98 protein-coding genes and 1 tRNA gene (1 of these 99 running past the window's edge) are annotated in these 115,343 nt (G+C 69.6%); 41 read left to right on the forward strand and 58 right to left on the reverse strand.

The genetic code is table 11. The annotated features are described in order from the left end of the window. Positions 1-94 precede the first annotated feature (94 nt). The gene (locus HCX50_RS11465; RefSeq protein WP_205829048.1) at positions 95-934 is read left to right on the forward strand and encodes an exodeoxyribonuclease III; all 840 of its coding nucleotides are present in this window, start codon (positions 95-97) and stop codon (positions 932-934) included. Here HCX50_RS11465 and HCX50_RS11470 read toward each other — a convergent pair. From HCX50_RS11470 to HCX50_RS11480, 3 genes are read right to left on the reverse strand one after another with little or no spacing between them, the layout of a single operon-like run. Continuing rightward, positions 922-1,584, reverse strand: coding sequence for a DUF4166 domain-containing protein (locus HCX50_RS11470; RefSeq protein WP_167634481.1), 663 nt, complete (start codon positions 1,582-1,584; stop codon positions 922-924). The two genes, HCX50_RS11465 and HCX50_RS11470, sit on opposite strands and share 13 nt — an antisense overlap. Continuing rightward, entirely contained in the window at positions 1,581-2,264 is a 684-nt protein-coding gene (locus HCX50_RS11475; protein WP_167634482.1) for a DUF4166 domain-containing protein, read from the reverse strand. The genes HCX50_RS11470 and HCX50_RS11475 overlap by 4 nt, the downstream gene beginning before the upstream one ends. Further along, positions 2,261-2,905 carry an SRPBCC family protein gene (locus HCX50_RS11480; RefSeq protein WP_167634483.1) on the reverse strand — a complete coding sequence of 215 codons (645 nt, stop codon included), beginning with the start codon at positions 2,903-2,905 and terminating at the stop codon, positions 2,261-2,263. The genes HCX50_RS11475 and HCX50_RS11480 overlap by 4 nt, the downstream gene beginning before the upstream one ends. Before the next feature lie 45 nt (positions 2,906-2,950). Here HCX50_RS11480 and trpS point away from each other — a divergent pair, with 45 nt between their 5' ends. Both trpS and HCX50_RS11490 read left to right on the forward strand, forming a co-directional pair. Then, complete coding sequence (gene trpS, locus HCX50_RS11485) at positions 2,951-3,955, forward strand: tryptophan--tRNA ligase (RefSeq protein WP_167634484.1); 1,005 nt, start codon at positions 2,951-2,953, stop codon at positions 3,953-3,955. A gap of 13 nt (positions 3,956-3,968) precedes the next feature. After that, positions 3,969-4,601, forward strand: coding sequence for a hypothetical protein (locus HCX50_RS11490; protein ID WP_205829049.1), 633 nt, complete (start codon positions 3,969-3,971; stop codon positions 4,599-4,601). Between the two features lie 36 nt (positions 4,602-4,637). On the opposite strand, the gene pth is transcribed toward HCX50_RS11490, so the two are convergent. Both pth and HCX50_RS11500 read right to left on the reverse strand, forming a co-directional pair. Then, the gene (gene pth / locus HCX50_RS11495) at positions 4,638-5,219 is read right to left on the reverse strand and encodes an aminoacyl-tRNA hydrolase (protein ID WP_167634485.1); all 582 of its coding nucleotides are present in this window, start codon (positions 5,217-5,219) and stop codon (positions 4,638-4,640) included. Between the two features lie 99 nt (positions 5,220-5,318). Further along, on the reverse strand, positions 5,319-5,930 hold the full coding sequence (locus HCX50_RS11500; protein ID WP_091030853.1) for a 50S ribosomal protein L25/general stress protein Ctc: 612 nt from the start codon (positions 5,928-5,930) through the stop codon (positions 5,319-5,321). 224 nt (positions 5,931-6,154) lie between these two features. Between HCX50_RS11500 and HCX50_RS20055 the strand changes: the two genes are divergently transcribed. Next, positions 6,155-6,280: a hypothetical protein gene (locus HCX50_RS20055; RefSeq protein ID WP_258134167.1), complete on the forward strand. Its 126-nt coding sequence runs from the start codon at positions 6,155-6,157 to the stop codon at positions 6,278-6,280. A 7-nt stretch (positions 6,281-6,287) separates the two neighbouring features. Here HCX50_RS20055 and HCX50_RS11505 read toward each other — a convergent pair whose 3' ends face one another. The 7 genes from HCX50_RS11505 to HCX50_RS11535 form a co-directional block, all read right to left on the reverse strand. Beyond that, positions 6,288-6,785 carry a gluconokinase gene (locus HCX50_RS11505; protein WP_091030856.1) on the reverse strand — a complete coding sequence of 166 codons (498 nt, stop codon included), beginning with the start codon at positions 6,783-6,785 and terminating at the stop codon, positions 6,288-6,290. Next, on the reverse strand, positions 6,782-7,819 hold the full coding sequence (locus HCX50_RS11510; protein WP_167634486.1) for an alcohol dehydrogenase catalytic domain-containing protein: 1,038 nt from the start codon (positions 7,817-7,819) through the stop codon (positions 6,782-6,784). Before HCX50_RS11510 ends, HCX50_RS11505 begins: the two co-directional genes overlap by 4 nt. 16 nt (positions 7,820-7,835) lie before the next feature. Then, entirely contained in the window at positions 7,836-8,567 is a 732-nt protein-coding gene (locus HCX50_RS11515; protein ID WP_167634487.1) for a fumarylacetoacetate hydrolase family protein, read from the reverse strand. Further along, positions 8,567-9,352 carry an SDR family NAD(P)-dependent oxidoreductase gene (locus tag HCX50_RS11520; protein ID WP_167634488.1) on the reverse strand — a complete coding sequence of 262 codons (786 nt, stop codon included), beginning with the start codon at positions 9,350-9,352 and terminating at the stop codon, positions 8,567-8,569. The genes HCX50_RS11515 and HCX50_RS11520 overlap by 1 nt, the downstream gene beginning before the upstream one ends. After that, the gene (locus HCX50_RS11525) at positions 9,349-10,767 is read right to left on the reverse strand and encodes an MFS transporter (protein WP_091030864.1); all 1,419 of its coding nucleotides are present in this window, start codon (positions 10,765-10,767) and stop codon (positions 9,349-9,351) included. The genes HCX50_RS11520 and HCX50_RS11525 overlap by 4 nt, the downstream gene beginning before the upstream one ends. A 132-nt stretch (positions 10,768-10,899) precedes the next feature. Then, the gene (locus HCX50_RS11530; RefSeq protein ID WP_091030868.1) at positions 10,900-11,688 is read right to left on the reverse strand and encodes an IclR family transcriptional regulator; all 789 of its coding nucleotides are present in this window, start codon (positions 11,686-11,688) and stop codon (positions 10,900-10,902) included. Between the two features lie 55 nt (positions 11,689-11,743). Next, positions 11,744-12,802 carry a D-2-hydroxyacid dehydrogenase gene (locus tag HCX50_RS11535; RefSeq protein WP_167634489.1) on the reverse strand — a complete coding sequence of 353 codons (1,059 nt, stop codon included), beginning with the start codon at positions 12,800-12,802 and terminating at the stop codon, positions 11,744-11,746. A gap of 99 nt (positions 12,803-12,901) precedes the next feature. Here HCX50_RS11535 and HCX50_RS11540 point away from each other — a divergent pair, with 99 nt between their 5' ends. Continuing rightward, positions 12,902-13,792 carry an NAD(P)-dependent oxidoreductase gene (locus tag HCX50_RS11540; protein WP_167634490.1) on the forward strand — a complete coding sequence of 297 codons (891 nt, stop codon included), beginning with the start codon at positions 12,902-12,904 and terminating at the stop codon, positions 13,790-13,792. A gap of 56 nt (positions 13,793-13,848) precedes the next feature. Next, positions 13,849-15,297 carry an NADP-dependent phosphogluconate dehydrogenase gene (gene gndA / locus HCX50_RS11545; RefSeq protein ID WP_167634491.1) on the forward strand — a complete coding sequence of 483 codons (1,449 nt, stop codon included), beginning with the start codon at positions 13,849-13,851 and terminating at the stop codon, positions 15,295-15,297. Positions 15,298-15,347: 50 nt separating this feature from the next. Here gndA and HCX50_RS11550 read toward each other — a convergent pair whose 3' ends face one another. The 3 genes from HCX50_RS11550 to HCX50_RS11560 all read right to left on the reverse strand — a co-directional run bounded on the left by HCX50_RS11550 (position 15,348) and on the right by HCX50_RS11560 (position 18,222). After that, on the reverse strand, positions 15,348-16,598 hold the full coding sequence (locus HCX50_RS11550) for an FAD-binding oxidoreductase (protein ID WP_167634492.1): 1,251 nt from the start codon (positions 16,596-16,598) through the stop codon (positions 15,348-15,350). Positions 16,599-16,663: 65 nt separating this feature from the next. Then, positions 16,664-17,308 carry a bifunctional 4-hydroxy-2-oxoglutarate aldolase/2-dehydro-3-deoxy-phosphogluconate aldolase gene (locus tag HCX50_RS11555; RefSeq protein WP_167634493.1) on the reverse strand — a complete coding sequence of 215 codons (645 nt, stop codon included), beginning with the start codon at positions 17,306-17,308 and terminating at the stop codon, positions 16,664-16,666. Beyond that, the gene (locus tag HCX50_RS11560; RefSeq protein ID WP_167634494.1) at positions 17,305-18,222 is read right to left on the reverse strand and encodes an SMP-30/gluconolactonase/LRE family protein; all 918 of its coding nucleotides are present in this window, start codon (positions 18,220-18,222) and stop codon (positions 17,305-17,307) included. The genes HCX50_RS11555 and HCX50_RS11560 overlap by 4 nt, the downstream gene beginning before the upstream one ends. Before the next feature lie 112 nt (positions 18,223-18,334). Here HCX50_RS11560 and HCX50_RS11565 point away from each other — a divergent pair, with 112 nt between their 5' ends. After that, positions 18,335-19,252 (forward strand): dihydrodipicolinate synthase family protein, encoded by a 918-nt coding sequence (locus HCX50_RS11565; RefSeq protein WP_091030893.1) that lies wholly within the window; start codon positions 18,335-18,337, stop codon positions 19,250-19,252. Beyond that, entirely contained in the window at positions 19,249-19,968 is a 720-nt protein-coding gene (locus tag HCX50_RS11570; RefSeq protein ID WP_091030897.1) for an SDR family NAD(P)-dependent oxidoreductase, read from the forward strand. The genes HCX50_RS11565 and HCX50_RS11570 overlap by 4 nt, the downstream gene beginning before the upstream one ends. A gap of 67 nt (positions 19,969-20,035) precedes the next feature. Here HCX50_RS11570 and HCX50_RS11575 read toward each other — a convergent pair whose 3' ends face one another. From HCX50_RS11575 to HCX50_RS11585, 3 genes are read right to left on the reverse strand one after another with little or no spacing between them, the layout of a single operon-like run. Continuing rightward, positions 20,036-21,352, reverse strand: a complete 1,317-nt coding sequence (locus HCX50_RS11575) for an extracellular solute-binding protein (protein ID WP_167634495.1) — start codon at positions 21,350-21,352, stop codon at positions 20,036-20,038. 52 nt (positions 21,353-21,404) lie between these two features. Beyond that, complete coding sequence (locus HCX50_RS11580; RefSeq protein WP_051662341.1) at positions 21,405-22,262, reverse strand: carbohydrate ABC transporter permease; 858 nt, start codon at positions 22,260-22,262, stop codon at positions 21,405-21,407. Further along, positions 22,262-23,092 carry a carbohydrate ABC transporter permease gene (locus HCX50_RS11585; RefSeq protein ID WP_231481692.1) on the reverse strand — a complete coding sequence of 277 codons (831 nt, stop codon included), beginning with the start codon at positions 23,090-23,092 and terminating at the stop codon, positions 22,262-22,264. Before HCX50_RS11585 ends, HCX50_RS11580 begins: the two co-directional genes overlap by 1 nt. Positions 23,093-23,427: 335 nt before the next feature. Here HCX50_RS11585 and HCX50_RS11590 point away from each other — a divergent pair, with 335 nt between their 5' ends. Next, the gene (locus HCX50_RS11590; protein ID WP_029273785.1) at positions 23,428-24,231 is read left to right on the forward strand and encodes an IclR family transcriptional regulator; all 804 of its coding nucleotides are present in this window, start codon (positions 23,428-23,430) and stop codon (positions 24,229-24,231) included. 83 nt (positions 24,232-24,314) lie between these two features. After that, the gene (locus HCX50_RS11595) at positions 24,315-25,475 is read left to right on the forward strand and encodes an enolase C-terminal domain-like protein (RefSeq protein ID WP_167634496.1); all 1,161 of its coding nucleotides are present in this window, start codon (positions 24,315-24,317) and stop codon (positions 25,473-25,475) included. A gap of 72 nt (positions 25,476-25,547) precedes the next feature. Here HCX50_RS11595 and HCX50_RS11600 read toward each other — a convergent pair whose 3' ends face one another. After that, on the reverse strand, positions 25,548-29,558 hold the full coding sequence (locus HCX50_RS11600) for a golvesin C-terminal-like domain-containing protein (protein ID WP_167634497.1): 4,011 nt from the start codon (positions 29,556-29,558) through the stop codon (positions 25,548-25,550). A 123-nt stretch (positions 29,559-29,681) separates the two neighbouring features. On the opposite strand from HCX50_RS11600, the gene HCX50_RS11605 reads away from it, so the two are divergent. From HCX50_RS11605 to HCX50_RS11615, 3 genes are all read left to right on the forward strand, one after another. Then, a complete protein-coding gene (locus tag HCX50_RS11605) occupies positions 29,682-30,647 on the forward strand; it encodes an acetylxylan esterase (RefSeq protein WP_167634498.1) in 966 nt (321 codons plus the stop codon). A gap of 75 nt (positions 30,648-30,722) precedes the next feature. Next, positions 30,723-31,451 (forward strand): response regulator transcription factor, encoded by a 729-nt coding sequence (locus HCX50_RS11610; protein WP_091030915.1) that lies wholly within the window; start codon positions 30,723-30,725, stop codon positions 31,449-31,451. Positions 31,452-31,477: 26 nt separating this feature from the next. Continuing rightward, complete coding sequence (locus HCX50_RS11615) at positions 31,478-32,986, forward strand: sensor histidine kinase (protein ID WP_167634499.1); 1,509 nt, start codon at positions 31,478-31,480, stop codon at positions 32,984-32,986. 19 nt (positions 32,987-33,005) lie between these two features. Here HCX50_RS11615 and HCX50_RS11620 read toward each other — a convergent pair whose 3' ends face one another. From HCX50_RS11620 to HCX50_RS11645, 6 genes are all read right to left on the reverse strand, one after another. Then, complete coding sequence (locus HCX50_RS11620; protein ID WP_091031287.1) at positions 33,006-34,580, reverse strand: flavodoxin reductase; 1,575 nt, start codon at positions 34,578-34,580, stop codon at positions 33,006-33,008. A gap of 15 nt (positions 34,581-34,595) precedes the next feature. Beyond that, positions 34,596-35,477 (reverse strand): FAD:protein FMN transferase, encoded by an 882-nt coding sequence (locus HCX50_RS11625; protein WP_167634500.1) that lies wholly within the window; start codon positions 35,475-35,477, stop codon positions 34,596-34,598. A gap of 14 nt (positions 35,478-35,491) precedes the next feature. After that, complete coding sequence (locus tag HCX50_RS11630; RefSeq protein WP_167634501.1) at positions 35,492-35,965, reverse strand: FMN-binding protein; 474 nt, start codon at positions 35,963-35,965, stop codon at positions 35,492-35,494. A gap of 93 nt (positions 35,966-36,058) precedes the next feature. Further along, positions 36,059-37,093, reverse strand: a complete 1,035-nt coding sequence (locus HCX50_RS11635) for a ribose-phosphate diphosphokinase (RefSeq protein WP_091030934.1) — start codon at positions 37,091-37,093, stop codon at positions 36,059-36,061. A 7-nt stretch (positions 37,094-37,100) separates the two neighbouring features. Further along, positions 37,101-38,531, reverse strand: coding sequence for a bifunctional UDP-N-acetylglucosamine diphosphorylase/glucosamine-1-phosphate N-acetyltransferase GlmU (glmU, locus tag HCX50_RS11640; protein WP_167634502.1), 1,431 nt, complete (start codon positions 38,529-38,531; stop codon positions 37,101-37,103). A gap of 1 nt (position 38,532) precedes the next feature. Further along, positions 38,533-38,604 (reverse strand) — tRNA-Gln (locus tag HCX50_RS11645). Between the two features lie 126 nt (positions 38,605-38,730). Between HCX50_RS11645 and HCX50_RS11650 the strand changes: the two genes are divergently transcribed. Together HCX50_RS11650 and HCX50_RS11655 are read left to right on the forward strand one after the other, a co-directional pair. Then, positions 38,731-39,228 (forward strand): GNAT family N-acetyltransferase, encoded by a 498-nt coding sequence (locus HCX50_RS11650; RefSeq protein ID WP_091031289.1) that lies wholly within the window; start codon positions 38,731-38,733, stop codon positions 39,226-39,228. A gap of 7 nt (positions 39,229-39,235) precedes the next feature. Beyond that, on the forward strand, positions 39,236-39,730 hold the full coding sequence (locus HCX50_RS11655) for a MarR family winged helix-turn-helix transcriptional regulator (RefSeq protein WP_091030941.1): 495 nt from the start codon (positions 39,236-39,238) through the stop codon (positions 39,728-39,730). A gap of 32 nt (positions 39,731-39,762) precedes the next feature. On the opposite strand, the gene HCX50_RS11660 is transcribed toward HCX50_RS11655, so the two are convergent. Beyond that, a complete protein-coding gene (locus tag HCX50_RS11660) occupies positions 39,763-40,239 on the reverse strand; it encodes an RrF2 family transcriptional regulator (protein WP_091030945.1) in 477 nt (158 codons plus the stop codon). Between the two features lie 62 nt (positions 40,240-40,301). Here HCX50_RS11660 and HCX50_RS11665 point away from each other — a divergent pair, with 62 nt between their 5' ends. Together HCX50_RS11665 and HCX50_RS11670 are read left to right on the forward strand one after the other, a co-directional pair. After that, entirely contained in the window at positions 40,302-41,051 is a 750-nt protein-coding gene (locus HCX50_RS11665) for an SDR family oxidoreductase (RefSeq protein WP_167634503.1), read from the forward strand. A gap of 89 nt (positions 41,052-41,140) precedes the next feature. Then, positions 41,141-42,064: a pseudouridine synthase gene (locus HCX50_RS11670; protein ID WP_205829051.1), complete on the forward strand. Its 924-nt coding sequence runs from the start codon at positions 41,141-41,143 to the stop codon at positions 42,062-42,064. On the opposite strand, the gene HCX50_RS11675 is transcribed toward HCX50_RS11670, so the two are convergent. The 5 genes from HCX50_RS11675 to HCX50_RS11695 all read right to left on the reverse strand — a co-directional run bounded on the left by HCX50_RS11675 (position 42,051) and on the right by HCX50_RS11695 (position 48,499). Continuing rightward, positions 42,051-42,710, reverse strand: a complete 660-nt coding sequence (locus HCX50_RS11675) for a methionine ABC transporter permease (RefSeq protein ID WP_091030955.1) — start codon at positions 42,708-42,710, stop codon at positions 42,051-42,053. The genes HCX50_RS11670 and HCX50_RS11675 overlap by 14 nt on opposite strands. Further along, positions 42,710-43,753 (reverse strand): methionine ABC transporter ATP-binding protein, encoded by a 1,044-nt coding sequence (locus HCX50_RS11680; RefSeq protein ID WP_167634505.1) that lies wholly within the window; start codon positions 43,751-43,753, stop codon positions 42,710-42,712. The genes HCX50_RS11675 and HCX50_RS11680 overlap by 1 nt, the downstream gene beginning before the upstream one ends. Positions 43,754-43,850: 97 nt before the next feature. Beyond that, complete coding sequence (locus HCX50_RS11685; RefSeq protein WP_091030962.1) at positions 43,851-44,762, reverse strand: MetQ/NlpA family ABC transporter substrate-binding protein; 912 nt, start codon at positions 44,760-44,762, stop codon at positions 43,851-43,853. 103 nt (positions 44,763-44,865) lie between these two features. Continuing rightward, positions 44,866-46,635, reverse strand: a complete 1,770-nt coding sequence (locus HCX50_RS11690; RefSeq protein ID WP_167634506.1) for a Na+/H+ antiporter — start codon at positions 46,633-46,635, stop codon at positions 44,866-44,868. A 40-nt stretch (positions 46,636-46,675) separates the two neighbouring features. After that, the gene (locus tag HCX50_RS11695; RefSeq protein ID WP_167634507.1) at positions 46,676-48,499 is read right to left on the reverse strand and encodes an ABC-F family ATP-binding cassette domain-containing protein; all 1,824 of its coding nucleotides are present in this window, start codon (positions 48,497-48,499) and stop codon (positions 46,676-46,678) included. Positions 48,500-48,555: 56 nt separating this feature from the next. Here HCX50_RS11695 and HCX50_RS11700 point away from each other — a divergent pair, with 56 nt between their 5' ends. Further along, positions 48,556-49,404, forward strand: a complete 849-nt coding sequence (locus HCX50_RS11700; RefSeq protein ID WP_167634508.1) for a fused MFS/spermidine synthase — start codon at positions 48,556-48,558, stop codon at positions 49,402-49,404. Positions 49,405-49,407: 3 nt separating this feature from the next. On the opposite strand, the gene HCX50_RS11705 is transcribed toward HCX50_RS11700, so the two are convergent. Together HCX50_RS11705 and HCX50_RS11710 are read right to left on the reverse strand one after the other, a co-directional pair. Continuing rightward, positions 49,408-50,664 (reverse strand): glycoside hydrolase 5 family protein, encoded by a 1,257-nt coding sequence (locus tag HCX50_RS11705; RefSeq protein ID WP_244175909.1) that lies wholly within the window; start codon positions 50,662-50,664, stop codon positions 49,408-49,410. A gap of 7 nt (positions 50,665-50,671) precedes the next feature. Continuing rightward, positions 50,672-51,712 carry a LacI family DNA-binding transcriptional regulator gene (locus HCX50_RS11710; protein WP_091031295.1) on the reverse strand — a complete coding sequence of 347 codons (1,041 nt, stop codon included), beginning with the start codon at positions 51,710-51,712 and terminating at the stop codon, positions 50,672-50,674. Between the two features lie 135 nt (positions 51,713-51,847). Between HCX50_RS11710 and HCX50_RS11715 the strand changes: the two genes are divergently transcribed. Genes HCX50_RS11715 through HCX50_RS11740 form a run of 6 tightly spaced genes read left to right on the forward strand, consistent with a single transcriptional unit; the run spans position 51,848 to position 59,948 of the window. Further along, positions 51,848-53,131 carry an ABC transporter substrate-binding protein gene (locus tag HCX50_RS11715; protein WP_091030977.1) on the forward strand — a complete coding sequence of 428 codons (1,284 nt, stop codon included), beginning with the start codon at positions 51,848-51,850 and terminating at the stop codon, positions 53,129-53,131. A 17-nt stretch (positions 53,132-53,148) separates the two neighbouring features. Beyond that, complete coding sequence (locus HCX50_RS11720) at positions 53,149-54,081, forward strand: carbohydrate ABC transporter permease (RefSeq protein WP_091030982.1); 933 nt, start codon at positions 53,149-53,151, stop codon at positions 54,079-54,081. A 20-nt stretch (positions 54,082-54,101) separates the two neighbouring features. Beyond that, on the forward strand, positions 54,102-54,953 hold the full coding sequence (locus HCX50_RS11725; protein WP_091030986.1) for a carbohydrate ABC transporter permease: 852 nt from the start codon (positions 54,102-54,104) through the stop codon (positions 54,951-54,953). Continuing rightward, positions 54,950-57,223, forward strand: a complete 2,274-nt coding sequence (locus HCX50_RS11730; protein ID WP_091030990.1) for a glycoside hydrolase family 3 protein — start codon at positions 54,950-54,952, stop codon at positions 57,221-57,223. Before HCX50_RS11725 ends, HCX50_RS11730 begins: the two co-directional genes overlap by 4 nt. Continuing rightward, positions 57,211-58,536: a glycoside hydrolase family 125 protein gene (locus HCX50_RS11735; RefSeq protein ID WP_091030993.1), complete on the forward strand. Its 1,326-nt coding sequence runs from the start codon at positions 57,211-57,213 to the stop codon at positions 58,534-58,536. The genes HCX50_RS11730 and HCX50_RS11735 overlap by 13 nt, the downstream gene beginning before the upstream one ends. 41 nt (positions 58,537-58,577) lie before the next feature. Next, entirely contained in the window at positions 58,578-59,948 is a 1,371-nt protein-coding gene (locus tag HCX50_RS11740; RefSeq protein ID WP_091030997.1) for an HNH endonuclease signature motif containing protein, read from the forward strand. 99 nt (positions 59,949-60,047) lie between these two features. Here HCX50_RS11740 and HCX50_RS11745 read toward each other — a convergent pair whose 3' ends face one another. From HCX50_RS11745 to HCX50_RS11760, 4 genes are all read right to left on the reverse strand, one after another. Then, a complete protein-coding gene (locus HCX50_RS11745) occupies positions 60,048-61,166 on the reverse strand; it encodes a substrate-binding domain-containing protein (protein ID WP_091031000.1) in 1,119 nt (372 codons plus the stop codon). A 61-nt stretch (positions 61,167-61,227) separates the two neighbouring features. Then, positions 61,228-62,595 carry a multiple monosaccharide ABC transporter permease gene (gene mmsB / locus HCX50_RS11750; RefSeq protein ID WP_091031004.1) on the reverse strand — a complete coding sequence of 456 codons (1,368 nt, stop codon included), beginning with the start codon at positions 62,593-62,595 and terminating at the stop codon, positions 61,228-61,230. Then, on the reverse strand, positions 62,592-64,160 hold the full coding sequence (mmsA, locus tag HCX50_RS11755; RefSeq protein ID WP_442921973.1) for a multiple monosaccharide ABC transporter ATP-binding protein: 1,569 nt from the start codon (positions 64,158-64,160) through the stop codon (positions 62,592-62,594). Before mmsA ends, mmsB begins: the two co-directional genes overlap by 4 nt. A gap of 181 nt (positions 64,161-64,341) precedes the next feature. Beyond that, positions 64,342-65,355, reverse strand: a complete 1,014-nt coding sequence (locus HCX50_RS11760) for a LacI family DNA-binding transcriptional regulator (RefSeq protein WP_167634509.1) — start codon at positions 65,353-65,355, stop codon at positions 64,342-64,344. 180 nt (positions 65,356-65,535) lie between these two features. Here HCX50_RS11760 and HCX50_RS11765 point away from each other — a divergent pair, with 180 nt between their 5' ends. The 13 genes from HCX50_RS11765 (at position 65,536) to HCX50_RS11825 (ending at position 84,035) form a co-directional block, all read left to right on the forward strand. Beyond that, on the forward strand, positions 65,536-67,020 hold the full coding sequence (locus tag HCX50_RS11765; RefSeq protein ID WP_167634510.1) for an amidohydrolase family protein: 1,485 nt from the start codon (positions 65,536-65,538) through the stop codon (positions 67,018-67,020). 143 nt (positions 67,021-67,163) lie between these two features. Further along, positions 67,164-68,552, forward strand: a complete 1,389-nt coding sequence (locus tag HCX50_RS11770; protein WP_167634511.1) for a serine hydrolase — start codon at positions 67,164-67,166, stop codon at positions 68,550-68,552. Continuing rightward, positions 68,549-69,472, forward strand: a complete 924-nt coding sequence (locus tag HCX50_RS11775; protein WP_167634512.1) for a serine hydrolase — start codon at positions 68,549-68,551, stop codon at positions 69,470-69,472. The genes HCX50_RS11770 and HCX50_RS11775 overlap by 4 nt, the downstream gene beginning before the upstream one ends. An 81-nt stretch (positions 69,473-69,553) precedes the next feature. Beyond that, positions 69,554-71,149: an ABC transporter substrate-binding protein gene (locus HCX50_RS11780; protein ID WP_167634513.1), complete on the forward strand. Its 1,596-nt coding sequence runs from the start codon at positions 69,554-69,556 to the stop codon at positions 71,147-71,149. A gap of 22 nt (positions 71,150-71,171) precedes the next feature. Beyond that, positions 71,172-72,170 (forward strand): ABC transporter permease, encoded by a 999-nt coding sequence (locus HCX50_RS11785; RefSeq protein WP_167634514.1) that lies wholly within the window; start codon positions 71,172-71,174, stop codon positions 72,168-72,170. Next, positions 72,167-74,098, forward strand: a complete 1,932-nt coding sequence (locus tag HCX50_RS11790) for a dipeptide/oligopeptide/nickel ABC transporter permease/ATP-binding protein (RefSeq protein ID WP_167634515.1) — start codon at positions 72,167-72,169, stop codon at positions 74,096-74,098. The genes HCX50_RS11785 and HCX50_RS11790 overlap by 4 nt, the downstream gene beginning before the upstream one ends. Further along, positions 74,095-75,138 carry an ABC transporter ATP-binding protein gene (locus HCX50_RS11795; protein ID WP_167634516.1) on the forward strand — a complete coding sequence of 348 codons (1,044 nt, stop codon included), beginning with the start codon at positions 74,095-74,097 and terminating at the stop codon, positions 75,136-75,138. Before HCX50_RS11790 ends, HCX50_RS11795 begins: the two co-directional genes overlap by 4 nt. A 19-nt stretch (positions 75,139-75,157) precedes the next feature. Next, entirely contained in the window at positions 75,158-78,490 is a 3,333-nt protein-coding gene (locus tag HCX50_RS11800; RefSeq protein WP_167634517.1) for a serine hydrolase, read from the forward strand. Continuing rightward, positions 78,490-79,593, forward strand: a complete 1,104-nt coding sequence (locus tag HCX50_RS11805; protein ID WP_167634518.1) for a M20 family metallopeptidase — start codon at positions 78,490-78,492, stop codon at positions 79,591-79,593. Before HCX50_RS11800 ends, HCX50_RS11805 begins: the two co-directional genes overlap by 1 nt. Then, entirely contained in the window at positions 79,590-80,459 is an 870-nt protein-coding gene (locus HCX50_RS11810) for a GNAT family N-acetyltransferase (protein ID WP_205829053.1), read from the forward strand. Before HCX50_RS11805 ends, HCX50_RS11810 begins: the two co-directional genes overlap by 4 nt. Then, a complete protein-coding gene (gene menC, locus HCX50_RS11815) occupies positions 80,456-81,562 on the forward strand; it encodes an o-succinylbenzoate synthase (RefSeq protein ID WP_091031046.1) in 1,107 nt (368 codons plus the stop codon). Before HCX50_RS11810 ends, menC begins: the two co-directional genes overlap by 4 nt. A 128-nt stretch (positions 81,563-81,690) precedes the next feature. Next, positions 81,691-83,355, forward strand: a complete 1,665-nt coding sequence (locus HCX50_RS20185; RefSeq protein WP_205829054.1) for a helix-turn-helix domain-containing protein — start codon at positions 81,691-81,693, stop codon at positions 83,353-83,355. 218 nt (positions 83,356-83,573) lie between these two features. Next, the gene (locus tag HCX50_RS11825; RefSeq protein WP_091031302.1) at positions 83,574-84,035 is read left to right on the forward strand and encodes an Lrp/AsnC family transcriptional regulator; all 462 of its coding nucleotides are present in this window, start codon (positions 83,574-83,576) and stop codon (positions 84,033-84,035) included. Between the two features lie 17 nt (positions 84,036-84,052). On the opposite strand, the gene HCX50_RS11830 is transcribed toward HCX50_RS11825, so the two are convergent. From HCX50_RS11830 to rsmA, 3 genes are read right to left on the reverse strand one after another with little or no spacing between them, the layout of a single operon-like run. Beyond that, positions 84,053-84,985, reverse strand: a complete 933-nt coding sequence (locus tag HCX50_RS11830; RefSeq protein WP_167634519.1) for a 4-(cytidine 5'-diphospho)-2-C-methyl-D-erythritol kinase — start codon at positions 84,983-84,985, stop codon at positions 84,053-84,055. Positions 84,986-84,992: 7 nt separating this feature from the next. Beyond that, the gene (gene mgrA, locus HCX50_RS11835) at positions 84,993-86,060 is read right to left on the reverse strand and encodes an L-glyceraldehyde 3-phosphate reductase (RefSeq protein ID WP_091031052.1); all 1,068 of its coding nucleotides are present in this window, start codon (positions 86,058-86,060) and stop codon (positions 84,993-84,995) included. Further along, positions 86,057-86,917, reverse strand: coding sequence for a 16S rRNA (adenine(1518)-N(6)/adenine(1519)-N(6))-dimethyltransferase RsmA (gene rsmA, locus HCX50_RS11840; RefSeq protein WP_091031054.1), 861 nt, complete (start codon positions 86,915-86,917; stop codon positions 86,057-86,059). Before rsmA ends, mgrA begins: the two co-directional genes overlap by 4 nt. A gap of 67 nt (positions 86,918-86,984) precedes the next feature. Here rsmA and HCX50_RS11845 point away from each other — a divergent pair, with 67 nt between their 5' ends. Beyond that, on the forward strand, positions 86,985-88,250 hold the full coding sequence (locus HCX50_RS11845; RefSeq protein WP_244175910.1) for an MFS transporter: 1,266 nt from the start codon (positions 86,985-86,987) through the stop codon (positions 88,248-88,250). Here HCX50_RS11845 and HCX50_RS11850 read toward each other — a convergent pair. The 10 genes from HCX50_RS11850 to rsmI form a co-directional block, all read right to left on the reverse strand. Then, positions 88,229-89,107 carry a TatD family hydrolase gene (locus HCX50_RS11850; RefSeq protein WP_091031057.1) on the reverse strand — a complete coding sequence of 293 codons (879 nt, stop codon included), beginning with the start codon at positions 89,105-89,107 and terminating at the stop codon, positions 88,229-88,231. The genes HCX50_RS11845 and HCX50_RS11850 overlap by 22 nt on opposite strands. A 3-nt stretch (positions 89,108-89,110) precedes the next feature. After that, positions 89,111-90,688: a methionine--tRNA ligase gene (metG, locus tag HCX50_RS11855; RefSeq protein WP_091031060.1), complete on the reverse strand. Its 1,578-nt coding sequence runs from the start codon at positions 90,686-90,688 to the stop codon at positions 89,111-89,113. Between the two features lie 39 nt (positions 90,689-90,727). Further along, the gene (locus HCX50_RS11860) at positions 90,728-92,269 is read right to left on the reverse strand and encodes a molybdopterin-dependent oxidoreductase (protein ID WP_237682464.1); all 1,542 of its coding nucleotides are present in this window, start codon (positions 92,267-92,269) and stop codon (positions 90,728-90,730) included. Between the two features lie 22 nt (positions 92,270-92,291). Beyond that, complete coding sequence (locus HCX50_RS11865; RefSeq protein WP_167634520.1) at positions 92,292-93,461, reverse strand: family 1 glycosylhydrolase; 1,170 nt, start codon at positions 93,459-93,461, stop codon at positions 92,292-92,294. Positions 93,462-93,495: 34 nt separating this feature from the next. Further along, positions 93,496-95,196: an ABC transporter ATP-binding protein gene (locus HCX50_RS11870; protein WP_167634551.1), complete on the reverse strand. Its 1,701-nt coding sequence runs from the start codon at positions 95,194-95,196 to the stop codon at positions 93,496-93,498. Between the two features lie 5 nt (positions 95,197-95,201). Beyond that, complete coding sequence (locus HCX50_RS11875; RefSeq protein WP_167634521.1) at positions 95,202-96,116, reverse strand: ABC transporter permease; 915 nt, start codon at positions 96,114-96,116, stop codon at positions 95,202-95,204. Next, complete coding sequence (locus HCX50_RS11880; RefSeq protein WP_091031072.1) at positions 96,113-97,093, reverse strand: ABC transporter permease; 981 nt, start codon at positions 97,091-97,093, stop codon at positions 96,113-96,115. The genes HCX50_RS11875 and HCX50_RS11880 overlap by 4 nt, the downstream gene beginning before the upstream one ends. Then, complete coding sequence (locus tag HCX50_RS11885; RefSeq protein WP_237682466.1) at positions 97,090-98,781, reverse strand: ABC transporter substrate-binding protein; 1,692 nt, start codon at positions 98,779-98,781, stop codon at positions 97,090-97,092. The genes HCX50_RS11880 and HCX50_RS11885 overlap by 4 nt, the downstream gene beginning before the upstream one ends. Positions 98,782-98,888: 107 nt before the next feature. Then, entirely contained in the window at positions 98,889-99,995 is a 1,107-nt protein-coding gene (locus HCX50_RS11890) for a LacI family DNA-binding transcriptional regulator (RefSeq protein WP_091031078.1), read from the reverse strand. Next, a complete protein-coding gene (gene rsmI / locus HCX50_RS11895) occupies positions 99,992-100,819 on the reverse strand; it encodes a 16S rRNA (cytidine(1402)-2'-O)-methyltransferase (RefSeq protein WP_167634522.1) in 828 nt (275 codons plus the stop codon). The genes HCX50_RS11890 and rsmI overlap by 4 nt, the downstream gene beginning before the upstream one ends. Positions 100,820-100,854: 35 nt before the next feature. Here rsmI and HCX50_RS11900 point away from each other — a divergent pair, with 35 nt between their 5' ends. Continuing rightward, complete coding sequence (locus tag HCX50_RS11900) at positions 100,855-102,408, forward strand: phospholipid carrier-dependent glycosyltransferase (RefSeq protein WP_167634523.1); 1,554 nt, start codon at positions 100,855-100,857, stop codon at positions 102,406-102,408. A gap of 12 nt (positions 102,409-102,420) precedes the next feature. On the opposite strand, the gene HCX50_RS11905 is transcribed toward HCX50_RS11900, so the two are convergent. From HCX50_RS11905 to HCX50_RS11925, 5 genes are all read right to left on the reverse strand, one after another. Beyond that, positions 102,421-102,903 (reverse strand): Lrp/AsnC family transcriptional regulator, encoded by a 483-nt coding sequence (locus HCX50_RS11905; protein ID WP_167634524.1) that lies wholly within the window; start codon positions 102,901-102,903, stop codon positions 102,421-102,423. Positions 102,904-102,906: 3 nt separating this feature from the next. Then, positions 102,907-104,310: an amino acid permease gene (locus HCX50_RS11910; RefSeq protein ID WP_167634525.1), complete on the reverse strand. Its 1,404-nt coding sequence runs from the start codon at positions 104,308-104,310 to the stop codon at positions 102,907-102,909. Further along, positions 104,307-105,374 (reverse strand): histidinol-phosphate transaminase, encoded by a 1,068-nt coding sequence (hisC, locus tag HCX50_RS11915; RefSeq protein WP_167634526.1) that lies wholly within the window; start codon positions 105,372-105,374, stop codon positions 104,307-104,309. Before hisC ends, HCX50_RS11910 begins: the two co-directional genes overlap by 4 nt. A 163-nt stretch (positions 105,375-105,537) precedes the next feature. After that, the gene (locus HCX50_RS11920) at positions 105,538-107,340 is read right to left on the reverse strand and encodes a thioredoxin domain-containing protein (protein ID WP_167634527.1); all 1,803 of its coding nucleotides are present in this window, start codon (positions 107,338-107,340) and stop codon (positions 105,538-105,540) included. A gap of 4 nt (positions 107,341-107,344) precedes the next feature. Beyond that, the gene (locus tag HCX50_RS11925) at positions 107,345-108,214 is read right to left on the reverse strand and encodes a helix-turn-helix transcriptional regulator (protein ID WP_091031099.1); all 870 of its coding nucleotides are present in this window, start codon (positions 108,212-108,214) and stop codon (positions 107,345-107,347) included. A gap of 125 nt (positions 108,215-108,339) precedes the next feature. On the opposite strand from HCX50_RS11925, the gene HCX50_RS11930 reads away from it, so the two are divergent. Next, positions 108,340-109,320, forward strand: a complete 981-nt coding sequence (locus HCX50_RS11930) for an aldo/keto reductase (protein WP_091031101.1) — start codon at positions 108,340-108,342, stop codon at positions 109,318-109,320. Positions 109,321-109,347: 27 nt separating this feature from the next. Here the strand turns inward: HCX50_RS11930 and msuE are convergent, their stop codons facing one another. From msuE to HCX50_RS11945, 3 genes are all read right to left on the reverse strand, one after another. Beyond that, positions 109,348-109,917, reverse strand: a complete 570-nt coding sequence (gene msuE / locus HCX50_RS11935) for an FMN reductase (RefSeq protein ID WP_029262645.1) — start codon at positions 109,915-109,917, stop codon at positions 109,348-109,350. Between the two features lie 89 nt (positions 109,918-110,006). Further along, positions 110,007-110,843 carry an aldo/keto reductase gene (locus tag HCX50_RS11940; RefSeq protein WP_167634528.1) on the reverse strand — a complete coding sequence of 279 codons (837 nt, stop codon included), beginning with the start codon at positions 110,841-110,843 and terminating at the stop codon, positions 110,007-110,009. Further along, on the reverse strand, positions 110,840-112,099 hold the full coding sequence (locus tag HCX50_RS11945) for a heparan-alpha-glucosaminide N-acetyltransferase domain-containing protein (protein WP_337749586.1): 1,260 nt from the start codon (positions 112,097-112,099) through the stop codon (positions 110,840-110,842). Before HCX50_RS11945 ends, HCX50_RS11940 begins: the two co-directional genes overlap by 4 nt. Before the next feature lie 43 nt (positions 112,100-112,142). On the opposite strand from HCX50_RS11945, the gene hrpA reads away from it, so the two are divergent. Then, positions 112,143-115,343: the 5' portion of an ATP-dependent RNA helicase HrpA gene (hrpA, locus tag HCX50_RS11950; protein WP_167634530.1), read on the forward strand. Its footprint extends 735 nt past the window's final position; the window shows 3,201 of its 3,936 coding nt (coding positions 1-3,201); its start codon is at positions 112,143-112,145; its stop codon lies beyond the right edge, outside the window.

Below are 115,343 nucleotides of genomic sequence, written 5' to 3' on the forward strand. Positions count from 1 at the left end.
CCCGTGGATTCGCCCACCCCCTTCGCGCAGCGCCTCATCGCCGACCTGCACCGGCCGTCCCGGGATGTCGGCGACGCTCGTTAGGCTTGTTCGCATGCCCCATCTGCGTATCGCCACGGTCAATGTCAACGGGATCCGAGCGGCGGCTCGCAACGGGATGAGCAGCTGGCTCGACGAAGCCGGTGTCGACATCCTCACACTCCAGGAAGTCCGCGGACAGGACGAACACCTCGAAGCCGCGCTGCCCGGCTGGTCGTTCGTGCATGACGAGGCCACCGCCAAGGGCCGCGCGGGCGTCGCCATCGCGAGCCGCACGCCGGCCCTCGCGTCGCGCACCGAGTTCGGTGCCGCGGACTTCGACTCGAAGGGCCGCTGGATCGAGGCCGACTACCTGATCGGCGACCGTCCGCTGACCGTCGTGAGCGCGTACGTGCACTCCGGAGAGGCCGACACCCCGAAGCAGGACGAGAAGTGGAAGTTCCTCGACGCGTTCGGCACGCGGCTCGGCGAGCTCGGGGCCGACGGCGCACTCGCGCTGGTCACGGGAGACCTCAACGTCGGGCACCGAGAGCTCGACATCAAGAACTGGCGCGGCAACCGCAAGAAGGCCGGCTTCCTGCCCCGCGAGCGGGCGTATTTCGACCGCTTCCTCGGTGAGTCGGGGGCCGAGGTCACCGCGGTCGACGGCACGATCGGCACGGGCCTCGGCTGGGTCGACGTCGGCCGCCGGTTCCACGGCGAGATCGACGGACCGTACACGTGGTGGTCCATGCGCGGTCAGGCCTTCGACAACGACTCCGGCTGGCGCATCGACTATCACCTCGCGACGCCGGCACTCGCCGAGCGCGTCACGACCTATCACGTGGCCCGTGCGGCGGCCTACGATCAGCGCTGGAGCGATCACGCTCCGGTCGTCGTCGACTACTCGTACTGACCCGATCCGAGGCCACCCTCGGGTACCGCCGGGGCATCCGTGTGACGGTACCAGCCGCGGTACTCGAGGACCGTCCCCAGCACGGGGCTGGTGGCACGCATCGCGATGGTGCGACGGTGCTCTGCCTCGTCCCAGCCGTCGACGAGGTCGACATCGAGGCGCAGGATGCCGCGCAGCACGATCCGGCGTCTGCCGACGCGCAGGGCGACCGCGCGGGAGCGCATCCGCAGTGCCCCCTCGGGCGTGACGGAACACTCTTCGAGCATCTCCACGCGCCCGCGCACCCCCAGCGCATTGTGGAGGATCCCGGGACGGCCTGTCGCCGTGAGGCGATCGGTGATGTGCTGGACCTTCCCGGGAAAGCGGAACTCGCGTCGGGCGGCGAGGGTCGTCCGACCCGATCCCGACCGGCCGGCCACGGTGTCGATCCGGAACGGGACGTCGCGGGCGAAACGCGTGACGAGCAGGCCCGGGCCCACCGCCGGGTACCCCAGAGCGGTCAGCCGCCTGAACCGACTGCCGGCGACCGTGAACACACCCACCGCGCTGTCGCTCTCGGCCTCCACCCGCATCTGCGCAAGGATCTCCGGGTGCAGCCGCTCCGCGTCGTCGCCGAGTGCGGCGAGGAACACGGCGCCTCTGGCCGTCATTCGCGAAGCTCCTCACGGTAGGGCTTCACGGTCGCCGGCGCCGGCCCATCGACGAACTCGCACGTGAATGCGCCGCGGTAGCCGAACAGGAATCCGAGGACGTCGTTATGGATCTCGAGATCGATCAGGTACCGCTGCTGCTCGTCGTCGTATCGCTCCCGCAGTCGCGCGCGCCCGCTGAACAGCATCGGGAATCGAAAGGCGAGAGGCCCCTCGTAGAACCGCTGCTCGCCGGAGGTCAGCTGCAGAGCGCCGTCGTCGGTGACAGTGAGATCCAGATCGACGGCCAGGTGCTGATGCGTGCCCAGATAGTCGACCACTCGACGGCGAGCGTCGCTGTAGATCATCGTGGCGTCGAAGCGTCGGCGACGACCGGGGCGCACCTGCATCGTCCGAACGAACGTCACCGTCTCCCGGCCGAAATCGTCGAGATACGCATGGTTGTCTATTCGGAAGGGGACATCGCGTCCGCGCTCCGGGAAGAGGATGTTGCGGAAGGTCCCGACCAGGAGGAAGGGCAGCGTCCACCAGGGGCCGCGACGCACCTCCGTCATCGTGCCTCGTCCGATGCAGCCGTATCCCGCCTCGACACCGACCCCGAAGCGACGCTGCAGCTGCGGGTGGAGGCGGGCGAAATCGTCTCCGAGCGCGCGTTCGAAGATTCCGGTGCCCGCCGTCATGCGATCTCCTCGAGCGATCTCGGTGCGTCTTCCATGATCGTTCTCCCGGTGCGGCGGGGAGGCTGTGAACGACAGTTCCGCGCTCGGGGCCGATATCCGCGACGCAGCGACCGCCATCCGCTGGCCTGTTCAGGGGAGGTGCCCTCCTCCGCCCACATCCGCAGGCGGTCGAAACTCCGGGCGGTCAGCCACCACACGAACGGGCGGATGACGAGCGGGTCGAACAGACGCCCGAGCCAACCCCATCCCGGCGCGTAGTCGTAGCCGGTCAGGAATCGCACGCCCTCCGGCGTCGGGATGTATCGCCAGTACCCGCGACCGGCGCCCAGCGGCGACAGTGCATCCTCCGTATCGAACAGCAGAGCCGAGGTCCGCTCGCCCACGGGCCCCTCGCGGGTGGCGAGAGAGACGCCGGTGCCGCGGATCGTGTGCACCCCGAGATCGAGCTCGTATCGGAACTCCCGCGCGCCGTCGGATCGCGTGCGCTGCGGAACGATGTCCGTGAATCGCGCATCCCACCGCACGTGCGAGGCGGGATCCTGCGTCAGTCGCCAGACATCCTCCAGTGGCGCGCGGATGAGGACCTCGACATAGAGGGCTGCGTCCCCTCGTCGGCGGCGGCGAGGGGATTCGGGCGTCATCCGCCCATCGTATGGGCCGCGCACACACCCCATAGGATTGGGGGTGTGACGAAACCTCGCCTTTACTCCGGAATGCAGCCCTCCGCCGACTCCCTCCAGATCGGCAACTACATCGGCGCGCTGCTCCAGTGGCGGGATCTGCAGAGCTCTTACGATGCCTACTTCTCGGTCGTCGACCTGCACGCGCTCACCGTCGCACAGGACCCGGCCGAGCTCCGCGAGAAGACGCGTCGCACCGCCGCGCAGTACATCGCCGCGGGCATCGAGCCGTCGCTGTCGACCCTGTACGTGCAGTCCCACGTGCGCGCGCACGCCGAACTCGCCTGGATCCTCAGCACGATCACCGGTTTCGGCGAGGCCGGCCGCATGACGCAGTTCAAGGACAAATCGTCGCGCTACGGAGCCGATGCCACCAGCGTCGGCCTGTTCACGTACCCGGTCCTCATGGCCGCCGACATCCTGCTGTACCAGACGGACGTGGTACCCGTGGGCGACGACCAGAAGCAGCACGTCGAGCTCACCCGCGATCTCGCCGAGCGCTTCAACTCCCGCTTCGGTGAGACCTTCACCGTGCCGTTGCCGGTCATCCAGAAGGAGACCGCGCGCATCTACGATCTGCAGAACCCGACCGCCAAGATGTCGAAGTCGGCAGAGAGCGACGCGGGAGTCCTGTGGATGCTCGACGACCCGGCGAAGTCGGCGAAGAAGGTCATGCGAGCCGTGACTGACAACGAGGGCTCCGTGCGCTTCGACCGGGAGAACAAGCCCGGCGTCTCGAACCTGCTCACGATCTACGCGGCCCTCAGCGGTCGCCAGGTCGCCGCGATCGAGGACGAGTACGCAGGTCGCGGCTACGGCGACTTCAAGAAGGGCCTCGCCGAGGTGGTCGTGAACGAGTTCGAGCCCGTGCGCGCGCGTGCGCTCGAACTGCTCGACGATCCTGCCGAACTCGACCGCATCCTGGCGGAGAACGCCGGACGCGCGGACGCCGTCGCCGATGCGACCCTCTCGAACGTGTACGACCGCGTGGGGCTCCTCCGACGCGTCTGAGCCGCGCCCTAGGATGGGGGACGTGACTGATCCACAGCTGCCTCCCCCCTCCGGCGCCGAGCCCTTCGCGCCGCCGGCACCACCCGTCGCACCGCCGGCACCGCCCGTCGCACCGCCGGCACCGCCCGTCGCACCGCCGTACGCGACGACCCCGAACGCTCCGGTTGCCGCGTACCCGGCAGCCCCTCCGGGCGCGTACCAGGTCCCGGTCGGCGGCTACGCCTCCCCGGCGGGCACCTACACGGCCCCCGACACCACGGTCCGCCCCTCCGGCCTGTTCGGGACGATCGCGCTGGTGCTTTCACTCCTCGCGGCGGTCGTCGCTCCGATCATCGCCGGCATCGCGGCCTTCGAGATCGGACGCGTCCTCCCGCAGGGTGTCACGACGTCGACCGCCGAAGACCTCAGCGTGCTCTCCCCCGCGCGCGACCAGGTCCTCTGGGCCGAGCTGTCCTTCTGGATCGGCACGATCCTCGGGATCACTGCGATCGTGCTCGGCATCATCGCCATCGCGAAGCGCAGGGGCCGTGGCACCGGAATCGCCGCCATCGTCGTCGCCGTGCTCGGCGCGGTCATCTTCTTCATCGTGCTCGTCGGCGCTCTCGCGGCCGGCAGCGCCACCGGCTTCGCGACCTACACGTCCTGACGGCGCTCCCGGAGCAGCGGGAGCACCACCGCGGCGTCAGCGCGGTGCGTGGTGCTTCTGCTGCGCCGCGAGAAGTCCTTCGCCGACGAGGAGCTCGACCGCGTCGGCGGCATCGTCGACGAGGATCGGCAGGTTCGGCCGTTCCTCTTTGCCGAAGGGTGAGAGCACCCAGTCAGCCGGATCCTGGCGGCCGACCGGACGGCCGATTCCCACGCGCACACGCGGGAACTCTGCCGTCCCGAGAGCCCGAGCGATGTCGCGCACGCCGTTGTGTCCGCCGTGTCCCCCGCCGATCTTGAGCTTGACCGTATCGAACGGGATGTCGAGTTCGTCGTGCACGACGATGACCTGCTCTGCGGGCACTGAGTAGAAGCGCACCAGTGCCGCGACCGGAGTGCCCGAGACGTTCATGAAGGTGTTCGGCTTGGCCAGCACGAGCTTGTCCGCGCCAGGACGCAGCCACGTCTCGACGACGCGCGCTCCGCCCTTGTGCTCGCGGAACGCCTCGCCGCGTCGCGAGGCCAGTTCATCGACCACCATCTGACCGATGTTGTGGCGGGTGGTCTCATATCGCGGGCCGGGGTTGCCGAGTCCCACCACGAGCCAGGTCGATGCCATGTCGTCGTCCTCTCACTGCCGGTGCGCAGAGCCTCGGTCAGGATACGACAGAGGGGACGCGATCGGATCGCGTCCCCTCTGTGATGAATCAGTCGGAGATCACTCCGCGGCGGCCTCTTCGGCTGCCTCGGTGCCCTCTGCGGACTCGCCCTCGGCGTCATCCTCGGTGGGTGCGGCCGGGACGGAGATCGCGACGACGAGCACCTCGGGGTCGGAGAGCAGCGTGGAGCCCTTGGGGAGCTTCACGTCGGCGCCGGTGATGTGCGCGCCCTCTTCCAGGCCCTCGACCGAGACCTCGATGTTCTGCGGGATGTGCGTGGCCTCGGCCTCGATCGACAGCGTGGTCGCGTCGAGGTTCACGATGGTGCCGGAAGCCGACTCGCCGGTGACGACGATCGGCACGTCGATGGCGACCTTCTCGCCCTTCTTCACGACGAGCAGGTCGATGTGCTCGATGATCTGGTGCACCGGGTCGCGCTGGACGTCCTTGACGAGGGCGAGCTGGCCCTTGCCCTCGATGTCGAGCTCGAGCAGCGCGTTGGCGCGGCGGATGATGAGCGAGACCTGGTGGCCCGGCAGCGCGACGTGCACCGGCTCGGTGCCGTGGCCGTAGATGACGGCGGGGATCTTGCCGGCGGCGCGGAGGCGGCGGGCGAAGCCCTTGCCGAAGCTCTCGCGGAGCTCGGCCTGGACCTTGGTGTCTTCAGACATGGGGTTCTCCTTCGGGGCACGCAGCGAAGGCGCCGCGCGGTGGTCTTGGAATTGTCGAACTCGCTGACGCAGGAGGAAAGCCACCGGGCTTGCTTCGCCGCGTCGATAACGGATGAACGCGCACGCGCAGAAGCATCCCTCGCCGAGGTACAGCCTCAATGGTACCGGATGACCCGATAGGCTGAGGACACCCGGTCCTTTTCTGCAGAACACGGAGAACCCCCATGCTCGACGGCGCCTTCCTCTCGCACGCAATCCTCTGGCTGATCGGCGCCATGACCGTGTGCGCGGCCGTCACGTCGTTCATCGCTCTGTTCGCCATGGGGCGTTCGAGCTACCGCAAGGACTGAACGCGGCTCAGACCGCCGACGCCTGCACCGCATCGCGGATGAGGCGGATCTCCTCGTCCAGAGCGAGTGACGCCGAGACCCGGATCCCGCTTTCGCCGTCCTGCAGCGATTCCAGGGTCTCCAGCTGCGAATCCAGCAGCGATGCGGGCATGAAGTGCTCAGCGCGCTGCGTCAGCCGCGCCTCCAGAGTGGCACGATCCACCACCAGCTCCACGAAGAACGTGTCGGGTGCCTCTTCGCGGATCGCGTCCCGGTAGCGACGACGCAGCGCGGAGCAGGCGATCACGATCCGGTCCTCGCCGTGGAGTGTCGCTCCGACGGTGCGAAGCCACGGCATCCGGTCCGCATCGTCGAGCGGGATGCCGGCGGCCATCTTCTCGACGTTGGTCAGCGGATGCAGGTCATCGCCGTCGATGAAGCGCGCCTCCATGCTCTCCGCGAGCGCACTGCCGACAGTGGACTTGCCGCAGCCGCTGGGACCCATCACGACGATGCGCACAGTCATATCTCCAGGCCGAAGTCGATGAGCACCTTGCAGGAGCTCGCAGGATCGGCTGCCAGCGCGAAGGCTTCGTGAGCATCTTCCACCGGCAGCACCTCGCTGATGATACCGCGCACGTCGAGGCTGCCGTCGGCGAGGGCGGCGATGACGTCGTCGAACTCGGCGCCGAAGCGGAACGAGCCGCGGAGCGTCAGTTCACGGGTGATGGCCGTGGCCAGGGGCGCCGGAACATCTCCCCCGCGCTGCAGGCCGAGCAGCACGACGGTGCCGCCACGGGTCGCCGCCGAGACCGCGGCCGAGAGACCGGGCACGGTGCCGCTGGATTCGACCACGATGTCGGCGTGCAGCTCCGCGATCTCCGCCTCGGCCCGCGCATCGATCGCCCGGATGCCGCGCGCCTCCGCGATCTCGCGCGGAGGCTGCTGCAGGTCGGTGACGGTGACGGACGCCGCCCCTCCGCGCTGGGCGACCGCGGCGACCAGCTGACCGATCGGTCCCGCGCCGATGACGACGACACGACGCCCGCGCACCTCGCCGGCTCGCTGCAATGCGTGCCAGGCCACGGCCGCGGGCTCGGCCAGCGCGGCGGTTCTCAGATCGAGTCCGGCGGGCAGGGGATGCAGCATGCGCGTGGGCATCGCGACCCGGCGCGCGAACGCTCCCTGCGTGTGCGGCAGGTGCATCGCCGACCCGAGGTACGTCGAGGCCGGCGCGAGATTCGGCTGATCCGGGGGCCAGGGCGTGCGTCCGTCGCCATGCGCGGTGAGGGGGTGCACGGCCACACGGGTTCCGATGGCAGGGCCGGATCCGTCCGCGGCTGCGACGGCCACGACGCCGGCGACCTCATGCCCCAGGATCATCGGCTCGCGGAGCACGGACGCCCCGGCTGCGCCGTGCCGGAAGTAGTGCAGGTCGGAGCCGCAGATGCCCCCGTAGGCGACGTCGATGACGGCCTCGTCGGCGCGGGGCGCTGGGGCGCCGATGTCTTCGATGCGCAGATCGTCGGCGGCGTGGGCCACCACGGCGAGATTGTCCACCAGGTCTCCTCCTCGGTCAGGCGAACGCCGTGACCAGCTCGATTCCGGCCACCCGGATCGTCACGCGCTGGCCGGGATGCACCGGTGCCTGCGAGTGCGGGGCACCGGTCATCACGACATCGCCGGGCCCCAGAACGGACCAGGCCGCGACGTACGCGAGGCACTCGCGGATCGGCATGGGCAGCTGCCGGCTCCCGGTCCGGGCGACGAGGAGCCCGTCGACCTCCACGTCGAGCTCGACGTCGTCGATTCCCGCTGCGGTGTCGATCCACGGACCGAGCGGCGTATAGCCCTCCCCCGACTTCGACTCGAAGTTGCGGGGATCGCTGATCGCGCGATCGGGGCTGGAGAGATCGTTCACCGCGGTGACGCCGAGCACGTACTCGTGAGCGTTCTGCGCCGTCAAGCCGTGGGTCGCCCGGCCGATCACGACGGCGATCTCGCCCTCCGCCACCGGGGCGCCCGCATCGCGCCGCAGGGTGACCTCCGCTCCGCTTCCGATCACGGTCCGCGGGCTCTTGAGCCACGCCTGCACCGGCGAGTCGTGGCCGGGACCGTTCTGGGCGATGCCGACGATGACGAGAGGGTCGACCGGCGCGACGACGGTTCCGTCGACGGCGTCACCCTCGTCGTCCGGGGCACGCCCCTCGGCGAACGCGAGGAACGGGTCGGAGATCGGAATGAGCCCGTCGGCCGTCTCGCGCACCCAGCGGGGGCCTGCGGCGGACGCGACTCGACCGAGCCGCATCAGACGACCGCCGTCATGCCGCCGTCGACGAAGAGCGTCTGGCCGTTGACGAAGTCGCTCGCCCCGCCGGCGAGGAAGAGCAGGGCGCCGACGAGATCGCGGGTGTCTCCCCAGCGCCCTGCCGGGGTGCGCCCGCGGACCCACGCCGAGAACTCCTCGTCATCGACGAGCGGCTGCGTGAGAGCGGTCGCGAAGTAGCCGGGAGCGATGGCGTTGGCCTGGATGCCGTGCGGGGCGAGGTCGGCGCAGAGCCCCTTCGTGAACATCACGATCGCACCCTTCGTCGCCGAGTACGCGGCGATCGACGGACGGGCGAGCTGCGACTGCACGCTGCCGATCTGGATGATCTTTCCCGAGCCGCGGGCGATCATCCCGGCGGCGACGCGGCGCGACAGGTGGAACACGCTGGAGAGGTTGGTCTGCACGAGCGCATCCCAGTCCTCGTCCGCGAACTCCGCGATCGGCGCCCGCCGCTGCACACCGGCGTTGTTCACGAGGATGTCGGGCGTGCCGATGAGCTGCTCGACCTCGCGCATCCCCGCATCCACCGCCGCGGAATCGGTCACGTCGAAGACGACGCTGTGGACCGCGGCGCCCGTGCCCTGTGCGATCTCGGCCGCGACCGCCGCCGCCTTCGCGGCATCGCGTCCGTGCACGACCACCGTCGCACCCGCTCCGGCGAGTCCTTCCGCGAGGGTCCGGCCGATGCCCTGGCTCGATCCGGTCACGAGCGCCGTGCGCCCGCCGAGGTCGAAGAGGGCGAGGCCCGCAGGCAGGGCGCTCACCGTCCGACGGCCTTGATCGAGACCGTCGTGGCGAAGACGTCGTCGCCACCCTCTTCGCGGGAGACCTTGATCGCGTCGTCGACGCGGGTGAGATCGCGACGCAGCGTCTCGGGAGCGAGGAAGGTCGAGGCGGTGGTGATGAGGGCGAGCACGGCCATGTAGATCGCCAGGAGCACCCAGTTCCCGTCGCTGACTGCGATCAGGTAGGCACCGAGAACACCGGCGAGGCCGCCGGCGAGCACGGCCGAGATCTCGCGGGCCATCGCGACGCCCAGGTAGCGGTGACGGTTTCCGAAGAGTTCGGGGAGCATGGCGCACTGCGGTCCGAGCATGCTGTTCACGGCGACGCCGATGCCGATCGCGATCACGCCGATGGCCACGGCGTAGTTGCCGAGCGACAGCAGCCACCACGCGGGGAACGTGTAGACGAGCATGAAGACGGCACCGAAGCGGTACACCGTGCGGCGCCCGAAGCGGTCGGAGAGGTGTCCGGTGAACGGCACCGAGAAGACGCCGATCAGCGACCCGAGGGTGACACCCCACGTGAGCAGGCTCTTGTCTGCGCTGTCGCCGACCACGGTGACGAAGAACGCGAGACCGAGGGTCTGGAACATGTAGGAGCCGCCGTTCTCGGCCATCCGCAGACCGATGCCGACGATGACGCCGGGGAGTCCGTGCGTGAAGATCTCCTTGATGGGGCGATCGGCGACCTGCTCGTGCTTCTCGAGCTCGATGAAGGTCGGCGTCTCGCGCAGCCGCATCCGGATGAACAGGGCGAGCAGGATCAGGGCGAACGAGGCGAGGAACGGCACGCGCCATCCCCAGCTCAGCAGCTGGTCCTCGGGAAGCAGGGTGATCAACCCGAAGACGACCGCGGCGAGCAGGGTGCCCGCCTGGATGCCGACGAACGGCAGTGCGGAGAAGAACCCGCGGCGCTTGACCGGCGCGTACTCGGCCATCAGCACCGTGGCACCGGCCTGCTCCGCACCCGCCCCGAAGCCCTGGAGGAGGCGCATCAGCACCAGCAGGACCGGGGCCCAGAGCCCGATCGCCTCGTAGGTGGGCAGAAGACCGATCGCGGTCGATGCCCCGCCCATCAGGACGATCGTGGCGACCAGGACCCACTTGCGTCCAAGCTTGTCGCCCAGGACGCCGAAGAACAGACCGCCGAACGGACGTGCCAGGAAACCGACGCCGAAGGTCGCGAACGCGGCGACCGTGGCCATGGCGGGGTCGTCCTGCGGGAAGAACAGGACGTTGAAGATCAACGCCGTGGAGAGCCCGTAGAGCGCGAAGTCGAAGTACTCGAGCGCGCTCCCGATGCTGGAGGCCAGCGTCGCGCGGCGCAGATTCGCCGCGTACTCCGGGTCATCGGACACTGCTCGTGCTGAGGTGCGGGGGTCGGTCACTGCCATCTCCTTCGATCGGCTTCGCCTGCGGCGTGAGCACGACTGTACCAGCCCGTTGGATTGCGTTCAACCCTTTGGACCGGGTTTCGACGCACGAAAGTACCGACCGCGCCCCGAGACACGGAAGCGCGGAAAGAGTCAGCGACGAACGGCGGTGCTGAACGGGTTCGTCAACGCCGCGGCAGCCGCGCGCAGAGCCTCACCCACGCGCTCGATGCGCTCGTAGTCCGCCTCGGCGGCGCGGATCGCCACACCGAGCGCCAGCGGCGGATCGGTCGGCGCCCACCCCTCGAGCGGCACGGCCACGCCGACGATGCCGCGGAAGGACTCCTCCGCATCCAGCGCCCAGCCGCGCCGGCGGGCGGTGGCGAGCACTTCCAGCAGCCCGGCCATGGTCGTCGCGCTCCGCTCCGTCAGCGACGGGAAGACGGCATCCTCCCCGAGGAGCTCGGCGACCTCGGCATCGCTCATCGCGGCGAGCAGCGCGCGTCCGGTGGCCGACAGCGGCGCGGGGAGCCGCGAGCCCAGCGGCGTTCCCAGTCGCAGCGACCGCGACCCTTCGTGCCTGGCGAGATACAGCGCATCCGTGCCGTCGAGCATGGCGACCTGCACGAGCTCGGAGGCCAGCTGCGGCGAGGCCTCGCACACGCTGTAGAACTCGCGCACCTGGTTGAACTGCGCGGCGAACGCACCGCCCAGCTCCGCAGTTCGCACGCCCAGTCGATAGCCCTGGGCGGTGCGGTCGACCATGCCCCCCGCCTCGAGCGCGAGGCACAGATTCGCGGTCGACGACTTCGCGAGCCCCAGTTCGCCGGCGAGCTCCGTCAGGGTGCGTGGACCACCCGCGTCAGCGAGGAGGCCGAGCAGGCGGATGCTGCGGGTGACGGCAGGCGCGGGATCGCGCCCCTCGCGGGTGTCGTCGTCCATGGCTGCGCCTTCCGCCATCAGTGGGGCCGCGGGTGCGCACGCACCCGCCTGCGGATCAGTAGAACTCGACCGTATCGACCACGGCGGTCAGCGGCTCGCCATCGAGCAGGCGCGCCGCGTTCTCGGCGAAGCGTCGAGCGATCCGCTCCTCCTCCTTCGAGTTGAGCGCGGCCGTGTGCGGGCTCACCAGCACATTCGGATGCGTCCACAGCGGTGACGCATCGTCGAGCGGCTCCTGCTCGAAGACATCGAGAGCGGCGAAGGCGATACGACCGTCGTCGAGAGCTGCGAGCAGTGCCGTCTCGTCGATGACCGTGCCGCGACCGACGTTGGTGATGATCGCTCCCGGCTTCACCGCGGCGAGGATGTCGGCCCCGATCAGGTGGTGGGTCTGGGTCGTGCCGGGCAGGGTCACGACGATCGCATCGACATGGGCAACCGCGTCTCGCAGCTCGTCCAGTCGCACCAGACGATCGACGCCGGCGACGGGCTCCCCCGACCTCGTGGTGCCCCAGACCCTGGCACCGAGCGCGTGGAAGCGACGCGCGCACTCCGCGCCGATGCCGCCGAGGCCGACGACGAGCACGGTCATCTCGTCGAGCTGTCGCATCTCCCAGCGGTCGGGCCAGGTGCGGGTGCGCTGATCCGCAAGGAGGCGAGGGAGGTTCTTCGCTCCCGCCATCACGCCGAAAACGGCGAACTCAGCCAGGGGCCCGCCGTGCACGCCCGCGCTGGTGGTGAAGACGATCCGATCGAGGTCCGCACGGTCGAGCTCTGCGGCCTTGACCGCGGCCCCGCCGCCGGCCGCCGTCGTCATGACCCAGCGCAGTCGCGGGTTCGCCGTCACCGTGCGGGCCAGCGCCGTGGCGTCCACATCGGGGATGCCGAAGAGGGCGTCGGCGGAGTCGACCAACTCGTCGAAGGCGTGCTGCTCGCTCTCCGTGCGAGTGAAGTCCGGGTCGCCGGACCAATCCGCAGGCCCCCGCATCGGAGGGAGGAGCGAGTGATCGCGGACCACCTCGACGCGAGGCTCGAGCTCTTCGATGAGCCGGCAGAGGTCTTCGCGCAGCGGTACCGTCACGACGGCACGCAGCTTGTTCTCGGTCCCCGTCATGCTGATCCCTTCCTCGGGAAATCCTGGATCCCTCACTTTAGCTCAGATCCATCCTGTTGGACACTGTTCTATCCATTGGATTATTGCTACCGTGTGCCCATGAACATGTCATCCGTCACCGTCGGCGCCGTGGGACTCGGCGCCATGGGCCGCCCCATGGCCGACCATCTGCTCGCCGCGCACGGACGACTGGTGATCCACGCGCGACGCCCGCAGCCGGAGCTGCTGGCGGCCGGAGCCACCTGGGCGGAGACACCGCGCGAACTCGCCTCCAGAGTAGACGCCCTCCTCATGATGCTGCCGGATCTGCCCCCGTTCGAGGCGATGCTCGACGGCCCGGACGGACTCCTCGCGGACGCCGGTGAGCTGCTCGTCATGATCGGATCGACCTCGTCGGCACCGGCCGTCCGTGCGCTCGCAGAGCGCATCGGCGCGCAGACCGACGGGCGGGTGCGGGTCGTGGACTGCCCGGTCTCGGGCGGCGAAGACGGCGCCATCGCCGGGACTCTCTCGATCATGCTCGGCGGCGACCCCGAGGATGCGGCCCTCGCAGCCGAGGTGCTGGCCCCGTGCGGCACGCCCGTCCTGCTCGGTCCGCTCGGCGCCGGCGAGGTCGCGAAGGCCTGCAACCAGCTGGTGGTGTCCGCGACGATCCTGGCGCTCGGAGAGGCCACGGTGCTCGCTGACCGCTCCGGACTCGACCTCGATGCCCTCTGGTCACTGCTCTCCGGCGGCTACGCCGGCTCGCGACTGCTCGACAGCCGTCGCGAGAAGCTCGTCACCGGCGACGACTCCCCCAGCGGCGTCGCGCAGTACATGGTGAAGGACCTCGGCTTCGCCGCCGACATCGCCGAGGCCACCGGCACCTCCCCCGTGCTCCTGCCCACCCTGCGCGCCGCGTTCGACGAGCTGGTGGCCGCGGGTCTCGGAGACCGCGACATCGCCGTGTCCCGACGCTTCATCGCGTCGCGTGACACAGGCGAGCACTGACCTCCCGGACAGCGATACGCTGAAACCACCCCTTCTTCACCCTCGAGGAGCCTTCTGTGCCCGAAGCATCAGCGAACATCGGAGTCGTCGGACTCGCCGTCATGGGATCGAACCTCGCCCGCAACCTCGCCAGCCGCGAGGGGAACACCGTGGCGATCTTCAACCGCAGCTACGAGAAGACCCAGACGCTCCTCGACGAGCACCCCGAGGCCGGATTCGTCCCGGCCCGCACCTACCAGGAGTTCGCCGACTCGCTGCAGAAGCCGCGCACCGCGATCATCATGGTCAAGGCCGGCGGCCCGACCGACGCCGTGATCGACTCCCTGGTCGAGGTCTTCGAGCCGGGCGACATCATCGTCGACGGCGGCAACGCCTACTTCCCCGACACGATCCGTCGCGAGAAGGCCGTCCGCGAGACGGGCATCAACTTCGTCGGCGCCGGCATCTCCGGCGGCGAGGAGGGCGCCCTGCTCGGCCCGTCGATCATGCCCGGCGGTTCGGACGAGTCCTGGATCACGCTCGGACCGATCCTGAAGTCCATCGCTGCGGTCGCTGAGGGCGAGCCGTGCGTGACGCACGTCGGACACGACGGTGCCGGACACTTCGTCAAGATGGTGCACAACGGCATCGAGTACGCCGACATGCAGCTGATCGCCGAGGCGTACGACCTGATCCGTCGCGGCACGGGCAAGACCCCCGCGGAGATCGCGGAGATCTTCGCCGAGTGGAACCGCGGCGAACTGGAGTCTTACCTGATCGAGATCACCGCCGAGGTGCTCCGCCAGGTGGATGCCGAGACCGGCAAGCCGCTGGTCGACGTGATCCTCGACCAGGCCGGCGCCAAGGGCACCGGCGCGTGGACCGTGCAGACCGCGCTGTCGCTCGGCGTCCCCGTCTCGGGCATCGCCGAGGCGACCTTCGCCCGCTCGCTCTCCTCGCACCCCGAGCAGCGCGCGGTCTCCCGCGACCTGCCGGGCCCGGAGGAGGAGTTCTCGGTCGAGGACACCGACGCGTTCATCGAAGACGTGCGCCTCGCGCTCTACGCGTCGAAGATCGTCGCGTACTCGCAGGGCTTCGACGAGATCCGCGCCGGCGCCGCCGAGTACGGCTGGAACATCGACCTCGGCGCGATCAGCAAGATCTGGCGCGGCGGCTGCATCATCCGCGCCCAGTTCCTCAACCGGATCGCCGACGCCTACGCCGAGACGCCGGACCTGCCGGTCCTGCTCACCGCCCCGTACTTCACCGAGGCGATCACGCGTGCCCAGGCAGCCTGGCGCCGAGTCGTCATCGCGGCCGCCGAAGCGGGCATCCCCGCCCCGGCGTTCTCGTCGTCACTGTCGTACTACGACGGCATCCGTGCCGACCGCCTCCCGGCCGCGCTCGTCCAGGGACAGCGTGACTTCTTCGGCGCGCACACCTACAAGCGAATCGACAAGGAAGGCACCTTCCACACGCTGTGGTCGGGCGACCGCACCGAGATCGAGGCCGAAGACACGCACTGACGTCTCGTCACGAAGGGCCGGGCACCGCGAGGTACCCGGCCCTTCGTGCATCACACGACGATGTTGTGGTTGCGGTGGAAGACGTTCTGCGGATCCCACGCGGCCTTGGTGGCCCGGAGCCGCGCGAGCGCATCCGCCGAGAACATGCCGGGCACCGCATCCGCGCGCTCGGTGTCGGCGAAGTTGCCGTACTCGGCCAGGCGACCGGCCCGGATGCCCTCGCCGTCCGCATCGATCGCGGCACGGGTCTGATCGTCGAGCATGCCCGGGATGACGAACGCCCCGGCCATCACGAACCAGTTCGCCGCACGCGCCGGGAACGCCGTCTCCTCCTGCGCGACGTCGTGGAACGCGCCGCCCAGCGACCGGAGGAAGACCACCGAGGCCGGATACGCGCGCCGGAAGGCCACAAGCCGCTCGATCAGCGCGTCATCGAGCTCGGCGTAGAGCCCGTTGCCGCCGAGGAAGCCGGGAGGGGCGGGCACATCATCGCCCTCCGGCTCGGGCATCTCCATCAGCACTTCGCGATACGGCGGAGTCGTCACCTGCGTCTGCACACCGGGGAGCGCGGAGATCGGCTCCCACACGGCGCGCAGGCGGTCGGGCTCCGGCGCCGCCCACACCGCGCTCAGGCGCGCTCCCGCCGGTGCGCTCGGGTCCATCGGCGGCACGTCCATGTACGTGACCGTGAGCTCACGCGGAGCGTCGCGGAGCAGATCGCGCGCGGCACGCAGCACCGCGGTCGCATCACCGTCGATCACACTCTCGGCGAAGGCGATCCCGGCCAGCGGATGCGCGGCGAAGTCGAACCGTGTGACCACGCCGAAGTTGCCGCCACCGCCACGCAGTGCCCAGAAGAGCTCGGGGTTCGTCGCGGAAGACGCTTCGACCACCTCGCCCGAGGCGGTGACGACCTGTGCGCCGATCAGCTGATCGATGGCGAGACCCCAGGCCCGCACCATCCACCCGATCCCGCCGCCGAGCGTGAGCCCGCCGACCCCGACCGAGGCGGTGTCGCCCGAGCTGAGCGCCAGACCGCGCCCGGCGAGCGCCGAAGCGACATCGCCCCAGACCGCGCCGCCACCGATGCGCACGGTGGTGCCGTCGACCTCGATGCCCGACAGACCGCCGAGTTCGAGACGGATCCCCTCGGCCGGGGCGTGCGACCACGGCCCGTGCCCGCCGGCCACGACGGTCAAGGGGACGGCCTCGCGGGAGGCGAGTCGCACGACCTCGGCGACTTCTTCGACGGTGGAGGGGCGGCGGACAGGGGGAACGGAAGCAGCAGCGCTATCGACCATGGCGACATGGTAAGCACGGGCCCCGACATCGCGCACCACCTTCTGCGACGCCCGGAGGGACGCGATCAGGCGGAGCGCACGGCCTGCACGAACGCACGGGCGCGAACGGCGAGCGCCGCGAGATCGCCGCCCGGTGCGGCGGCATCGCCGACGAGGGGTCCCCCGACCCCGATCCCGAAGGCTCCGGCCGCGATGTACTCGCCCACCGTGTCGACGCGCACTCCGCCCACGGGGATGATCCGCGCATCGGGGAAGGGGTCGCGCACCGCGCGGATGAAGCCGGCTCCTAGCGCCGACGCCGGGAACAGCTTGACCGCCGCACTGCCGAGGTCGTGACCGCGTTGGATCTCCGTCGGCGTATACACACCCGGGAGCACGCCGATCCCCTGCGCGACCGCATACTCGACCGAGGCGCTGAGGGTGGGCGTCACCATGAACTGCGCGCCGGCGGATGCTGCCCGCTCGACGTCGGCCTCGCTGAGCACGGTCCCGGCGCCGATCAGCGCCGATTCCGGAGCATCCTGCACGACCTGGGCGATCGCCTCTTCGGCGTCCGGCAGGGTGAGGGCGATCTCGAGCGTCGCGACGCCCGCGTCGATGAGCGTGCGCGCCGCGGCCACCGTCGCATCGACGTCGGTGCCCCGGAGGATCGCGACGAGCCGCGTGGCTCGCAGTCGCTCCCGGAGCTGCGCGTTGTCTACGGTGCTCACAGCGCCGCCTCCGCGACGGAACCGGCTGCGCTCACGACCGGAGCCGCACCTGCCCACGGCCACGCCGGGACGCCGGCGACATCGACCTGCACGCCGAGCAGCGCGCCGTCGGCATCCGCCGGGTCTGCGAGTCCGATGCTCGCCGTCGTGATCACCAGCAGCGTTCCGACGAGCGCCACAGCGGTGGGTCGCTTCGCCGGGAGAGCGATCGTCTCCAGGAGCTCACCCTCCGGCGAGTAGCGGCGCACCTCGGCGGCGTCCCACACCGCGACCCAGAGGTTGCCGTCGAGGTCGATGGTCATGCCGTCGGGGTTGCCGCCGTCGACGCGGCACACCGTGCGGCGGTTCGACAGCGTGCCGTCGGCGGCCACGTCGAAGGCCTCGATGCTGCGGTGCGGCAGGGTGTCGATGTAGTAGAGAGTGGTGCCCGTCTGGTCGAAGGCGAGACCGTTCGACACGGTCACACCGTCGAGGCGCGCGACGGGGATGCCGTCGGCGCCGATGCTCCACAGCGTGCAGTGGGGATCGCGCGGCATCGACTGGCTGCCCACCCAGAAGCGGCCGGAGGGGTCGCCGCCGCCGTCGTTCATGTAGTCGCCCGGTGCGGCGACGTCGTCGGTGAGCGCCGTGACGACCGCGTCGTCGCCGACGTGCACCACGCGGCGATCGACACCGACAAGCCATCCGGCGCCCGACTGCGCGAGCGGGATGGGAGCGCCGATCTGCGCACCGACCACGACCGCGGTCTCGGGGACGACTCTGCCGTGCTCGATACGTCCGCGATGCAGCGATCCGGTGGCCATGTCGATCCAGGCGAGGCCGCCGTCGCGACCGTCCCATCGCGGAGATTCGGCCTGCACGTAACGGGCGTCGGAGATGATCTCGACGGTTCGGGAGGGCGGGGTGTGCGACATCCGGATCATCCTTCGCTGGTAGCTCGTAACCGTTATGTGGCAGACTATCTCACAATATGCATAACACTTGCGAGAAATGTGGATACACGATGATGAAGCGGGGAAACAGCTGATGGCTCCGACACTCCACGGCTTGATGCCCATTCTGGCGACTCCGTTCGACGAGACGGGCGCCCTCGACCGCGCGAGCCTGCGCCGACTGGTCGAGTTCCAGCTCGCTTCCGGAGTCGACGGCGTCGCCGTCTTCGGGATGGCGAGCGAGGGCTTCGCTCTCACGACCGAGGAGCGCCGCACGATCCTGGACGATGTCGTCCGGGTCGTCGACGGCCGCATCCCTGTGATCGCCGGCGTCAACGGCACCTCCACCGCGACGTCCATCGAGCAGTCCCTCCTCGCCGAGGAAGGCGGCGCGGATGCCCTCATGGTGCTCCCGCCGTTCATGGTGAAGCCGCCCGCCGGCACCCTCGTGGACTTCTACGGCGACGTGGCCGCCGCGACCACGCTCTCCGTCATGGTGCAGGATGCACCCGGCGTCACCGGCGTCGCGATGGCGCCGAGCCTGATCGCCGAGATCGCCCGCCTCGACGGGGTCGACTCCGTCAAGGTCGAGGCGCCGCCGACGGCCCCCAAGGTCGGCGCGGTGGTCGCGGCGATCGAGGACCCCGACTTCGCGGTGCTCGGCGGTCAGAACGCCCAGTTCTGCCTGGAGGAGTACGCCAGGGGTGCGGTGGGCACGATGCCGGCCTGCGAGTTCCCCGACCTGCTCGGCCCGGTGCTCGCGCTGTTCACCGAGGGGCGCGTCGAGGAGGCGCGTGCCGAGTTCCGTCGTATGCTCCCTCTCGTGCTCATCGGTCTGCAGGGAGGCATCGCCTGGGCGGTGCACAAGGAGGTGCTCGTCGCACGCGGCGTGATCGACCATGCGACGGTGCGCTACCCCGCTTCGCGCCTGGACGCGGGCAGCCGCGCCTCGGTCAAGCTCGTGATCGACGAGCTCGCGCTGCCCCCGATCCCCGCCACGGTGCGCGTGTGACACGCCGCGGCGTGCTGCTGATCGGCGGCAGCTCCGACATCGGACTCGCGATCGCCCGCGCCTTCGTCGACGGCGGAGACGCCGTCGTCGGCGTAGGGCTCGAGGACCCGGCAGACCCGGTCTTCGAGCGCTACCTCGTCGCGGACTGCAGCGCGCCGGAGGCCGCCGACCGCGCCGTCGCCGACGCCGAGCAGGCTCTGGGCCGCCTCGATGTCGTGGTGCTCGCCGCGGGCCGCATGCCGATCGCGCGCGCCGAGGCCACGAGCGACGACGACTGGCGCGGCGCACTCGGCGCCACGCTGGACTCGGCGTTCTTCGTGGCGCGGGCCGCACTCCCCCGCCTCACCCGCGGATCGTCGATCGTCGCGGTCACCTCGGTGAACTCCTCGCTCGCCGCCCCTGCCCTGGCCGCCTACGCAGCCGCCAAGGCGGGCGTGGACGGCCTCGTGCGGCAGCTCGCGCTCGACAACGGCCCTCGGGGCATCCGCGTCAACGCTGTGCAGCCGGGCAGCATCGCAGCGGTAGACACCGGCGAGAGCGAGGGCTACCCGCTCGGACGCATCGGCCGGCCGGAGGAGGTCGCCTCGGTCGTGGCGTTCCTCGCCTCCGACGCCGCCTCCTTCGTCACGGGAACGTCCATCGCGGTCGACGGCGGCCTCTCGATCTCGTCCCCCGCGGCCTGGCTGAAGCCGGTCCTCCGGGATCGCTGGCTCTGACCCCGTCGTCCCCACGACGAGGAAGGCCGCGTCCCCTTTCGGGACGCGGCCTTCTTCGTGCAGGGCCTCAGGCGTTGGAGTCGAGCAGCCCCTGGACTTCCTTCTTCAGCGCGTTCAGGCCGGCCTGCGCCTCGACCTGCCCGGCGAGGATGGTTGCGACTCCGGCACCGATGGCGGCATCGATCTGCGCCGTCACGGCGACACGATCCCACGCGGCGCCCCGAGCGTGCTCGGAGACCTCCGTGCGGAACGCACCCTGGAACTTGTCGGCCGCGAGTGCCGGGATCTTGTCGGCGACACTCTTGGCGGCCGGAGCCACGGCGGAGTTCTCGTACAGTGCCGTCGCCGCTTCGACGTTGGTCGCCGCGTACAGGATGAAGTCGCGGCTGGTGAGCTCGCCCTCGCCCGCGGTCGCGAACACGCCGCTGCCCCAGGCACGGTTGAAGGAGTCCTTTCCTCCGGCCGTCGGACGCGAGATCGCTCCGATGTTGTCGATGATGTTCTGCGCGGCACCGTTCGTCTTGACGAAGGTCGAGGCGAGCGGGGCGTCGTCGTAGAGCGCGGCCCGGCCGCTGGCGAACAGGATGCGGGCGTCGCTACGGGCGACGTTGGTCTGCGTCAGACCCTGGTCCTGCAGCGACTTGTACCAGGTGACGGCCTCGACGCTCTCGGCGTCTCCCAGCGTGCACTTGAGGTCGTCGGTGACGACATCGCTGCCGAAGCCCCACATCCACGGCACGGAGTCCTTGAGGTCCGGGTTCTTGGTGACCGCGGCGTACGGGATCAGCGACTTGTCCTGCTTCTTGATCTTCTCGAGCGCGGTGGCGAACTGCTCCACCGTCATACCCGACTTGATGCCGACGCTCTTCGCGATCTCGCCGTTGGTGATGATGCCGATGCCGGCGGCCGTGAGCGGCAGCACGAGCAGCTTGCCGTCCATCGTGTACGAGTCGAGCACGCCCTGCGGGATGCCGAGCCCCTTGGCGAGGTCGGTGAGGTCGGCGAGCACGTTCATCGGCGTGAGGACCTGCCACCCGCCCGACTGACCGACACCCATGAGGTTGCCGGAGCGCCCGGTCAGAGCGAGCTGCGTGGCCGCCTGGTCGTACGGGTAGATGACCGGGGCGACCTTGACGCCCTCCTTCTTGGAGAACCCGTCGAGGATGCCCTGCCACGCGGACTTCAGCGCCTCCTCGCCGAGCGAGTTGCCGTAGAAGTTGATCGTCTTGGCTGCTGTCGCGGCACCGGCCGAGGCCCCTCCGGCACCGGCGCCGGGGGCGGCGGGCGTTGCACACCCGGCGAGCGCGAGGGCACCGAATGCGGCGAGCACGGTGCCGCCTCCGAGGAAGGCTCGGCGGCTCAGCTGTGAGTTCGAGATGGTCATGGAGACTGCTCCTTCGAGGTGATGGGGGTAGAGCTGTTCGGGAGACGCATGGCTACCCCTTGACGGCTCCGGCGGCGAGGCCGGAGACGAAGTAGCGCTGCAGGAGGACGAAGATGATGACGAGCGGGAGCGACGTGATGAGGGATGCCGCCATGAGGGCGGGCCAGTCGGCCGTGCCCTCGCGGATGAACGCCTGGGTCAGGCCTGCCGGCAGCGTCTGCTTGTCGGGGCCGGCGAGCGTGAGGGCGAAGAGGAGATCGCTCCAGCCGCGCATGAAGGCGAACATGCCCGCGGTGATGAGACCGGGGACCACGAGCGGGAACACGATGCGGAACATGGTGCCGGTGCGTGAGAGACCGTCGACCTTGGCCGCCTCGAGGATGTCGTCCGGAAGGGCGTCGATGATGCCCTTCAGCAGGAACACCGCGAGCGGCAGGGTGAACGTCGTGAACGAGATGATCAGCGCCGTGTAGGTGTACAGCAGCCCGGCCGAGCTCAGCATCAGGTACAGCGAGATGAGCAGCAGTGCGCCCGGGATCAGCTGGCCGATGAGGAACATGAACATGATCGCGTTGCGGCCGCGGTAGCGGAACTTCGACAGCGAGTACGCCATCAGACCACCGACGAGCACCGCGAGCAGGGCCGTGCCGGTGGACACGATGATGCTGTTCAGCAGGTTCTTCAGCAGGAGGTCGTTCTGGAAGAAGCCGATGAAGTTGTCGAACGTCGGGTCGACCGGGAAGAACGGCCGATCCAGGGAGAAGACGTCTTCCTTCTTCGTGAACGCCGTCGCCGTGAGCCAGTAGACCGGCAGCAGGCCGAACAGCGCCAGCAGCAGGAGCAGCACGCGCCCCGGGATGGACAGGTGGGGGCGGATGATCGACTCCCCCACATCGCGACTACGGCGCATCACTTCTCCAGCCGTCGGTTGAGGAACAGGTATCCGCTCGTGATGATCGCGAGCAGGACGAGCCAGAGGGCGCCCATGGCGGAGGCCTTGCCGAGTTCGTAGCTGCCGAAGGCGAGGTCGTACAGGCTGACCGCGAGCGTCGTGGTCGAGTTGCCCGGCCCACCGCCGGTCATCACGAAGATGGTGTCGAAGTTGCCGAAGTTGTAGATGAACTCGAGCACCGCGACCAGGGTGACGGGGCCGGCGATGTGCGGCAGCGAGATGTGGCGGAACCGCTGGGCACGCGTCGCACCGTCGATGGTGGCGGCCTCGATCTGCTCGCTCGGCAGGGTCTGGAGCACCGCGAGGGCGACGACCATGATCCACGGGAACGAGTGCCAGGTCTTGGCGATGACCACCGCGGCCATCGCACCGGTCGGGGTGCCGAGCATGCTGACCTCGGGGAGCCCGAAGATCGAGAGCACGTGGTTGACGACGCCGTAGCTGTCGTTGAAGATCCACGCCCAGAGGAAGGAGACGACCACACCGGGCAGCAGCCACGGCAGCATGAGCGCGCCGCGCAGGATGTTGCGTCCGCGCATGCGGGCGTTCAGCAGCAGCGCGAGGGCGACGCCGAGGATGAGCGGGAAGACCGTCGCGAGCGAGGCGAACACCAGGGTGGTGCCGAGGCGGGCGAAGAACTCGTCCCAGACCGCCACGTAGTTGTCGAGGCCGACGAACGTGCGCTCCGGGCGGAGCAGCGACTGGTCGTAGAGGCTGGTCCAGATGCTCGACACGAGGGGGAAGATCGCGATCACGAGGAACAGGAGGACCGCGGGAAGTGCGATCATGAAACCGAAGGTGCGGTCCTTCGCCCCCAACGTGGAGCGCCGCCCTGAGCGAGGCTCGACGGCCTTCTGCTCGCTCTCTGCGGGCCGCTCGAGTATGGCTTGTTGCATTGCAGTCACTTTCCAGTAGAGACGACCCCGGAGGGCCCTGCGCATCGTCGTCACAGTCGTCGACGTCGACGTGCGGCCAGTTAACCACAATGCGGATGCGAAATCCACAAAATGCATAAGACACCCACATTTGTGTTGCTCGAAGCCATTTCGCTGAATAGGATGACTGGCAACGGCGACGAGCCGCGGTCGCGCAGATGCGGCCACATCACCAAGGAGGAGTCACCATGGCGTCGGAATCGGTAGGCGGCACGCAGACCGTCGAACGGGCGATGTCGTTGCTCGCATGCTTCACGGAGGAATCCGGCGAGCTGAGGGTCTCCGAGCTCTGCACGCTGACCGGCCTCGGCCAGTCGACGGTCTCTCGCATGATGTCGGCACTCGACCGCATGAAGTTCGTGGTCCAGGACGCCCGCACGGGCCTGTACCGCCTCGGCCCTGCGGCGGTGTCCCTGGGCACGGTCGCGATCAACGGTTCCCCCATCTTCCGCGCCTCGCGGCAGATCGCGCAGAACCTCGCCCGCCGCATCGAGATCGGCGTGAACGTGGCCGAGCTCAGCGGCTTCACCTTCACCTACCTCTGCAACTTCGAGGGCGCCCTGGCGCCGAAGTCGTTCGCCATGGCCGGTCGCACCGGGCCCCTGCACGCCACCGGCATCGGCAAGGCCCTGCTGTCGGGCATGTCCGATGCACAGGTCGACGAGTACTTCGCGCAGACGCCGCAGCGCTTCACGCCGCACACGATCGTGGACCGCGCGGCGATGCAGACCGCACTCGACGAGACGCGCAGCCGCGGCTACGCGACCGAGATCGAGGAGCTGGCCTTCGGTCGCGCCTGCATCGCCGCGCCGATCCGCAACCGGGCCGGTGAGATCGTCGCCGGCATCTCGGCCAGCGGCCCCCTCTCCGTGCTCGATCTGCACGAACCGCATCAGGAGCTCGCCCTGCAGCTCATCGAAGCCGCCGACGAGATCTCGGTGGCCCTCGGGTACAGCCCGTCGCGCACCGCATCGGCGTTCGCGGCGCTCTGACCCTCGGCCGCACTGCGGCTTCCCCCCTCTGACGACGGCACCCGCCGCCGGCCGTTCGACCACCCCGTCTATTGGAGACCCCAGTGAGAATCACGCGCGTCCAGACCTTCCCGCTCTACCTGTCGAAGGAGGATGCGAACAACTCGTACGCCGGCGACACCGCCGTGGATCACCGCGGGTACGTCATCCGTCCGCCGTGGCGGAGCCTGTACTCCCCCGGATACGAGACGCTGCTCGTGAAGATCGAGACCGACGAGGGTCTGGTCGGCTGGGGCGAGGCTCTCGCCCCCGTGGCCCCGGTCGTCGCCGCGGCCATCGTCGACAACCTGCTCACCCCGCTCATCCTCGGCGAGGACCCGCGCTCGGTGCGCACGCTGTGGCACCGCATGACGGAGTCGATGCGCGAGCGCGGACACCTCACCGGACACCAGGCCGACGCCATGGCCGCCGTCGACATCGCGCTGTGGGACCTCTGGGGCCACGCCACCGGGCTCTCGGTGTCCGAGCTCGCCGGCGGACGCTTCCACGAGGTGCTGCCGACCTACGTCTCGGGCATCCGCGGTGTCGACGACGTCGAGCGCGCCGAGAAGACCGCAGAGCTCGTGGAGGGCGGCGTCCGCCGCATCAAGCTGCACCTGGGTGCCGACATCCGCACCGACCTGGCGACCTACGACGCCGTCCGCGGTGTGCACCCCGACCTCGACGTCGCGCTCGATGCGCACTGGACGTACCGGCTCGGCGAGGCACGCGCGCTCGGCCGCGAGCTGGACGACCGGCGGGCATGGTTCTTCGAGGCGCCGCTCGCCCCGGAAGACGTCGAGGGGCACCGCGACCTCGCGACCGCTCTCGCCACCCCGATCGCGATCGGCGAGGCCATGCGCAGCCGCTTCGAGTTCACGGACTGGCTCACCCGCCGCGCGGTCGGCCTCACGCAGCCCGACATCGGCCGCACCGGTATCACCGAAGGGCTCGCGATCGCCGCGGTCTCCGATGCCTTCCACGTGCCGGTCGCGCCGCACCACTCCGCCGCATTCGGCATCGCGATGGCCGCCGGCGTGCATGTCGCGGCGAGCTCCGCGTCGCTCCTCGCCTTCGAGTACCAGCCGTTCACCCTTCCCGTCGCCAACCGCCTGCTGACGACCCCGCTCGAGGTGCGCGCAGACGGCGGGTTCGTCGTGCCGACCGGCCCCGGGCTCGGCGTGACCGTCGACGAGGACGCGATCCAGGAGTACGTGCGGCACTGACCCGCATCGACATCCGACGAAGAACGGGTGGGCGGGCCGGATCTCTCCGGCCCGCCCACCCGTTCTTTCGCGTCAGTTCCCGATGCGCACGAACTGTGCGGCGCTGACCCGGTGGATGCTGGTGTTGCGGACTTCGAGTCGGACCGTGCCGGTGGCCCCGGCGGCGTAGCGGAACGAGCCCAGCGAACGCCAGGCCGCCGCGCCCTGCGTCTGGTCCACGATGACCTCGGAGCTGCCGTCCTGATGCTCCACGACGTAGGCCGCCGAGGTCGTGGTCGTCGAGTTCGTGGGGTACCAGACCGAGACGCGGTAGAGCCCGGCGTCCGGCAGCTCCACGTTCCACGTCACCGTGCTGCCCACCGAGTCGGAGTCGCTGTACCGCGTCCTGGTGCCGTTCCAGCCGGACAGACCGCTGGGGTACCAGTTACCGGACTCCAGGTAGCCGGGCCACGGGGACTGGGTGTGCGCGATGACGCCCTCGTCGGCGACGCGCACGAGCACACCCCGGCGCAGGGTCTGATCGAGACGCGCCTCGAACCGCGTCGATGATCCGGGCGCGACGCCCGAACCCGCGGTCACCGTCCAGGTGTGGGTGAGGTCGGATCGCGGCGGCACCGTGATGCTCGTGCTCTGCTGCCCCACGCTCCATCCGCTGAGGCCGTACAGCGCGAGCGTGCCCTGCAGCGGGGTGACGCCCGTGTTGATGACGAGCGCGGTGAGCTTGGCGACGGCGCCCGGCCCGCTGACGATCTCGACGTCCGAGGTGAGGGACACCAGCCGTCGGCGGTCGATAACCTCGATCGCGGCGGGGCGGAGCTGCACGGGGTCCTCCCCCGCGACCGTCACGTTCGCGGTGACATCGACCTCGCCGAGCGCGGCGTTCGTCGCGATGATCACCGCCGATTCCACCCGCGCGGAGCCGTCGGCGGGGACCGTGATCGGCGGCACGGCCCCGTCGAGCTGCCACCCTGCCGGCAGGGCCACCGTGATGGCGCCGGTGATCGGGTCCGCGGTGGCGTTGCGCACCTCGAAGGTCAACGGCACGCGGTCTCCGGCCGTGCCCGTCGCCTGCGCGATCACGTCGCCCACGACTCCCGGGTTGGCTCCGCTGATCCTGGCCGGCAGCCGCAGGGTCACCTCGTCGGTCGTCGTCCCGCCGGAGGTGATCGTGTACCGGAATCTGTCGGTGAGATCCTCGACCGGGATCGTCCACTCGTAGGGGTAGGCCTTCGCGGGGGCCTGCTTCGCCGCCCCGTCGCCGATCCGATACGACAGCGTCGCCTGCTCCTCGGTGTCGATCTGCACGTAGGCGTCGTAGCCCTGCCCGTCGGGTCTCACCAGGAGCATTCCCCGGGCGATCCCGTAGTCGGTGCCGGAGTCCGTGTCGATCTCGTGGAAGCTGTCGCGTCCATGGTCGGCCACGTCGTCGAACGGCAGGCCGGGGCGCTGCACCTCCACGTTCCGGACGACGAGGGCGACGAGCCCCCGCGCCGGCACACTGACGGTGACCCGGCCACTGACCGCCGCGCCGGTGGACCGGGTGCCGTTGGCGGTGACCAGCTCGACGGCACCGGAGAACCCCCGGGGAATGCCGGTCAGCTCGGTGGCGAGGTCGACGACCACCTGCTGCGCCGATCCGGCGGAGTTGGTGAGGCTGACGTAGAGGGCATCGTTGCCGACACCACCGATCCAGTTGACGAGCGGATTGGACACCGAGATCAGCCCCGCCGGGAGATACGGCCAGACGCCGTCCTCGCCGAAGAAGGTCCCGGGCGCATGGCCGTAGGCGAAGAACTTGAAGTAGGCGAAGTCGGCCTCGAACACGTGCGGGAACTCGATCGCGCCACCGCTGCGATAGAAGCTCTCACTGAGCAGGTAGTCCATCGCGAGGCCGAGCTGCGCGGGGGCGTGATGGAAGTAGTACCCGGTGATGCCCACCGGACCGCTCGTCGCGAAGTCGGGCTTCATGTGCGCGACCTGGAACTGTCGGCCGTAGTAGCCGGGATAGGTGGTGAACCGACCGATCACCATGTTGTGGGCAATGTCGGCCAGCAGCTCGTCTCCGGTGTGATGCGCCAGTCGCAGCAGGGCGCCCGCCCAGCACGGGTTGAACACATAGCCGCCGCCGGGATTGGTCAGTGTGCTGACGCCGAGCTTGAACGACGACAGCGCCTCGAACGTGAGCCCCGAGGGAGACAAGTACCAGGCCGGGACGGTCTCGGTCGGCACGTTCGTGGTCGGGTAGGACGGCAGCGACGAACGCGACTCCCAGTCGTACTGCTGCTTGATGACGTGACCTGCCGGCACCGTGACCGTGCCACCCGGAACCGGGCGGACCGCCGTCTGCGTGATGAAGCGCTGGACCTCCCGGTACGCGCCGTCGAGGAACTCGGTCTCGCCGGTCGCCTCGAACATCTCGAGCAGGTCGACCCAGTACTTCGAGAAGCTGTACGCGAACCCGCCGGGCGGCTGACCGTTGCTGCGGTACGGCTCCAGGATCTGCTCCTGGGAGTAGCGGCGGGCGATCAGCGTCGCCTCGGCGAGGTAGGCCGGATCCCCGGTGACCCGGTACGTCGCGAGGGCATTCGAGAACGGCGCCCTGCTCTGCCCGACGACGCCGGCCTTGGTCGCCTTCACCGCGAGCCGCTGGATGCCGGCGTTGCGGCCGTGCGTGAGCTGGTAGAGCGACGCCAGGTTCACGGCATCCGTGGGGATCCTGCCGATGCGGTACTGGCTCGTGTCGTTGTAGACCGGGCTCCCGATCATCGGTGTGTGTCCGATGCCCTTCCGGGAGAGCTGGTACTCGACGAGCGGCCGCGCACGGCGGTCGTACAGAGTGCCGTCTGCTGTGCCGGTGAGATAGTGCGCCGAGAGGACGACGCCGCTGGCCGCCGCGCGCACGGCATCCTCGTTCTCCACATCGACGAACCCCTTGGCGCGGTTCCACCACCCGGAGTACGAGGGGATGTAGTCGACGGAGTCGTCTCCGTCGGGTTCCACCGCGATCAGTGCCGCCATCGCGTGCACGGCGTCGGTGAGCGAGCGGTCGTAGACGTTGCTGCGGTAGGCGGTCAGCCCGTACTCGCTCCGGCACAGCTGTGCGTACGTGCCGTACAGCGTGTCCGGGCGTGCCGCGAGGCCGAACGCGAATCCGCGCTGTTCGCCGACGGCCATGGCCGTGCGCAGCCCGGGCTGCGGCGCGTACATGCTGGGCACGATGTCGAGGCTGTCGTTGCGCAGACTCATCCCGTAAGGCTGTCGGTCGGCCATCAGCTGCCGCTCGTGCACGAACTCGGCCACCTCGGCGGGCAGGTACACCCCCGAGGTGACCGCCACATCGCCCACCGCGTACTGGGTCAGCGCCATCGGCGCGAAGAGCTCCCATGCGCCCAGGGGCGCGGATCCGTCGAGCACCGAGAGCGCGTGCTGATACGACCCGCACAGCACCTCGTCGAGGTCGTCGAGCGAGCGCGCGTCCTGGCTCTGGTATCCGACGATGTAGTCACCGGCGGTCTTGGCCGTCAGCACGTAGTGCGCCTCGGGATGGGCGCCTTCGAGCCGCCAGCGGACGACCAGGTCGACGTCGTCCGTGCTCGTGGTCAGCTCGATGGCCTGCGAGCCCAGCACCTGGTACGACGTGAAGCCGAGCCAGCTCGGTGCGAGCGGCCCGTACAGCTCGGGCGCGCTGCCCGACGGCAGTGTCCCCTCCAGCACCAGCCACTGCTCGTCGAAGCGGTGCGCGGGGTCGGTGATCTGCAGCCAGCCGCCGTTGTGCGCGACCTCGAGGTCGCGCACAATCGTGGCCCCGCCGTCCCAGGTCGCCTGGAAGAAGGTCATCCGGTGGTTCTGTCCGACCAGCTGCGCGACCTGCGTGAACGCGAGATTCGGCTTGTCCAGGCGGCGGAGGGCATCAGCGTACGCACCGGTCGTCGTCGTGAGCTCCGTCGCCGCTGCCGGGGCCGCACCATACGACGACCCGATCACCGGGGGAAGCACTCCCGCGATCACGAGTGCGCGCAGCACGGAGCGTCGGCTCCACAGCAGAGGATTGTCTTCGGCTCCATCGCCAGGCATTGAATCCATGATGCACATACTGCAATCCGTATGCGATCATGTCAATGCGTCGGCCTTCCGGGCCACGGCGCCGCCTCGTCGTGCCACGCCGGTAACGTCGAGCAGGCAGAAACACCCGAAAGGACGCGCGCGGTGCCCCAGGATCCTCCCGCAGAACTGACCGAGTACTCACTCAGCGCGCTGCTGACCCCGCTCGCGCCGCCCGCCGAGCCGGACGACTTCGACGACTTCTGGCGCGCGACCTTCGCGGAGTTCGGCACAGGTCCCGTGCCGTGGGAAACCACCCGCGAACTCGCGCCGACCGCGACGCACCGCGTCGCGGAGATCCGCTTCCACTCCTCGGCCGGTGAGGCTACTGCGGCCTACGTGATGCTGCCGCACACGATCGGGAGCGCACCCCGCGGGCTGGTCGTCGGACACGGCTACGGGGGCCGCACGGCGCCCGACCTCGACCGGGTACCCGCCGACACGGCCGCGATCTTCCCGGTCGCCCCCGGCACCCACGCCGGCACCGCGAGCCGCATCCCCGCCCTCCCCGACGAGCATGTCCTCGCCGGGATCGCCCACCGCGACACCTACTCGCACCGCTTCAGTGCGGCGGACATCTGGCGTGCGGCCACCGTGCTGCTCGAGATGGTGCCCGCAGCGGCCGGAGCACTCGACTTCAGCGGCGGCAGCTTCGGCGGCGGCATCGGCGCGATGGCCCTCCCCTGGGACGCCCGCTTCCACCGCGGCGTGCTGGACGTGCCGAGCTTCGGTGACCACGACGTGCGGCTCACGCGGAAATGCACCGGGAGCGGGGAGGCCGTGCGTCAGCATCTGCTCCGGCACCCCGAGGACCGCCCGGTGCTCGACTACTTCGACGCGGCGATCGCGGCACGGCGGCTGCGGATTCCCGTGCACGTGACCGCGGCGGTGCAGGATCCGGCCGTCGACCCCCGCGGCCAGTTCGCGGTCTACCACGCGCTGACCGGGCCGCGTCGTCTGAACGTCCGCGCCGTGGGGCACCTGGACGGACCGATCGGCGAGCTGTCAGACCGGCTCGCGCTGCAGGCCGGCGTCGACTTCCTCGCCCTCCCCGACGAGCGGCTGGTATGACCACATCCGACGCCTCCCAGACAACACATAGCGATCTCCATAGAAATTACATAGGAGATTCCGCAGAATAGGGACATGACCAGCGACCTGCCCGAACTGCGCCGCCCCGACGGCACCCCCCTGCGCATCCTCGCCGTCGACGACGAGCAGATGCTGACCGACCTGCTCGCGATGGCCCTGCGCATGGAGGGCTGGGAGGTGCGCACGGCCTCCTCCGGCATGGAGGCACTCCAGGTCGCCCGCGACTTCGAGCCCGACGCGCTCGTGCTCGACATCATGATGCCCGACCTCGACGGCATGTCGGTGTTGAAGCGGCTGCGCGAGTCGGGCAACCTCGTCCCGGTGCTGTTCCTCACCGCCAAGGATGCCGTGGGCGACCGCGTCGCCGGACTCACCGCGGGCGGCGACGACTACGTCACCAAGCCGTTCAGCCTGGAGGAGGTCATCGCCCGACTGCGCGCGATCATCCGCCGCACCGGGCACGCGACCACCGACGACGGACAGTCGATCCTGCGCGTCGCCGACCTCACGCTCAACGAGGACAGCCACGAGGTCGTGCGCGACGGCACCGAGATCGAGCTGACCGCGACCGAGTTCGAGCTGCTCCGCTACCTCATGCGCAACGAGCGACGGGTGCTGTCGAAGGCCCAGATCCTCGACCGGGTCTGGAGCTACGACTTCGGCGGCAAGTCCTCGGTCGTCGAGCTGTACATCTCGTACTTGCGCAAGAAGATCGACGCCGGCCGCACGCCGCTGCTGCACACCGTCCGCGGCGTCGGCTACATGATCAAGGCTCCGCAGTGAGCTCAGCGACGATGATGAGACGGCCGATGAGCCTGCAGACACGGCTGATGACCGCCGTGATCGGGTTCGTGTCGCTGATCCTCATCATCGTCGCCGTCATCACCAGCGCGACGCTGGGCAAGACCATGGAGGACCAGCTCGACCAGAAGCTGAACAACAGCGCGCACGCGCTGGTGAGCGTCACCGAGGCCTTCGACCCCTCTTCGGCGACCGCGCAGAACGTGCTTCTGGCCGGCCGCTACTCGCCGCCGGCCGGGCTCCTGTTCGTCGTCTCGAGCCCCGTGACCGGCTTCAGCGGTTCGCTCGTGAAGAGCACCGCCGCCGACGAGCTCAGGGGCACCCTGCAGCCGCTGACCGGCGAGCAGCTGAGCGAGATCGCCGCCGCGCTGAAGGGCACGTCCGTCGCCACGGTCTCCCTCACCGACCTCGGCTCGTATCGGGTCATGGCACTGCCCTCGACCAACGGCGTCCTCGCCGTGACCGGGCTCCCCCGCGATGAGATCCAGAGCCAGCTCACGCAGTTGCTCACCGTGATCGCCCTCGCCACGATCGGCGGTCTGATCCTGCTGGCGCTCACGACCGCGATCACCATCCGGGTGAGCCTGCGCCCGCTCCGCGCCGTCGCGGTCACCGCGACCCGGGTCGCGAATCAGCAGCTCGATCGGGGCGAGGTCACGATCACCGAGCGGGTGCCGGCATCCGAAGCCGATCCGCGCACCGAGACCGGCCTGGTCGGCGCCTCACTGAACAAACTCCTCGACCACGTCAACGCCTCGCTGGCCTCGCGACAGAAGAACGAGGAGCGGATGCGCCGGTTCGTCGCCGATGCCAGTCATGAGCTGCGCACGCCACTCGCCTCCATCCGCGGGTACTCCGAACTGTCGCTGCGCGCACTGCACCGGCATCCGGCCGCGGAGCAGGGGCCCGAGGTCATCGAGAGCACGACCTCATCGCTGGAGCGCATCCAGGCGCAGTCGCTGCGGATGACCCGTCTCGTCGAGGACCTGCTGCTGCTCGCACGGCTCGACGAGGGGCAGGAGCTGGTCTACGGCACCGTCGACCTCACCCAGCTGGCTCTCGAAGGACTCTCGGACGCTCGACCGACGGCCGCCGACCACCACTGGAGCATCGAGGTGCCGGACGAGCCCGTCACGGTCGTCGGCGATGCGGGCCGGATGCACCAGGTCGTCGCGAACCTTCTCGCGAACGCCCGGACACACACGCCGGCGGGCACCAGGATCACCCTGAGCGTCGCGCGGGAGGGTGACGACGCCGTGCTGCGCGTGCACGATGACGGTCCCGGCATCGACCCCGCCATCCGCGATGAGCTCTTCGCGCGCTTCGCCCGCGGCGACAGCTCCCGGGCGCGCCAGACCGGAGGGACCGGACTGGGCCTCGCGATCGTCAAGGCCATCGTCGAGGGTCACCACGGAACGATCTCCGTGGCCAGCGAGCCCGGCGACACCACCTTCACCGTACGCATCCCGGTCAACCCCGCGGCCACGACCGCCGAAGACGACGCGTCCGAAGCCTGACGGCCGGCCGGGAGCCGGATCAGTAGCCGGCGAAGGCGTCGGTCGTGAGGGCGCGGGCCTTCTGCAGCGCGGGAGCGAGGTCGGCGATCAGGCGCGGGGGCCCGGAGATGAACGCGTGGCGGCTGCCGAGGTCGGGGACCGTGCGCTCCAGTGTCTCGGCATCCAGTCGTGCGCCCTGCGCCCAGGTCCAGTGCGCGGGCAGGTCGAGCGGCTCGTCGCGGGTGAACACGACCGTGCGCACGCCGGTCGCGGCGAGCTCATCGCGGAAGGCGAGCTCGGACGCCTCGGATGCCACGTACACGAGCACCACGTCGCGCTGCTGCCCCGCGGCCTGGAGCTGCCGCAGCTGGGACACGAACGGCGTGACGCCGATACCCGCGGCGACCATCAGCACCGGGTGATCGCTGCGCGGCAGGATGAAGTCTCCCCAGGTGCCCGTGACCGCGAACGTCGCGCCCGGCTCCGCAGCGGCGAGAGCCCGCTTGTAGCTCGAAGGATGCTTCTGGTCGCCGTTCTTGTAGGCGATGCGCAGCGTCGGCAGATCTGCCGGTGCCGACACGATGCTGAACTCCCGCCGGGTGCCGCGCGCGTCGGGGCGGTGATGCGGGACGTCCAGCTCGAGGTACTGACCCGGCAGGAACCGGACCCGGCCCCTGGCACGGAAGGTCAGCTCCTGCGCGGTCGGGGTGATGAATTCACGCCGCTCGAGCACGAGCCGCACGGACCCGCGCAGCGCGAAGGCGAACGCGACCAGGTTCCCGATCAGGAGCGCGCGCTCCTGGCCGAGCGTGAACAGGCCGGCGACCGAGATCGGCCATCCCGCGAGAAGACCCACCACGACGGCCACCACGAGCTGCTGGCGGCGACGCGGCGGAAGCGTGAGCGGCTCGGAGAGCATGAACGCCCCGAGGAACAGGAACGGCGACTGCAGCACCGCGAACTGCAGCGCGGTGAGCACGTCGAATCCGATGTCGAACTGCACGGCCTGCACGGCCTGGCGCACGACCGAGGTGGCGACGGCGACCAGCACGAAGACCAGCACCACCCGCACCTTCTCGGTGCGCCACAGCACCGCGAGACCCAGGATGAGCACGGGGATGGTCAGCACCGGAGTCCCGACCCACCAGGACGACGAGGTGCCCAGCCACTCGAACGCCCCGAAGGCGCCGAGGATCGAGACGACGGCCGCACCGAACGCCGCCGGGTTGAAGATGTGTCGACCGCGCCACGCGATCAGGTACTTCGACACGCTCGCGACGGCTCCGGCGAGGGCGAGCCCGAGAAGGGCGCCGAGCTCGACGCCGGGGCGGAGCACGAACAGCAGGATGAGCGCCGTGACGAGGGAGGATTCGATGCGCCACGGGAGCCGCAGGATGCGCTGGGCGACGGCATCGACGGCCGAGATCACGATCGCGAGCACCAGGAACGACGCCACCATCTCGAGCGGCGTGGGCGAGACGATCACCCCGAGCAGCGAGAGCGCGAACGCGATCACGGCGAGGGCGATCAGGGCGAACAGCACGAGGCGATACATCGACAGTGACCCCAGGACCGCGAGGACCCGCTGTCGTGCGGCGGCGAATGAGGTGATCACGTTCTCCACTCTTCCCTAGTTCGGCGCCGCGGGGCGCGTGTTCGCCCCCGCGATGAACAGTTCCGCGGGGCAGCCGGGCGAGCGCTGCACCCGGCCGTCGGTGCTCATCCTCACCCATTCCACACCCCAGGCGCCGGCGAGCTCCGGTCCGCCGTCGAAGAACAGCGCGGTCGAGACGGCATCCGCCGTCATCGCGCCGGGGGCCAGCGCCCAGGTCGCCGCCCACGTGCGCACCGGCAGCCCGGTGCGGGCGTCGAGCACGTGGTGCAGTCCGCTCCCCCACGCCCGCCGGTTCACCGCGGAGGCGCACAGCGCCTGGTCGCGCACCTCGACGACGCCGATCGCCTTGGTCGCGTCGTACGGATGCTCGAGCCCGATCCGCACACCGGCACCCCGCACCCGGATGTCGCCGCCGGCATCGACCACCACATCGCCTGGAACGTCCCCGAGCATGTCCATCACGAGGTCGACCAGTCGCCCCTTGCCGAGGGCGCCGACGTCGAGGAGGGCAGGGGCAGATGCCGCGACCTCGCCGGTCGTCCACGACACCTGCGCCCGCCAGGCCTCCGGAGCACGCACCGGGTCACCGCCGACGAGCGAATAGCCCGCGTCGTACCCGAGCGCTTCGAGACTGACCGCCACGAGCGGGTTGACGGCGCTGCCCGTCGCCGCCGAGAGCTCGCGGTACGCATCGAGCATCGGACCGGCGTCCCGCGAGGCGAAAGAACCGCCCTCCCGGCCGAGCCGTGTCACGTCCGAGTCGGCGCGGAACCGCGACCACTCGCGGTCGAAGCGCTCGATCTCGGCGTCGACCGCCGCACGCACGGTGTCCGCGAGCGGATCGGTCGTCTCGATCTCCCAGTGCGTTCCGATCGCCTCGAAGCGCCAGCTCGCCATGCGGGCTCAGGCGCCTAGGCGGCCGCCTGCTCCTTGATCGACTCGACGGCGTCGTTGAATCCGCCGCTGGTGAGCGAGGAGCCGGCGACCCGGCTGACGTTCAGGTCATCGATCGACTTGCCCTCGACCTCGTCGGCGATGCCGTCGATGAACTGACCCTGATACTGCTCGGTCTCGGGGGCCTGCGGGTCGCCCGTGACCTCGACGTCGGTCACGACGCCGTCGGCGAGGGTCAGCGTGACGGAGATCTGCTCGACGGTCTCGGGCGTCTGGTACGAACCGTCGGCCGTGTAGGTCCCGTCGGCGTAGGTGGCGGTGGCGTCTCCACCGGAGGACTCCGACGAACCGGCATCCGGCGTGCTGCCGGTGCCGTTCGAGGCGTCACCCGCGTCGGCGGGGCCGGAGCAGCCGGCGAGGACGAACAGTCCCGCGATCCCGAGGATCGCGGATCCCTTGCGGACAGAGGTCGGTACGGTCGTGCGGATCATGCTGGTCCTCCCGGCGCGGTGTCTGTCGACGGGATCGCCGACCCTTCGACCGTAAGCACCGCGTCTATGCGCGGGCTGTGCCGTGACGATGCGTTACGCGTCGCCGCCGAACATGCTCGTCACGGAGCCGTCTTCGAAGACCTCGTGGATGGCGCGGGCGAGCAGCGGCGCGATCGGGAGGATCGTGAGGTTGTTCCATCGGCGCGACTCGGTGAGCGGGATCGTGTCGGTGATGACCACCTCGTCGATCGACGAGTCCTGCAGGCGATCGGATGCCGGGTCACTGAAGATCGCATGGGTCGCCGCGACGATCACACGGTGCGCCCCGGCCGCCTTGAGCGCCTGGGCGGCCTTGACGATCGTGCCACCGGTGTCGATCATGTCGTCGACGAGGAGGCAGGTGCGCCCCTCGACGGTTCCGACGATCTCGTGCACGGAGACCTGGTTGGCCACCTTCGGGTCACGGCGCTTGTGGATGATCGCGAGCGGGGCGCCGAGGCTGTCCGACCAGGTGTCGGCGACGCGCACACGACCCATGTCGGGCGAGACGACCGTGAGGATCTCGCGGTCTGCCGGCGAGAGCGTGCGCTGGAAGTAGTCCAGCAGCACGGGCTTGGCGAACAGGTGGTCGACGGGCCCGTCGAAGAAGCCCTGGATCTGCGCCGCGTGCAGATCGACGCTCATGACGCGATCGGCACCGGCCGTCTTCAGCAGGTCGGCGACGAGGCGGGCACTGATCGGCTCCCGACCGCGGCCCTTCTTGTCCTGACGCGAATACGGATAGTACGGGGCGACGACGGTGATGCGCTTGGCCGAGGCGCGCTTGGCGGCATCGATCATGATGAGCGTCTCCATGAGCCACTCGTTGACCGGCTCGCCGAACGTCTGGATCAGGAAGAGATCGACACCGCGGATCGAGACCTCGAAGCGCGCGTAGATCTCACCCGAGGCGAATGTGCGGTGCTCGACGGGGGCGATCTCCGTGCCGAGCGCTTCGGCGACGGCCGCCGTGAGCGCCGGGTGCGAACGCCCGCCCGCGACGACGAGTCGCTTCTTGGTCTTCGCGATGATGCCGGGAGCCACGCCGTTGTCGCGATCCAGATCGACCGTCTTCTTCTTGCGCGCCATGCTCCGCCTATTCCGCCGAATTCTCGCGGGACGCAGCATCCGCCGCGCCCGTCCCTGCTCTGTTCTTCGCGACCCAGCCTTCGATGTTGCGCTGGGGTGCGACGGTCATGGCCAGTGCTCCGGCCGGGACATCCTTGCGGACGACCGCGCCGGCGCCGGTCTTCGCGCCAGCTCCCAGCCTAACGGGCGCGACGAGCACCGTGTGCGAGCCGGTGTGCACCTCGTCGCCGATCTCGGTGCGGTGCTTGTTCACGTCGTCGTAGTTCGCCGTGATGGTGCTCGCACCGAGGTTGACGCCGCGGCCGATCGTGGCGTCGCCGACGTAGGAGAGGTGCGGGACCTTGCTGCCCTCGCCGATCTCGGCGTTCTTCGTCTCGACGTAGGCCCCGATCTTGCCCTTGGCGCCGAGGACGGTGCCGGCGCGGAGGAACGAGAACGGGCCGACCGTGGCCTCCGCGCCGATCACGGCGAGGGTGGCATCCGTGCGACGGACGGTCGCGTCCTCGCCGACCTCGCAGTCGACGAGGGTCGTGTCGGGTCCGATCACGGCGCCTGCGGCGATGAACGTGGCACCCAGGATGTGGGTGTTCGGAAGGAGCGTGACGTCGGGCGAGAGCTTCGCGTCGTCGTCGATCCAGGTGGTGTTCGGGTCGATGACGGTGACGCCCTCGAGCTGCCAGCGACGCACGATGCGCTGGTTGAGCAGGCGACCGACCTCGGTCAGCTGTGCACGGTCGTTCACCCCGAACGTCACCGAGATGTCGGAGACGACGGATGCCGCCACCCGGTCGCCGTCGCGGCGGAGCAGGCCGGGCACATCGGTCAGGTACATCTCGCCCTGCGCGTTGTCGAGACTGAGCTGCGGCAGGTAGGTGCGCAGCGTCGAGGCCCGGAACACGTACATCCCGGCGTTGATCTCGCGGACGGCGGCTTCTTCCGCACTCGCGTCCTTCTGCTCGACGATGCGGTCGACCCCACCGTCGGCATCGCGGACGACGCGTCCGTAACCCGTCGGGTCGTCGACCAGTGCGGTCATCAGCGTGGCCGGCGCACCGGACGCACGGTGCTCCTCCACGAACGCGGAGAGCGTGTCGGCATCGGCGAGCGGGCAGTCTCCGGAGAGCACGAGCACATCGCCCTCGAAGTCGCCGGGAAGGGCGTCGACCGCCACCTGCACGGCCCGCCCGGTTCCCGGCACGTCGTCCTGGTCGACGAACACCGCGTCGGGGTAGTCCTTCGTGAGGGCGGCGACGACCTGATCGCGCTCGTGTCGCACGACCACCTCGACGTGCGCGGCGTGCAGCCGCCCCGCGGTGGTGAGCACGTGCCCCACCAGAGGACGTCCGCCGATCGGGTGCAGCACCTTGGGCAGACGCGATTTCATGCGTGTGCCCTGGCCCGCAGCGAGGACGATGATGGCGAGATTGTTCCCAGTCATGCTCCGCCGCCAGGACTCGAACCTAGACCTAACAGCTCCAAAGGCTGTCGTGCTGCCATTACACCACGGCGGACCGCGCCGCCCAGGAGGGCACCGCGGGGTCAAGTCTGCCATGCTCCGGCCTGTGTTCCGATGTGCGCGGATGACGGCCGCCCTGCGCCGTCATGGTTCGGAAACACTGCTCTGGAATGCTGACACCATGAGCATCGTGATCGAAAGGGTCGAGACGGCGACCCCGGCCCTCGCAGAATTCCTGGTCGCCCACCACGCCGAGTTGGAGCACACCGCGCCCGCGGAGAGCCGTCATGCGCTGGTCTTCGAGCGCCTGCTCGCCCCCGGTGTCCGGCTCTTCGCCGGCTCGATCGACGACCGCCCCGTCGCCACCGGCGCGCTGGTCACGGTCGAAGACGGCCACGAGGAGCTCAAGTCGATGCGCACCGATCCGGCGCTGCGCGGCCGAGGGCTCGGGAAGTCGATGCTGGCCTTCCTCCTCGCCGATGCGCAGGAGCGCGGCATCCGCCGACTCTCGCTCGAGACCGGCAGCGACGACTTCTTCATCCCCGCACGCGGGATGTATGCGGCGGTCGGGTTCCGTGAATCGGGTCCGTTCGGTCGTTACCTCCCGGACCCGTACAGCACCTTCATGACCCTCGACCTGCCGGAGGCGTCCGTCGCGCACGACCCGCACACGCGATAATGGGCGGATGAGCGAGGTGGATGAGGTCGACCGGATCGTCGGCGCGTGGAACACGCAGCGTCCCGACCTCGACTTCTCACCCCTCGAGGTGCTCTCCCGGATGGACCGCCTCTCGCGCCATCTGGACCGCGCCCGCCGCGACGTGTTCCGCCGCAGCGACCTGGAGCACTGGGAGTGGGACGTGCTCTCGGCCCTGCGCCGCGCAGGCGCGCCGTTCCAGCTCTCCCCCAAGCAGTTGCTGCAGCAGACCCTGGTCTCGAGCGGCACGATGACCAACCGGATCGACCGACTGGTCGGCCGCCGATTCGTGCGCCGCGAGGCCGACCCCGGCGACGGACGCAGCGTGCTGGTGATCCTGACCGACGACGGACGCATCCGGGTGGACGCCGCCATCACCCGCCTCGTCGACGTGGAGGCCGACCTGCTGCAGGCGCTCTCGCGCTCGGACCGGGATCGCCTCGCCGGACTGCTGCGCAAGCTGAGTCTGAGCTTCGACACGTGAGCGGCTGCTCCTGAGCTCGCCGCGCCGCTGTCTCAGCGTGCGGGTTCCAGGAGCAACCGGCGGTTCTTCTCCGGGACGCCGACCGGAAGACCTGCGACGATCTCGGCGACGGTGACGCCCGCCAGCGACTCTCGCCATGCCTCGTGTGCCCGGCGCATGACCGCGGCGAGCGCACAGGGCCGTGTGCAGTCCTCGGGTCGCGCCGCCCCGCGCCCCTGCTGCCGCAGCTCACGGCAGACGTAGGGATCGGCGGCGCCGTCGACCGCGGTGACGAGGTCGAGGATGCTGATGCGCTCCGGCTCCCTGGCCAGGCGGAACCCACCGCGGGGTCCGGTGCTGCCGGTGAGGATGCCGGCGCGCACGAGCTTGGCGAGCTGCTTCGACAGGTACGGGCCCGGAACACCGAAGTGCTCTGCCAGCTGCGCCCCGGAGACGGTCGCCCCTCCGGGGAGCTGCGCGATCACGGCGACCGTGTGCAGCACCCACTCGGATGTCTCCGGAAGTTTCACTTGCCCAGTGTATCTACCTCCCCCTATTGTGGACACGTAATATCCATGATTGAGGAGTGAGCATGCGCATCGCAGTGGCTGGTGGAACGGGCCGGATCGGACGACTAGTCGTGGCGGAGCTAGCGCGAGCCGGACACGTCGCGGTCTCCCTGAGCCGCGGCGAGGGAATCGATCTGCTCACCGGCGTCGGTCTGCGCCAGCGGCTCGAGGATGTCGATGCCGTGATCGACGCGACCAATCCCCCGGTCGCCGACATCGCCGAGGCGGAACACGCCTTCGCGACGATCACCCGCAACCTCCTCACGGCCGAGACCGAGGCGGGCGTCGGCCACCATGTCGCGCTGTCGATCGCCGCACTCGACTCCGTCGCCGGAAACCCGCACTACTTCGGCAAGCGCGCCCAGGAGCGCGAGGTCACCGCCGGCGCGATGCCCTTCACGATCGTGCGCGCCACCCAGTTCCACGACTTCCCGGCGATGATCGCGGAGTGGACCGTCGTCGACGGTGAGGGGATCGTCCCTCCGCTCCTGCTGCAGCCGATCGCCCCGGCAGACGTCGCGGCCGCGCTGGTCGCGACCGCCGTCGAAGCGCCGCTCTCCGCATCGTTCGACATCGCGGGGCCGCGCACCGAGGACGCGGTCGACATGGCTCGCCGCACCCTCGCGGCGCGCGGACGAGAGCTGCCGCTGCGTGCCGCGTGGCGAGACGCCGCGCTCGGCGTCGAGTTCGCCGGAGAGGTCCTCCTCCCCGCTCCCGACGCTCGCCTGGCTCCGACGTCGTTCGACGACTGGCTCGCTGCGGGCGCCCTCTGACCGACGGAGAACAGCGTCGCGGTTCGCTTAGGCTGGAACGATCCCGTTCGCGACCCGCGACACTGTTCTCCGGAGGCCGACTGATGGGCATGCCCTCTCCCCTCCCGGTGCGCGACGGCGTGGGAGCGACCCGACTGCACGTGCCGCTCACCGGTGCCTGGCCCACGGTCGCCGCGTACATGGTCGAGCGCTTCTTCCACCTCGATCCCGAACGTCTGCTCGAGCGGTTCGACCGCGGCGACATCGTTCGGGCTGACGGCTCTCCCGTTCCCCGCGACGCCGCACTCGGCAGCGTCGAGTTCGTCTGGTACTACCGCGAACCCGCCGTCGAGACCCGGATGCCGTTCGAGATCGAGATCCTGCACCAGGACGACCATCTCGTCGTCGTCGACAAGCCGCACTTCCTGCCCACCACGCCGGGCGGCAAGTTCCTGCAGAACTCCGCGCTGGTGCGGCTGCGCAATCTGCTCGACAATGCCGACCTCGCGCCGATCCACCGGCTGGATCGCGCCACCGCCGGGCTGCTGATGTTCTCGACGCGCCCCGCGACCCGCGGCGCCTACCAGTTGCTGTTCGAGAAGCGGCAGGTGCAGAAGGTCTACGAGGCGGTGTCCGCGCTTCCCGCGGACCGGCCTCTCCCCGCGTTCCCCGTCGTCTACCGCAACAACATCGAGAAGCTCCGCGGCCAGGTGCGCGTGCAGGTCGACGACGCCAAGGAGCCGAACTCGGAGACGCTGGTCGAGCTGATCCGCGCCGACGAGCGCGTGCTGCACACCCTGCTGCGCCCGCACAGCGGCAAGATGCACCAGCTGCGGGTGCATCTCGCCGCCCTCGGCATCGGCATCCTGAACGACCGCTTCTACCCCGAGCTGCAGGAAGACCTGCCGGACGACTACGACCGCCCGTTGCAGCTCCTGGCGCGCGAGCTGCGCTTCGTGGACCCGATCAGCGGCGCGGACCGGGTGTTCACCACGCGTCGCACCCTGCAGGAAGCACCCGTCAGCGACGCATGACCTTGCGGGCCAGGCGCGTGCCGAGCATCTGCACCAGGTGCACGAACACCACGATCAGGACGATCGCCGCCCACATGACGAGCGGCTCGAACTGCCGGAAGCCGTAGATCTGCGCGAACGCACCGAGCCCGCCACCGCCGACGAGGCCCGCCATGGCCGTCATGTCGATCAGCGCCACGAGGATGAACGTGTAGCCGAGGATGAGCGGACCGAGCGACTCCGGGATGGCCACGGTGAAGAGGATGCGCCACGGACCGGCACCCATCGCCCGCGCCGCCTCGATGACTCCGGGCGAGACCGACACGAGATGCTGCTCGACGATGCGCCCGATCGCGAACGCGGCGGCGAGACCGATGATGAAGGCTCCGGCGGTCGTGCCGATACCCACGCCGACGACCGCGCGCGCCAGCGGCTGCGCGACCACGAGGAAGATGATGAACGGGATCGGGCGGAAGAAGTTCACCACGAGGTTCGCGAGCACCGAGACGACCCGGTTCGCTGCGAGTCCACCGGGGCGCGTGACGTACAGGATGATGCCGATCGCCAGCCCGAGAATGCCGCCGAGCACCAGCGCGAACGACGTCATGTAGAGGGTCTCGAGTGCGGCCGCCCAGAATTCGGGCCACAGTTCGTTCAGACGCTCCATCAGCGGGCCTCCTCTCCGGCGATCTCGGTCACTTCGACGCGTTCGGCGATGCGGGCGAGCGCGCCGTCGATCGCCGCGGCGTCACCCCGGATCGCGAGGGTCAGATGCCCGAAGGCGCGCCCGCGGATGTCGTTGATGCCGCCGAACACGAGCTCGAAGTCGAGGCCCGCGCCGGCGAGGTCGAGGAACACCTGCGCCTGCGACGAGTCGCCGTCGCGGAACGAGAACGTCACCAGGCGGCCGCGGTGACGCTCGCGGAGCACCGCGAGCTCGGCCGGCGACGGCACGCCCTTCACGACCGTGCCGACGAAGCGCTGGGATGCCGGGTTCTGCGGGGAGGAGAAGACGTCGAACACGTCGCCGTGCTCGATCACACGACCGTTCTCCATGACCGCGACCCGGGTGGCGATGGTCTGGATGACGTCCATCTCGTGCGTGATGATCACGATCGTGACGCCCTGCTCCTGGTTGACCCGCTTGAGCAGGTCGAGCACCTCGTGGGTGGTCTGCGGGTCGAGAGCGCTGGTGGCCTCATCGGCGAGCAGGATCGCGGGGCCTGTCGCGAGCGCGCGGGCGATGCCGACGCGCTGCTTCTGCCCGCCGGAGAGCTGTTCGGGGTAGGCCTTGGCTTTGTCGGCCAGGCCGACGAAGGAGAGCAGCTCGGCGACGCGCTTCTCGATGTCGTCCTTGGACCAGCCGGCGAGCTTGAGCGGGTAGGCGATGTTGGCCTTGACGCTTCGCGAGGAGAACAGGTTGAACTGCTGGAAGATCATTCCGATGCCGCCGCGGACCTTGCGCAGCTCGCTCTCCTTGAGCGCGGTGATGTCGACGCCGTCCACCGTGATGGTGCCGCTCGTCGCCGGCTCGAGCGCGTTGATCAGCCGCACGAGCGTGGACTTGCCGGCGCCCGAGTAGCCGATGATGCCGAACACGTCGCCCTTCTCGATCTCGAGGGACACGTCGTCGACGGCGACGACCTCGGACCCCTCACGGGTTCGAGGCGGATAGGTCTTGGAGACGTTCGTCAGGGTGACGATCGGCATGGGCTGCTCCGGTCTGCTTCGGGAACGAAGAATCGGGTGACGCAGTTCGCGGCACCCGATTCTCCCTCATCGGACGAAGGGGGGATTCCCCGGCGTCCTACTTCTTCGAGTCCGCGTCCTTCTGGACCTTCTCGAGCGAGGCGACGAGGTCGTCGACCGGGGTCTGCAGTGCCACGGCGGTGCCGCCCGACGACTTCAGCAGGCCCTTCTGGACCTCTTCGTTCGTCTGGAAGATCTCGACGAGCTTGAGGTACGTCTCGTTGTCGGCATCGTCGGCGCGCGCGGCGAAGATGTTCACGTACGGCAGCGCGCCGGCATCCTCAGGGTCGTCCTGGGCGATCGCATCCTCGAACGAGAGACCGGCCGGCTCCACGAAGTCGTTGTTGATGATCGCCGCGGCGACGTCGGGGAGCGACGTCGGAACGATCGCGGCCTCCAGCGCCTTGACCTTGACCTCGGACTTCTCGGTGTCCACATCGGCGAGGTCGGAGTACGGGGTGCCGCCGCTCTTCAGCTCGATGAGGCCGGCCTGCTGCAGCACGTTCAGCGCACGGGCCTGGTTCGAGGCATCATCCGGGACGGCGACGGTCTCGCCCTTCGGGATGTCCTTCACATCGTCGTACTTGGTCGAGTACAGGCCGAGCGGGTAGATCGCGGTCGACCCGATCGGGGTCAGGTCCGCGCCCGAGGCGTTGTTGTACTCCGCGAGGTACACGATGTGCTGGAACTGGTTGAGGTCGATCTCGCCCTCGCTGAGCGCCGGGTTGGGCTGCTCGTAGGAGCCGAAGTCGACCAGCTCGACGGTGATGCCCTCCTCGGCCGCGGCATCGACGAATGCGGGCCACTGCTCGTCGCCCTTGCCGACGACGCCGATCTTGACGACCTTGTCCTCGGTCGAGCCCGCGCTGCCGGAACCGGCTTCGGAGGATGCCGTCGCGCAGCCTGCGAGTGCGACGAAGAGCGGGACCGCGGCGAGCGCGGCGATGACGGAAGTGGTGCGGCGTGACATGGAAGGAGTTCCTCTCTTGGGGGGACTCGAATACGTTAGGCAGGCACCCTCGAACGTGCGGAATCGAGTCGTCACACGGCGTCACAGCCCGCTCGGGTGCGGGTCAGTCGAACTCCTCGATCCCCTGCAGACGCACCTGCTCGAGGTCGAGGCGAGCCGAGATGCGGCGCACGACCATGTCGTCGACGGTGCCGGCGCCGCGGAGGCCGAGCAGCACCTCGCGCTTGCGGTCGATGAGGGCGAGCTTGAGGCGCGTGTGCTCCTCGTGCCGAACCAGCGGCGAGCGCTGCGCGAGGTCGACGTCGGCCGAGGTCGCGATCATCTGCAGGACCGTCCCGTCGGTGCCATCGGGCCCCGTGGCCTGATCCACTCCCCCGCTCGGTGCCGGATCTTCTTCGGTCGGATCAGCGGTTCCGGCGCTCAGCGGATCGGGCTCGCCGAGCATCTCGTCCAGCGCGTCGGCCTCCGCGTCGACGATCGCCTGCTCGCGCGCCAGCGTGCGCGCGTTCGCGAACTCGAGCATCGCGTATCCCTCGGTGCGCACACGGTCGCGGACCTCCTGCCCGATGCCGTGCTCGGCGGCGAGGTCGTCGAGGGCCGCGAGCGCCGCACCCGAGATCGCCCGCTCGGCGAGCTCGTACTCCTCGTCCTCGACATGGTCGGCGGGGAACCGCGCCCAGCGCACGAGTGCGGGGAGCATCGGGGCCTGCACGAGCAGGCTCAACAGGATGACCCCTGCCGTGACGAAAACGATCTCGTCACGACCGGAGACCGCGCCGCCGTCGGTGACCGTGGCGGGGACCGACAGCGCGATCGCGAGGGAGACCGCACCGCGCATGCCGGCGACGGTGGACACGACGCGGGCCCGCGACCGGGCTCCGCGCGCCGGACGCCCGCCGCCCTGGCGCTGGAAGAGCACGTTCAGCACCTGGAACACGTAGCGCACGACCAGGAGGGTCGCCCATACCGCGAGCGTGATCAGCACGAGGCGGCCGATCGCCGCCACCGAGATCTCGTGCGCGACGTACTGCACCTCGAGGCCGATCAGCACGAACAGGGCGCCATTGAGCAGGAACACTCCGAACGGCCAGGCCGCATCGGCCTGGCGGCGGGAGGATGCCGTGGTCACCCGCGGCGAGACATAGGCGACGATGAGCCCGGCCACCACGACCGCGAGCACCCCGGAGGCGTGGATCATCTCGGCCGCGAGGAACGCCGTGAACGGGATCAGCAGCAGCGCGACGTTGATCACGATCGTCGAGGAGGTGCGCCGCAGCAGCAGGTACCCCAGACCGGCGATCGCGACACCGGCGCCGATCCCGCCGACATACGAGATCAGCACGTCGAGCGTGACCGAGAGCGGGGTGATCTGGCCGCCGAGCGCGAGCGACACCGCGATCGCGTACAGCACGAGCGCCGTGCCGTCGTTGGTGAGACTCTCGGCCTTCAGCTTCATGAACATGCGGCGCGGCAGCAACCGCCCGAGCGCTGCGACGGCCGTGGCATCCGGCGGGGCGACCGCGGCCCCCAGGATGAGCGCGATCTCCCACGGCATCCCGAACAGCACCCCGATGCCGGCGACCGCGAAGGCCGACGCGACCACGAGCACCGTGGTCATCGGGAGGATGTAGCGGAAGTCGCGGCGGATCGAGCGCAGCGACGTCGTGAGGCTCTCCCAGAACAGCATCACCGGGAGGAACAGCAGCAGCACCGTCTCGGGCGGCAGCTGCACCTCGCGCAGCTGCGGCACGAAGCCGAGCAGCAGCCCGAAGATGACCAGGACGAGGGGCAGCGCGAGACGCACGCGCGGGGCGATCAGGGTTCCGACGAGAATCGTGAGTCCGAGCAGGACTGTTACTTCGAGGCCTTCCATCCCTACCTCCCAACAGCGTCAGGAGAAGGATATTCCTCTGTCAGCCGATCTCCTCGGTGAGTTCGAACCAGCGCAGCTCCAACTCCTCGATCTCGGCCTGCTGATCGCTGATCTTCTTCATGCGATCGCCGAGGCCCGCATAGTCGGCCTGGTCGTGATCGGCGAGCGCGGTCTTGGCGGCGTTCACCTGCTGCGTCAGCTTCTGGATGCGCCGTTCGAGGGAGGCGATCTCCTTCTGCGCGGTGCGGAGAGCGGCACCGTCGAGACCTGAGGCGGCTGCCGTCGCCGTCGCCGTCGCTGCTGACGTCGCGGTCTGCTTCGAGCCCGCCGACGCCTGCAGGTGGCGCAGTCGCAGGTACTCGTCGACCCCGCCGGGGAGGTGGCGCAGGTGTCCGTCGAGGATCGCGTACTGCTGGTCGGTGACGCGCTCGAGGAAGTACCGGTCGTGACTGACGACCAGGAGCGTGCCCGACCAGGAGTCGAGCAGGTCTTCGATCGCGGCGAGCATGTCGGTGTCGAGATCGTTGGTCGGCTCGTCGAGGATCAGCACGTTCGGCTGGTCGAGCAGCACGAGCAGCAGCTGCAGACGGCGCTGCTGGCCACCCGAGAGGTCCTTGACCGGGGTGGAGAGCTGGGCAGAGTCGAACCCGAGCCGCTCGAGCAGCTGCCCGGGCGTGAGATCCTGCGCCTTGGAGCCGGCACCCATCGAGTACGAGGTGCGCAGCCCCGAGATGATCACGCGCACCGGGTCTATCCAGTACTGCGTGAGCTCGTCGAGCCGCTGGGTGAGCGTCTTCACTTTCACGGTCGTCCCGCGCTTGACGCGGCCGACGGTCGGTTCGACGGTGCCGGAGATGAGTCCGAGCAACGTCGACTTGCCGGCACCGTTCACCCCGAGGATGCCGGTGCGCTCCCCCGGCGCGATGCGCCACTCGATGTCGCGCAGCACGACCTTCTCGCCGCCATCCGCCGTCGGGTAGGTCACGCCGACGTCGAGCAGGTCGACCACGTCCTTGCCGAGGCGCGAGACCGCGAGCGACTGCAGCGACACCTTGTCGCGGATCTCGGGCACGTCGGCGATGAGCTCGTTGGCCGCGTCGATGCGGAACTTCGGCTTCGCCGTGCGGGCGGGAGCACCGCGACGGAGCCACGCGAGCTCCTTCTTGGCGAGGTTCTGACGCTTCGCCTCGGTCGCCGAGGCCATCCGATCGCGCTCGACGCGCTGCAGGATGTACGCCGCGTAGCCGCCCTCGAAGGGCTCGACGATGCGGTCGTGCACCTCCCAGGTCTCGGTGCAGATCTCGTCGAGGAACCACCGGTCGTGGGTCACGACCATGAGCGCGCCCGAGTTCTGCGACCAGCGCTTCTTGAGATGCGCGGCGAGCCACGTGATCGCCTCGACGTCGAGGTGGTTGGTGGGCTCGTCGAGGGCGATGACGTCCCAGTCGCCGGTGAGCAGCTTCGCGAGCGACACTCGACGCCGCTGGCCACCGCTGAGCGAGCCGATCTCGGCATCCCACGGCAGGTCGGTGAGGAGCCCGTCGATCACGTCGCGGATGCGCGCGTCGCCCGCCCACTCGTACTCCGGGGTGTCGCCGACCACGGCGGCGCTGATCGTGAGGTCGTCCGGCAGGTTGTCGGCCTGGTCGAGCACACCGATACGCGTGCCGCCGCGCACCGTGACGCGGCCGGAGTTCGGCTCCTTGACGCCGGCGAGCATGCCGAGGAGGCTGGACTTTCCGTCGCCGTTGCGGCCGACGATGCCGATGCGGTCACCCTCTTCGATGCCGAGGGTCACGGAGTCGAAGACGACCCTGGTCGGATATTCGAGGTGCAGGGCTTCAGCCCCGAGAAGATGTGCCATGTTCCCTCCAGGGTAGCCGCGCGCGATGTGTGCGGCGGCCAGCCTAAAATCGAGGGGTGCCAAGGAATCGCCGGGTGTTCTCGCTCATGCTCGACAATCGCAAGGCGAAGCTGGTGCAGTCGAGAAAGCGACCCGGTCGCTACGAACTCAGCGTCGATGGGATTCCGCAGTCCGTCGTGTCGATGACGGAGCCCACCGAGCTCGAATACGACTACACCCGGCACATCGCCCGAGCGATGGATGCGGCGGCCGAGCCCGGTGCACCGCTGTTCACCGTGCATCTGGGAGCCGGAGCACTCACGCTGGCGCGCTATGTCGAGGCCACGCGTGCCGGATCACCCCAGCTCGTGGTCGAGTTCGAGCCCGCTCTCTACGAAGCGGTGATCGCGGCACTGCCCCTGCCCGCCGGCGCCGATCTGCGGGTCATCTTCGGCGATGCGCGAGCGGTCGCCGACGCAGAACTCCCGGACGAGTGGGCGGATGCACGCTTCACCGTCGTCGACCTCTGGGATGCCGCCGTCATCCGACATCGGGTGGCCAGTCAGGAGTTCTACCGCCGGGTCGCCGCGCGCTCCGCCGCAGACGGCGTCGTGGCGGTGAACCTGCTCGACGGGCATCCGTTCGAATACTCACGGCGACAGGCGGCCACGCTGCGCTCGGTGTTCGATCACGTCGCCGTGGTTCTCGACGCGGAACCGAACGATGACGAAGGACCACTCGGCAACGTCGTCGTCTTCGCCAGCGATGCGCCACTGGACGTCGTGACGAACCCCGATCTGCTCGGCGCACCGCGACCGCACATGCTCCACGACGATTCGCTGACGTCATGGATCGCCGACGCGCGCATCATGACCGACGCCGACGGCACGGACTCCCCCGACCCCGACGACCCCATCTGGGATTAGCGCTCAGCCCACCCGGTTCGGAACCGTGTCGAGAGCAGTGATGCCTCGATCCGCCAGCGCCCGAGGGTCTGCGGCCGTGCGCGATGTCACCACCGTCACCGGTCGACCCTGCGCGCGCAGATCGTGCCAGCGCTCGAACACCCGTCCGCCGGGGGCGAGGTCGGCGCGCGAGGTCGGCAGATCGTCGTCGTCGACATCGACCACCACACCGACGGTCCGCGGCAGCACCGTGGTTCCCGCTCCGGCGCGCGCGTCGGCGACCAGCTCCGCGAACCTGCGCCCGAGCGGCTTGACGGCGTTGTCCACGTCGAGAAGACCGAGGGAGTACTCCAGATCCTTGTAGTCGCCGAGGGATCGGGACACGTCGTGCGAGCACCACCAGGTGATGCCGTAGAGGCCCGGCGAGCTGAGCGCGGCCTCGACGGTGCGGGAGGCGAACTCCGGCATCTCCGCATCCGTCAGGTTCATCGACGGCGCCCCGACCTCCTGGAGCCAGACCAGTCGCTGCGGATCCGTGGCGAAGGCCTTCGAGAGCTCGATCATCCACTCGGCATGACGCACCGACTGCGACGACAGCCCGCCGTACAGCTTCGCCGTGCCGTTGAAGATCCAGGAGTGGACGGTCGTGATGTCCCCCAGCCGAGACGCGTGCTCCGGGAGGAACGGATGCCCGTCGCGGTACCAGAGGTGATCGTTCTCGCTGTGGGTGAACAGGTGGCGCGGGTCGGGGTCGACCGGCGCCTCCAGCAGCGTCGTCAGCCAGTGGGCGATCTGATCGCTGTCCGCCGGCATCGCCGCCGGGTTCGGCAGCTGGAACTGGTTGAGCTCGTTGCCCAGCGTGAGTCCGATCAGATTGGGTCGGTCGCGCACGGCGTCGTAGACGGCGCTCACGAGCGCGGCCTGCGCCTGGATGGCCGCCTCGTCGACGAACATGTTGCCCTCGTGCCAGTTGACGAGCCAGGCGGGCACGAAGTCGAACCCGGACATGTGGCCCTGGATGACGTCGACGGCGATGTCGAGCTCGAATTCGGCAGCCACGTCGGCCACGACAGCGATGTCCTGCAGCGCCTTGCGCCGGATCAGGGTGCGGTTCGGCTGGAGCACAGGCCAGAGCGGGAACACCCTGACGTGATCGAGTCCGAGGTCGGCCAGCGCCTCGAAATCGGCTCGGACCGCATCGGCGTCGATGTCCATCCACTGGAACATCCAGTCTTGGGAGGGGGTGTAGTTCGCTCCGAAACGCGGAGTGCGGTCAGTCACGGGTGTGTCATCCTTCTCGATCTGCGGTCTGCGGGGTCATGGGGGCCGGGGCTGTGGATTCACGGACGATCAGGCGGCGCGCAGAGACGACCTGCGACGCGGCGGGCTCTCCGTCGACGAGCTGTGCGAGCAGCTTCACCGCTGTGCGTGCGCTCTCCTCCACCGGAGCATCCAGTGCGGTGATCCGCGGGCGGACGAGGGTCGACACCCAGGAGTCCTCCCAGGCGATCACGGACAGCTGCTCCGGAATCCGGACGCCGAGCTCGGGTGCGTGCGCGATGATCTCGGCTGCCATCGCCTCGCTGTCGACGAGGAGCGCCGTGGCGTCGCCGAGTCGTCCAAGGATGTCCTCGACGGGATCCGTTGCCTCGGGCGCCCAATGCAGGATGGTCGGGATCATGCCGTGCTCACGAGCGGCGTCCGAGAAGCGGCGGTCGCGATCGCGGGAATGGAGCAGCCCCGGCGAATCGCTGACGCGCGCGAGGGCTCGGTGGCCGAGTGCCCCCAGATGCTCGAGAACCTCGTCGTACGCGGCGTCGTCCTGCACGGTCACCGCCGGCACCGCGTCGTCGACCGGAGACCCGAGCAGAACGGCAGGAGCACCGAGCTCTCGCAGATGACCGATACGGGGATCGGCATCGCGAACGTCCACGAGGAGGAACGCATCCACTCGCTGCTCGCTCCACCACTCCCGATAGACGCGCTGCTCGTCCTCGGCCCGCACGAGGGTGAGGGACAGCGACCAGCCGATCTCGGCGAGCGGTTCGGTGAGGCCGGCGATCAGACGCATGAAGAACGGGTCGCGCTCGAAGGTGTCTCCGGAGCGGGCGACGACCAGGCCGAGGCTCCTCCCGCCCCGACCGCTGACCTTGCGGCTCGCATAGTTGGGGCGCCAGTGCAGCTCGTCGGCGGCGGCACGGATGCGGGCTTCGGTGGCGGCCGAGACGTTGGGGCGCCCGTTGAAGACGTGCGACACCGCCGACGGAGATACTCCGGCACGGGCAGCGACGGCGGCGATGGTCGCCCTGGCAGGTCTGTTGTCGTTCATCACCACCGAGATTAGGGGGTTGACCCGATCTTGTAAAGCGGTATACATTAATCGCACGTTGATGTGTACCGCTATACAAAGAACGTCTGGCGCACATCGTCCCCCACAGACGCACCGCAGCTCTCAGGAGGTCTCATGACCGAAGGCATCGACAGACGCACCTTTCTCGGCACCGTGATCGGCGGCGGAGTGATGATCCCGCTGCTCACCGGATGCGGGCCCCTCATGCCGACCTCCGGCGTCGCCGGATCGATCTCCGTGCACACGCAGCTGAGCGGTGCGGTGTCGGGAGCCCAGGTGTTCTCGGACGTGGTCGCCGCCTACACGCGGGCAACCGACACACCCGTCGCCCTGCTGAAGAACGGCTCCGACCTGCCGATCGTCTTCGAGACGAGTTCACTCGCGGGCAAAGAAGCCGACATCGCCATGGTGAACCTTCAGGGCCGCACGCTCTCGTGGACTCGACTCGGCGCCACCGTGCCCGTGCAGGACCTGCTGGACGAATGGGACCTTCGCGACAAGATCATTCCCGAGGCGCTCGAGGAGTGGACGGACGATGAAGGCCGCCTGCGCGCGTTCCCCTTCACCCGGACGAACTGGCCCGTGTCGTTCAACACCGGCCTGCTCGAAGAAGCAGGGGTGCAGCTGCCGACCACGTCGGATGAACTGATCGCCGTCGCCGACGCGCTGCGCTCGAAGGGGATCGGCCCGGTGACCGTCGGCGGGTCGGACTGGAGCGGCCAGAAGATGTTCCTCCAGATCCTCCAGGGCTTCCTCACCAGGGACGAGGTGAAGCAGGCGTTCTCGACCGGGAAGCTCTCGGAATTCCCCGGAGCCGTCGCCGGAGTCGAGCATTTCGTCGAGCTGCGGGACGCCGGCGTCTTCGTCGACAATGTGCAGGGCTACACATCCGACTCCGAACTCACGCAGTTCAACACCCGCAAGGCGGCGATCGTACCGGCGATGTCGTCGGCTCTCGCGCTCGTCCCCGCGGAGCGCGCGACCGAAGTCGTCGTGGGCGGATGGCCGAAGCCCTCGCGAGGCGGCGTCGTCGATCACCCCACGGTCATCCAGAGCTACAACGGTCACGGCATCTGGATCAGCGCGAACGGTGCGGAGAAGCTCGATCTGCTCAAGCCCTTCATCCAGAACCTCTACTCGCCCGAGGTCACGAGCGACTTCATCCTCGGATCGGGGCGTGACATGAACCGCATCACCGACGTGGTCAGCAAGGACTTCCCCCTGGTCGCCCAGGCTTCCCAGCTCACCACCGACCAGGTGACGCCGGTCATGCTGCCCGACCTGCTCATTCCGGACTCCGTGTTCGAACCCATGATCCGGGCCACGGCGATGGCCTACGGCCGCGCGTCCGCGGATCAGATCATCGACACGTTCGAGAAGGCATACCGCGCGGCCTGACGGCCCGGAAGGACACCATGACTGCGATCGCGACGCCGGACACCACGGCACAGCTGCCCCCGATTCCCCCCGCTCAGATTCCCTCCCGACGATCGCCCCTGCGCGAGAGGTTCCCCGGCCTCGCCCTGCCCGCCCTCATCTGGTACGCGGTGTTCATGATCGGGCCGGTCATCGCGATCTTCGTGATCGCGTTCCTCGACTGGCCGGGGATGCTCGAGACGCCCACGTTCGCCGGGTGGGACAACTTCCGCGCGGTGTTCACCGACACCACCTTCTGGGCCGCGCTCGGCAACTCCGCCCTGCAGATCGTGATCGGGCTCCCGATCATGATCGTGCTGGCGTTCCTCCTCGCCTTCTACGTGGTCCAGAAGCCGCGCGGCCACAAGGTCCTGCGCTATCTGCTGTTCATCCCGGCGCTCATGTCGGCACCGGCCACGGCGATGGTCTTCTACGCGATGCTGAACCCCGACGGCCTCGTGAACGGCATCCTCACCCCGCTCGGACTGCAGGGCAACGCCTGGCTGGCCGACCCGAACACGGCGCTCGGCGCGATCATCGCGGTCGAGCTGTGGAGCGGGATCGGATACTCCGCCGTGCTCATCGCCGCCCGGCTCGACGGCGTCGACACCGAGATCGTGCAGGCGGCGCGCGTCGACGGTGCGAGCGACTGGCGCGTGGCGTGGCGGATGTACTGGCCCATCGCCCAGGACTTCATCGGCGTGGTCACGATGCTGCAGTTCCTGTCGCTGCTGTTCAACTCGGCGCAGACCGTGCTGCTGCTCACTCAGGGCGGCCCCGGCACGTCGACGACGACACTGTCGTATCTCATCTACAGCAAGGCGTTCGTCGAGACCGATCTCGGCTACAGCCAGGCGGTCGGGGTGATCCTCTTCATCCTCGGGCTGCTGGGCATGTGGCTGATCCGTCGCACGCTGCGCGCCACCCACTGATCGGACGAAGGATCTCTCCCATGGCATCACGCACCGTCCTCCCCCTCCGCGACCGAGTGGGCTCCCTCACCAGCGGCGCTCTCGCGTGGCTGTACGCAGCTGCCCTGCTCATCCCCTTCTACTACTTCATCTCGTCGTCGTTCAAGTCGAACGAGGAGATCTTCGAGTCCCCCCTCGCCCTTCCCACGACCTGGGACTTCTCGAACTTCACCACCGCGTTCCGTCAGGCGGATCTGGGTCTGGCGATCGCGAACTCCGCCCTCACGACGGTCGGCGCATTGGCGCTCACCCTGGTGCTGGCGCTGCCTGCGTCGTTCGCGCTCGCCCGTGCGAAGGGTCGCCTGGGCAGGATCATCGAGACGACCTTCAGCCTCGGCTTCCTGATCCCCTCCTTCGCCGCCCTCTTCCCGACCTTCCTCCTGGCGGCGTCGGTCGGCCTGTTCCACACGCGCACTTTCGTCGTGCTGCTCCTTCCCGCCACCGCCCTCCCCCTCTCGATCGTGATCCTCACGGCGTTCATGCGCACGATTCCGCGCGAGCTGGAAGAGGCGGCGTCGATGGACGGGGCGACGACGCTGCAGGTGCTGCGGCAGGTGTACCTGCCGATCTGCATCCCCGGCATCGCGACCGTGCTGCTGCTGAACTTCCTGTCCTTCTGGAACGCCTACCTCTATCCGCTCATCCTCATCGGTCCCGACACCGCTCAGCGCACCATCCAGGTCGCTCTGCCCACGCTCAAGGTCGACGCCGGCACCGACTACGGCGTGCTCATGGCCGGCACGCTCCTGACACTGCTGCCGGTGTACCTCGTGTACACGGTGCTGCAGCGGCAGATGCAGCGGGCACTCGTCTCGGGGGCGATCAAGGGATGACCCCGTCGTCGGCGACCCTCCCGCTCCGCGAACGGGTCGGCCAGATCAACCAGCGCCTGAAGGGGTGGGAGGCCGTCCGCTGGGTCGACGGCGCTCCCCGGATCACCGATGTCCTGCGGCGCGCGGTCGACCGCTGGGGCGGCATCGGCGCCCTCTACGGCGTGCTCCGCGCCGACCCCTGGTCGCAGGTGCGCTGGAGCAACGGGATCCCACCCGCGCGCAGCGCGGAGACCTATGAGCTCGTGCAGGATTTCGTGCGCACTCGGGGCGCCGGGCTGCCGACGCTCTTCGTGGAGGAGGTGCCGCACGGACTCATGGCGCTCGGCGGCACCACCGTGCCGGTGAACCTGGCGCTGGGCGCAGGCATGGACCCCGAGCTCACCGCGCAGCTCGCGGCGCACATCGCCGCCGAGACCCGGGCCCGCGGCGCTCACGTGGCTCTGGTATCGGGACTCGACATCCTGCGGGACCCTCGATGGGGGCGGGCGGAGGAGTGCTTCAGCGAGGACCCCGCCCTGGCAGCCGCACTCATGGAGGCAACGGTGCGAGGTATGCAGGGCTCCCGATCGGACGGCCGGATCGACGGCGACCACATCGCCGTCGTGGCCAAGCACCTCGCCGCCCAGGGCGCGGGGATCGGCGGCAGGAACGGATCGGGGGCGCCGATCGGTCGGCGGGAACTGGGCGAGATCCACCTGCGCCCCGCCTACGCCGCCGCTCGAGCAGGTGTCGCCGGATTCATGGCGGCATACAACGACATCGACGGCGTCGCCTGCACCGCGAACAGAGACCTGCTCACCGGCACGCTGCGCGACGACTGGAACTGGACGGGCATCGTCATGGCCGACGGCACCGCTGTCGATCGGCTGCGCGACAGCACACCGGATCCGGCCACCGCCGCCGCGCTCGCCATCCATGCGGGTGTCGACCTGAGCCTGTGGGACGAGGCCTTCACCCACGTGGAGGAGGCGGTCCAGCGCGGGATCCTCGATGAGGCCGACGTGACGCGTGCCGCCGATCGGGTGCTCGCCCTCAAGGAGCGCGTGGGACTGCTCGACGGGTCGATATCGAGGGACCACGCAGCGGAGCCGGACGCCGCGACCACCCGTGAGTTCATCGCGCTCGTCTCTCGCGCGGCGGCCCAGGCCTGCGTGCTGGTGCACGACGACGACGCACTCCCCCTCCCGGCCTCGGCCGTCGTCGCGGTGATCGGCCCCAACGCCGATGACCTCGAAGCACAGTTGGGCGACTACACCCCTCCGCGCCCGCAGGACGATCCGGGTGTCTCCACGGTCCGCTCCGCTCTCGAGGCGCGTCACGGTGTCGGCAACGTGAGGTACGCGCAGGGGTCGGGCCATCGCACAGCGCTCTCCGACGAGGCGACCGCCGCCGTCGACGACGCTCTCGCCGGCGCGACGGCCGCTGTCGTCGTGCTGGGAGGAACGAGCAGGCGCAGCTACGAGGACGAATTCGCGGACAACGGCGCTGTCGACGGACCGGCGCCGGACACCACGAACGGCGAGGGCGTCGATCTCTCCCGCCTGGCCCTGCCCGCCGAGCAGCTCGCCCTGCTCCGCGCCGCCCGCGCCGCCGTTCCGCTGGTGATCGCGGTGCTGATCGACGGTCGCCCTCGACCGCTCGACGAGCTGATCCCGTTCTGCGACGCCCTGATCGTGTCTCCGTTCCCCGGGCCCGCCGGCGGGGCGGCCATCGTCGACGTGATCGCCGGCGGCCGCGGTGGCGGACTCCTGCCGGCCACGCACCCGCGCGCGGACGGTGTCCTCCCCGTCGCCCACGACGAGCGGATGGAGACGGCGCGCGGGTACGTCGACGCCCGCATCCCCGTCGGTCAGCTCTTCGGTGCCGGAGCGCCGGCCGGGATCACGGTGACCCTGCGCCCCGCCGACCCCGGGATCGCGACCGACGCGCTGAACGACGGCGACACGGTCACCCTCCACGCCGACATCGTCAACTCCTCCGACTCAGCCGTCTCGCTCGCCGTGCCGCTGTACGGCAGACGACACGAGCGCGGACTGCGGCCGCGCCGACGCACGCTGCTCAGCGTCCGCCGCGTGCGCGTCGAGGCGCGGTCCGGCGCGGTGCTGCCCTTCGTCCTCGGCACGGATGAACTGGGGTCCTGGGCGGCAGGCCGCCCGGAGGCAGCGCCCGCGGAGGTGCTCGCCTGGACGGCATCCACTCACGATCCCCCCGCCGACGCGGTCGCCGTGCGGATCACCGATGGGAAGGGACGCACCGGATGGGAGAGCTGACCGCGTTCACGCCGGATGCTCACACGCGCGGGCTGCTCCGCCACGCGGCCGACGAAGTCCGGGAGCTGTGCGGGACGCGCATCGGCGACCTGGTCGAAGCCGCGCTGCTGCGCACCCTCACCGACACCGTGGGCATCGACCCGACCGGGAGGGTGTTCGTGATCACCGGCGACATCCCGGCGATGTGGCTGCGTGATTCGACGACCCAGCTCACGCCGTACCTGCGATTCGTCGACCGCGCCCCGCAGCTGGCCGACCTGGTGGAGCGTGTGGTCCGTCGGCAGATGACGTTCATCGCGCACGACTCCTACGCGAACGCCTTCAACGACGGACCGACCGGCGCACACTACGACCCGGACGACGTCTGCGACGATCCCGCCGTCTGGGAGCAGAAGTACGAGGTCGACAGCCTCTGCTATCCGGTCACGCTGGCGCACGCGCTCTGGCGCCGCACCGGGCGCAGCGCGTTCCTCGTCGAGGACGGAACCCCCGACGTGCTGCGTTCGATCGTGACGCAACTGCGCGAGGAACAGCACCACGACCGCTCTCCGTACCGGTTCGAACGGCCGGGCGCGATCCCCACCGAGACGCTGGCCCGAGGGGGACGCGGGTCGGCTGTCGCCGACACGGGCATGACCTGGAGCGCTTTCCGCCCCTCGGACGATGCCTGCACCTACGGCTACAACATCCCCGCGAACCTCTTCGCCTCCCAGGCGCTTCGCAACATCGCGGAAATCGCCGACGAGGTCCTCGCCGACGCCGCGCTGGCCGCCGATGCCCGACGACTCTCCGGCGAGCTGCGGGCCGGCGTGCACGCGCACGGGGTGGTCGCGTCCGCCGACGGGCGCGCGATCTACGCCTACGAGGTCGATGGATTCGGCGGTGCGCTCATCATGGACGACGCCAACACTCCTTCGCTGTTGTCCCTGCCCCTCATCGCGCCGGATGTGCTCGATCGCGACATCTGGGCGGCCACACGCGATGTGATCCTCAGCCCCGCGAACCCGTACTGGTTCTCCGGGACCGCGCTGACCGGTATCGGGAGTCCGCATACGCGGGATCGCCGGGTCTGGCCGATCGCGCTCGTCGTCGAAGGGCTCGTCGGCTCCCCCGAAGACCGTGCGCGCGCTCTCGCGGTGATCGCCGCCACGGATGCCGGCACGGGACACATCCACGAGAGCATCGACATCGACGACCCGGCTGTCTTCTCCCGCGCCTGGTTCTCGTGGGCGGAATCGATGTTCTGCGAGCTCGCTCTCGCCGTCGTCGACGATGCCCGAGACGGTCCCGATCGGATGCCGGAATCTCGGTGAACATAGTTTCGAATGTCGGTGGTTCGTGATGGACTGAAGTCATGACAGCACTGCTCCACGCGACCGACTCCCAGATGGCGATGCTCGCCGATCTGGTGGCGTCGCTCGAGGCGGCAGAAGCGACGCTGAGCAGCATGCACGCGGCCAGAGACGGCATGCTCGCGATGGCCGGGCGTCTGGCGATCGACATCGCCCGGGAGGCTGCGCATCCCGATCATGGCGACATGGCGATCCGCACGGTGGCGGCCGAGATCGGCGCCGCGCAGCACCTGAGCGACCGCACGATCGAGCGACGGATGGCAGAGGCCTCCTGGCTCGTCGAGCGCTTCCCGACGGTGTGGGAGGCGCAGGGCGAGGGGCGCATCAGCGCTGCGCACGCGCGGGTGATCGTCGACGCGGGCGCCCACCTCGACGATGCCGCCGACCGGCGGGCCTACGCCGGCGAAGCGGTGGCGATCGCCGAGACCGAGTCCCCGAACCGGCTACGGCGGCTCGCGCGGCGCCTGGCCGAACGGTTCCAGGAGCGCACGGTCACCGAACGGCACCGCGAGGCCCGCAAGGGCCGCCGCGTGTGGGCGAGAGATCTCGACGACGGGATGGCCGAGCTCGGCACCCGCGGCCCGGCCGCGCTCATCCACGGCATGTTCGACCGGCTCTCGCAGATGGCGCACGCGGTGAAGAAAGACAATGCCCGCGCGGCGAGAGATGCCGACTCCGATGGCCCTCCGGCAGACGAGCGCACGATCGATCAGTTGCGCGCCGACCTGCTCGCCGACCTCCTGCTCACGGGAACCCCGGCAGGACACGACACGACCGACGGGCTGCTCGGCGAGATCCGCGCCCGCGTCGAGGTCTCCGTGCCGGTGATGTCTCTGATGGACGATGACCGGAAGGCTCCGGATGCCGCCGCTTTCGTGCGCACGCCCGGCGATTCCGGATGCGGGCGCTCCGGTGACTCCGTGCCGCCAGCCCTGCTCGACGGCACGATGCCGATCGACATCACGACCGCCCGCAGGCTTGCCGGCTCGGCCGTGGGCTGGGATCGTGTGCTGACGCATCCGATCTCCGGCGCGCTGCTCGCCGTCGACCGCTACCGGCCGAGCGAGCAGTTGCGGCGACATCTGCGCGCGCGGGATCAGCGGTGCCGGTTCCCCGGGTGCGGGATCGGGGCGCGGAAGTGCGATCTCGACCACAATCACGCGGCTTCGACCGGGGGCGCGACCACGGATGTGAATCTCGCCGCGTTCTGCCGACGACATCACATGCTCAAGCACCACTCCCCCTGGCAGGTCGAACAGCGTGCGGGTGGCGTGCTGGAGTGGACGAGCCCGACCGGACGCACGTACATCGATCGGCCGCCGCCCCAGAACACGGTGAGGTTCACCGAGTCAACAGTGCCCGCTCCGTTCTGAACGGTGGCGACCGGTAGCAGGAAACGGCGACCGGAAGCGGGACACAGCGAACGGGCCGCCCGAACCCGAAGGTCCGGACGGCCCGAGGATGCTGCGGGATTACTGGTACGACTTCACGATCTCGAGGAGGCTCGGGACGTTGGCGTACGCCTCGGCCGCGTTCTCCTTCGTGACGATGACCGGAGGCAGCAGGAACGCGGGAACGACCTTCGCACCGTTGTCGTACTGCTCGGTGTCGTTCACGTCGACCTCTTCGCCCTTCTGGAGCTGGCCGACCATCTTGATCGACTGCTCGACGAGGAGCGTGGTGTCCTTGTTGATCGTGGAGTACTGGATGCCCTCCATGATCGACTTCACCGACTCGACCTCGGAGTCCTGGCCGGTGACGACCGGGACATCCTTGCCCGCACCCTGCACCGAGGTGATGATGGCGCGAGCGAGCGTGTCGTTCGGGGACAGGACGCCGTCGAGCGTCTCAGAGCTGTAGGTCGACGTGAGGATCGAGTCCATACGGCGCTGCGCGTTCTCGGCCTTCCAGCCCTCGGTCGCCGTCTGGGCGATCTCGGTCTGACCCGAGACGACCTTCAGCGTGCCGTCGTCGATCTTCGGCTGGAGGACCTCCATGGCGCCGTTGAAGAACACCGCGGAGTTCGCGTCATCCGGCGAGCCCGAGAACAGCTCGATGTTGTACGGAGCCTCGTGGCCCGCACGCTCGGCGAGACCGTCGAGCAGAGCCTGACCCTGGAGCTTGCCGACCTCGAAGTTGTCGAACGCGACGTAGTAGTCGACGGCCTCCGTGTTCTCGATCAGACGGTCGTACGCGATGACGGCGACACCGGCGTCGCGGGCGGCCTCGACCTGCGTCGCGAGCTGCTTGCCGTCCTTGGCGCCGATGATGATGACCTTGGCGCCACCGGTGACCATCGCCTGGATCTGGTTCTGCTGCTCGGCGACCGTGTTGCTGGCCGGCGCGTACTGCACGTCGGCCTTGAACCCGGCCTTCTCGAGTCCGTCGGTGAACAGCTGACCGGCGAGGACCCAGTTCTCCGAGGTCTTGTCCGGGAGGGCGACACCGATCGTGGCGTCGGCGGCGAAGCCTGCTGCCGCCTCGTCGCCCCCATCGGCGCCGGTGTCTCCGCCACGCTCCGAGGAGCAGCCGGTGAGGGCGAAAGCGCCCACGGCGACGATCGCTGTCGCCGTAAGAAGCATCTTCTTCATGTGATCTCTTTCTCTGGTGTGTGTAGGTCTCGACGCGTGTGCGTGCGCAGTGAGACCCCTACTATCCGCGCGTCTCGTCGACGGCGGGGGCTTCGTACTTCTGACTGGTGGGGTAGTTCGCCTTCGGGTCGAAGGTGTCGGTCATCGGGTCTTCCTTGCGGCCGAAGCGACGCGTGAGGAAGCCGGTGATCGACGGGCGGCCCTGCTGCTTGTTCCAGACGTCGACACCGACGGCGAACAGGAGCACGAGGCCCTTGATCATCGAGACCACGTCGGCACCGGCGCCCAGCAGCGCGAGACCGTTGTTCAGGAACGCCATCACGAGACCACCGATGATCGAGCCGATCACGGTTCCGATACCGCCCGAGACGGCCGCGCCACCGATGAAGACCGACGCGATCGCATCCAGCTCCCAGCCGTTGCCGTCCTGCGGCCCCGAGGCCGTGGCCCTGGCGACATAGATCATGCCGGCCAGCGAGGCGAGCACCGACATGTTCATCATCACGAAGAAGTCGACCCAGCGGTCCTTCACACCCGACAGGCGCGCGGCCTGGCGGTTGCCACCGACCGCGTAGATGTGGCGACCGAACACGGTGTTGTTCGTGATGAACGAGTAGAGGATGACGAGCGCGAGCAGGATGATGCCCGAGATCGGGAAGCTGGTGCCCTCACGGCCGGTGGCGAACAACCAGCCCGCGATGAGGATCACGACCGAGATCAGCACGACCTTGGTGACGCTCACCCACAGCGGCGCCATCTCGGCACCCATCTTGTGCTGGATGCGACGGGTGCGGATCTCCCAGAAGACGATCCACGCGACGCCGAGCAGCGCGAGCAGCATGGTGAAGACGTTGAACGGCACGGGGATGAACGACAGCTCGGGCAGGTAACCGGCGCCGATGACCTTGAAGCCCTGCGGGACCGGGATCGACTGCGAGTCGCCGACCCACTGGTTCGCTCCGCGGAAGAACAGCATGCCCGCCAGCGTCACGATGAACGCCGGTACCCCGACATACGCCACCCAGAACCCTTGCCAGGCACCCACGAGCACGCCGACGCCGAGGCCGAGGAGCACACCGAGCGGCCAGGGGAGGTTCCAGTCGGCCATGGCCTTCGCGACCACGATGCCGGTGAACGCGGCGACCGAGCCGACCGACAGGTCGATGTGACCCATGATGATCACCATCACCATGCCGATCGCGAGGATCAGGATGTACGAGTACTGGTTGACGACGTTGATCAGGTTGCCGGACGAGAGCGTGAGGCCGGTGCCCTTGAAGATCCAGGTCAGCACCTGGAAGACGACCAGGATCACGACGAGGCTGCCGAGGATGCCGAACTGGCGGAGCGTCGACTGGCCGCCCCCGAACATCTTCGTGATGTCCTTGAAGTGGAAGCCGCGCTTCGTTGCGGTGGTGTCGGTGGTCATGCGGATGCTTTCTGGTTCGTCGAGGTCATGCTGCGCATGAGGTCCTCGGGTGTCGCCTGGTCGGCCGGGATGCAGTCGGTGACCCGACCTTCGAAGACGGTGTAGATGCGGTCGGAGATGCCGAGCAGCTCGGGCAGCTCGCTGGAGATGACGATGACGCCCTTACCTTGAGCTGCGAGCTGGTTGATGATCGCGTAGATCTCGTACTTCGCGCCCACGTCGATGCCGCGGGTCGGCTCGTCGAGGATCAGCAGGTCGGGGTCGGTGAACATCCACTTCGCCAGCACGACCTTCTGCTGGTTTCCACCGGACAGCTTGCCGACCCCCTCCTCGACCGAGGGCGTCTTGATGCGGAGCGCCTTGCGGTAGTCCTCCGCCACGGCGAACTCGGCACGCGCATCGACGACGCCGCGCTTGGCGATCTTGGAGAGCTTGGCGGCGACGACCGAGCGCTTGATGGTGTCGAGCAGGTTGAGCCCGAGCACCTTGCGGTCCTCGCTGACGTACGCCAGGCCGTGCTTGATCGCGGATGACACGTCGTGGAGCGCGACCTCCTGGCCGTCCTTGATCAGGGTGCCGGAGAGGAAGTTGCCGTAGGAGCGACCGAAGATGCTCATGGCGAACTCGGTGCGCCCGGCGCCCATGAGCCCGGCGATGCCGACGACCTCGCCGCGGCGGACGTTGATGTTCGAGCCCTTGACGACCATGCGCTCCGGGACGGTCGGATGCTGCACCCACCAGTCCTTGACCTCGAAGAACACCTCGCCGATCTCGGGCGTGCGGTCGGGGTAGCGGCTCTCGAGCGAGCGGCCGACCATGCCGCGGATGATGCGGTCCTCGTTAATCTCGCCGCGGGAGATGTCGAGCGTCTCGACCGTGCGGCCGTCGCGGATGATCGTGATCTCATCGGCGATCTGCTCGATCTCGTTGAGCTTGTGGCTGATCATGATCGACGCGATGCCCTTGGCCTTGAGGCCGAGGATCAGGTCGAGCAGGTGCTGGGAGTCGTTCTCGTTGAGCGCGGCGGTCGGCTCGTCGAGGATCAGGAGCTTGACTTCCTTGTTGAGCGCCTTGGCGATCTCGATCAGTTGCTGCTTGCCGACGCCGAGGGTCTTGATCTGCGCGTCGGGGTCCTCGCTCAGCCCGACGCGGGCGAGGAGCTCGATCGTGCGTTCCTTCTGCGCCTGCCAGTCGATGCGGCCACCGCGGGAGATCTCGTTGCCGAGGAAGATGTTCTCGGTGACCGAGAGCTCGGGGATCAGCGCGAGCTCCTGGTGGATGATCGCGATGCCGGCCTGCTCGCTGGCGACGATGTCCTTGAAGCGCTGCTCCTCGCCGTACAGCAGGATCTCGCCCTCGTAGGTCCCGTAGGGATACACCCCGGAGAGGACCTTCATCAGGGTCGACTTCCCGGCGCCGTTCTCACCGCAGATCGCGTGGATCTCGCCGGCGCGGACGGTGATGGAGACATCGGCCAGCGCCTTGACCCCCGGGAACTCCTTGGTGATGCTGCGCATCTCCAGGATCGGGCCTGACACAGTCGGCAACGTTGCAGTGGTGCTCACGGATCATTCCTCGCGACGTGCGGTCACCTTCAATGTGACCGTTCACATCGATTATCGTCGTCTTCTGACGGACCGCTGTCAAGTCCACGCCGGGATTTCGTGTCGCTACCGTGATGCACAGGCATTGCGCAGGCATTACGCAGCACCGTCGCCGCAGCGACGCACCGTGGTTTCTCGACGGTCAGCGTGATGCGGCGGATTCGCGCGCACGCAGAATCGTCTGCAGCGGGCCGAACTCCGGCACCTGCTCACCACGGATCTGCGCGAGCAGGATGCGCACGGCGCGGCGCCCGAGCTCGGGGAAGTCCTGGTGCACGGTACTGAGCGACGGAGCCACATGCGCCGCGACGGGGATGTCATCGAAACCGATCACACTCACGTCGTGCGGGACGCGCATCCCGGAGTCGCGGAACCCGTGCATCAGCCCGATCGCCATGAGGTCGTTGGCGGCGAACACGGCGGTGAAGTCGCGCCGGAGCGAGAGCTCCTTGCCCGCGAAGTACCCGAAGTCCGCGGTCCAGTCGCCACGGATCGGCGGGAACGTCGGCAGATCGGCTTCGCGCAGCCCGTCGAGATAGCCGCGCATGCGTGACTCGGCCTCGATCCAGTCCTGCGGCCCCGCCAGGTGCAGGATGTCACTGTGACCGAGCGAGATCAGGTGCTCCGTGGCCGCTCTGGCACCGGCGACCTGGTCGGCGGACAGGCTCACCCCGTCCGAGCCGGATGCCGTCTGCAGCGTGACGAACGGCATGTCGACGGACATGCCTCGAAGGACATGGAAGACCCGGACCTGCGGTGCGAGCACCACGATCCCGTCCACCTGCTCGCGCGAGAGCTGCCGCACCGCGTTGCCGATCGCCTCGGGACTCGTCGCGGGCAGGTTCAGGGTCGAGACCGAGTACCCCTCCTCGCGCGCCGCATCCTCGATCCCCGCGATGGACGACGTCGGACCGAACTCCCCGATCGTCGCCGAGAGGATCCCCAGCATGTTCGACTTACTGGTGACCAGCGCCCTGGCCGCGAGATTCGGCCGGTAGTCGAGCACGGCGATCGCGTCGAGGACCTTGGCCTTCGTCTCGGGACGGATGCTCGGATGATCGTTCAACACCCGGGACACGGTCTGATGCGAGACCCCGGCGAGCCGCGCGACGTCGCGGATGCTGGGCAGCCGCGCACGCTCGGAGGCGGTGGACATCACTAGCCTCCTCGCGTGTGCACGGTCACATCGTCACTTCATTATGTCTGCTGGGACGCGCGCACGCACCTCTCGCCGACCGTCGCCACGCGTCAACGGTTGTGCGGGGGCACGGGAACGTGCACCCGGTTTCGTCGAACTGCACCGGAACGGCCTCCCTCAGCATGGCATCGTGACCACGTGGACACTCTGCTGCGCGGCGGGCGCGTCATCGACCCGAAGACCGGATCCGACCGGATCGCCGACCTCCTGATCGCGGACGGACGGGTGGCGGCCGTCGGCGATGCGCTCACGGCACCGGCGGATGCGGACATCGTCGACGCCACGGATCTCATCGTCGGGCCGGGCTTCGTCGACCTGCACAGCCACGTGCACTCGATCGCCGGACAGCGTCTGCAGGCGATGGACGGCGTCACCACCGCACTCGACCTCGAAGCGGGCCTCATGCCGATCGCCGAGGCTCTCGCACGCGCCGCGGCGGACGGACGCCCCCTGAACTACGGATTCTCGGCCTCCTGGTCGCAGGCGCGGGCGTACGCGCACCTCGACCGGGTGCCCGTCGCCGACTTCGCCGCGTCGATGGACCTGCTCGGCAAGCCCGAGTGGCAGCGCGCCTCCTCCCCCGCCGAACGCCGCCGCTGGTTGAGCCTGCTCGAGGACGAGCTCGGTGCCGGCGCCCTCGGGATCGGTGTGCTCATGGGCTACGCGCCCCGCTCCGATCCGGACGAGTACCTGGAGCTCGCCCGGCTGGCCGCGGCCGCGCATGCCCCGACGTTCACGCACGTGCGCGAGCTGATCGAAGCCGACCCCCGCACGCCGATCGACGGGTCGGAAGAGCTCGTCCGCGCGGCCGCCGAGACCGGCGCCGCCATGCACCACTGCCATGTGAACAGCACGTCGCTGCGCCACATCGACCGCGTGCTGGCTCTGCTCGACCGCAGCCGCGCGGCGGGCTCCCGTGTGACGGTCGAGGCCTATCCCTACGGCGCGGGCAGCACGGCGATCGGCGCGTTCTTCCTCGCCCCGGAGAAGCTCAAGGGACTCGGAATCACCCCGAGCTCGCTCGTGCTCGTCGACACCGGCGAGCGCATCGCCGACGACGCCCGGCTGCGCGAAGTCCGCGCCACCGACCCCGGCGCCGCGTGCATCGTGACGTTCCTCGACGAAGCGGACCCCCTCGATCGCGCGCACCTGCACCGTGCCCTCGCCTACCCCGATTCGATCGTCGCGAGCGATGCGATGCCGATCTCGTGGGCAGAGACCGACGGCCGGACCGTGTACGAGCAGCGCGACTGGCCTCTCCCCTCCGGCGGGCACACGCACCCGCGCACGGCGGGGACGTTCACGAAGTCCCTTCGTCTCATGGTCGTCGAGAGCGGAACGTGGAGCTGGCTCGAAGCCTTCCGTCGCTGCGCCTTCCTGCCCGCGCGGGTGCTCGATGAGGTCTCCTCCGGCATGCGCGGCAAAGGGCATCTGGCCATCGGAGCCGATGCCGACATCGTGGTGCTCGATCCGACGACCCTGACCGACCGGGCGACGTACTCCGACCCGACCCGACCCTCGCGGGGCATCCGCCACCTGTATGTGCACGGCACCCCCGTCGTGCGCGCCGGCGCGATCGTGACCGAGGCCCTTCCGGGGCGCCCCGTGCGAGGGAATGCCTGAGGCATCGATCCTTCGTCCGGGCGAACCAACGTCTGCGCAAGTCTCGTCGCCCGGCACCAACGGGCCGGCGGAGCACGCGAATAGTCTCGGCCCCATCGCCGTCGCCCCGAATGCGACGACCCACTCGATGCAGAGGAGCGCACGTGTCCGACCTGAACGAAATCGGCAGCTGGGTGCGGGAGAACCTTCCCGCGATGCTGGCCGACGCGCACATCCCCGCGGCCTCCGTCGCGATCCTGGCCGACGGTGAGATCTTCACCACCGCCGCAGGAATCCTGAACCGCAACACCGGTGTCGAAGCCGACGTGGACTCGGTCTTCCAGATCGGCTCGATCACCAAGACCTGGACGGCGACGCTCATCATGCAGCTCGTCGACGAGGGGCTGCTCGACATCGACGCCCCGGTGCGCGACACCGTGCCCGCCTTCGCGATCGGCGACGATGCGGCAGCGAGCACGATCACGGCCCGACAGTTGCTGAGCCACGTGAGCGGCTTCGAGGGCGATCTCTTCAACGACACCGGGGTCGGCGACGACGCCGTGGAGAAGTACCTCGCGACGATCGCCGACGCTCCGCAGCTCTTCACCCCCGGCGAGCGCTTCTCGTACAACAACGCCGCCTTCGTGGTGCTCGGCCGCATCGTCGAGGTCCTGCGCGGCACGTCGTACGACCAGGCGCTGCGCACTCACCTCGCCGGTCCGCTGGGCCTGACGCATGTGGCCACCACGGCCTCCGAGGCGATCATGTTCCGCGCCGCGCTCGGGCACATCCCGGCAGAGGGCAGCGACGAGCCGGTTCCCGCACCGGTCTGGAACCTCGTGCGCTCCAACGCACCCGCCGGGTCGATGCTCGCGATGACCGCGCATGATCTGGTGAGCTACGCCCGCATGCACCTGGACGGCGGCGTCGCCCCCGACGGGACGCGCATCCTGTCCGAGGAGAGCGTCCGCGCGATGCAGGAGCGTCAGGTCGAGCTCCCCGAGCTCGGCCTCATGGGCGATGCCTGGGGCCTGGGCTGGGAGATCTTCGACTGGGACGGTGGGCCGGTGATCGGCCACGACGGCGGCACCATCGGCCAGAACGCGTTCCTGCGGCTGGTGCCCTCCGCGGGGGTCGCCGTGGCGGTCCTCACGAACGGCGGGCAGACGGTCGACGCCTACCACGCCATCACCTCCCGGGTGCTCGCGGAGCTGGCCGGGGTCACGATGCCCGCGCTGCCCACGGTGCCCGAGTCGCCCGTCGCGGTCGACCTGGAGCGGATCCTCGGGACGTACTCCTCGTCGGTCTCGGACTCGACGGTGCGCGTCGATGACGAGGGGCGCATCTGGCTGGACCGCACGATGAAGGGGATCTTCGCCGAGCTCGGCCCGGCGCCCGAGCCCGTGGAGCTCGTCGGCTGGGCCGGTGACACGCTCCTGCCCGTCAAAGCCGAGCACGGCATGCGCATGCCGCACGCCTTCGTCGGCGATGACGGCACCGGACGAGCCCTGTACCTGCACACCGGACGAGCCGACCGCCGGGTCGACGCATGAGCACGACGGCGGCGATCGAGCCGGACACCGCAGCGACCATCGGGGCGAGCATCGCGGAGATCTTCGCGGATGCGGGCGCCACCGGGTTCCTGCACGCGCGGGAGATCGGCGAAGAGGGCGGCCCGGAGGTGAGCGTCGATGCCGACGAGCCCGTGGTGCTCGCCTCGGTGTTCAAGATCCTCGTGCTCACGGCGTACGTCCGTGCGGTCGCCGCCGGTGAACTCGACCCGACCGAGCGGACCACCGTGACGGCGCGCTACCGCATCGGCGGCGTGGGCACCGCGGGGTTCTCGGACGACGTCGAGGCCAGTTGGCGCGACCTCGCGCAGAACATGATGACCATGAGCGACAACGCCGCGACCGACGTCGTGTACCACCGGCTCGGGAGTGATGCCGTGAACCGGGTCATCAGCGACCTGGGGCTGCGGCAGACGCGGCTCGTGGGGTGCTGCGAAGACCTGTTCGCCTCGGTCGTCTCCGATCTCGGCGGCACACCCGACAGCGACCTCGACGAGCTGTTCGAGGGGGCGAGCGCCGAGCAGATCCTCGCACTCGACGCGGTGCATCCGATCAAGACCTCGCACTCCACTCCGCGGGATGTCACGACGCTGCTCGACGCGCTGTGGACCGACACCGCGGCACCGGCCGAGGCCTGCCGTCAGGCCAGGGACATCATGGCGCAGCAGATCTGGCCGCATCGGCTGAGCTCCGGCTTCCCCTCCGGTGTGCGCGTCGCGGCGAAGACCGGCACGCTGCCCACCTGGCGCAACGAGGCCGGCGTGGTGACCTATCCCGACGGCCGGCAGTACGCGGTGGCCGTGTTCACCCGCGCCGCGTCGCTGGCCGAACGACAGCCTCTGGTGGACGCCTCGATCGGCCGCGCGGGCTTCGCGGCCGTCGAGCACCTGCGCGCCCTCTGACCTGCACCCGTCTCACCCCCTGCACCATCCACCCCCTGCACCATCCACCTGCACCATCCCGAACACTGCTGGAGGCTTCTGATGCGTTCTCGTACCCCGCTGATCGCGCTGCTGGGCGTTGCGGCGCTCGCCCTGACGTCCTGTGCCGCGAGCGCTCCCCCCGGAGGAGGTGACAGTGCCGAAGGAGTCCTCGCCGACGGCAAGACCTTCACCGCCGCCGTCGCCACCGATCCGGGCACGCTCGACCCGTTCACGACCGTCATCGGCACCGCTCGACAGATCGATCGCTACCTGTACGGTCGCCTCGTCGAGGTGCAGAGCGACGGGACGATCCTGTCCGGCCTCGCCTCCGAATGGGAAGCCGGGACGGAGCAGGCGACCTTCACGTTGCGCGACGACATCACCTGCCAGGACGGCTCGCCGCTCACGGCCTCCGACGTCGCCGCGAACATCTCGTTCATCGGCGATCCGGCGAACGGCTCTCCCCTCGCCGGCGTGCAGGTGCAGCCGGGCACCACCGCGACGGGCGACGACGCCAGCGGCATCGTCACCGTCACGAGCGGACGGCCCGATGCCTTCCTCGTGGAGAACATCGGAAGCATCTCGATCGTGTGCGGCAACGTCGTCGACGACGCCGACGCCCGAGCCGCCGGCGAAGGCGCGACCGGGATGTTCACACTCACCGAGGTCGTGCCGAACAGCCAGTACACCCTGACCCGTCGCGACGACTTCACCTGGGGGCCCGGCGACTGGGATCCGAAGCAGCCGGGCATTCCCGACAAGGTCGTCTACCGAGTCATCCCGAACGAGACGACCGCGGCGAACCTCGTGCTCTCCGGCGACGTCAACACGGCACTCGTGATCGGCCCGGATCGCCAGCGCCTGCAGGACGCCGGGCTGTTCGTCTCCGAGCTGCCGCTGGCGGCCGGACAGCTGTTCTTCAACCAGGCGGACGGCCACCCCGGCTCTGATCAGGCAGTGCGTGAAGCCCTCACGGAAGCACTCGACCTCGCCCAGCTCCGCCAGGTTCTCACGAGCGGAGAGGGCACGGCGGCGAAGAGCCTCATCACGATCGCTCCGAACCCCTGCCAGGCCGATGTCGTCGGCGATCTGCTCCCCGCCTTCGACGAGAAGAAGGCCGCCGCGGGCCTCGATGCCGCCGGATGGAAGGCCGGCTCCGACGGCATCCGTGAGAAGGACGGGACGACGATGACGATCACTCTCCTCACTCCCACGACGCTCGGCGACGGCGGCAGCGCCGCGGCGGAGCTCATGCAGGCATCGTGGAAGAAGCTCGGTGTCGACGTGACGATCAAGACCGTCGATGCGCCCTCCTTGAGCGAGACCCTCTTCGCCTCCGGCGACTGGGACGTCTCCGCTGCTCCGCTGGGCGTCTCGCTGCCGAGCATGCTGGTGCCGTTCTACTCCGGACCGACCCCGCCCAACGGCACGAACTTCGCGTCGGTGGCGGACGACGCCTACACCGCCGCCGTCACCGCCGCCTCGTCGAAGCCGGGCACCGAAGGATGCGCCGACTGGGGCGACGCCGAGAAGGCCCTGTACACGTCGGTGTCGGTCGTCCCGTACGCCAACAATGTGCTGACGACGTTCGGCAACAAGGTGACCTTCACCGAGGGCGACGGCATCGACCCCGCCTCGATCCGCATGTACGAGTAGACCCGAGAGCCGGAGGCAGCCGATGGCCAGCACCACCGCCACCCAGGCGATACTGATCAGATCCGCACGGTCGGACAACCCCTGGGTGTCCTTCCTGGTCCGGCGCGGAGGGCAGTTCGTCCTGTCGGTGTGGGTGCTGGTCACGGCTGCCTTCCTCATGATCCACCTGGTGCCGGGCGACCCGGTCCGCGCCGCACTCGGGATGAACGCCCCGGCCGAGCTCGTGGAGGCGCGTCGCGCCGCCCTCGGGCTCGATCAGCCGCTCTTCGTGCAGTACTTCCACTACATCGGCGGCCTCTTCACCGGCGACATGGGCACGTCCATGATCACCGGGCAGCCGGTCGCCGAGATCATCTCCACCCGCCTGCCCGCGACCCTGCAGCTCGCCCTGCTCGCCGTCGTGCTGGTGCTGCTGGTCTCCGTCCCGCTCGGGGTGACGATGGCCGTCGCGACCCGCGGCGGCCGCCGTCGCGGCCTCGAGCTGGCCTTCGCGACCGGATCCGTCATCCTCGCGGCAATCCCCGAGTTCCTCCTCGCCGTCGGACTCGTCTACTTCTTCGCGGTCTCTCTCAACTGGTTCCCGGTCGCTGGAAACACGGCCCCGTTCTCCCTCGTACTCCCCGTGATCGCCCTCGCCGTCGCCCCCACTGCGGTGTTCTCGCGCATCATCCGGGTCGAGGTGCTGTCCGTCCTCAGCCAGGACTTCATCCGCACCGCCCGGGCCAAGCGGCTCGCGCCGCGCCGGATCTACTCGCGCCACGCACTGCCGAACGCCATGACCGCGACCCTCACCCTCACCGGCCTGCTCCTGACGGGGATGGTCGCCGGCACCGTGCTGGTCGAGAACGTGTTCGCCTGGCCGGGCCTGGGCACCATGATCGTGCAATCGATCCTCACCAAGGACTACTCGGTCGTGCAGGGCATCGTGCTCGTCTATGGGATCGGAGTGCTCATCGTGAACCTGGTGGTCGACGTGATCCTCGCCCTCCTCGACCCTCGATCCACCATCCGGGAGGCATGATGTCGGCACGTACGGCCTGGTCGGGCATCGTCCGCTCACCGCTGGGGATCACCGCGCTCAGCCTGGTCCTCCTCGTCACGCTCACCGCGATCTTCGCGCCGATCATCTGGGGCGCGCAGGCCGAGCAGGTGAATCCGACCGATATCACCCAGGGACCGAGCGCCGCGCACCTGCTGGGCACCGACACCCTCGGTCGCGACGTGCTCGCCCGCGTGCTGGTCGCGACCCGGCTCTCGGTGGTGCTCGCGGTGATCGCCGTGATCATCGGCGTCGTCGCCGGCACGCTGCTCGGTACCGCCCCGTCGGTGCTCCCCCGCTGGATCGGGCGCCCGATCGTCGGCTTCGTGAACATCGCGGTCGCCTTCCCGGGGCTGCTTCTCGCGCTGTTCTTCGCGGTCATCTTCGGGGTCGGATCCACGGGCGCCGTCCTCGCGATCGGGTTCGCGATGGCGCCGCAGTTCGCGCGGCTCACCCAGACCCTGTCCGCGGCGATCGCCGGACGCGACTTCATCGACGCCGCGCGGGTCGCCGGGGTCTCGCGGTTCCGCATCCTCATCCGGCACATCCTGCCGAACATCGGCGAACCGCTCATCGTGAACGCCACCGTCTCCGCGGGATCGGCGCTGCTCGCTTTCGCCGGGCTCTCCTTCCTCGGCCTGGGCGTGCAGGTCCCCGAGTACGACTGGGGCCGGCTGCTGGGCGAGGGCCTGAACCGGATCTACCTCAACCCGGCGGCCGCGCTCGGCCCCGCCGTGGCCGTGGTGATCGCCGGACTCGCGTTCAACCTCCTCGGCGAGACCGCAGCGGCGGCCCTGGGTGGTCGCTCCGATCGCCGACGCCTCCGCCTCCCCGCCATCGTGCGACCCCGAGCCGCTCAGCCCGCGCAGGTCGACGACGAACAAGTGGTGCTCCTCGTCGACGATCTGCGCGTCTCCTTCCCGACGCCGAGCGGATGGGTCACCCCCGTGCGCGGCGTCTCGTTCACGGTCTCGCGCGGCGAAGCGATCGGCGTGGTCGGCGAATCGGGCTCCGGCAAGAGCCTCACCGCGTTGGCCGCCGCCCGGCTCATCGAGCGCCCGGGAGATGTCACCGCCGCACGACTGGACTTCTGCGGCACCCCGCTGCTGACGACATCGGACCGCGCGGTACGGAGCCTTCTCGGCACCTCGCTCGCCATGGTCTTCCAGGACCCGATGACCTCGTTCAACCCGACCAGGCGGATCGGATCGCAGCTCGCCGAGGCTGCGTCGGAGCACCAGGACATCACCCGAAAGCAGGCGATGGATCGGGCGATCGAGCGCCTGCAGTCGGTGCGGGTGCCCGCCGCGGCACGACGCGCCCACCAGTATCCGCACGAGTTCTCCGGCGGCATGCGGCAGCGGGCGATGATCGCCATGGGGCTCATGAACCACCCGCGCCTGATCATCGCGGACGAGCCGACCACGGCTCTCGACGTCACGGTGCAGCGACAGGTGCTGCAGCTCCTCGCCGGCGTGCGCCGCGACACCGACGCCGCGATCCTGCTCATCAGCCACGACATCGCGGTCGTCGCACAGACCTGCGACCGCGTGCTGGTGATGTACGCGGGACGGATCGTGGAGGACCTGCCCGCGGCGACCCTCCACACCGACGCCCGGCACCCGTACACCCGCGCCCTGCTCGAGGTCGTGCCCGAGATCGACGCCGATCGCAGCGAGCCGCTGAAGATGATCCCGGGGCGTCCCCCGGCACCGGGCGCGTTCCCCACCGGCTGCGCGTTCGCCGCCCGTTGCCCGCTCGCCACCGAGCTCTGCCGGGAGACCGATCCCGAGCTCGTGGCGGATGCCGAAGGCCATCGGGTCGCGTGCTGGCATCCGGTCAGCGGCGAGACGGCGGTTCCGGTGACCATCGCCACGGCCGCCGAAGAGGAAGAGACGGTGCTGCGATGAGCGAACTGCGCTTCGACCGGGTCAGCGTGCGCTACGGCACGCACCGCGCAGGTCTCACGGCTGTCGACGACGCGACCCTCACGGTCCCGTCGGGATCCGTCGTGGGACTCGTGGGCGAGTCGGGTTCGGGTAAGTCCACTCTCGCCCGCGCCGCGATCGGCCTCGCGCCCATCAGCGAGGGCTCGATCACCCTCGACGGCGTGGACGTGCGCAGCTTCCGCCGCCGCCGCCCCATCCAGATGGTGTTCCAGGACCCGTTCTCCTCGCTCGACCCGCGCATGACGATCGGCGAATCGATCGCCGAGGCCCTCCCCCGCGACATCCGCGGAACCAGGGCCCGCCGCGCCGAGGTCGTCCGCCTGCTCGACCTGGTGAGCCTCGACGCCGACCGCGCACAGTCGCTCCCGTCGGCGCTCTCGGGCGGACAGCGTCAGCGCATCGCCCTGGCGCGGGCTCTCGCCGCCCGCCCTGAGCTCGTGATCGCCGACGAGATCACCTCCGCGCTCGACGTCTCGGTGCAGGGCTCGGTGCTCAACCTCGTGCGCGAACTGCGGGCGGAGCTCGACCTGACGATGCTCTTCATCTCGCACAACCTCTCCGTGGTGCGCTACCTGAGTGACCACATCGCGGTGATGTACCTCGGCCGCATCGTCGAGTTCGGCCCGACCGAGCAGGTGCTCGACGACCCGCAGCACCCGTACACGCGGGACCTGCTCCAGGCGGCGCCGACCCGGCACGGGAACCTGCTGGCGGTCGACCCACTCGCCCCTGTCGACGTGGAGCCCGCCGATCCGCATGCGCCGCCGAGCGGATGCCGCTTCCACCCGCGGTGCCCGATCGGTCCTGCCGCTCGCCCCGACCGGCAGCTCTGCGTGATCGCGGAGCCTCCGCTGCCCACGGGCACGGCGGGCGCGGCCTGTCATTTCGCGGGGCTGCCCGCGGATGCACCGATCGGGACTGTGCCCATCTCCCAAAGCATCCCCGTGGTTTCGGCCGCGACCACAACACCGACCCCGCTCTCAGCGGACACAGTGAACTGACCATCCGATTGGAGCTCCCATGAACCGTGTCACCGTCGACGACCTGCTCGCCGTCCGCACCCCCGAGCAACCGGCACTGTCACCCGACGGCGCCCGCATCGCCTTCGTGCTGCGGACGACCGACCGCGACGGCGACCGGGACACGCGCGCCCTGTGGCAGGTGCCGACCACCGGCGGTGACCCCGTGCCGCTCACGCACGCGACGGCCGACTCGACCCCGGTCTGGAGCCCCGACGGGTCGCAGCTCGCGTTCCTGCGCGCGCAGGACGGCCCGGCGCAGCTCTGGCTGCTCCCGGCCGGCGGTGGCGAGGCCCGCGGACTCACGACTCTCCCGCTCGGTGCCGGCGCTCCGGCCTGGAGCCCCGACGGGACACGCGTCGCCTTCACCGCCCCGGTCGACAGCGCGGCGCTTCCCGGCGAGACCGCGGAGACCATCCTCGCCCGACGCTCGGCGCCGGCCTCGACCGACCGGCTGGGCTACAAGGCCGATGGTGCGGGCAACCTGGGCACGCTCGTGCAGCAGCTGCACGTGCTCGACGTCGACTCGGGGAAGGTGACGGTCCTCACCCGCGGCCGCTCCCACGCCTCCTACCCGTTCTGGTCGCCCGACGGCACGCGGATCGCCTACTCCGCGAGCGTCGAGGATGACGCGGATCTGACGATGCGCGTCCCCGTGTTCGTCCGCTCCGCCACCGATCCGAACAGCGAGGCCGTGCAGGTCAGCGCCGCCGATGTGCAGGCGACCGCGGTGGGCTGGACGCCGGACGGCCGCCATGTCGTCGCCGCCGGACGCACCGACACCGAGGTCGGCAACGCAGACCTCCTGCTGTTCCCGGTCGACGGCGGCGAACCGCAGAACATCACGCGCAGTCTCGACCGCAACGTGATGCCGGGTGGTCCCGGCTACCCGGGCGGCATGCCGCAGTTCACGGACGGCGGGGACCTCGTGTTCTGCCTCCGCGACAACGGCTACTCGCACGTGTACCGCGTCGCCCCGGACGGTTCGGGCGCCACGGCCCTCGTGGACGGCACCGCGAACGTGTCGGGGCTCTCGGTGGCGGCATCCTCCGCGGCGATCACGCTCGCGACGCCGGAATCCTTCGGCGACATCGCGGTGCTGGACCTCACGGATGGGTCCACCCGTGTCCTCACCGACTACGGCACACCCGCATTCGATCTCCTCCCGGCGCAGGAGCGCCGTTTCACGATCGCCGACGGCACCGTCGTCACGGGATGGCTGCGCCGCGATCCCGATGCCGCAGGTCCGCTCCCCCTGCTGCTCGACATCCACGGCGGTCCGCACAACGCCTGGAACGGTGCCGCCGACCTCGTCCACCCGTACCACCAGGCGCTCGCGCGCCGCGGCTGGGCGATCCTCACCCTCAACCCCCGCGGCAGCGACGGCTACGGCGACGCGTTCTTCTCCGCGGTCTCCGGCGGGTGGGGCGTCAACGACGCGAACGACTTCCTCGAGCCGATCGACCAGCTCGTCGCCGAGGGCATCGCAGACCCGGCCCGACTGGCCGTGACCGGATACAGCTACGGCGGATTCATGACCTGCTTCCTCACGTCGCGCGACGACCGCTTCGCGGCGGCCGTGGGCGGAGGCGTGGTCACCGATCTCTTCTCGATGGGCGGCACCTCCGACTTCGGGCATTACCTCTCGGCGAAGGAGAACGGCGGGCTCCCCTGGCGCGATGAGGAGCGCCTCTCCGCGCAGTCCCCGTTCACGCAGGTCGACCGGGTCACCACCCCGACTCTGATCCTGCAGGGTGCGGCCGATGACCGCTGCCCGGTCGGTCAGGCCGAGCAGTGGTTCACGGCGCTGCGCGAGCGCGACGTGCCCACGCGCCTGGTGCTCTACCCCGGCGGCTCGCACCTGTTCGTGCTCTCCGGTCCTCCGTCGCACCGCGCCGACTACTCGCAGCGCGTGATCGACTGGGTCGAGCAGTACGCGCCGCCGGCCGGCACACCCGTGCGCGCCCGCCTCGACGCCCGTCATTGGCAGCAGCGACTGAGCGCGCTGGCTGCAGCGCACAAGGTGCCGGGCGCGACTCTCGGCATCCTGCGTCTCGGCGAGGAGCCGGTATATGCGCACCACGGCATACTCAACGCGCGCACGGGCATCGAGACCACCGACGACTCCGTGTTCCAGATCGGCTCGATGGGCAAGGTGTGGACGACGACCGCGATCATGCGCCTCGTCGATCAGGGTGTGCTCGACCTCGATGCCCCGGTCGTCTCGTACGTGCCGGAGTTCTCGTCCTCCGACCCGGAGATCACGCGGACAGTGACGCTGCGTCACCTCCTGAATCACACCAGTGGGATCGACGGCGACGTCTTCACCGACACCGGCCGCGGCGACGAGACACTCGAGAAGTACGTCGCGCTCCTGGACGGCGTCGCGCAGAATCACCCGCTCGGTGCGACCATGTCGTACTGCAACTCCGGATTCTCGCTGGCCGGGCGCGTGATCGAGAAGGTCACCGGAACGACCTGGGATCAGGCCATGCGCGACCTCGTGTTCACGCCCCTCGGACTCACCCACTCCTCGACCCTCCCGGAGGAGGCGATCATGTTCCGGGCGGCCAGCGGGCACACCGTGGTCGACGAAGATGGTCCGCACCTCGCACCCGCCTGGATGCTCCCTCGATCGATGGGCCCGGCCGGACTCATCAACTCCACCACGGCCGACGTGCTCGCCTTCGCCCGCATGCACCTGGCAGGCGGACTGGCCGCCGATGGGACGCGCGTGCTGTCCGAGGCCGCCGTGGCGCGGATGCAGGAACGTGAGGTGGACATGCCCGACCCGTACACGCTCGGAGACGCGTGGGGCGTGGGCTGGATCCTGTTCGACTGGAACGGTCACCGCCTCATCGGGCACGACGGGAACACGATCGGGCAGGCGTCGTTCCTGCGTATCCTCCCCGAGGAGGGCCTCGCGGTGACGCTGCTGACCAACGGCGGCAACACCCACGATCTCTACGTCGAGCTGTTCGGGGAGATCTTCCGCGAGCTGGCGGCGCTGGAGCTGCCGTCCGGCCTCACTCCGCCCGAGGAGCCGTTCACAGATGACTTCTCCGAGTTCGAGGGCGTCTACGACCGCTCGGGCGTGCGCACCGAGATCTTCCGCGACGAGAACGGCCTGCGTATGCGCACGACCCTGAATGGGCCGCTCGCCGCCATGCTTCCCGACCCGGTGCAGGAGCATCCGCTGGTGCCCGTCCGTCGCGGCGAGTTCGTGATGCGCCCCGAGGGTGAGCAGGCCTGGCACGCCGTGGTGTTCTATTCCCTGCCCGGCGGCGAGCGCTACCTGCACCACGGCGTCCGCGCGGCGCCGAAGGTGTCGTGATGCCGGTGCAGGCCGGCGTGGACCTCGACCTGGTCCTCGCCGACATCGAGACACTGGTCTCCTGCGAGTCGCCCTCCGATGACCTCGACGCCGTCGCCCACAGCGCCGATGTCGTCGCCGCCCTCGGCGAGCGCCTGCTGGGCGTCGCACCGGAGCGCATCGTGATCGACGGTCGCACTCACCTGCGGTGGCGGTTCGGCGATCCCGCGGTCCTGCTCCTCGGGCATCACGATACGGTGTGGCCGCTCGGCTCGTTGCGGCGGCATCCGTTCCGCATCGATGACGGCGTGCTCCGCGGTCCCGGATGCTTCGACATGAAGACGGGCGTGGTGATGGCTCTGCACGCCGTGGCCTCGCTCAGCGACCGCACGGGCGTCAGCATCCTGATCACGGGGGACGAGGAACTCGGCTCCCCCAGCTCGCGCACGCTGATCGAACAGGAGGCGCTCGGCTGCGCCGCGGTGTTCGTGCTCGAGGCGTCGGCCGACGGCGGCGCCGTGAAGATCGCCCGCAAGGGGGTCTCGCTCTATCGGCTGCACGTCTCGGGGCGGGCGGCTCATGCCGGATTGGAACCGGAGCGCGGCGTGAACGCGGCGGTGGAGGCCGCGCACCTCCTCCTCGCGGTCGCGGAGCTCGGCGATGCGGCGGCGGGGACCAGCGTCACACCCACGCTCCTGCGCGCCGGCAGCACCACCAACACGGTGCCGGCCGATGCGGAGTTCGCCGTCGATGTGCGGGTGCGCACGGTCGCGGAGCAGGACCGGGTGGATGCGGCGCTCCGCGCCCTCCCCGCCACGCTTCCCGACGCCACGGTGCGCGTGGAGGGTGGCCCCAACCGTCGACCGATGGAGCCCGAGGCCTCGGCGGACCTGTTCCGCGCCGCCGTGGCGATCGCCCAGGAGGCCGGTCTGACGCCGTTCGAAGGCATCGCGGTGGGTGGAGCGTCCGACGGCAACTTCACCGCGGCGCTGGGGGTTCCGACCCTCGACGGCCTCGGCGCGGTGGGCGGCGGCGCGCACGCCGATGACGAACACGTGATCGTGGGGATGATCCCGGAGCGCATCCTGCTCCTGCAGGGACTGATCTCCGGAGTAAGGGCATGAGCATGACGGATGCCGCAGCTTTCCGCGCCTCGCCGGAGGAAGCCGCCGACGCGGCGAGCGCCGCCGCGTCGAGGGCGGGGGTGGAGATCCGGTTGCTCGAGGATGTGGGGGATTTCGCCCGGGTGGCGGAGCTGTTCCAGAGCATCTGGACCAAGCAGGGCGAGACCTCGCCGGTCAACGTCGAGACCCTGCGTGCCCTGTCGAAGGCCGGCAGCTACGTGGGCGGCGCGTTCGAGCACGACGAGCTCGTCGGCGCCTGCTTCGGCTTCTTCGCGGCTCCGGATCAGCGCGCCCTGCACAGCCACATCGCCGGTGTCTCGGCGCGGATGCGCGGGCGCAGCGTCGGCTTCGCGCTCAAGGTGCATCAGCGCGCCTGGGCGCTCGAGGAGGGACTCGACGAGATCTCCTGGACGTTCGATCCGCTCATCAGCCGCAACGCCCACTTCAATCTCGTGAAGCTCGCTGCGACGCCCACGTCGTACCACCGCAACTTCTACGGGCACATGGCCGACGCGCTCAACGGTGCGGACGACACCGACCGGATGCTCGTCACCTGGTACGTGCGCGACCCGCGCGTCGTCGCCGCCTGTCACGGGGAGCCCGTGCCTGCGAGAGAACACGACGGTGCGGCGCTGCTCAGCGTGGGCGGTGACCTCGGGCCGCTCCGGCATCGCACCGACGCCCGGCTCGTCCGCGTGGCGCTGCCGCGCGACATCGAGTCCCTGCGTCTCGCCGAGCCCGCCCGCGCGACCGCGTGGCGCCTGGCCCTGCGGGAGACGCTCGGATCTGCGCTGGAGGGTGGAGGGCGCGTGCTCTCGTTCGATCGCTCCGGCGCGTACACCATCGACAGAGGAGAACAGGGATGAAGCTCACCGGATTCGAGCTGCGTGTGATCGAGATGCCGTTGGTGTCGCCGTTCCGCACGTCGTTCGGCGTGCAGACCGTGCGCGAGGCGCTGATCGTGCGGGCCGTCACCGACGAGGCGGAGGGCTGGGGCGAGGGCGTCGCGATGAACGACCCGCTGTACTCCTCCGAGTATGTCGAGGCGAGCGTCGACGTCATCACCCGCTTCCTGCTGCCGGCGCTGGCGCAGGTGAAGGACCTGCATGCCGGTGGCGTGGCTCCGGCGCTCGCGAAGTTCAAGGGGCATCGCATGTCGAAGGCCGCCGTCGAGCTGGCGATCCTCGACGCCGAGCTGCGGGCCACGGGCGTGCCGCTGTCGCGCGAGCTGGGCGCCGTGCGCGACCGGGTCGACTGTGGCGTCTCGGTCGGCATCATGGACTCGATTCCCGAGCTGCTCGACGCCGTCGACGGCTACCTCGACGAGGGATACGTGCGCATCAAGCTGAAGATCGAGCCGGGCTGGGACATCGATCCCGTCCGTGCCGTGCGCGAGCGGTTCGGCGACGACGTGCTGCTGCAGGTCGACGCGAACACCGCCTACCACCGGGGTGATGCCCGGCACCTCGCCAAGCTCGACCCGTTCGACCTGCTCCTGATCGAGCAGCCGCTCGACGAGGAGGATCTGCTCGGCCATGCCCAGCTCGCGAAGGCCATCACGACCCCGGTGTGCCTCGACGAGTCGATCGTGTCGGCGCGTGCCGCGGCGGATGCCATCGCCCTGGGTGCCTGCTCGATCGTGAACATCAAGCCCGGCCGCGTCGGCGGCTACCTCGAGGCCCGTCGCATCCACGACGTGTGCGTGGCGAACGACATCCCGGTGTGGTGCGGCGGAATGCTGGAGACCGGGATCGGCCGGGCCGCGAACGTCGCCCTCGCCGCTCTCCCGGGCTTCACCCTCCCCGGTGACACCTCGGGCTCCGGCCGCTACTACTCACGCGACATCACCGAACCGTTCGTCGTCGAGGACGGCACGCTGACGGTCCCGACCGGTCCGGGCATCGGCGTGACCCCGGATGCCGATGCGCTGGATGCCGTGACGGTGCGCACGGAGTGGATCACCTTCTGAGCATGGGTTGATGTCCCGTGGGGCACGACGAGCCTGTCGAGATCGACCAACTGTCGATACGATTTCGTCGTGCCCCACAGCTCCGCGACCGGTGGTCGCCCCCTAGCCTGGGCCCTGTGCTCATGTCCGTGACGACAAGGCCCCGCGCCAGCCTCGGCCGGGTCATCGAAGACCTCGGCAACACCCTGCTCGAGGTGGTCAGCGGCGCGGCCGACGACGACGCCGAGATCGAGACCGTCGTCATCCACGACGTCCTCGACGATGCGATGCCGATGCGAGGCGCGCTCGTCCTGGGCGTCGGCTTGAGCGATCCGGATGAGATCGCGGAGCTGCTCCGGGTGCTCGCCGCGCAGCAGGCCTGCGCCCTGGTGCTGCGTGCGCCGGTGCGAGCCGAGCTGCCGGTGCGCGAAGCATCCGAGGCGTCCGGCATCCCCGTGCTCGCCCTCACCCGCGGCGCCTCCTGGGCGCAGCTGGCGGCGATGCTGCGCTCGTTGATCGCCGAGGGCGACGTCGGCGAACAGGGGGCCACGACACTCGGCGGGATGCCGTCCGGCGACCTCTTCGCCCTCGCCAACGCGATCGCCACCCTGCTGAACGCGCCGGTCACGATCGAGGACCGCAACTCCCGCGTCGTCGCCTTCTCCGGACGCCAGCACGAGGCCGATCCCGCCCGCATCGAGACGGTGCTCGGGCGGCAGGTGCCTGAGCGGTTCGCACGTCAGCTCGAGGAGCGCGGCGTCTTCCAGGAGCTCTACCGCAGCGTCGACCCGATCGACGTCGGCCCCGTGAACAACACCGAAGGACTCCCCTCGTTCCCGCGCGTGGCGCTCGCCGTCCGCGCCGGCGACGAGATCCTCGGCTCCATCTGGGCGGCCGTGCAAGAGCCGCTGTCCCCCGATCGCGTGCGGGCGCTCAAGGACTCCGCCGGGCTGGTCGCTCTGCACATGCTGCGGCTGCGTGCCGGCGCCGACGTCGAGCGCCGACTGCGCGCCGACCTGCTCGCCACGATCCTCGAGGGCGGCCCCGGAGCGGCGGATGCCACCGCTCGGCTGCGTCTCAGCGATCATCGCTGCGTCGTGCTCGCGCTGTCCGCCGCGGAAGACGTCGACGACGAACCGTCCGCCGGCGCCCGCGGTGTGGCCGAGCGGCAACGGATCGCCGATGCCTTCGCCGTGCACCTGGGCGCCGTCTACCTCCGTTCGGCTGTCGCCATGATCGGCAACGTCGTGTACGCGGTCGTCGGCATCCGACCGGAGCATTCCGACGCCGAGGCGGGCGCGGAGCACCCCGACGCCGACAGCCGCGCCGCCCGCGTCGCGACCGACTTCCTGGGCCGGCTCGGCGCAGCACGCGAGATCCGCATCGGCGTCGGCACCGTCGCAGAGGGCGCGGCGGGCATCCCCGCATCGCGCGCGAATGCCGACCGCGCCCTCCGAGTGGTCCGCCAGGCGCCGTCGCACGAGCCCGTCGCCCGCTTCACGGCGGTGCAGATGGAGGCCCTGCTCGTCGAGCTCGGGGATCTCGTGCGCTCCCGTGGCGACCAACCCACCGGTCCCGTCGCTCAGCTGCTGGCGCAGGACCGGGAGAAGGGCACGCACCTGGTGGAGACGCTGCGGGCCTGGCTGGATGCGTTCGGCGATGTGGCCGTGGCCGCGGCGCGCGTCTACACCCACCCCAACACGTTCCGTTACCGGCTGCGCCGGCTGTCGGAGATCAGCGGACTCGATCTGACCGACCCCGAGGCCCGGTTCTCGGCCATGGTGCAGCTGCGACTGCTGCTCCCTCGGGACTGATATCCGATCGACGGCTGAGGCTCGTGGCCGGTCGCCGTCGCCACCCGGCGTGTGCGGCTTGTGGCCTTCCGTCGAGTGCGCGTGATGCCCGCTCGTGGCCGGCATTCTGCGTATCTGACAGATATCTCACCACGAGACGCGCATTCAGACCATAGAGTGATTTCTGATTGATCGATCCGATCAATCCTGACCCCGCGAGAAAGGCGATGGTGATCGAAATGGCCAACCTCGACGAGACCGACCGGAGAATCCTCGGAGTGCTCGACACCGACCCCCGCCGCCCGGTCGCCCTGATCGCCCAGGATCTGGGCCTCGCCCGCGGCACCGTGCACGCCCGGCTCGACCGCCTCGAATCCGGCGGGTATCTGCGCGCCCACAGCGCGCGCATCCTCCCGCAGGCGCTGGGACGCGGCGTCGCGGCCTCGATCCTCGTCGAGCTCGATCAGCACCAGATCACCGCCGCGATCGATGCGCTCAGCCGGGTCCCCGAAGTGCTGGAGTGCTTCGCCCCCGCCGGCGACACCGACCTGCTGCTGCGCGTCGTGGCCAAGGACCCCGACGACCTCTACCGCGTGGCTGAGGTCGTGCGCCTCTGCCCCGGCATCCTCCGCACCTCGACGAGCCTGTTCCTCCGCGAGGTCATCCCCTACCGGGTGAGTGCGTTGTTGCAGGCGGGGTGAGGCGCGGGAAGCGGGTGTCAGCCGATGATGCGCGCACCCGGCACGGGGCCGTGCACGTGGAGCGGGTCGAGGCCGATCTCGCGCAGGGAGGACTGCACGTCCTGCGCCGTCTCAGGGTCGGGGCAGAGTAGGGCGACGGTGGGACCGGAGCCCGACACGATCCCCTGCAGCGCACCCGCCGCGACGCCCTGTCGGATGGTGTCGGCGAGGTCGGGGCGCTCGAACAGCGCGGCGGCCTGCAGGTCGTTGAACAGGGTCTCGGCGAGCTGGGCGGGATCGCCCGTCCGCAGCGCCTGCAGCACCGGGATCGGCACGTCGAGCGACAGCGGCGGGTCGTCGGCGAGGGCGCCCTCCTCCTCGCGCAGGATGTCGAGGCGTTCGTAGACGACGGGCGTCGAGAGTCCCTTGTCGCTCGGCACCAGGATCCAGTCGAAGCGCCCGCGTGCGAGCGCCGGATTGAGCTGATCGCCGCGACCGGTGCCGACCGCGGTGCCGCCGTGCAGGGCGAACGGCACGTCGGCGCCGAGACGGGCGGCGAGGTCGTGCAGCCGGGCCTGCGAGAGCCCGGTCCCCCACAGCGCGTCGCACGCGACCAGAGCGGCAGCGGCATCCGCCGACCCTCCACCCATGCCGCCGGCGACGGGAACGCTCTTGCGGATCTCGAGCGCGACGCCGCCCTGGTGGTCGACAGCGAGTGCGAGCAGCTTGGCGGCGCGCATCGCCAGGTTGCGGTCGTCGAGCGGGACCGAGCCGATGTCCTCGACGCCTGCGACCGTGACCGAGAAGTCGTCGGCCGGGCGGGCGATCACGTCTTCATACAGCGAGACCGCCTGGAAGACCGTCGCCAACGCGTGATAGCCGTCGTCGTGCTTGCCGCCGACCCCGAGGTAGACGTTGATCTTCCCCGGGGCGCGCACGTGCACGGAGTCGGTGAACGCGGCGTGGCTCATGATCGGATCACAGCTCCGAGGACTTCGCCCACAGGTTCACGTCGATCGCCCCGGCGAGCTCGTCGATGCGGGTCAGCTCCTCCGCGGTGAAGTCGGGGCCGTTGACGGCGGCGATGTTCTCGTCGAGCTGCTCCGGGCGCGAGGCGCCGATCAGCGCGGACGCGACGACCGGGTTGCGCAGCGTCCACTGCAGCGCCAGCTGCGCGAGCGACTGTCCACGGCTCTGCGCGACCTCGTTCAGCGATCGCAGGGTCTGTACGGCCTCATCCGTGAGTCGCCCATCCGGCAGCGAGCCGCGCTTCTGGGCGCGCTCGGCCGTGCCGTCGCCGAGGTACTTGTCGGTGAGCAGCCCCTGCGCGAGCGGGGTGAAGGCGATCGCGCCCAGGCCCGACTGCTCGAGGGTGTCGGTCAGACCGTCTTCGACCCAGCGGTTCAGGATCGAGTACGCCGGCTGGTGGATGACCAAGGGCGTGCCGAGGTCCTTGGCGACGGCGACGGCCTCGGCCGTGCGCTCGGCGCTGTACGAGGAGATGCCGACGTAGAGGGCCTTGCCCTGGCGCACGAGCGTATCGAGCGCACCGACGGTCTCCTCGATCGGAGTGACCGGGTCGACGCGGTGCGAGTAGAAGATGTCGACGTAGTCGAGGCCCATGCGGGTCAGCGACTGCTCGGCGCTCGCGAGGATGTACTTGCGGCTCGCGAAGTCGCCGTAGGGGCCGGGCCACATGTCCCAGCCGGCCTTCGACGAGATGATCAGCTCGTCGCGGTACGGGCGGAGGTCCTCGGCGAAGATGCGTCCGAAGTTCTTCTCGGCCGAGCCGTAGGGCGGGCCGTAGTTGTTCGCCAGGTCGAAGTGCGTGATGCCGCGGTCGAACGCGTGGCGCAGCAGTGCGCGCTGGTTGTCGAGCGGGATGTTGTCGCCGAAGTTCCACCACAGCCCGAGCGAGATCGGGGGCAGATACAGACCGGACGTGCCGACCTGGCGGTAGGCGAACTGCTGATAGCGGCTCTCGTCCGCCGCGTACGGGCGGTGCAGCTCGGGGACATCGGGGCGGAAGCGCGGGGAGTCGGTCACGGTGCCAGATTAGTCCCTGGTGCATGCTGCGCGATGCGCTGGTAGTCCTCGACCGTGAGGTCTTCGCCGCGGGCCGTGGGGGCGACGCCGGCGGCGATCAGCACCTCGGACGCCACCGCTGAGCTGCCGAAGATCCCCGACAGTGCCTGGCGGAGCATCTTGCGGCGCTGGTTGAACGCGGCATCCACGATCTTGAACGTGCGGCGACGCTCGTCCTCGGTGCCGCGCTCCCCCTCGGAGCGGTCGAAGCCCACGAGCAGGCTGTCGACGTTCGGCACCGGCCAGAACACCTGGCGCGAGACGTTCCCGGAGAGCTTCCACTCCCCGTACCAGGCAGCCTTGACGCTGGGCGAGCCGTAGATCTTCGACCCCGGCTTCGCGGCCAGACGCTCGGCGACCTCGGCCTGCACCATCACCACACCGCGCTGCAGGTAGGCGAAGTTCTCGAGGAAGTGCAGCAGCACCGGCACCGAGACGTTGTAGGGCAGGTTCGCGACCAGCACCGTGGGCTCGCCCGGCAGCTCGGTGATGCGCAGCGCATCCGCATCGACGACGGTGAGCCGGTCGGCCTCGACGCCGTGCTCGGCGGCGGTCTGCGCGAGCCGAGCCGCGAGACGGTGGTCGATCTCGACGGCCGTGACGGATGCCCCGGTCTCGAGGATCGCCAGGGTCAGGGAACCCAGCCCCGGACCGACCTCGACCACACGCTCGTGCGGTTGCACACGGGCCGCCTGCACGATCTTGCGGACGGTGTTCGCGTCGGTGACGAAGTTCTGGCCGAGCTTCTTGGTCGGAGTGACGTCGAGCTCGGCGGCGAGTCGGCGGATCTCGGAGGCGCCGAGCAGGGTGACGGTCATCCTGCCATTGTCCCCTACTCTCCCGGTGTCCCCCGCCGATGTCCCCCGCCGTCAGTAGTCTTCTCTGGTGCCTTCCCTCGGTGAACTCGTCGCGCCCCGCCGCATGGGCCGCGACTTCCGCTGGCTCCTCGCCTCGTCGTGGACCAGCAACATCGGCGACGGCGTGGCACTCGCGGCCGCTCCCCTGCTGATCGCGTCGATGACCTCGTCGCCGATCCTGGTGGCATCCGGCGCGATCCTGCAGTTCCTCCCGTGGCTGCTGTTCGGGCTGCACGCGGGTGCGATCGCCGACCGCTTCGACCGCCGCCGCCTGGTCATGTTCGCCAACGCCGCGCGGGCCGTGGTCCTCCTCGCCCTGTGCGTGTTCCTCGTGACGGGCGTCGCGAACATCTGGATCGTGCTCGCGGTGGCCTTCCTCTACGGCACGGCCGAGGTCTTCGTCGACACGGCGGGCAGCACGCTGCTGCCGATGCTGGTGAAGCCCGCCGACCTCGGCATCGGCAACGCCCGCCTGCAGGCCGGATACCTCGTCGCGAATCAGTTCGCCGGGCCGCCGCTGGGCGCCTTCCTGTTCGCCGCGGGCACCGCCTGGCCGTTCCTGCTCGAGGTCGTGTGCGTGAGCTTCGCGGTCGTGCTCATCTCGCGCATGGCGAAGACGCCCGTCCCTCCTCGCGAGACCGACACGCATCCGCCCGTGCACACCGACATCGCCGAGGGCATCCGCTGGCTGTGGCGCAATCCCCCGGTGCGCATGCTGGTGCTCATCATCCTGGTCTTCAACATCACCTGGGCCGCCCCCTGGGGCGTGCTCGTGCTCTACGCCACCGAGCACCTGCACATGGGCGCGGTCGGCTACGGAGCGCTCACCACGGCATCCGCGGCGGGCGGCATCCTCGCCACGCTCAGCTTCGGCTGGCTGGAGCGGCACGTGTCGTTCGCGACCCTGATGCGGGTGGTGCTCTCGCTCGAGGTGCTCATGCACCTGTCGTTCGCGCTCACCACCACGGGCTGGGTGGCGCTGATCATCATGTTCTTCTTCGGCGCCTACGCGTTCGTGTGGGGCACGATCTCCACGACCGTGCGGCAGCGGCTGGTCCCCGCCGAGCTGCAGGGGCGCGTGGCCTCGGTGAACATGGTCGGGGTGTTCGGCGGCATGGTCGTCGGCCAGGCGCTCGGCGGCGTGATCGCCCAGGTCTGGGGCCTCACGGCACCGTGGTGGTTCGCGTTCGTGGGCGCGGCCCTCACGCTGCTGCTGGTGTGGAAGCCGATCTCGCAGATCGTGTCGGCGAAGCCCGTCGCCGATCCGGAGAGTCAGTCGGCGAACGAGCCGTAGACCCGCAGGGTGTTCTCGGCCAGCTGGGCGCACAGCTCATCGACCTCGATACCGAGCTCGGCCGCCATGAAGCGCACCGTGATCGGCACGAGGTAGGGCGCATTCGGACGACCCCGCAGCGGCACCGGAGTGAGGAACGGCGCGTCCGTCTCGACCAGGATGCGATCGAGCGGGGTGACCTTCAGCGCATCCCGCAGGTTCTGGGCGTTCTTGAACGTCACGTTTCCCGCAAACGACAGGTGGTACCCCGCATCGGCGCAGACGCGCGCCATGGCGTCGTCGCCCGAGAAGCAGTGGAACACCGTACGTTCGGGGGCGCCGACGCGGGTCAGGGTCTCCAGCACCGCATCGTGCGCGTCGCGGTCGTGGATCTGCATGGCGATGCCGTGCTTCTTCGCCAGCGCGATGTGCGCCTCGAACGAGGCGAACTGCGGCGCCTGCCGCTCGGGCTCGGTGCGGAAGAAGTCGAGCCCCGTCTCGCCGATCGCCCGGGTGCGCGGGTGGGCGGCGAGTTCGTCGATCACCGCGAGAGCCTCATCGAGGCGGCCCTCCTCCGCATAGGTCGGCGCGTCGTTCGGGTGGATGGCGACGGCGGCGAGCACGCGCGGATCGGATGCTGCGGCCTCGACCGCCCACCGCGACGACTCGATGTCGCCCGACGCCTGCACGACGCCGGCGATGCCCACCGCCGCCGCCCGATCGAGCTGCTCGGTCAGCGACAGCGGGTCATCACCGTCGACGATCTCCAGGTGCGCGTGGTTGTCGTACACCGGGACCGTGAGCGGCTCGGGGGCCGCCGGATACTTCAGATCCTTGCGTCCGTCGCCGTCACGGCGCTGCACATACGTCCCCGACATGGCTCAGGCCGCGGCCTCCACCCGGGGGAACAGCGGTGCGAGACCGTTGACGCTGGTGCCGGGGCGCAGCACGCCCCAGGCTCCGGCCTCGCGGATCGGCTGGTCCTGCAGACGGCCCAGGGTCTCGGCGGCACCGAGTGCGACCCAGAGCTTCTCGGTCGACTGCGGCATCACCGGCGACAGCAGCACGGCGAGCGCGCGCAGTCCCTCGGCGCAGGTGTACAGCACGGTGCCGAGGCGCGCGCGCTGAGCCTCGTCGCGGGCCAGGGCCCACGGCTCGTTCTCGGTGATGTAGCCGTTGAGCGCGTCGACGATCGTCCAGATCGACGAGATGGCCTCGTCGATGCGGAACTGCGCGACCGCGGCATCCGCGTTCGACGCCGCATCCGCCACGATCTTCTGGATCGCGAGATCCTTCTCGGTGTATTCGGCCGCGGGCGGCACCACGCCTTCGAAGTACTTCTCGATCATCGCCGTGGTGCGCGAGGCGAGGTTGCCGAAGCCGTTCGCGAGCTCGGCCTGGTAGCGAGCCGACAGGTCTTCCCACGAGAACGACCCGTCCTGACCGAACGCGATCGCGGAGAGGAAGTAGAAGCGGTACGCGTCGGAGCCGAACACGTCGGTGATCTCGGTCGGCGCGATGCCGGTGAGCTTCGACTTCGACATCTTCTCGCCGCCGACCAGCAGCCAGCCGTGCGCGAAGACGCCCTGGGGCACCTCGAGGCCGGCGGCCATCAGGAGGGCGGGCCAGATCACCGCGTGGAAGCGCAGGATGTCCTTGCCCACCACGTGGTACGCGGGCCAACGGCGCTCGAACGTCTCGTCGTCGGAGCCGTAGCCGACGGCCGTGGCGTAGTTGAGCAGGGCGTCGACCCACACGTAGATGACGTGCGACTCGTCCCACGGCAGCGGGATGCCCCAGTCGAAGGTCGAACGCGAGATCGACAGATCCTTCAGGCCCTGGCTCACGAACGACACGACCTCGTTGCGCGCGGAATCCGGGCGCACGAAATCGGGCTGCGTCTTGTAGAGCTCGAGCAGACGATCCTGGAACTCGCTCAGCTTGAAGAAGTAGTTCTTCTCCTGCAGCAGCTCCAGCGGCTTCGAGTGGATGGCGCAGACCTTCAGCCCCTCGAAGGGACCGGTGCCGTCGACGATCTCCGACTCGGGCTTGAACTCCTCGCAGCCCACACAGTAGAGCGCCTCGTACTCGCCGGCGTAGATGTAGCCGCGGTCGTAGAGCCGCTGGAAGAACGTCTGCACGTTCGTCTCGTGGCGCTCCTGCGTGGTGCGGATGAAGTCGTCGTTGGCGACGTCGAGCGTCGTCAGCAGCGGGAACCAGCTCTCGGTGACGAGCTTGTCGACCCACTCCTGCGGCGTCACGTTGTTGGCCGCCGCGGCGCGCAGCATCTTCTGGCCGTGCTCATCGGTGCCGGTGAGCATCCAGGTGTCATCCCCCGCCTGGCGGTGCCACCGTGCGAGCGTGTCGACGGCCACCGTCGTGTACCCGTGACCGATGTGCGGCACGTCGGAGGGGTAGTAGATGGGCGTGGTGATGTAGAAGGATTCGCCTGCGGGCATGGAGCAATTCTAGGTGTCCGGGCACCGGAGGTTACGCGCTCAGGCCACCGAGACGTCGATGCGGTGCCATCCCTGCGCGCCGTCGGGTGCCGGCGGCGCCGGATCCGATGTCTGGGTCTCCCCCTCGACACTGAGCGCCCGGCATTCGACGGTGTGCGATCCGCTCTCCGCGGTCCACGCCAGACTCCACTGCACCCACGTGTCGGCCGAGATCGCGGTTGCGAGCTCGGCCCGCTGCCACGGCCCGTCGTCGATGCGCACCTCGACCCCGGCGATGCCGACCTGCTGCTGCCACGCCATCCCCGCGATCACGGTGTCTCCGGCCGGAACGGACTGGCCTCGACGCGGCACGTCGATGCGGGACTGCAGCTTGATCGGGCCGCGCTCGGACCATCCCCGTGTGGTCCAGTACGCGGTGGCCCGGTCGAAACGGGTGACCTCCAGCTGCGTGACCCACTTCGTGGCGGACACGTATCCGTACAGCCCGGGGACCACGAGTCGCGCCGGGAACCCGTGTTCGATCGGCAACGGCTCGCCGTTCATGCCGACGGCCAGCAGCGCGTCGCGGTCGTCGGTGAGCGCCTCGATCGGAGTGGATGCCGTGAAGCCGTCGGACGAGGTCGACAGCACCATGTCGGCGTCGGGGTCCACACCCGCGCGCGCGAGCAGCTCGCGCACCGGAACGCCCAGCCAGCGGGCGTTGCCGATCAGCGATCCGCCGACCTCGTTCGACACGCACGCGAGAGTGACGTCGGACTCCTGCATCGGCAGCGCGACCAGCTCGTCCCACGTGAGGCGCACCTCGCGGTCGACCATCCCGTGGATGCGCAGCGACCAATCGGCCGGGTCGATCCGAGGCACGATCAGTGCGGTGTCGATGCGGTAGAACTCGGCGTTCGGGGTGACGACGGGAGCGAGGCCGGGGATCTCCAGGTCGGCGCCGGCAGGGACCGGCGCCGCCGCTCGCGCCGGCTTGGGCAGCCGCAGCGCGTCACGGACCACCTCGATCGAGCGGCTCGCCCCACGTGCGACGTTCCCGACGATCAGGAGCACGAGTCCGGCGGCCGCGGCACCGGTCGTCCAGATCAGGAACCGGCGCCGGTCGATCTCGTCGGGGGTGATTCCGGCGACGGGCCGGAGCCGCTGCACCAGCATCCGCACGACGATCACCGCGACGAGACCGGCGACGAGGCCGGGGAGCCAGGCGAACGGCCCCGCACCGGGGCGGATCATCGCGGCCACGACGGCGAGCGCGCCGAGGGCGGCGAGGATCACGGCCCCGATCGGAGGGCGCCGCAGCTCCAGGACGCCGGCGAGCGCCGCGACGACCGCGAGGACGATGGCGACCCCCACGATCAGGGCCACCTTGTCGCCGGTGCCGAACAGCGCGATGGCCGCGTCTTTCGCCCAGCTCGGCGCGAGATCGATGAGTCCGCTGCCGATCACGGCGAACGGGCTCGCACTCGGCTCCACGATCGCCGCGACGAGTTCGGCCAGGCCGACCGCGACGACGGCCGCGCTCAGGCCCGCGGCTGCGGATCGGATCCGGTCCTGCCGCGTCGCGGGCATCGCGTGCGTCATGACCTGAGCGTAGCCCCCGAAGTCAGAGCGCGTTGCGGCGCGCGACCTCACCGAGCCAGGCCAGCGAGGGCTTCGGGGTGCGCACGAACGTCTCGCGGTCGAAGCCGATCAGCCCGAAGGTGGGGGCGAAGCCGCTGGCCCACTCGTAGTTGTCCAGCGCGCTCCAGTGCTGGTACGCCCGCACGTCGATGCCGTCGGAGATCGCGCGGTGCAGTCCCTCGAGCGCACCCTGCGTGTAGGCGATGCGACGGGTGTCGTCGGAGGTCGCGATACCGTTCTCGGTCACGAGCACGGGCACGCCGCCACTGCGCTCCCACGCGCTGCGCACGCCGAGCTCGAGCGCCTCGGGGAAGAACTCCCAGCCGGTGAGCGTGGTCTCCACGTCGGACGACACCGGGAGCGGACCCTCCGGCCCGATGAACGTGCGCGTGTACGCCTGCACGCCCACGAAGTCGTCGCCGGCCGACTGATCCAAGTACCAGTGGTCGCGCGGGTCGCCGTACTCGGCCAGCATCTCGTCGGCACCCGGCTCACCGGTGGAGTGGAACGCCTGCGTGGCGATGGTCCAGCCGGCCTTGACCCCGGGCACCGAGTGCAGGATCTCGGAGGCGCGGTGGTGCGCATCGAGCAGGGTGTCGGCCACGGCGAGGTCGGGGTTCGGGAGGCCGAACGCCACGAGGTTCGCGGCATCCTCTCCCCCGGCCAGCATCGCGGCGATGTTCGGCTCGTTGATGGTGCAGACGTACTCGACGCCGTCGAGGATCGGCAGCACGGTCTCGACGTAGCGGGCGAACAGGTCGACCGCGTCGTCGGCACGCCAGAAACCATCCTTCTGGAACCACTGCGGCACCGTGAAGTGCATGAGCGTGACCGTCGGGTCGAGCCCGTTCTCGCGCGCCGTGTCGATCATGCGGCGGTAGTGGTCGAGCATGGCCCGGGAGACGAAGCCGCGCTCGGGCTCGATCCGCGCCCACTCCACCGAGAACCGGTAGGAGTTCAGCCCGGCGGCGGCCAGCAGCCGCATGTCTTCCGGGTAGCGGTGGAAGTGGTCGGCGGCGTCACCGGAGGGCTCGACCATGGGCGAGCCGGGCGCGTGTTCCATCGCCCACCAGTTGCTCGTGGTGTTGTTGCCCTCCACCTGGTGGGCTGCTGTCGCGGCGCCCCACAGGAAGCCGTCGGGGAATGCGAGCACGAATGCTCTCCTCTCTCTGTGATGAAGTCGTGGGTCAGCGAAGTCGCGCGGGGTTGGGCACGGCATCCAGCAGCTGGATCGTGTACGGGTCCTCCGGATGCTGCAGCACCTCGGCGGTCTCGCCGCGCTCGACGACCCGGCCGCCGTTGAGCACCAGGATGTTCTGGGTCACCAGTCGCGCGCTCAGCAGGTCGTGCGTGATGTAGAGCATGCTGATGCCCCATCGCTCGCGCAGATCCTCCAGCAGCGCCAGCACACCCGCACGGAGCGAGACGTCGAGCATCGAGACCGGCTCGTCGGCGATGAGCACCTGTGGGTCGCTCGCGAGCGCCCTGGCGATCACGACGCGCTGCCGCTGCCCACCCGAGAGCTGATGCGGCAGCTTCGCCGCGAACTGCTCGACGGGGGTGAGGCCCACGGTCTCGAGCAGCTCGAGCACCCGCGCCCTGGCTTCCGGCCCGCGCAGCTTCGTGTAGTTCATGACCGGGCGCGTCAGGGCGTACTCGACCGTGTGCAGCGGGTTCAGCGCCGCATACGGGTCTTGGAACACCATCTGCACGTCCTTGCGCAGGTCGCGCAGACCGCGGCGCTTGAGGGTCGCCACATCGACATCGCCGAAGCGGACCGTGCCGGAGGTCGGCTTCTCGACACCGGTGAGCATCTTGGCGATGGTCGACTTGCCCGAGCCCGAGGCGCCGACGAGCGCGAGCGCCTCCCCCGGTTCCAGCCGGAACGACACGTCGTCGACGGCCGTCACGGCATCCTGTCCGCGGCGCGGGGCCGGGTAGTGCTTCGACACCCCGTCGACCACGATCGCCGCATCCGCGCGACGCGCATCACGCGATGACACGGTCGGCAGCGTCTCGGTGACGTCGGTGCGCGAGCGGCCTTCACTGCGCCGCGTGCCGAGATCGACGAAGCCGGGGATCGACAGGGTTTTCGCCCGCGGGTCCGCGTAGTGGCTGAGCAGCATCCGCGTGTACTCGTCTTTCGGCCGCTGCAGGATGTCGATACTCGGCGCGTCTTCGACGATGCGCCCCTCGTGCATCACCATCACCCGGTCGGTGGCCTCGAGCACGATGCCGAGGTCATGGCTGATGAGGATGGCCGTGAACTGCTCGGCCCGCTGCAGCTCCTTGATCGTGTCCATCACGGCGTGCTGCACGAGCACGTCGAGCGCGGTGGTCGGCTCGTCGAAGACCATGAGCTGCGGCTCCAGCGAGAGCGCGATCGCGATCGAGGCGCGCTGGCGCATACCGCCGGAGAGCTCCCCGGGGTAGCGGGCGAGCACCGAGGCGTCGAGGCCGACCTTGCCGATGAGCTCGCGGGCCCGGGCATCCCGGTCGCCCTTGGGCACGTGGCCGTGGGCGGCGAAGATGTCGCGGAAGTGGTTACCCACAGTGCGCACCGGGTTCAGTGCGTTCATGCCCGACTGCAGCACCATCGCGAACCCGCCCTGGCGCTGACGACGCAGCTCCTCGGCATCCAGCTCGCGGATGTCGCGCCCGCCGAAGAGGATGCGGCCTCCGCTAATGCGCGCCGGCGGCTTCTGCAGCCGCGTCAACGCGAAGCCGAGCGTCGACTTGCCCGATCCCGACTCGCCGACCAGTCCGACGAACTCGCCGCGGCGCAGCGAGAACGAGACATCGTGGACCGCGGCGACCGGCGTCGCCCCGGGTGAGGCGTATTCGACCGAGAGGGAGTCGACCTCCAGCAGCACATCATTCGTGTTCATGGCGGTCATCGGCCCTTCCCCTCTCGCAGGCGCGGATTGGAGATGCCGTCCACGCCGAAGTTGATCAGTGTCAGGCTCAGAGCCAGCAGTGCGATGCACAGACCGGGGGCGAACAGCAGCAGCCACTGCCCGGTGAGCAGGGAGTTGGAGTTCTGCGCCCAGTAGAGCATGGTGCCCCAGCTGACGATGCTGGAGTCGCCGAGGCCGAGGAACTCGAGTCCCGCCTCGGCGAGGATCGCCGCCGTCGCCGCCCCGAAGAGCGTGCCGGCGATGATCGACGTCATGTTCGGCAGGATCTCGCGGAACACGATGCGCGTCCTGCTGTCGCCCGAGAACTGCGCCGAGGTGACGAAGTCGTTGCCGCGCAGCGACTGCGTCTGGCTGCGGAGCACACGAGCACCCCACGCCCAGCCGGTCACCACGATCACGGCGATGATCATCAGGATGCCGCCGTTCTGCAGGTAGGCGGCGATCACGATCATGAGCGGGAGCCCGGGGATCACCAGGAAGAGGTTGACGATGAAGCCGACGACCTCGCCCAGGAATCCGCGCATGTACCCCCAGCTGAGGCCGATGAGCACAGCGACGATCGTCGAGAGGATGCCGGCAGCGAAGCCGACGAGCAGGCTGATCTGCGCGCCGTAGATGAGCTGGCTGAGCACGTCCTCCCCCGCGGCGGTCGTGCCGAGCCAGTGCGCCCAGGACGCGTCGGCGTTGCGCTCGAACCCGTTCTCCTTCGCACCGTACGGGGCGAGGACCGGGGCGAACACCGCGACGAGCACGAAGAAGGCGAGGATGCAGAGGCCGAGTCGGGCCTTGCCGTTGCTCCAGAGGGTGGCGACCATGCGCCCGAAGGCGCGCCACGGGCTGGGCGCGGCGATGCGCTCGGCGGGGATCTTGACGTTCATGGTGGAAGTCATCGGCGTGTCCTCGGGTCGAGAACCCCGTAGAGGATGTCCACGAGGAAGTTGGCGATGAGCACGCTCACGGTGATCATCAGGAAGAGCGCCTGCATGAGCGGGTAGTCCTGCCCGATCACGGCGTTGAACAGCAGGTACCCGATGCCGGGATAGCCGAAGACCTGCTCGACGAGGATCGATCCGCCCACGACCCCGCCGAGCGTGAGCCCGAAGCCGGTGAGGTTCGGCAGGATCGCGTTGCGCGCGGCGTAGCGGAGGGCGATCGTGCGGCCGTGCAGCCCGTTCGCCTCGCCGAAGGTGATGTAGTCCTCACCGAGCGTGTTGATCATGGCGTTGCGCATCCCGATGATCCAGCCGCCGAGCGAGGTGAGCAGGATCGTGAGCGCGGGGAGGAACGCGTGGCTGAGGAGGTCGCCGAAGAACTCCCAGGTGAACCCGGGTGTCGTCGTCGCGGAGTAGGCGCCCGTGGTCGGGAACCAGTGCAGCACGTAACCGAAGAAGAACAGCAGCAGCAGCGCGGTCCAGAAGTAGGGGAACGTGCTGAGGAAGGAGCCCGTCAGCGTCGGCAGCGTGTCGAGCCAGGTGCCTCGGCGCCAGGCGGCTGCGACGCCGATGAGGGTTCCGATCACGAACGCGAGGATCGTGACGATGCCGACGAGGGCGATCGTGTACGGCAATGCCGTCGACACCATGCTCGCCACCGACTGCGGATAGAACGTGTACGAGACGCCGAAGTCGAGCCGGACGACCTGGCCGAGGTAGGCGATGTACTGGTCCCACAACGACCCGGTCGGCACACCCAGTTGGGCTTCGATGGCGGCGCGAGTGGCGTCGGACACCGGCCCGTTCTGGGACAGCTTGGCGATGGCGGCATCCGCCGGGGAGCCCGGCATCATGCGCGGGAGGAAGAAGTTCAGGGTGACCGCGGCCCACAGGGTGAGGACGAACAGGCCGAACTTCTGGAGCACGTACTTCACTTGTCGTCCTCCTTGACTCGCTCGAGCCGCGTGAAGATGCCCAGCGGCGCGGAGTCGTAGTTCTGCGGGATCATGTACGGGTCTTCCTCGCTGGGCCAGCCGGTGAACTTGGCGTCGTTGAACAGACCCCAGATGCCGCCGTAGTACAGGCCGATCACGGGCAGTTCGTCGTAGACGATGCCCTGCAGCTCCTTCACGATCTCCGCGTGGCGGGTCGTGTCGACGGTCTCGCGGTACTCGGCCAGCAGCGCATCGACCTCGTCCGAGCGGTACCGCTCGAAGTTGTTGGCCGTGGTCTCGCCCGATGGCACGTAGAACTCGCTGGAGAGCAGGTTGTTGTAGGCCTGGTAGACGTCACCGTTGCCCATGCCGCCGATCGCCATCTCGAAGTCGCCGTTGCTGATCGCGCTCTGGTACCCCGCGGGCTGCGGGAGCTTGAGCGTGACCTTCACGCCGACCTCGGCCAGCTGGCTGCGCACGGTCTGCGCCGCCCTGGTCCAGTCGGTGAAGCCGTTGGCCGTGGTGAGCGCGAATTCGAGCTGCTCGCCGTCGGCGTCCACGAGCCGGTCACCGTCGAGGGTGTAGCCCGCCTTCTCGAAGGCGTCGAGTGCGGCATCCGTGTCCTGCGTGATCATGCCCTGGTCGGGGATGCTCGGGTCGAGGTACTCCTCCTGGTTCGGGAGGATGAGTCCGGTCTGACCGGCCGGCTTCATGTACCCCTCGGAGGCGGTCTCGGCGATCTCGTCGCGATCGAGGGCGAGCGCGATGCCCCGCCGCACGTTCACGTCGTCGAAGGGGGCGACCTCGAGGTTCGGCATCAGGGCGATCACGCCGCCCGGCGGGAACCACCAGTTGTTGTCCGGGCTCGCCGCACCCCAGGTGCCCTCGACGTCCGAGATGAACGCGTAGGCCCAGTCGTAGCCGCGGCTCACGGTGTCGAGCTGCGAGTTGGTGGCGGGCAGGATGATGTGCTCGATCTCGATCTTGTCGGCCTGCCAGTAGTCGGGGTTGCGGTCCATCGAGTACTGCTGGTCGTTGTAGTTGCCGAGCACGAACGGCCCGGTCCCGACCGGCGTTTCGTTGCGGTAAGTGTCCGCGTTCTTCACATCGGCCCAGAGGTGCTCCGGCACGATCATGGTCAGCCCGAGGATCGACAGTGAAGGCGCGTCCTCGGTCTGGAGGTGCATGATCACGTCGTCGCCCTCGGTCTCGACGCTCTCCAGGTGCTGCCAGGCGCCCTTGATGTCGAGCGCGGGGTTGTCCTTGAGCAGCTGGAACGTGAAGGCCACATCGTCCGGGGTCAGGTCTTCGCCGTCGCTCCACTCCACATCGTCACGGATCGTCATGACGATGGTGCGGGCGTCGGGCTGCGTCCACTCGGTCGCGAGCCAGGGGTTCAGCGTGCCGTCGAGCGGGTTGACCAGGATCAGCGGCTCGTAGATCCATTTCGACGCGGTGCGCGCGTTGGTCAGGTACGGGTTGAAGTTCTTCGTGAAGAACGGGTTGCCTTTGTCGGCGTTGATCAACATCGTGTCGTCGCCGATCGATGGATCGGGTTGCGATGTGATCTGGATGCTGCAGCCGCTCAGTGCGACTGCGGCTGCTGCAAGGCCGACGATCGCGGCTCTGCGCCAGCGTCCCATCATCCGCGCTCTCGGTGTTCTGCCACCGGACATCTGCCACCTCATGTCGTCTCTGTCATGACTGACGGCCCGCGCCGCCTCAGTGATTGTAAGCGCATACATTTTGGGAAAGCAACCCCTTGACACCGGCAGACCGGCGTGGGACGCGCGGGTCAGACGGAGCGCTGCGAGCTCTCGCGCAGGATGATCTGCAGCGGCAGACGGGCCAGTACCGGCTCGGCGTCCACGTTCTCCAGGCGGCGGGCGAGCACCTGCACCGCTGCCCTCCCCAGGTCGATCATGGGCTGGCGGATCGTGGTGAGCGGGGGGCGGGACAGCGCCGCCGCCTCGATGCCGTCGAACCCGGTCACGAGAACGTCGTCCGGCACGCGGATGCCGGCGCCGCGCAGCACATCGAGCGCGCCGAGCGCCATCTGGTCGTTCGCCGCGATCAGCGCCGCCGGAGCGCCGGATGCGACGAGTTCCTCGGCGGCACGACGGCCGGATCCGCGGGTGAAGTCGCCGCGGAGAACGGACACGTCGTCGAGGGAGCGGCCGGCAGCCGTGACCGCCGCCGCGAAACCCTCCCACCGCTGCAGGCCGTCCGGAGAGTCCGCCGGTCCGGCGAGGAAGGCGAGCCGCCCGTCCCCCACCTGGGCCAGGACGTGCCGGGTCAGCTCGGCCATCGCCTCGGCGTTGCTCACGGTGACGTGGTCGTAGTGGTCGCCGCGCGGCGGCCCGGAGAGCACCACGACCGGGATCCGCCGGGCGAGGCGCGCCAGCACGTCGTCGGGCACACTGCTCGCGAGCACCATGAGGCCGTCGACGCGGCCGGCCATGTCGCGCACCGTCGAGCGATCGGGATCGTCGCGTCCGACGCCGACCATGAGCACGAAACCCTGCTTCCACGCCTCCAGCTCCGCACCGCGCAGCACCTCGTCGAGGAAGAGCATCGAGGTGTGGCCGTCATCGGCATCCGCGTCATCGCGGACGATCGCGAACGGCGGCGCATCGGCGTCGGAGAGCACGTCCAGCGGCGGAGCGTCTTCCGCGGCGTCGAACCCGGGAAAGTACAGCCCGAGCACCCCGGTGCGGCGCTCCGCGAGACCTCGGGCACTGCCGCTGGGCACATAGCCCAGCGCGGACACGGCATCGAGCACGCGCTCCCGGGTGACTGGACGCACCGCATCCGGCGAGCGCAGCACGCGCGACACGGTGGCGATGGACACACCCGCCCGATCGGCCACGTCGTACACGGTCGCCGCCTTGCTCACGGTCATGCCCCTCCGGAGCGGGCGGCCAACGCGGCCTGGTAGAGGTCGCGGGAGGACAGGCCGGTGAGCGCCGCCACCTCGGAGGCGGCATCCTTCAGGCGGATGCCGTCGGCGACGAGTTTCTGCACCTGGGCGAGCGCGTCCTCCGGGGAGGCGTCGCGGCGGGAAGCACCCTCGACGACGACGACGATCTCACCCTTGACGCCGTTCTCGGCCCAGGCGACCAGCTCGGATGCCGTGCCGCGACGCACCTCCTCGTACAGCTTCGTGAGCTCGCGGCACACCGCGATCCGCCGCTCGTCGCCGAACGCCGCACCCATGTCGGCGAGCGCACTCGCGAGGCGGGCCGGGGACTCGAAGAACACCATGGTGCGGGGCTCCGCGGCGAGGGCGCGGAGCGTCGAGCGGCGCTCCCCCGGCTTGCGCGGCAGGAAGCCCTCGAACGTGAAACGGTCGGTGGGGAGGCCCGAGATCGCGAGCGCCATCAGCACCGCACTCGGACCGGGGATCGCCGTCACCGTGACGCCCTGCGCCACGGCCTCGGCGACGAGCCCGTAACCCGGGTCGCTCACGGTCGGCATCCCGGCGTCGCTCATCACGACGATGTCGGTCTCCGCGGCGAGGGCGGCCAGTTCTGCCGCCTTCTGCTTCTCGTTGTGGTCGTGCAGCGCGATCAGACGTGGACGGTTTTCGATCTGCAGCGCCTTCAGGAGTCGCACCGTGGTGCGGGTGTCTTCCGCGACGACGACCTCGGCGTCCTCCAGCACCTCCACCAGGCGGCGAGACGCGTCGCCGAGATTTCCGATCGGAGTGGCGGCGAGGATGATCACCCGCCCAGCTTAGGCGCGTTGTCTAGGCTGGACCGGTGACCGCGCCCGTACCCCTGCTCCCTGCTCCCGAGGCACGGCTGACGCGCTACGGACGGCTTCGCGATCGGGTGCTCCTCGCCCCCGACTGGGGGCGGGCGATCCGCTGGCTCGCCCCGCTGGTCATCACCGCCCTGGCCGCGGTCTTGCGGCTGATCGGCGTCGCCCATCCGCACGAGCTGGCATTCGACGAGACCTACTACGTCAAGGATGCCTGGTCGCTGTGGACCCTGGGCTATGAAGGCACCTGGGGCGACGGCGCGAACCAGGCGTTCCCGACCGGCGAGGATCTTCCGCTCTCCGACCAGGGTGCGTTCATCGTGCATCCGCCGCTGGGCAAGTGGCTGATCGCGCTGGGCATGGCGATCGGCGGCCCGGAGAACAGCGGCGGCTGGCGGCTGGCCACGGCCCTCTTCGGCACGGCATCCGTCTTGCTGGTGTACCTGATCGCCCGGCGCCTCAGCGGTTCGGTGGTCGTCGCGAGCGTGGCCGGAACCCTGCTCGCGATCGACGGACTCAGCATCGTGATGAGCAGGATCGCCCTGCTCGACGGCATCCTGACGTTCTTCATCCTGCTGGGCGTGCTGTTCGTGCTGATCGACCGGCAGCGGACGATCCCGGTGCTCGAGAGACGCGACCTCGACGCGCCGGACCCGTTCTGGGGGCCTGTCCTGTGGCGCCGTCCGTGGCTGGTCGCCGCAGGTCTCGCCCTGGGCGCGGCCTGCGCCGTGAAGTGGTCGGGACTCTACGTCCTCGCCGGCTTCGGGCTGTACGTCGTGATCACCGATGCGCTGGCTCGGCGCCGCGCCGGCGTGGTGTTGTGGCCGACGGCCGCCGCGTTCCGCCAGGGCCCGGTCTCCTTCGTGCTGCTCGTCTTCCCGGCTCTCGCGGTCTACCTCATCAGCTGGACGGGTTGGCTCGTGACCGGCGGCGGCTATGACCGCAAGAGCGACACCAACCCCCTGCTCGCGCTGTGGAAGTACCACGAGTCGATGCTCGGATTCCACGTCGGCCTGAGCCGCGGGCATCCCTACGCGAGCCCCGCCTGGGAGTGGCCTCTGCTGCTGCGCCCGACCGCCGTCTGGGTCGACCCCTCCCCCTCGGGCTGCGGCACGGACCACTGCATCGGCGTGATCTCGGCCATCCCCAACCCGCTCATCTGGTACGGCGGGGTCGCTGCGGCCGTCTATCTGATCTACCGCCTGGTGCGGAGCTGGATCACGCGGCAGCCGGTCGGGCCGGAGCTGACCGTTCCGCTCGTGGGCCTGGCGGTCACCTACCTGCCGTGGCTGATGTTCCCCGAGCGCACGATCTTCCAGTTCTACACGGTGGTGATGATGCCGTTCCTCGTGCTCGCCCTGGCGATGACGCTGCGGATCATCGCCGGAAAGCGGGAGGATCCGCTGTACCGGCGGCAGTCCGGCGAGCGCACGGTGATCATCTTCCTCACGTTCGTCGTGCTGGTCTCGGCGTTCTTCCTGCCGCTGTGGACCGGGATGAGCGTGCCGTACGAGTTCTGGCTACTGCACAACTGGCTGCCCGGCTGGGTGTGAGGGTGTGAGGCGCTAGGCGGGATCGTCCGTCGCGACGTGGTCCACCAGCGGGAGCACCCGCCCCGACAGGTGGGTGCGCATCGCGATCGACGACGCCGTCCGCGCGACGCCGGGCACGAGCGCGACCCGGTCGAGCACCTCCTGCAGCCGCGTCGCATCCCGCGCCACCAGCCGCAGCTGCATGTCACTGGCGCCCGTGACGGTGTGCATGTCGACGATCTCGGGCACCGCGTTCGCGAGGGCAGTTGCCACCTCGTCGTGCCCGACCTTCTGATCGATTTCGACCAGGCAGAAGGCGACCACGCCGTAGCCGAAGCCGGCCGGGTCCACGCGCGGCACGATCGCCTCGATCACCCCGCCCTCGTGCAGGCGCGCGAGACGGCTCGTCGCGGTGCCGCGGGCGATCCCGAGCCGCCGCGCGACCTCCAGGATCGGCAGCTGGGGCGGCTCGGTGAGCAGCCGGATGAGCTGGGCGTCGAGGCGATCGATGCGCATCGGCTACTCCCTCGGCACGCCGGCCCGCGCGTATCCCCTGGTCGCACGGGCGACGAGCAGGAGCACACCGGTGAGGGCGAGAGTCAAAAGCAGCTGGATGCGCGCGGCCGGGTCGATCATCGCGAGTGCGATCACCGCGGCGAGCAGCACCAGACACAGCCACGACAACCACGGGAAGCCCCACATCCGCATCGGCATCTCCTCGCCCGTGCGATCCGCGCGGGTGCGGAGGATGATCTGCGCGACCGCCGTGGCCGTCCAGATCACGAGCAGCGTCGAGCCGACCACGTTCAGGAGCGCGGGGAGGACGACGTCGGGGAAGGCCCAGTTGAGTCCGACCGTCACGAAGCCGAAGGCGACCGAGGCCAGCACGGCGACGAACGGCACGCCCTTGATGCTCGTGCGGGTGGCGGCCAGCGGAGCGAGTCCCCGCTCCCCCAGCGAGTAGGCCATGCGGGAGGCGCCGTAGATGTTCGCGTTCATGGCCGACAGCAGCGCGATGATGACGATCAGGTCCATCACGAGACCGACGCCGGGCACATTCAGGGTCTCGAGCACCGCCGAGAACGGGCCGTCCTTGACCGCGGGATCGTTCCACGGCAGCACGGCCACGATCACGAAGATCGATCCGACGTAGAACACGAGGATGCGCACGAGCACCTCGCGCACGATGCGGCGGATGTTGTGCGCGGGGTCGTTCGACTCGGCAGCGGCGATCGCGACGACCTCGGTGCCTCCGAACGCGAACACCACGATGAGCAGGGCGCCCGCGATGCCGGCGATGCCGTTCGGGGCGAAGCCGCCGTTGTCGACGAGGTTCGCGATGCCGGTCGCCGGCACGCCGGGGATGAGCCCGATGATCGCGCACACGCCCACGATCAGGAAGGCGATGATCGCCGCGACCTTGATCGCCGCGAACCAGAACTCGAAGCGGCCGTAGTTGCGCACACCGAACAGGTTCACGGCGGTGAGCGCCACGACGAAGATCAGCACCCACACCCAGGCGGGGATGCCGGGGGTCCAGTTCGCCACGATCGCCCCGGCACCCGTCGCCTCGGCGGCGATCACGACGACCAGCTGGATCCAGTAGAGCCATCCGACCGCACTGCCGGCGCTGCGGCCCATCGCCTTCTGGGCGTACGAGCTGAAAGCGCCGGAGCTCGGTCGTGCCGCCACCATCTCGGCGAGCATCGCCATCACGAGCACGACGATGCCACCAGCCACGAGATACGAGACCAAGACGGCGGGACCGGCGATGCTGATCGCCTGACCCGAACCGACGAACAGGCCGGCGCCGATCGCGCCGCCGAGCCCCATCATCGAGATCTGGCGGCGGGTCAGCCCCGGATGCAGACCCTTGGTGGTCGTCGTGGTGGGCGGGAGTTCTGTCGCGCGGTCGCCGGTCACGCGCCGACCTCCACACGCGCGGCGGCGAGCGCCTGCTCGACGCGGTCGATGTCGGTCGGAGAGCCGGAGGAGATGCGGATCCCCTCGCCGGCGAAGGCGCGGGCGACCACGCCGCCGGCCTGCAGCAGTTCCTCGAGCTCCGCCGTGCGGTCACCCGACGCCACCCAGACGAAGTTCGCCTGCGAGCGGACGGCGGGCCAGCCGGCCGCGGTGAGCACATCGTGCAGGCGGTCGCGTTGCTCGATCACCTCGCCGATGCGTACCGCGAGCTCGTCTTCGGCATCCAGCGAGGCGAGGGCGGCCGTCTGGGCGAGGTCGGTGACCCCGAACGGCACGGCGACCTTGCGCTGGTTCTCGGCGACGGCGACGGGGGCGATCGCGTAGCCGATGCGCAGCCCGGCGAGCCCGTAGGCCTTGGAGAACGTGTGCAGGACGGCCACGTGCGGATGCCGACGGAACAGCTCGATACCGGCGCCGCGGCTCTCGGTCGTGTCGAAGTGCACGTACGCCTCGTCGATCACCACGAGCACATCCTGCGGCACGGCGGCGACGAAGCGCTCCAGCTCGTCGGCGCCGACCACGGTTCCGGTCGGGTTGTTCGGGTTGCACACGAAGATCAGCCGCGTCTGCGGGGTGATCGCGGCGAGCATCGCGTCGAGGTCGTGCGCGTGATCGGCATCGAGCGGCACGGACACGGGCGTGGCCCCGGCGATGCGGACCAGCGAGGGATACGCCTCGAATGAACGCCAGGCGAAGATCACCTCGTCGCCGTCACCGGCCACCGCGTGGATGAGCTGGGAGGCGATCTCCACCGATCCCGCACCGACGGTGACCTCGGCGGGGTCGACGCCGTAGCGGGCGGCGAGACGCTCACGGAGGGCGGCGGCACTCATGTCCGGGTAGCGGTTGATGCCGTCGATCCGGTCGCGCACGGCCTGGGCGACCGAAGGAAGCGGTGGATGCGGCGACTCGTTCGAGGAGAGCTTGGAGGCACCGGCCGGCGCGGAGCGCCCCTGACGGTACGCGGGAACGGCGTCGAGTCCGGCGCGGGTGGGGAGGGGCATCGTCAGAGCATCCTTGCTGTGATCGCGGGTGGGGTCGCGCAACAGTAGAACGGATGCCCGGCGCTGAGCAATCGGTGCACCGAATGCTGCGCAACCCGCGCAACCGGACGGTGTCTGCGCGCGAATCGCTGTGCAGATTGTGCACCCGCCAGCGTGGCTGACGTCAGCGCGAGATCGAGACCTCCGCCGGGTCGCTCACCGGCAGGCGGCACACGAACGCGCGGCAGTCGTAGGCGCGTTCGGCGGACGCATCCTTGCCCTCGAACAGCTCGAAGCCCGCTTCGGCGAACGCCTGCGCCTGCACGGGGCTCACGACGGCGATGACCTCGGCGTCCGCACCCCGGGCGGCTGCCGCGAGCGCACCGTCGCGGTCGGCGGTGATCACCACGAGCTGCCGGGGAGGGAGGGCGAAGCCCGCGGCCACCCGCAGCACGGTGCCGTGGGCGAACGGCTGCTCCAGCGAACGCGACGCGAGGGCGCTCACGGTCGCGGCGGCGGCCTCGCGGTACGGGTCCCCCGCTCCGAGCCACCAGGCGGTGAGCGCGGCACCGGCGACGGCTGCGGCATCGGAGGGCAGGTCGCCGTCGGTCTGGTCGGGCGAGGTCGCGATGCCCTGCGCCGAGAGCAGCGGATCGTCGCCACCGGTGCCGGCGAGAGCGTCGTCGAGGATGCCTCGTGCCGTGACAGCCCACTCCGCCTCCCCCGTCGCGAGGGCGAGGGCGAACAGGCCGTCGGCGAGGAGTCCGAGATCGGCGGGGGTCGTGACGGCGGCGGATGCGCGGCCGTCGAGCGAGGTGCGGACGAGCGCGCCGGCGGCGTTCCGGTTGACCCGCAGCACGTGGTCGGCGGCAGCAGCGGCGGCATCGATCCAGGCCCGCTCGCCGAATGCCGCACCCGCCCGGGACAGCGCGCCGATCGCCAGGCCGTTCCACCCGGTGATCACCTTGCCGTCGACGGCCGGCGGCTCCAGGTCGGCGCGGTCGGCGACCGGACGAAGGTAGTAGCCGCCCTCGCTGCGGGCGCCGTCGATCGTCGACTCGGAATCCTGCGCGGCGCCGAAGCCGCCGCCGTCGCGACGGAGCACGTCGATCAGGAAGGCGGCGATCCCGCGCACCGTCGACTCGTCCCCCGCCGCCAGCGCGATGTCGAGCAGTTGTGCGTTGTCGGTGAGCATCCGCTCGTAGTGCGGCACCGTCCAGTCGCGCTGCGTGGCGTATCGGAAGAAGCCGCCGTCGGCATCGCGGAGGTCGGAACCCGCCATCGCGGCGAGCGCCCGTGCTGCCGAAGCCGCGGCCTGCGGAGCGCCCTCCCGCACCAGCGGATGCTGCAGGAACCGCAGCGTCGTGGCGACGGGGAACTTCGGGGCGCCGCCGAAACCTCCGTAGACGCGGTCCTCCCGTTGCGCGATCGTCTCGGCCGCCGTCGCGATCGCCACCACGTCGGGCAGGTCCGACGGCGTGGACTCCGCCGCGCGGGCGAGGGCGTCGGTCACGGCATCCGCCGACTCCTCGGCCTGTTCCCGCCGCACGGTCCACGCCTCGCGCACCGCGGCGAGCACGTCGCGGAAGCCGGGCATCTGACCGCGGGCCTCCGGCGGCCAGTAGGTGCCGGCGTAGAACGTGCGTCCTCGGGGCGTGGTGAACACTGTGAGCGGCCAACCGAGGTTCTGCGTGAAGGCGGAGGCTGCGGCCATATAGGCGCCATCGACCTGCGGATGCTCTTCGCGGTCGACCTTCACCGCGACGAAGCCCTCGTTGATGAGGGCGGCAGTATCCGGATCGGCGAAGGACTCCCGCGCCATCACGTGGCACCAGTGGCAGGTCGAGTAGCCGATCGAGATCAGCAGCGGCACGTCGCGGCGCGCGGCCTCCGCGAACGCCTCTTCGCCCCACGGGTACCAGTCGACCGGGTTTTCGGCGTGCTGGCGGAGGTACGGACTGAGCGTGTCGGCGAGCCGGTTCGTCATACGGCTATCCTCTCGCCTCCGCCGCTGTCTCGGCCAGGTTGGCGAGAAGCTGCAACCGCTCTCGACTGGCGGAACCCGGCTCCGCGGAGAACACGATCATCTGCAGCCCGCGGTCGGACGCGAGATCCATCGCCTGGTACGTGAGGTCGAGGTCGCCGACGACCGGGTGATGGATCGTCTTCAGGCCCGCGCGGTGTTCGCGGACGTCGTGAGTTCCCCAGAGCCTCCGGAAGAGATCGCTGCGGGTGGACAGCTCGCCGACGAGGTCGCTGAGCCTCCGGTCGTATGGCGAACGGCCCGCCTCGGTACGCAGCACGGCGACGATCTGCCGCGTCTGGGCGTCCCAGTCCCGGTAGAAGGTCTGCGCGCGGGACTCGAGGAAGATGAAGCGCGCGGCATTCGCGGGTGCAGGAGCATCGTCGAGCATCTCCGAGAAGAGAGCGCGTCCGAGTGCGTTGGTCGCGACGGCATCCAAACGGCCGTTCTGCACATAGACGGGGACCGTGGACATCGCATCGATCGTCTGTCGCGTGGCAGCGGAGACCTGGACTGCCCGCGCCGGACGCTCGCTCTGTCGCGGACGTGCGCCCGCATTCGCGGCGCGGATCAGGTCGTGCAGGTGCGCATGCTCGGCCTCGTCGAGGCGCAGCGCGCGGCTGACGCCGTCGATGACGGCATCCGACACGCCCTTGGCCTGACCCCGTTCGAGGCGCTTGTAGTACTCGGGACTCATCCCGGCCACGAGGGCGACCTCTTCTCGACGCAGCCCCGGCACACGGCGACGTCCGCCGAAATCCGGCAGGCCCACCTCCTCGGGGGTGAGTCTCGCGCGCCTCGTCGTGAGGAAATCGCCGATGGCGTCCGGAGTGTCCATGCGATCGAAACTACGCCGAACCGGACGCGGCAGGGGGTCCCTGCGGGGGCACCCATAGACAGGGCCGCGCTGAATCCGGAGAAAACGGGTTTGCTCGAAGCACGGAACGCAGACGAAGGAATGACATGAAGAACGCACTTCTGGGGACCCTCGAAGTCTCCCGCATCGGCCTCGGCGCGATGACCATGGCCGGCACCTACACGACCGGCGGTGGCCTCGACCATGACGAGTCCGTCCGCACCATCCACCGCGCGCTCGACCTCGGGGTGACACACATCGACACCGCGGAGATCTACGGTCCCTACCTCAGTGAGGAAATCGTCGGCCGTGCGGTCCGCAAGCGCCGCGATCAGGTGAGGATCGCGACGAAGTTCGGGCTCGTCTCGCACGCCGGTGGCGGTCCCGGAGTGATCGACAGCTCGCCGGAGAACGTGAAAGCCGCCGTGGAAGGGTCGCTGCGTCGCCTCGGCACCGACCGGATCGACCTCTATTACCAGCATCGGGTTGATCCGAACACGCCCATCGAGGACACCGCCGGCGCCGTCGCCGATCTCATCGCCGAGGGCAAGGTACTTCATTTCGGCCTCTCCGAGGCCTCGACACAGACGATCCGGCGGGCGCACGCCGTGCAGCCGGTCTCGGCACTGCAGACGGAGTACTCGCTGTGGACTCGCGACGTGGAGGAGGAGATCCTGCCTGTCCTCCGCGAGCTCGGTATCGGCTTCGTGCCGTACTCACCGCTCGGGCATGGTCTGCTGACCGGTGGAATCCGCTCGTCCGCCGATATCCCGGACGATGACTGGCGCAAGACGAACCCGCGGTTCGTGGGCGAGAACTTCGAGCGGAATCTGCGTCTCGTGGACGAGGTCCGCGCGATCGGCGCCGAGATCGGCGCGACCCCGGCGCAGACGGCGCTGGCGTGGATCCTCACCCGGGGAGACGACATCGCGCCGATCCCCGGCACCCGTCGGGTGGCGCGCGTGGAGGAGAACGTCGCCGCCGACACCGTGGAACTCAGCGCGGATCAGGCCGAGCGCCTGTCGGCGCTCGAACCCGCGGCGGGCGCGCGACACGACGAGGCCAACATGGGCACCATCGATCAGTGACCCGCGGCGTTGGAGTGAGCCCGTCGGTCAGCCGACGAGGAGCTCGACGGGACGCGAGGCCGCGTAACCCACGAGCGGCAGGGCGCGCTCGGCAGCCAGAGAGATGCGCGCCTGGAGCACATCCGAGGCGATCTCGTAGCCGTCGAAGTCGGTGTTGCTCGCGTAGACGCCGACCGGGAGGGTGAGCGCCTGGAAGAACGCGAACAGCGGCCGCAGCTGGTGCTCGATGATCAGCGCGTGCTTCTCGCCACCGCCGGTCGCCGCGAGCAGCACGGGCTTTCCCACCAGGTCGTACTGCCCGACGAAGTCGAAGAGGTGCTTGAAGAGACCGGTGAACGAGGCCCGATAGACGGGGCTGCCCACGATCAGCAGGTCGGCCGACTCGATGGCCTGCAGCTGCGCCTCGACCTCCGGCGGCAGCTGGTCCCGCTGGAGCGCGCCCGCGAGGCCCGGGCCGATCTGCGTGAGCTCGATGAGCTGCGACTCGACCTCGGCGCGCTCGGCGACGGCGGCCGTGATCGCGCGGACGAGGGCGGTCGTCTTGCTCGGCTCGTGCAGGGATCCCGACACGGCCACGACGCGGAACGGAGCTGTCATGCCTCGAAGCTACTCACGACGACGCCCCGTGTCGCGCGGAGCGACACGGGGCGTCATGTAGGCCGGGAGGCCCGATCCGATCACCCGGGTCAGTTGACCTCGTCCGGGTGCGAGCCGACGCGGCCCGAGCCATCGAGCGGGTCGAGGGCGTCGATCGCGGCGATCTCGGCATCGGTCAGCTCGAAGCCGAAGACGTCGAGGTTCTCGCGCAGACGCTCGGCGCGCACCGACTTCGGGAACACGATGATCCCCTTCTGCAGGTGCCAGCGCAGCACGGCCTGCGCGGGGGTGACCCCGTGCGCGGCCGCGGCATCCGCCACCGCCGGGGTACCGAACAGGTCGTACTTGCCCTGACCGAGCGGACCCCAGGCCTCGATCTTGATGCCGTGCTCGCCGGCCCAGGCGACCACGTCGCGCTGCTGGTAGGCCGGGTGCAGCTCGATCTGGTTCACGGCCGGCACCACGCCGGTCTCTTTCACCACGCGCTCGAGGTGCGGCACCAGGAAGTTCGAGACGCCGATGCTGCGGGTGAGTCCGGCCTCACGCAGCTCGATGAGCTTCGTGAACGCGTGCAGGTAGTCGCCGATCGCGGGAGCCGGCCAGTGCACCAGGTAAAGGTCGACCTTCTCGATGCCGAGCTTGTCGAGGCTCTCGCCGATGGCCGCACGCGGCTCGTCGCCGTGGTGACGGTCGTTCCAGAGCTTGGTCGTGATGAACAGCTCGTCGCGGGCGATGCCGGAGGCGGCGATCGCGGCGCCGACGCCCTCTTCATTGCCGTAGATGGCGGCGGTGTCGATGTGGCGGTAGCCGATCTCGAGCGCCTCGCTCACCGCGCGCTCGGTCTCTGCCGGCGGCACCTTGAAGACGCCGTAGCCGAGCTGCGGGATGGAGTTGCCGTCGTTCAGTTCGAGTGCAGGAATGCTCATCCCTCCAGCCTATGACCGGCATCCGACGTCGAGGCCGGGGATGGGGAAACAAGTGCCATCGCGGCCGCCCCACGGCCGACCAGCCGTTCCAGCGGTCCTCGACCGAAGAACATCGACCAGAGCGTCGTCACCACCAGCAGCCCGATGGCGGTCGCGGCCCAGAACTCGTTGCTGGAGAAGAAGCCCCCGGGCCCACCGAACAGGACGATCGACAGCACGTGCGCACTGTATGCCGTCAGCGGCATGGAGCCCAGCGCGCCCAGCGGCAGCAGCACCCAGCGCAGCGGTCGGCTGAGCAGCAGGCACAGGGCGATGACGGTCAGCGCGAAGCCGCCGGAGCCGAGTACCTCGGCCGTGCCACCGCTGTGCGGCTCGACCGCGAACACCGCCGCGAGCACGGAGCCCAGCGGATCGGACGCTTCCAGCGCCTGCGGATACCCCTCCCACCCGCTGGGCATCGAGACCGCGCCGCCATCGCTCTCGGGGAACGCCCCGTCGAAGGAGCTTTCGCTGAACGACGAGCCGTCGACGAACGAGGAGCTGCTGTATTCCGCCGGTGTGCTGAGGCCCGCAGCCTGACCGATGCCGCCGAGGCCGTAGCCGACCACCGCGAGCACGATGCCGACCGCGAGCGCGATAACGGCGGTGCGGACTCGCTCGACGTGCATCCGCCCCAGCGCCATGCCGCCGAGCACGAGAGCCAGCCACACCGTGATCGGGTAGGTGCCGTAGAGCACGAAGCCGATCCCGGTGCCGAACGGATGCAGCATCACGGCTCCGAGGAACGCCAGCAGCGCCGGGCCGAGCAGGGCGAGCGCGGCCGCGGCGAGCAGCAGCTGCCACGGGCGCCACCGGAGGAACGGGATCACCGCGACATAGAGGATGCCGTAGAGCGTGAGGATCACGGCGATCGGGGTGTTCAGCATCTCCAGCGCCAGTCCGATCAGGAAGATCACGGCCCCGCGCCCTACGAGGTTCAGGCGGATGCTCGGCAGGCGCTCGCGTTCCGGAAGCGCGCTGCGTCCGGTCATCAGCGCGATGGACACTCCGGCGAGCAGCGCGAAGAGGATCGATGACCGCCCGTGCACGAGGTCGGTCCACGTCGCCGGGTCCATCCACTCGAACGCCTCGGTCTCACCGATGTGCGCGCCGGCCATGCCGAGGATCGCCAGCCCGCGAGCGACGTCGAGACCGAGGATGCGCGGCGGGCGCCCGAACTCGCGGAACCAGCGGACGGGGGCTGCGGCGGTGATCACCAGATGATCGTAGGGGGCGATTCCCGTCATACGATGGAGGGCTATGTCCTCCCCCGTGATCTCCTACCCCCCGGAGCTGCCCGTCAGCGCTGCCCGGGTCGAGATCGGCGACGCCATCCGCGACCACCAGGTCGTGATCGTCGCGGGTGCCACCGGGTCGGGCAAGACCACCCAACTGCCGAAGATCGCGCTCGAGCTCGGGCGGGAGCGCATCGCGCACACCCAACCGCGTCGCCTCGCCGCCCGGACGATCGCCGAGCGGGTCGCGGAAGAGCTCCAGGTCGAGCTCGGCACGCTCGTCGGCTACAAGGTGCGCTTCACCGACAAGGTGTCCGACGCCACGCGCATCGCGCTGATGACCGACGGCATCCTGCTCAACGAGATCCACCGCGACCGGCTGCTCACCCGGTACGACACGATCATCATCGACGAGGCGCACGAACGCTCCCTCAACGTCGACTTCCTGCTCGGCTACCTGGCCCGCATCCTGCCGGAGCGCCCCGACCTCAAGGTGATCATCACCTCGGCGACCATCGACCCGGAGAGCTTCGCGAAGCACTTCGCCGCAGCGGATGGCACACCGGCGCCGATCATCGAAGTATCCGGTCGCACGTATCCGGTCGAGATCCGCTACCGCGGACAGGTCGAAGACGGAGACGACGAGGAGGTTGCACCGGCCGAGCCGGAGGACGAGGTCTCGGCCATCGTCGCCGCCCTGCGCGAGCTCGACCGCGAGGCGCCGGGCGATGTGCTCGTGTTCCTCCCCGGCGAGGCCGAGATCAGGGATGCGGCCGACGCCGTGCGCGGCGCCTACGCGAACGACCGCGCCCCCACCGAGGTGCTGCCGCTGTTCGGCCGGCTCTCCGCCGCCGACCAGCACCGCGTGTTCGAGCGCAGCAGGGTGGCGGGCGTCCGCCGCCGCGTCATCCTCGCCACGAACGTCGCCGAGACGAGCCTCACGGTGCCCGGCATCAAGTACGTGATCGACACCGGCACCGCACGCATCTCGCGCTACAGCAACCGGTCCAAGGTGCAGCGGCTGCCGATCGAGGCCGTCTCGCAGGCCTCGGCGAACCAGCGATCCGGCCGCGCCGGCCGCACCAGCGACGGCATCGCGATCCGCCTCTACTCGGAGGAGGACTACGACCGGCGCCCGGAGTACACCGAGCCCGAGATCCTGCGCACCTCGCTCGCCTCCGTGATCCTGCAGATGCTGTCGCTCGGCTTCGGCGACATCACCGCATTCCCCTTCCTCACCCCGCCCGACTCGCGGGGTGTGAAGGCGGCGTTCGACCTGCTCACCGAGCTCGGCGCGGTCGAACCGTCCCGCCGCGACGGCGCTCCGCACCTCACCCGCATCGGACGCGACATCTCGCGGATGCCGATCGACCCGCGGTTCGCGCGGATGCTGATCGAGGCGGGGCGCGGGGGCTCGGTCGGCACTGTGACCCGTGACGTGCTCGCGATCGTGTCGGGTATGACGATCCAGGATGTGCGGGAGCGTCCGGAGGAGCGCCGCGAGGAGGCCGACCGCCTGCATGCCCGCTTCGTCGACCCGACGAGCGACTTCCTGACCCTGCTGAACCTGTGGAACCACCTGCGCGAGCAGCAGCGCGAACTCGGCTCGAGCGCGTTCCGTCGCCTGTGCCGCTCGGAGCACCTCAACTACGTGCGGGTGCGCGAGTGGTTCGACGTGCACCGTCAGCTGCGCACGCTCGTGAAGACGCCCGACCGCACCGGCGACGACACCGGCACGAGCGACCCGGACGCCATCCACCGCGCCCTGCTGTCGGGACTCCTGTCGCAGATCGGCCTCCTCGACGAGCGCACCGCCCCTGCGGGCAAGGCGCACTCCCCCGCGAAGGAGCCGAAGGGCCGTCGCATCGCCGAATACCGCGGCGCCCGTGGCATCCGCTTCTCGATCTTCCCCGGCTCGGGACTGCGCAAGAAGAGTCCTCGCGCGGTGATCGCGGCCGAGATCGTGGAGACCTCCCGCACGTTCGCGCGCACGGTCGCCGCCATCGACCCGGCGTGGGCCGAGCCCCTCGCCGGCGACCTCGCCAAGCGTCAGGTGACCGAGCCGCACTGGTCGAAGGATGCCGGCGCCGCCGTCGCGTTCGAGAAGGTGACGCTGTTCGGCCTCGAGATCATCCCGCGTCGCCGTGTGCAGTTCGCCCGCATCGACCGGGCGGCCTCGCGCGAGCTCTTCGTTCGCCATGCGCTCGTCGAGGGCGAGTGGGACCCGACGCGGATCGACAAGCGGGTGAGCGCGTTCTGGCGCAGCAACGCCGAGCTGCGCAAGCGCCTCGAGAAGCTGGAGGAGCGCGAGCGCCGCCGCGACATCCTCGCCGGCGACGAGGCCGTGTTCCGGTTCTACGACGAGCGCATTCCCGCCGATGTGTTCGACGTGCGGTCGTTCGAGAGCTGGTGGCGCGAGGCGATGGCCGCGACGCCGAAGCTGCTCGTGATGCGCGAGAGCGACCTGATCGACGACGAGGAGCGTGCCGACCAGCGCGAGTTCCCGACGCGGTGGACGCAGGGCGACCAGGTGCTCGGCCTCGCGTACCGGTTCGAGCCGGGTGCCGACGACGACGGTGTGAGCGTGGTCGTGCCGCTGCCGCTGCTCGCGCAGCTCCAGGACCGCGGCTTCGACTGGCAGGTTCCGGGCCTGCGTGCCGAGCTCGTCACCGGGCTGCTGCGCGCCCTGCCCAAGGCCATCCGCCGCCATGTCGTGCCCGCCGCGGACTGGGCCGAGAAATTCGGCGCCGAGCTGGCCGAGCAGGGGCCGGAGTCGCACGGCGGCCTGCCGCCGCGCACACTCAAGGAGGCACTGGCCCGGCTCATCCAGCCGCTCGCCAACCAGCTCGTGTCCGCCGCCGACTTCGACGACGAGCGCGTGCCGCCACACCTGCGCATGAACTTCCGTGCGGTCGACAAGCGCGGCCGGGTGGTCGGCTCGGGTCGCGACCTGCGGGCGCTGCAGGCGCAGCTCTCCGACCGGGCGCGCAGCAGCGTGGCGCGATCGATCGCCGCGCCGCCGAAGTCCGGCGCCAAGGGTGCCCGCAACGGCGCTGAGCGCGGTGGTGCGGAGCGCGTCGCTGCCGCACCGATCGAGCAGACCGGTCTCACGGCGTGGACCTTCGGAGACCTGCCCGAGGTGCTCGACACGCGTGTCGCCGGCGGCGTCGTGCGCGGCTACCCGGCGATCGTCGACCAGGGCAAGACCGTGTCGGTGCGCGTCGAA

Origin of the sequence: Microbacterium sp. B19(2022), from assembly GCF_012030385.1 — a bacterium.
In the GTDB taxonomy this organism is placed as follows: domain Bacteria; phylum Actinomycetota; class Actinomycetes; order Actinomycetales; family Microbacteriaceae; genus Microbacterium; species Microbacterium oxydans_B.

Bases quoted from the DNA above. Each gene is read 5' to 3' on its own strand.
- HCX50_RS11465 (WP_205829048.1), top strand. From the start codon at position 95: ATGCCCCATCTGCGTATCGCCACGGTCAATGTCAACGGGATCCGAGCG.
- HCX50_RS11470 (WP_167634481.1), bottom strand. From the start codon at position 1,584: ATGACGGCCAGAGGCGCCGTGTTCCTCGCCGCACTCGGCGACGACGCG.
- HCX50_RS11475 (WP_167634482.1), bottom strand. From the start codon at position 2,264: ATGACGGCGGGCACCGGAATCTTCGAACGCGCGCTCGGAGACGATTTC.
- HCX50_RS11480 (WP_167634483.1), bottom strand. From the start codon at position 2,905: ATGACGCCCGAATCCCCTCGCCGCCGCCGACGAGGGGACGCAGCCCTC.
- HCX50_RS11490 (WP_205829049.1), top strand. From the start codon at position 3,969: ATGGGGGACGTGACTGATCCACAGCTGCCTCCCCCCTCCGGCGCCGAG.
- pth (WP_167634485.1), bottom strand. From the start codon at position 5,219: ATGGCATCGACCTGGCTCGTGGTGGGACTCGGCAACCCCGGCCCGCGA.
- HCX50_RS11500 (WP_091030853.1), bottom strand. From the start codon at position 5,930: ATGTCTGAAGACACCAAGGTCCAGGCCGAGCTCCGCGAGAGCTTCGGC.
- HCX50_RS20055 (WP_258134167.1), top strand. From the start codon at position 6,155: ATGCTCGACGGCGCCTTCCTCTCGCACGCAATCCTCTGGCTGATCGGC.
- HCX50_RS11505 (WP_091030856.1), bottom strand. From the start codon at position 6,785: ATGACTGTGCGCATCGTCGTGATGGGTCCCAGCGGCTGCGGCAAGTCC.
- HCX50_RS11515 (WP_167634487.1), bottom strand. From the start codon at position 8,567: ATGCGGCTCGGTCGAGTCGCGTCCGCCGCAGGCCCCCGCTGGGTGCGC.
- HCX50_RS11525 (WP_091030864.1), bottom strand. From the start codon at position 10,767: ATGGCAGTGACCGACCCCCGCACCTCAGCACGAGCAGTGTCCGATGAC.
- HCX50_RS11530 (WP_091030868.1), bottom strand. From the start codon at position 11,688: ATGGACGACGACACCCGCGAGGGGCGCGATCCCGCGCCTGCCGTCACC.
- HCX50_RS11535 (WP_167634489.1), bottom strand. From the start codon at position 12,802: ATGACGGGGACCGAGAACAAGCTGCGTGCCGTCGTGACGGTACCGCTG.
- HCX50_RS11540 (WP_167634490.1), top strand. From the start codon at position 12,902: ATGAACATGTCATCCGTCACCGTCGGCGCCGTGGGACTCGGCGCCATG.
- HCX50_RS11550 (WP_167634492.1), bottom strand. From the start codon at position 16,598: ATGGTCGATAGCGCTGCTGCTTCCGTTCCCCCTGTCCGCCGCCCCTCC.
- HCX50_RS11560 (WP_167634494.1), bottom strand. From the start codon at position 18,222: ATGTCGCACACCCCGCCCTCCCGAACCGTCGAGATCATCTCCGACGCC.
- HCX50_RS11565 (WP_091030893.1), top strand. From the start codon at position 18,335: ATGGCTCCGACACTCCACGGCTTGATGCCCATTCTGGCGACTCCGTTC.
- HCX50_RS11575 (WP_167634495.1), bottom strand. From the start codon at position 21,352: ATGACCATCTCGAACTCACAGCTGAGCCGCCGAGCCTTCCTCGGAGGC.
- HCX50_RS11580 (WP_051662341.1), bottom strand. From the start codon at position 22,262: ATGCGCCGTAGTCGCGATGTGGGGGAGTCGATCATCCGCCCCCACCTG.
- HCX50_RS11585 (WP_231481692.1), bottom strand. From the start codon at position 23,092: ATGATCGCACTTCCCGCGGTCCTCCTGTTCCTCGTGATCGCGATCTTC.
- HCX50_RS11590 (WP_029273785.1), top strand. From the start codon at position 23,428: ATGGCGTCGGAATCGGTAGGCGGCACGCAGACCGTCGAACGGGCGATG.
- HCX50_RS11600 (WP_167634497.1), bottom strand. From the start codon at position 29,558: ATGGATTCAATGCCTGGCGATGGAGCCGAAGACAATCCTCTGCTGTGG.
- HCX50_RS11610 (WP_091030915.1), top strand. From the start codon at position 30,723: ATGACCAGCGACCTGCCCGAACTGCGCCGCCCCGACGGCACCCCCCTG.
- HCX50_RS11615 (WP_167634499.1), top strand. From the start codon at position 31,478: ATGAGCCTGCAGACACGGCTGATGACCGCCGTGATCGGGTTCGTGTCG.
- HCX50_RS11625 (WP_167634500.1), bottom strand. From the start codon at position 35,477: ATGGCGAGCTGGCGCTTCGAGGCGATCGGAACGCACTGGGAGATCGAG.
- HCX50_RS11630 (WP_167634501.1), bottom strand. From the start codon at position 35,965: ATGATCCGCACGACCGTACCGACCTCTGTCCGCAAGGGATCCGCGATC.
- HCX50_RS11635 (WP_091030934.1), bottom strand. From the start codon at position 37,093: ATGGCGCGCAAGAAGAAGACGGTCGATCTGGATCGCGACAACGGCGTG.
- glmU (WP_167634502.1), bottom strand. From the start codon at position 38,531: ATGACTGGGAACAATCTCGCCATCATCGTCCTCGCTGCGGGCCAGGGC.
- HCX50_RS11650 (WP_091031289.1), top strand. From the start codon at position 38,731: ATGAGCATCGTGATCGAAAGGGTCGAGACGGCGACCCCGGCCCTCGCA.
- HCX50_RS11655 (WP_091030941.1), top strand. From the start codon at position 39,236: ATGAGCGAGGTGGATGAGGTCGACCGGATCGTCGGCGCGTGGAACACG.
- HCX50_RS11665 (WP_167634503.1), top strand. From the start codon at position 40,302: ATGCGCATCGCAGTGGCTGGTGGAACGGGCCGGATCGGACGACTAGTC.
- HCX50_RS11670 (WP_205829051.1), top strand. From the start codon at position 41,141: ATGCCCTCTCCCCTCCCGGTGCGCGACGGCGTGGGAGCGACCCGACTG.
- HCX50_RS11675 (WP_091030955.1), bottom strand. From the start codon at position 42,710: ATGGAGCGTCTGAACGAACTGTGGCCCGAATTCTGGGCGGCCGCACTC.
- HCX50_RS11680 (WP_167634505.1), bottom strand. From the start codon at position 43,753: ATGCCGATCGTCACCCTGACGAACGTCTCCAAGACCTATCCGCCTCGA.
- HCX50_RS11685 (WP_091030962.1), bottom strand. From the start codon at position 44,762: ATGTCACGCCGCACCACTTCCGTCATCGCCGCGCTCGCCGCGGTCCCG.
- HCX50_RS11690 (WP_167634506.1), bottom strand. From the start codon at position 46,635: ATGGAAGGCCTCGAAGTAACAGTCCTGCTCGGACTCACGATTCTCGTC.
- HCX50_RS11695 (WP_167634507.1), bottom strand. From the start codon at position 48,499: ATGGCACATCTTCTCGGGGCTGAAGCCCTGCACCTCGAATATCCGACC.
- HCX50_RS11710 (WP_091031295.1), bottom strand. From the start codon at position 51,712: ATGAACGACAACAGACCTGCCAGGGCGACCATCGCCGCCGTCGCTGCC.
- HCX50_RS11715 (WP_091030977.1), top strand. From the start codon at position 51,848: ATGACCGAAGGCATCGACAGACGCACCTTTCTCGGCACCGTGATCGGC.
- HCX50_RS11720 (WP_091030982.1), top strand. From the start codon at position 53,149: ATGACTGCGATCGCGACGCCGGACACCACGGCACAGCTGCCCCCGATT.
- HCX50_RS11725 (WP_091030986.1), top strand. From the start codon at position 54,102: ATGGCATCACGCACCGTCCTCCCCCTCCGCGACCGAGTGGGCTCCCTC.
- HCX50_RS11730 (WP_091030990.1), top strand. From the start codon at position 54,950: ATGACCCCGTCGTCGGCGACCCTCCCGCTCCGCGAACGGGTCGGCCAG.
- HCX50_RS11735 (WP_091030993.1), top strand. From the start codon at position 57,211: ATGGGAGAGCTGACCGCGTTCACGCCGGATGCTCACACGCGCGGGCTG.
- HCX50_RS11740 (WP_091030997.1), top strand. From the start codon at position 58,578: ATGACAGCACTGCTCCACGCGACCGACTCCCAGATGGCGATGCTCGCC.
- HCX50_RS11745 (WP_091031000.1), bottom strand. From the start codon at position 61,166: ATGAAGAAGATGCTTCTTACGGCGACAGCGATCGTCGCCGTGGGCGCT.
- mmsB (WP_091031004.1), bottom strand. From the start codon at position 62,595: ATGACCACCGACACCACCGCAACGAAGCGCGGCTTCCACTTCAAGGAC.
- HCX50_RS11760 (WP_167634509.1), bottom strand. From the start codon at position 65,355: ATGTCCACCGCCTCCGAGCGTGCGCGGCTGCCCAGCATCCGCGACGTC.
- HCX50_RS11775 (WP_167634512.1), top strand. From the start codon at position 68,549: ATGAGCACGACGGCGGCGATCGAGCCGGACACCGCAGCGACCATCGGG.
- HCX50_RS11780 (WP_167634513.1), top strand. From the start codon at position 69,554: ATGCGTTCTCGTACCCCGCTGATCGCGCTGCTGGGCGTTGCGGCGCTC.
- HCX50_RS11785 (WP_167634514.1), top strand. From the start codon at position 71,172: ATGGCCAGCACCACCGCCACCCAGGCGATACTGATCAGATCCGCACGG.
- HCX50_RS11790 (WP_167634515.1), top strand. From the start codon at position 72,167: ATGATGTCGGCACGTACGGCCTGGTCGGGCATCGTCCGCTCACCGCTG.
- HCX50_RS11795 (WP_167634516.1), top strand. From the start codon at position 74,095: ATGAGCGAACTGCGCTTCGACCGGGTCAGCGTGCGCTACGGCACGCAC.
- HCX50_RS11800 (WP_167634517.1), top strand. From the start codon at position 75,158: ATGAACCGTGTCACCGTCGACGACCTGCTCGCCGTCCGCACCCCCGAG.
- HCX50_RS11805 (WP_167634518.1), top strand. From the start codon at position 78,490: ATGCCGGTGCAGGCCGGCGTGGACCTCGACCTGGTCCTCGCCGACATC.
- HCX50_RS11810 (WP_205829053.1), top strand. From the start codon at position 79,590: ATGAGCATGACGGATGCCGCAGCTTTCCGCGCCTCGCCGGAGGAAGCC.
- menC (WP_091031046.1), top strand. From the start codon at position 80,456: ATGAAGCTCACCGGATTCGAGCTGCGTGTGATCGAGATGCCGTTGGTG.
- HCX50_RS11825 (WP_091031302.1), top strand. From the start codon at position 83,574: ATGGCCAACCTCGACGAGACCGACCGGAGAATCCTCGGAGTGCTCGAC.
- HCX50_RS11830 (WP_167634519.1), bottom strand. From the start codon at position 84,985: ATGAGCCACGCCGCGTTCACCGACTCCGTGCACGTGCGCGCCCCGGGG.
- rsmA (WP_091031054.1), bottom strand. From the start codon at position 86,917: ATGACCGTCACCCTGCTCGGCGCCTCCGAGATCCGCCGACTCGCCGCC.
- HCX50_RS11850 (WP_091031057.1), bottom strand. From the start codon at position 89,107: ATGTCGGGGACGTATGTGCAGCGCCGTGACGGCGACGGACGCAAGGAT.
- metG (WP_091031060.1), bottom strand. From the start codon at position 90,688: ATGCCCGCAGGCGAATCCTTCTACATCACCACGCCCATCTACTACCCC.
- HCX50_RS11860 (WP_237682464.1), bottom strand. From the start codon at position 92,269: ATGACGCACGCGATGCCCGCGACGCGGCAGGACCGGATCCGATCCGCA.
- HCX50_RS11870 (WP_167634551.1), bottom strand. From the start codon at position 95,196: ATGAACACGAATGATGTGCTGCTGGAGGTCGACTCCCTCTCGGTCGAA.
- HCX50_RS11875 (WP_167634521.1), bottom strand. From the start codon at position 96,116: ATGACTTCCACCATGAACGTCAAGATCCCCGCCGAGCGCATCGCCGCG.
- HCX50_RS11885 (WP_237682466.1), bottom strand. From the start codon at position 98,781: ATGAGGTGGCAGATGTCCGGTGGCAGAACACCGAGAGCGCGGATGATG.
- HCX50_RS11890 (WP_091031078.1), bottom strand. From the start codon at position 99,995: ATGACCGTGAGCAAGGCGGCGACCGTGTACGACGTGGCCGATCGGGCG.
- HCX50_RS11905 (WP_167634524.1), bottom strand. From the start codon at position 102,903: ATGCGCATCGATCGCCTCGACGCCCAGCTCATCCGGCTGCTCACCGAG.
- hisC (WP_167634526.1), bottom strand. From the start codon at position 105,374: ATGCCCCTCCCCACCCGCGCCGGACTCGACGCCGTTCCCGCGTACCGT.
- HCX50_RS11920 (WP_167634527.1), bottom strand. From the start codon at position 107,340: ATGACGAACCGGCTCGCCGACACGCTCAGTCCGTACCTCCGCCAGCAC.
- HCX50_RS11925 (WP_091031099.1), bottom strand. From the start codon at position 108,214: ATGGACACTCCGGACGCCATCGGCGATTTCCTCACGACGAGGCGCGCG.
- HCX50_RS11930 (WP_091031101.1), top strand. From the start codon at position 108,340: ATGAAGAACGCACTTCTGGGGACCCTCGAAGTCTCCCGCATCGGCCTC.
- msuE (WP_029262645.1), bottom strand. From the start codon at position 109,917: ATGACAGCTCCGTTCCGCGTCGTGGCCGTGTCGGGATCCCTGCACGAG.
- HCX50_RS11940 (WP_167634528.1), bottom strand. From the start codon at position 110,843: ATGAGCATTCCTGCACTCGAACTGAACGACGGCAACTCCATCCCGCAG.